This window comes from Virgisporangium ochraceum (genome assembly GCF_016863655.1).
GTDB lineage: Bacteria > Actinomycetota > Actinomycetes > Mycobacteriales > Micromonosporaceae > Virgisporangium > Virgisporangium ochraceum.
Genome location: NZ_BOPH01000072.1, coordinates 1 through 115,343, shown reverse-complemented (window position 1 = coordinate 115,343; position 115,343 = coordinate 1). Strand labels below are relative to the sequence as shown.

101 protein-coding genes, 3 tRNA genes and 2 pseudogenes (1 of these 106 running past the window's edge) are annotated in these 115,343 nt (G+C 70.4%); 41 read left to right on the top strand and 65 right to left on the bottom strand.

The features are described from left to right. The 4 genes from Voc01_RS24930 to Voc01_RS24915 all read right to left on the bottom strand — a co-directional run. Nucleotides 1-624 carry the 5' portion of a hypothetical protein gene (locus tag Voc01_RS24930; RefSeq protein WP_203929952.1) on the bottom strand. It extends 192 nt beyond the left edge of the window, so the window shows 624 of its 816 coding nt (coding positions 1-624); it begins with the start codon at nt 622-624; its stop codon lies off the left edge, out of view. A gap of 426 nt (nt 625-1,050) precedes the next feature. After that, on the bottom strand, nt 1,051-1,263 hold the full coding sequence (locus tag Voc01_RS24925) for a hypothetical protein (protein WP_203929951.1): 213 nt from the start codon (nt 1,261-1,263) through the stop codon (nt 1,051-1,053). A 447-nt stretch (nt 1,264-1,710) separates the two neighbouring features. Continuing rightward, nucleotides 1,711-2,523, bottom strand: coding sequence for a phosphotransferase (locus Voc01_RS24920; protein ID WP_203929950.1), 813 nt, complete (start codon nt 2,521-2,523; stop codon nt 1,711-1,713). A gap of 79 nt (nt 2,524-2,602) precedes the next feature. Further along, nucleotides 2,603-2,678 (bottom strand) — tRNA-Arg (locus Voc01_RS24915). A 151-nt stretch (nt 2,679-2,829) separates the two neighbouring features. On the opposite strand from Voc01_RS24915, the gene Voc01_RS24910 reads away from it, so the two are divergent. Beyond that, complete coding sequence (locus tag Voc01_RS24910) at nt 2,830-3,453, top strand: DUF1444 domain-containing protein (RefSeq protein WP_203929949.1); 624 nt, start codon at nt 2,830-2,832, stop codon at nt 3,451-3,453. Between the two features lie 223 nt (nt 3,454-3,676). On the opposite strand, the gene Voc01_RS24905 is transcribed toward Voc01_RS24910, so the two are convergent. Further along, nucleotides 3,677-4,699: an alpha/beta hydrolase gene (locus Voc01_RS24905; RefSeq protein ID WP_445009829.1), complete on the bottom strand. Its 1,023-nt coding sequence runs from the start codon at nt 4,697-4,699 to the stop codon at nt 3,677-3,679. Nucleotides 4,700-4,951: 252 nt separating this feature from the next. On the opposite strand from Voc01_RS24905, the gene Voc01_RS24900 reads away from it, so the two are divergent. The 5 genes from Voc01_RS24900 to Voc01_RS24880 all read left to right on the top strand — a co-directional run bounded on the left by Voc01_RS24900 (nt 4,952) and on the right by Voc01_RS24880 (nt 10,781). Then, nucleotides 4,952-5,833: a single-stranded DNA-binding protein gene (locus Voc01_RS24900; protein WP_203929948.1), complete on the top strand. Its 882-nt coding sequence runs from the start codon at nt 4,952-4,954 to the stop codon at nt 5,831-5,833. A gap of 142 nt (nt 5,834-5,975) precedes the next feature. Beyond that, nucleotides 5,976-7,478 carry a cobyric acid synthase gene (locus tag Voc01_RS24895; RefSeq protein ID WP_239160467.1) on the top strand — a complete coding sequence of 501 codons (1,503 nt, stop codon included), beginning with the start codon at nt 5,976-5,978 and terminating at the stop codon, nt 7,476-7,478. A gap of 46 nt (nt 7,479-7,524) precedes the next feature. Continuing rightward, on the top strand, nt 7,525-8,151 hold the full coding sequence (locus Voc01_RS24890) for a uridine kinase family protein (protein WP_203929946.1): 627 nt from the start codon (nt 7,525-7,527) through the stop codon (nt 8,149-8,151). Nucleotides 8,152-8,201: 50 nt separating this feature from the next. Continuing rightward, nucleotides 8,202-9,347 carry a M48 family metallopeptidase gene (locus Voc01_RS24885; RefSeq protein ID WP_203929945.1) on the top strand — a complete coding sequence of 382 codons (1,146 nt, stop codon included), beginning with the start codon at nt 8,202-8,204 and terminating at the stop codon, nt 9,345-9,347. An 81-nt stretch (nt 9,348-9,428) separates the two neighbouring features. Next, nucleotides 9,429-10,781, top strand: a complete 1,353-nt coding sequence (locus Voc01_RS24880) for a dipeptidase (protein WP_203929944.1) — start codon at nt 9,429-9,431, stop codon at nt 10,779-10,781. A 3-nt stretch (nt 10,782-10,784) separates the two neighbouring features. Here Voc01_RS24880 and Voc01_RS24875 read toward each other — a convergent pair whose 3' ends face one another. From Voc01_RS24875 to Voc01_RS24855, 5 genes are all read right to left on the bottom strand, one after another. Then, entirely contained in the window at nt 10,785-11,252 is a 468-nt protein-coding gene (locus Voc01_RS24875) for a response regulator (RefSeq protein ID WP_239160466.1), read from the bottom strand. Further along, on the bottom strand, nt 11,249-12,829 hold the full coding sequence (locus Voc01_RS24870; protein WP_203929943.1) for a sensor histidine kinase: 1,581 nt from the start codon (nt 12,827-12,829) through the stop codon (nt 11,249-11,251). Before Voc01_RS24870 ends, Voc01_RS24875 begins: the two co-directional genes overlap by 4 nt. After that, complete coding sequence (locus Voc01_RS24865; protein WP_203930020.1) at nt 12,826-14,031, bottom strand: PP2C family protein-serine/threonine phosphatase; 1,206 nt, start codon at nt 14,029-14,031, stop codon at nt 12,826-12,828. Before Voc01_RS24865 ends, Voc01_RS24870 begins: the two co-directional genes overlap by 4 nt. A gap of 123 nt (nt 14,032-14,154) precedes the next feature. Then, on the bottom strand, nt 14,155-15,129 hold the full coding sequence (locus Voc01_RS24860) for a coiled-coil domain-containing protein (protein WP_203929942.1): 975 nt from the start codon (nt 15,127-15,129) through the stop codon (nt 14,155-14,157). A gap of 167 nt (nt 15,130-15,296) precedes the next feature. Beyond that, nucleotides 15,297-16,640: a DUF2252 domain-containing protein gene (locus tag Voc01_RS24855; protein WP_239160465.1), complete on the bottom strand. Its 1,344-nt coding sequence runs from the start codon at nt 16,638-16,640 to the stop codon at nt 15,297-15,299. Between the two features lie 115 nt (nt 16,641-16,755). Here Voc01_RS24855 and Voc01_RS24850 point away from each other — a divergent pair, with 115 nt between their 5' ends. After that, on the top strand, nt 16,756-16,956 hold the full coding sequence (locus tag Voc01_RS24850; protein ID WP_203929941.1) for a hypothetical protein: 201 nt from the start codon (nt 16,756-16,758) through the stop codon (nt 16,954-16,956). 1 nt (nt 16,957) lies between these two features. Here the strand turns inward: Voc01_RS24850 and Voc01_RS24845 are convergent, their stop codons facing one another. Then, nucleotides 16,958-18,040, bottom strand: coding sequence for a carboxylate-amine ligase (locus Voc01_RS24845; RefSeq protein WP_203929940.1), 1,083 nt, complete (start codon nt 18,038-18,040; stop codon nt 16,958-16,960). Nucleotides 18,041-18,536: 496 nt separating this feature from the next. Between Voc01_RS24845 and Voc01_RS24840 the strand changes: the two genes are divergently transcribed. Continuing rightward, entirely contained in the window at nt 18,537-19,406 is an 870-nt protein-coding gene (locus tag Voc01_RS24840) for an MBL fold metallo-hydrolase (RefSeq protein WP_203929939.1), read from the top strand. Here Voc01_RS24840 and Voc01_RS24835 read toward each other — a convergent pair. The 6 genes from Voc01_RS24835 to Voc01_RS24810 form a co-directional block, all read right to left on the bottom strand. After that, nucleotides 19,324-19,782, bottom strand: coding sequence for a hypothetical protein (locus Voc01_RS24835; RefSeq protein WP_203929938.1), 459 nt, complete (start codon nt 19,780-19,782; stop codon nt 19,324-19,326). The genes Voc01_RS24840 and Voc01_RS24835 overlap by 83 nt on opposite strands. A 219-nt stretch (nt 19,783-20,001) precedes the next feature. Then, the gene (locus Voc01_RS24830; RefSeq protein WP_203929937.1) at nt 20,002-21,450 is read right to left on the bottom strand and encodes a S10 family peptidase; all 1,449 of its coding nucleotides are present in this window, start codon (nt 21,448-21,450) and stop codon (nt 20,002-20,004) included. Between the two features lie 11 nt (nt 21,451-21,461). Beyond that, complete coding sequence (locus Voc01_RS24825; RefSeq protein ID WP_203929936.1) at nt 21,462-22,187, bottom strand: ricin-type beta-trefoil lectin domain protein; 726 nt, start codon at nt 22,185-22,187, stop codon at nt 21,462-21,464. Nucleotides 22,188-22,297: 110 nt separating this feature from the next. Next, entirely contained in the window at nt 22,298-23,320 is a 1,023-nt protein-coding gene (locus Voc01_RS24820) for a LacI family DNA-binding transcriptional regulator (RefSeq protein ID WP_203929935.1), read from the bottom strand. A 121-nt stretch (nt 23,321-23,441) separates the two neighbouring features. Continuing rightward, nucleotides 23,442-23,729, bottom strand: coding sequence for a YiaA/YiaB family inner membrane protein (locus Voc01_RS24815; protein WP_203929934.1), 288 nt, complete (start codon nt 23,727-23,729; stop codon nt 23,442-23,444). 47 nt (nt 23,730-23,776) lie between these two features. Next, nucleotides 23,777-24,163 (bottom strand): ATP-binding protein, encoded by a 387-nt coding sequence (locus Voc01_RS24810; RefSeq protein WP_239160464.1) that lies wholly within the window; start codon nt 24,161-24,163, stop codon nt 23,777-23,779. A gap of 174 nt (nt 24,164-24,337) precedes the next feature. Here Voc01_RS24810 and Voc01_RS24805 point away from each other — a divergent pair, with 174 nt between their 5' ends. After that, complete coding sequence (locus Voc01_RS24805; RefSeq protein WP_203929932.1) at nt 24,338-26,737, top strand: ATP-binding SpoIIE family protein phosphatase; 2,400 nt, start codon at nt 24,338-24,340, stop codon at nt 26,735-26,737. Between the two features lie 175 nt (nt 26,738-26,912). Beyond that, entirely contained in the window at nt 26,913-27,953 is a 1,041-nt protein-coding gene (locus Voc01_RS24800) for a hypothetical protein (protein ID WP_203929931.1), read from the top strand. A gap of 404 nt (nt 27,954-28,357) precedes the next feature. Here Voc01_RS24800 and Voc01_RS24795 read toward each other — a convergent pair whose 3' ends face one another. After that, nucleotides 28,358-29,161: an LppU/SCO3897 family protein gene (locus Voc01_RS24795; protein ID WP_203929930.1), complete on the bottom strand. Its 804-nt coding sequence runs from the start codon at nt 29,159-29,161 to the stop codon at nt 28,358-28,360. Between the two features lie 177 nt (nt 29,162-29,338). Here Voc01_RS24795 and Voc01_RS24790 point away from each other — a divergent pair, with 177 nt between their 5' ends. Next, nucleotides 29,339-30,052, top strand: coding sequence for a neutral zinc metallopeptidase (locus tag Voc01_RS24790; RefSeq protein ID WP_239160463.1), 714 nt, complete (start codon nt 29,339-29,341; stop codon nt 30,050-30,052). Here the strand turns inward: Voc01_RS24790 and Voc01_RS24785 are convergent. The 4 genes and pseudogenes from Voc01_RS24785 to Voc01_RS24770 all read right to left on the bottom strand — a co-directional run. Then, nucleotides 30,049-31,179 (bottom strand): annotated as a pseudogene (locus Voc01_RS24785) (bifunctional glycosyltransferase family 2/GtrA family protein); the annotation flags it as partial. The gene Voc01_RS24790 and the pseudogene Voc01_RS24785 overlap by 4 nt on opposite strands. Next, on the bottom strand, nt 31,176-33,266 hold the full coding sequence (locus Voc01_RS24780; RefSeq protein WP_203929929.1) for a glycosyltransferase family 39 protein: 2,091 nt from the start codon (nt 33,264-33,266) through the stop codon (nt 31,176-31,178). The gene Voc01_RS24780 and the pseudogene Voc01_RS24785, both read right to left, overlap by 4 nt. Then, nucleotides 33,263-34,723 (bottom strand): sensor histidine kinase, encoded by a 1,461-nt coding sequence (locus Voc01_RS24775; protein WP_373873867.1) that lies wholly within the window; start codon nt 34,721-34,723, stop codon nt 33,263-33,265. The genes Voc01_RS24780 and Voc01_RS24775 overlap by 4 nt, the downstream gene beginning before the upstream one ends. A 31-nt stretch (nt 34,724-34,754) precedes the next feature. Then, a complete protein-coding gene (locus Voc01_RS24770) occupies nt 34,755-35,480 on the bottom strand; it encodes a response regulator transcription factor (RefSeq protein ID WP_275423753.1) in 726 nt (241 codons plus the stop codon). Between the two features lie 231 nt (nt 35,481-35,711). On the opposite strand from Voc01_RS24770, the gene Voc01_RS24765 reads away from it, so the two are divergent. Beyond that, the gene (locus tag Voc01_RS24765) at nt 35,712-38,717 is read left to right on the top strand and encodes a S8 family peptidase (RefSeq protein WP_203929927.1); all 3,006 of its coding nucleotides are present in this window, start codon (nt 35,712-35,714) and stop codon (nt 38,715-38,717) included. A gap of 72 nt (nt 38,718-38,789) precedes the next feature. Continuing rightward, on the top strand, nt 38,790-39,254 hold the full coding sequence (locus Voc01_RS24760; protein WP_203929926.1) for a hypothetical protein: 465 nt from the start codon (nt 38,790-38,792) through the stop codon (nt 39,252-39,254). A 99-nt stretch (nt 39,255-39,353) separates the two neighbouring features. Here the strand turns inward: Voc01_RS24760 and Voc01_RS24755 are convergent, their stop codons facing one another. From Voc01_RS24755 to Voc01_RS24735, 5 genes are read right to left on the bottom strand one after another with little or no spacing between them, the layout of a single operon-like run. After that, entirely contained in the window at nt 39,354-40,370 is a 1,017-nt protein-coding gene (locus Voc01_RS24755) for a hypothetical protein (RefSeq protein ID WP_203929925.1), read from the bottom strand. Further along, the gene (locus Voc01_RS24750; RefSeq protein WP_203929924.1) at nt 40,367-40,837 is read right to left on the bottom strand and encodes a SigE family RNA polymerase sigma factor; all 471 of its coding nucleotides are present in this window, start codon (nt 40,835-40,837) and stop codon (nt 40,367-40,369) included. Before Voc01_RS24750 ends, Voc01_RS24755 begins: the two co-directional genes overlap by 4 nt. 52 nt (nt 40,838-40,889) lie before the next feature. Further along, on the bottom strand, nt 40,890-41,723 hold the full coding sequence (locus tag Voc01_RS24745) for a phosphoribosylaminoimidazolesuccinocarboxamide synthase (RefSeq protein ID WP_203929923.1): 834 nt from the start codon (nt 41,721-41,723) through the stop codon (nt 40,890-40,892). Nucleotides 41,724-41,736: 13 nt separating this feature from the next. Beyond that, on the bottom strand, nt 41,737-42,096 hold the full coding sequence (locus Voc01_RS24740; RefSeq protein ID WP_203929922.1) for a VOC family protein: 360 nt from the start codon (nt 42,094-42,096) through the stop codon (nt 41,737-41,739). Between the two features lie 25 nt (nt 42,097-42,121). Continuing rightward, complete coding sequence (locus Voc01_RS24735) at nt 42,122-42,931, bottom strand: helix-turn-helix domain-containing protein (RefSeq protein ID WP_203929921.1); 810 nt, start codon at nt 42,929-42,931, stop codon at nt 42,122-42,124. A gap of 75 nt (nt 42,932-43,006) precedes the next feature. Here Voc01_RS24735 and Voc01_RS24730 point away from each other — a divergent pair, with 75 nt between their 5' ends. Together Voc01_RS24730 and Voc01_RS24725 are read left to right on the top strand one after the other, a co-directional pair. Then, entirely contained in the window at nt 43,007-44,650 is a 1,644-nt protein-coding gene (locus tag Voc01_RS24730) for a sodium:solute symporter family protein (protein WP_203929920.1), read from the top strand. Between the two features lie 12 nt (nt 44,651-44,662). After that, a complete protein-coding gene (locus Voc01_RS24725; RefSeq protein WP_203929919.1) occupies nt 44,663-44,947 on the top strand; it encodes a hypothetical protein in 285 nt (94 codons plus the stop codon). Here Voc01_RS24725 and Voc01_RS24720 read toward each other — a convergent pair. Both Voc01_RS24720 and Voc01_RS24715 read right to left on the bottom strand, forming a co-directional pair. Further along, nucleotides 44,832-47,015: an MMPL family transporter gene (locus Voc01_RS24720; RefSeq protein ID WP_203929918.1), complete on the bottom strand. Its 2,184-nt coding sequence runs from the start codon at nt 47,013-47,015 to the stop codon at nt 44,832-44,834. The genes Voc01_RS24725 and Voc01_RS24720 overlap by 116 nt on opposite strands. A gap of 64 nt (nt 47,016-47,079) precedes the next feature. Beyond that, a complete protein-coding gene (locus tag Voc01_RS24715) occupies nt 47,080-50,346 on the bottom strand; it encodes an ATP-binding protein (RefSeq protein WP_203929917.1) in 3,267 nt (1,088 codons plus the stop codon). Between the two features lie 108 nt (nt 50,347-50,454). Here Voc01_RS24715 and Voc01_RS24710 point away from each other — a divergent pair, with 108 nt between their 5' ends. Then, entirely contained in the window at nt 50,455-51,108 is a 654-nt protein-coding gene (locus tag Voc01_RS24710; RefSeq protein ID WP_203929916.1) for a hemerythrin domain-containing protein, read from the top strand. A 126-nt stretch (nt 51,109-51,234) separates the two neighbouring features. Here the strand turns inward: Voc01_RS24710 and Voc01_RS24705 are convergent, their stop codons facing one another. From Voc01_RS24705 to Voc01_RS24695, 3 genes are all read right to left on the bottom strand, one after another. Then, nucleotides 51,235-52,728, bottom strand: a complete 1,494-nt coding sequence (locus Voc01_RS24705) for an outer membrane protein assembly factor BamB family protein (RefSeq protein ID WP_203929915.1) — start codon at nt 52,726-52,728, stop codon at nt 51,235-51,237. 72 nt (nt 52,729-52,800) lie between these two features. After that, the gene (locus Voc01_RS24700) at nt 52,801-53,181 is read right to left on the bottom strand and encodes a tetratricopeptide repeat protein (protein ID WP_203929914.1); all 381 of its coding nucleotides are present in this window, start codon (nt 53,179-53,181) and stop codon (nt 52,801-52,803) included. A gap of 229 nt (nt 53,182-53,410) precedes the next feature. Beyond that, nucleotides 53,411-54,262 (bottom strand): lytic polysaccharide monooxygenase auxiliary activity family 9 protein, encoded by an 852-nt coding sequence (locus Voc01_RS24695; RefSeq protein ID WP_203929913.1) that lies wholly within the window; start codon nt 54,260-54,262, stop codon nt 53,411-53,413. A gap of 56 nt (nt 54,263-54,318) precedes the next feature. On the opposite strand from Voc01_RS24695, the gene paaI reads away from it, so the two are divergent. Beyond that, nucleotides 54,319-54,717 (top strand): hydroxyphenylacetyl-CoA thioesterase PaaI, encoded by a 399-nt coding sequence (paaI, locus tag Voc01_RS24690; RefSeq protein ID WP_203930016.1) that lies wholly within the window; start codon nt 54,319-54,321, stop codon nt 54,715-54,717. On the opposite strand, the gene paaK is transcribed toward paaI, so the two are convergent. Beyond that, entirely contained in the window at nt 54,686-55,999 is a 1,314-nt protein-coding gene (gene paaK / locus Voc01_RS24685) for a phenylacetate--CoA ligase PaaK (protein WP_203929912.1), read from the bottom strand. The two genes, paaI and paaK, sit on opposite strands and share 32 nt — an antisense overlap. 161 nt (nt 56,000-56,160) lie before the next feature. On the opposite strand from paaK, the gene Voc01_RS24680 reads away from it, so the two are divergent. Next, a complete protein-coding gene (locus Voc01_RS24680; protein ID WP_239160462.1) occupies nt 56,161-57,651 on the top strand; it encodes a M1 family metallopeptidase in 1,491 nt (496 codons plus the stop codon). A 6-nt stretch (nt 57,652-57,657) separates the two neighbouring features. Here Voc01_RS24680 and Voc01_RS24675 read toward each other — a convergent pair whose 3' ends face one another. The 3 genes from Voc01_RS24675 to Voc01_RS24665 are packed head-to-tail and all read right to left on the bottom strand — an operon-like array spanning nt 57,658 to nt 61,968. After that, nucleotides 57,658-59,775 (bottom strand): alpha-galactosidase, encoded by a 2,118-nt coding sequence (locus Voc01_RS24675; RefSeq protein WP_203929910.1) that lies wholly within the window; start codon nt 59,773-59,775, stop codon nt 57,658-57,660. Between the two features lie 11 nt (nt 59,776-59,786). Beyond that, nucleotides 59,787-61,451, bottom strand: a complete 1,665-nt coding sequence (locus tag Voc01_RS24670) for an alpha-glucosidase (RefSeq protein WP_203929909.1) — start codon at nt 61,449-61,451, stop codon at nt 59,787-59,789. Between the two features lie 10 nt (nt 61,452-61,461). After that, on the bottom strand, nt 61,462-61,968 hold the full coding sequence (locus Voc01_RS24665) for a hypothetical protein (RefSeq protein ID WP_203929908.1): 507 nt from the start codon (nt 61,966-61,968) through the stop codon (nt 61,462-61,464). 43 nt (nt 61,969-62,011) lie between these two features. On the opposite strand from Voc01_RS24665, the gene Voc01_RS24660 reads away from it, so the two are divergent. Further along, nucleotides 62,012-62,815: an endonuclease/exonuclease/phosphatase family protein gene (locus tag Voc01_RS24660; protein WP_203929907.1), complete on the top strand. Its 804-nt coding sequence runs from the start codon at nt 62,012-62,014 to the stop codon at nt 62,813-62,815. Here Voc01_RS24660 and Voc01_RS24655 read toward each other — a convergent pair. Both Voc01_RS24655 and Voc01_RS24650 read right to left on the bottom strand, forming a co-directional pair. Further along, entirely contained in the window at nt 62,805-63,149 is a 345-nt protein-coding gene (locus Voc01_RS24655) for an STAS domain-containing protein (protein WP_203929906.1), read from the bottom strand. The two genes, Voc01_RS24660 and Voc01_RS24655, sit on opposite strands and share 11 nt — an antisense overlap. A gap of 260 nt (nt 63,150-63,409) precedes the next feature. Further along, a complete protein-coding gene (locus Voc01_RS24650) occupies nt 63,410-64,891 on the bottom strand; it encodes a hypothetical protein (RefSeq protein ID WP_203929905.1) in 1,482 nt (493 codons plus the stop codon). Between the two features lie 149 nt (nt 64,892-65,040). On the opposite strand from Voc01_RS24650, the gene Voc01_RS24645 reads away from it, so the two are divergent. After that, nucleotides 65,041-66,207: an NAD(P)/FAD-dependent oxidoreductase gene (locus Voc01_RS24645; RefSeq protein ID WP_239160461.1), complete on the top strand. Its 1,167-nt coding sequence runs from the start codon at nt 65,041-65,043 to the stop codon at nt 66,205-66,207. Here the strand turns inward: Voc01_RS24645 and Voc01_RS24640 are convergent, their stop codons facing one another. Together Voc01_RS24640 and Voc01_RS24635 are read right to left on the bottom strand one after the other, a co-directional pair. After that, nucleotides 66,208-67,269, bottom strand: coding sequence for a hypothetical protein (locus tag Voc01_RS24640; RefSeq protein ID WP_203929904.1), 1,062 nt, complete (start codon nt 67,267-67,269; stop codon nt 66,208-66,210). A 51-nt stretch (nt 67,270-67,320) separates the two neighbouring features. Then, entirely contained in the window at nt 67,321-67,701 is a 381-nt protein-coding gene (locus tag Voc01_RS24635) for a YccF domain-containing protein (RefSeq protein WP_203929903.1), read from the bottom strand. Nucleotides 67,702-67,955: 254 nt separating this feature from the next. Here Voc01_RS24635 and Voc01_RS24630 point away from each other — a divergent pair, with 254 nt between their 5' ends. From Voc01_RS24630 to fxsT, 3 genes are read left to right on the top strand one after another with little or no spacing between them, the layout of a single operon-like run. Further along, nucleotides 67,956-70,043, top strand: coding sequence for a VMAP-C domain-containing protein (locus tag Voc01_RS24630; RefSeq protein ID WP_275423751.1), 2,088 nt, complete (start codon nt 67,956-67,958; stop codon nt 70,041-70,043). Beyond that, nucleotides 70,040-71,041, top strand: a complete 1,002-nt coding sequence (locus Voc01_RS24625) for an AAA family ATPase (RefSeq protein WP_203929901.1) — start codon at nt 70,040-70,042, stop codon at nt 71,039-71,041. The genes Voc01_RS24630 and Voc01_RS24625 overlap by 4 nt, the downstream gene beginning before the upstream one ends. A gap of 21 nt (nt 71,042-71,062) precedes the next feature. Beyond that, on the top strand, nt 71,063-75,271 hold the full coding sequence (fxsT, locus tag Voc01_RS24620) for an FxSxx-COOH system tetratricopeptide repeat protein (RefSeq protein WP_203929900.1): 4,209 nt from the start codon (nt 71,063-71,065) through the stop codon (nt 75,269-75,271). 3 nt (nt 75,272-75,274) lie between these two features. On the opposite strand, the gene Voc01_RS24615 is transcribed toward fxsT, so the two are convergent. From Voc01_RS24615 to Voc01_RS24600, 4 genes are all read right to left on the bottom strand, one after another. Continuing rightward, nucleotides 75,275-76,807 carry an HEXXH motif domain-containing protein gene (locus Voc01_RS24615; protein WP_239160459.1) on the bottom strand — a complete coding sequence of 511 codons (1,533 nt, stop codon included), beginning with the start codon at nt 76,805-76,807 and terminating at the stop codon, nt 75,275-75,277. A 338-nt stretch (nt 76,808-77,145) separates the two neighbouring features. Beyond that, the gene (locus Voc01_RS24610; RefSeq protein ID WP_203929898.1) at nt 77,146-77,316 is read right to left on the bottom strand and encodes a hypothetical protein; all 171 of its coding nucleotides are present in this window, start codon (nt 77,314-77,316) and stop codon (nt 77,146-77,148) included. 244 nt (nt 77,317-77,560) lie between these two features. Then, nucleotides 77,561-78,739, bottom strand: a complete 1,179-nt coding sequence (locus Voc01_RS24605; RefSeq protein ID WP_203929897.1) for a right-handed parallel beta-helix repeat-containing protein — start codon at nt 78,737-78,739, stop codon at nt 77,561-77,563. A gap of 63 nt (nt 78,740-78,802) precedes the next feature. Next, a complete protein-coding gene (locus Voc01_RS24600; RefSeq protein WP_373873866.1) occupies nt 78,803-80,062 on the bottom strand; it encodes a pectate lyase in 1,260 nt (419 codons plus the stop codon). A gap of 225 nt (nt 80,063-80,287) precedes the next feature. Between Voc01_RS24600 and Voc01_RS53265 the strand changes: the two genes are divergently transcribed. Both Voc01_RS53265 and Voc01_RS53260 read left to right on the top strand, forming a co-directional pair. Then, on the top strand, nt 80,288-81,391 hold the full coding sequence (locus Voc01_RS53265) for an RNA polymerase sigma factor (RefSeq protein WP_239160458.1): 1,104 nt from the start codon (nt 80,288-80,290) through the stop codon (nt 81,389-81,391). 12 nt (nt 81,392-81,403) lie between these two features. Next, nucleotides 81,404-82,321, top strand: a pseudogene (locus Voc01_RS53260) (right-handed parallel beta-helix repeat-containing protein); the annotation flags it as partial. Here the strand turns inward: Voc01_RS53260 and Voc01_RS24590 are convergent. From Voc01_RS24590 to Voc01_RS24565, 6 genes are all read right to left on the bottom strand, one after another. Next, on the bottom strand, nt 82,322-82,834 hold the full coding sequence (locus tag Voc01_RS24590; protein ID WP_239160456.1) for a DUF2199 domain-containing protein: 513 nt from the start codon (nt 82,832-82,834) through the stop codon (nt 82,322-82,324). A 375-nt stretch (nt 82,835-83,209) separates the two neighbouring features. After that, nucleotides 83,210-83,719, bottom strand: coding sequence for a hypothetical protein (locus tag Voc01_RS24585; protein WP_203929896.1), 510 nt, complete (start codon nt 83,717-83,719; stop codon nt 83,210-83,212). Between the two features lie 317 nt (nt 83,720-84,036). Continuing rightward, on the bottom strand, nt 84,037-84,984 hold the full coding sequence (locus Voc01_RS24580; RefSeq protein WP_203929895.1) for an SWIM zinc finger family protein: 948 nt from the start codon (nt 84,982-84,984) through the stop codon (nt 84,037-84,039). Continuing rightward, nucleotides 84,984-87,119, bottom strand: a complete 2,136-nt coding sequence (locus Voc01_RS24575) for a DEAD/DEAH box helicase (protein ID WP_203929894.1) — start codon at nt 87,117-87,119, stop codon at nt 84,984-84,986. Before Voc01_RS24575 ends, Voc01_RS24580 begins: the two co-directional genes overlap by 1 nt. After that, on the bottom strand, nt 87,104-87,619 hold the full coding sequence (locus Voc01_RS24570; RefSeq protein WP_203929893.1) for a hypothetical protein: 516 nt from the start codon (nt 87,617-87,619) through the stop codon (nt 87,104-87,106). The genes Voc01_RS24575 and Voc01_RS24570 overlap by 16 nt, the downstream gene beginning before the upstream one ends. Before the next feature lie 1,096 nt (nt 87,620-88,715). Then, a tRNA-Arg gene (locus Voc01_RS24565) sits at nt 88,716-88,782 on the bottom strand. Between the two features lie 458 nt (nt 88,783-89,240). Between Voc01_RS24565 and Voc01_RS24560 the strand changes: the two genes are divergently transcribed. Then, a complete protein-coding gene (locus tag Voc01_RS24560; protein WP_203929892.1) occupies nt 89,241-90,635 on the top strand; it encodes an RNA/DNA-binding domain-containing protein in 1,395 nt (464 codons plus the stop codon). A gap of 103 nt (nt 90,636-90,738) precedes the next feature. On the opposite strand, the gene Voc01_RS24555 is transcribed toward Voc01_RS24560, so the two are convergent. The 4 genes from Voc01_RS24555 to Voc01_RS24540 are packed head-to-tail and all read right to left on the bottom strand — an operon-like array spanning nt 90,739 to nt 93,353. After that, nucleotides 90,739-91,848 carry a hypothetical protein gene (locus tag Voc01_RS24555; protein ID WP_203929891.1) on the bottom strand — a complete coding sequence of 370 codons (1,110 nt, stop codon included), beginning with the start codon at nt 91,846-91,848 and terminating at the stop codon, nt 90,739-90,741. Nucleotides 91,849-91,889: 41 nt separating this feature from the next. Continuing rightward, entirely contained in the window at nt 91,890-92,297 is a 408-nt protein-coding gene (locus Voc01_RS24550; protein WP_203929890.1) for an NUDIX hydrolase, read from the bottom strand. Next, entirely contained in the window at nt 92,294-92,971 is a 678-nt protein-coding gene (locus Voc01_RS24545) for an NUDIX hydrolase (RefSeq protein ID WP_203929889.1), read from the bottom strand. The genes Voc01_RS24550 and Voc01_RS24545 overlap by 4 nt, the downstream gene beginning before the upstream one ends. 28 nt (nt 92,972-92,999) lie before the next feature. Further along, nucleotides 93,000-93,353, bottom strand: coding sequence for a GntR family transcriptional regulator (locus tag Voc01_RS24540; protein ID WP_203929888.1), 354 nt, complete (start codon nt 93,351-93,353; stop codon nt 93,000-93,002). A 177-nt stretch (nt 93,354-93,530) separates the two neighbouring features. On the opposite strand from Voc01_RS24540, the gene Voc01_RS24535 reads away from it, so the two are divergent. After that, the gene (locus Voc01_RS24535; protein WP_203929887.1) at nt 93,531-93,800 is read left to right on the top strand and encodes a hypothetical protein; all 270 of its coding nucleotides are present in this window, start codon (nt 93,531-93,533) and stop codon (nt 93,798-93,800) included. Nucleotides 93,801-93,986: 186 nt separating this feature from the next. On the opposite strand, the gene Voc01_RS24530 is transcribed toward Voc01_RS24535, so the two are convergent. Then, nucleotides 93,987-94,223 carry a helix-turn-helix transcriptional regulator gene (locus Voc01_RS24530; protein WP_203929886.1) on the bottom strand — a complete coding sequence of 79 codons (237 nt, stop codon included), beginning with the start codon at nt 94,221-94,223 and terminating at the stop codon, nt 93,987-93,989. A 33-nt stretch (nt 94,224-94,256) separates the two neighbouring features. Between Voc01_RS24530 and Voc01_RS53255 the strand changes: the two genes are divergently transcribed. From Voc01_RS53255 to Voc01_RS24505, 5 genes are all read left to right on the top strand, one after another. After that, a complete protein-coding gene (locus tag Voc01_RS53255; protein WP_203930026.1) occupies nt 94,257-94,673 on the top strand; it encodes a DUF6284 family protein in 417 nt (138 codons plus the stop codon). Nucleotides 94,674-94,685: 12 nt separating this feature from the next. Next, nucleotides 94,686-94,910, top strand: coding sequence for a hypothetical protein (locus Voc01_RS24520; RefSeq protein ID WP_203929885.1), 225 nt, complete (start codon nt 94,686-94,688; stop codon nt 94,908-94,910). Then, entirely contained in the window at nt 94,907-95,521 is a 615-nt protein-coding gene (locus tag Voc01_RS24515) for a DUF2637 domain-containing protein (protein ID WP_203929884.1), read from the top strand. The genes Voc01_RS24520 and Voc01_RS24515 overlap by 4 nt, the downstream gene beginning before the upstream one ends. A 31-nt stretch (nt 95,522-95,552) precedes the next feature. Then, a complete protein-coding gene (locus Voc01_RS24510; protein WP_203929883.1) occupies nt 95,553-95,846 on the top strand; it encodes a hypothetical protein in 294 nt (97 codons plus the stop codon). 92 nt (nt 95,847-95,938) lie between these two features. After that, on the top strand, nt 95,939-98,092 hold the full coding sequence (locus Voc01_RS24505) for a cell division protein FtsK (protein ID WP_203929882.1): 2,154 nt from the start codon (nt 95,939-95,941) through the stop codon (nt 98,090-98,092). 366 nt (nt 98,093-98,458) lie between these two features. Here Voc01_RS24505 and Voc01_RS24500 read toward each other — a convergent pair whose 3' ends face one another. Beyond that, on the bottom strand, nt 98,459-98,746 hold the full coding sequence (locus Voc01_RS24500; RefSeq protein WP_203929881.1) for a hypothetical protein: 288 nt from the start codon (nt 98,744-98,746) through the stop codon (nt 98,459-98,461). Between Voc01_RS24500 and Voc01_RS24495 the strand changes: the two genes are divergently transcribed. Continuing rightward, a complete protein-coding gene (locus Voc01_RS24495) occupies nt 98,745-98,954 on the top strand; it encodes a helix-turn-helix transcriptional regulator (RefSeq protein WP_203929880.1) in 210 nt (69 codons plus the stop codon). The genes Voc01_RS24500 and Voc01_RS24495 overlap by 2 nt on opposite strands. Beyond that, entirely contained in the window at nt 98,954-100,318 is a 1,365-nt protein-coding gene (locus Voc01_RS24490) for a tyrosine-type recombinase/integrase (RefSeq protein ID WP_203929879.1), read from the top strand. Before Voc01_RS24495 ends, Voc01_RS24490 begins: the two co-directional genes overlap by 1 nt. Nucleotides 100,319-100,354: 36 nt before the next feature. On the opposite strand, the gene Voc01_RS24485 is transcribed toward Voc01_RS24490, so the two are convergent. The 8 genes from Voc01_RS24485 to Voc01_RS24450 all read right to left on the bottom strand — a co-directional run bounded on the left by Voc01_RS24485 (nt 100,355) and on the right by Voc01_RS24450 (nt 105,939). Continuing rightward, nucleotides 100,355-101,206 carry a helix-turn-helix domain-containing protein gene (locus tag Voc01_RS24485; RefSeq protein ID WP_275423750.1) on the bottom strand — a complete coding sequence of 284 codons (852 nt, stop codon included), beginning with the start codon at nt 101,204-101,206 and terminating at the stop codon, nt 100,355-100,357. A 100-nt stretch (nt 101,207-101,306) separates the two neighbouring features. Beyond that, complete coding sequence (locus tag Voc01_RS24480; protein ID WP_203929877.1) at nt 101,307-101,498, bottom strand: hypothetical protein; 192 nt, start codon at nt 101,496-101,498, stop codon at nt 101,307-101,309. A 199-nt stretch (nt 101,499-101,697) separates the two neighbouring features. Continuing rightward, entirely contained in the window at nt 101,698-101,934 is a 237-nt protein-coding gene (locus Voc01_RS24475; RefSeq protein WP_373873865.1) for a DUF397 domain-containing protein, read from the bottom strand. Continuing rightward, entirely contained in the window at nt 101,921-102,781 is an 861-nt protein-coding gene (locus Voc01_RS24470; protein ID WP_203929875.1) for a helix-turn-helix domain-containing protein, read from the bottom strand. The genes Voc01_RS24475 and Voc01_RS24470 overlap by 14 nt, the downstream gene beginning before the upstream one ends. A gap of 563 nt (nt 102,782-103,344) precedes the next feature. Then, complete coding sequence (locus Voc01_RS24465; protein WP_203929874.1) at nt 103,345-104,109, bottom strand: GntR family transcriptional regulator; 765 nt, start codon at nt 104,107-104,109, stop codon at nt 103,345-103,347. 34 nt (nt 104,110-104,143) lie between these two features. Beyond that, nucleotides 104,144-104,215, bottom strand: a tRNA-Arg gene (locus Voc01_RS24460). A gap of 135 nt (nt 104,216-104,350) precedes the next feature. Beyond that, a complete protein-coding gene (locus Voc01_RS24455; protein ID WP_203929873.1) occupies nt 104,351-105,016 on the bottom strand; it encodes a DUF305 domain-containing protein in 666 nt (221 codons plus the stop codon). Continuing rightward, nucleotides 105,016-105,939, bottom strand: a complete 924-nt coding sequence (locus Voc01_RS24450; RefSeq protein ID WP_203929872.1) for a thioredoxin-like domain-containing protein — start codon at nt 105,937-105,939, stop codon at nt 105,016-105,018. The genes Voc01_RS24455 and Voc01_RS24450 overlap by 1 nt, the downstream gene beginning before the upstream one ends. 105 nt (nt 105,940-106,044) lie before the next feature. Between Voc01_RS24450 and argS the strand changes: the two genes are divergently transcribed. From argS to Voc01_RS24425, 5 genes are read left to right on the top strand one after another with little or no spacing between them, the layout of a single operon-like run. Beyond that, nucleotides 106,045-107,667: an arginine--tRNA ligase gene (gene argS / locus Voc01_RS24445; protein ID WP_203929871.1), complete on the top strand. Its 1,623-nt coding sequence runs from the start codon at nt 106,045-106,047 to the stop codon at nt 107,665-107,667. Between the two features lie 6 nt (nt 107,668-107,673). Further along, nucleotides 107,674-109,059 (top strand): diaminopimelate decarboxylase, encoded by a 1,386-nt coding sequence (gene lysA, locus Voc01_RS24440; protein WP_203929870.1) that lies wholly within the window; start codon nt 107,674-107,676, stop codon nt 109,057-109,059. A gap of 8 nt (nt 109,060-109,067) precedes the next feature. After that, nucleotides 109,068-110,354, top strand: coding sequence for a homoserine dehydrogenase (locus tag Voc01_RS24435; protein ID WP_203929869.1), 1,287 nt, complete (start codon nt 109,068-109,070; stop codon nt 110,352-110,354). Further along, complete coding sequence (gene thrC, locus Voc01_RS24430; RefSeq protein ID WP_203929868.1) at nt 110,355-111,386, top strand: threonine synthase; 1,032 nt, start codon at nt 110,355-110,357, stop codon at nt 111,384-111,386. A 10-nt stretch (nt 111,387-111,396) separates the two neighbouring features. Further along, nucleotides 111,397-112,770: an MFS transporter gene (locus tag Voc01_RS24425; RefSeq protein ID WP_203929867.1), complete on the top strand. Its 1,374-nt coding sequence runs from the start codon at nt 111,397-111,399 to the stop codon at nt 112,768-112,770. Nucleotides 112,771-112,776: 6 nt separating this feature from the next. Here the strand turns inward: Voc01_RS24425 and Voc01_RS24420 are convergent, their stop codons facing one another. Continuing rightward, nucleotides 112,777-113,364: a hypothetical protein gene (locus Voc01_RS24420; RefSeq protein ID WP_203929866.1), complete on the bottom strand. Its 588-nt coding sequence runs from the start codon at nt 113,362-113,364 to the stop codon at nt 112,777-112,779. Between the two features lie 98 nt (nt 113,365-113,462). Here Voc01_RS24420 and thrB point away from each other — a divergent pair, with 98 nt between their 5' ends. Continuing rightward, entirely contained in the window at nt 113,463-114,416 is a 954-nt protein-coding gene (gene thrB, locus Voc01_RS24415; protein WP_203929865.1) for a homoserine kinase, read from the top strand. Between the two features lie 274 nt (nt 114,417-114,690). Further along, on the top strand, nt 114,691-115,343 hold a 653-nt coding region (locus Voc01_RS24410), incomplete at its 3' end, for a Rho termination factor N-terminal domain-containing protein (RefSeq protein WP_203929864.1).

The window sequence follows — 115,343 nt, the reverse complement described above, 5'->3', positions numbered from 1 at the left end:
GGGGGGTCCGGCCGGGGGTGTGGTCAGGTCCAGGGCGTGCACATCGTGGCCGGGCACATACAGCCACGCCTCGTCGCGATACTCCTTCACCTCCACCTGGATGCGGCGGAAGAGCTTGGGCCCGAGCCTGGTGTGGCGTTGTGCGACGAGGTTCTGGAAGATGCTGTTCGACAGGACGACCACGAGGCTCGCCTCCGGCGCCGCGGCCTGCGCCGCGCGAGCCGCGGCACATCCGACGAGCCGGCTCACCACGACGACGCCGGCGCCCGAGTATCCGTTGGCGGCCGGCGCGGCGACTCCCATGTGAACGGCCATCCGTAGGCGCAGCCGGGCATTCTCGATACGATCGTCGTTGTATTCCTGCAGCCGGTCGGCCAGTACCCGCACGTAGGCGTCGAGTACCGTCACCATCCCCTCGTCGGCCGGAAGAATCGCGAGTTCCCCGTCGCCGCCCGGCTGGCACACCCATTCGTCGCGGCGAAGGCCGACCTCGGCGGCGCTGGCCCGCAGCATGTCGGCGAGTCCCCGCTGCATGGCGGCCTGCCGCCGGTCATCGGCCGCACCGTACCCCTTGGCATCCACTGAGATCAGTGGCCGCCAGATCCCGCCATTGCTACGCGTCATGATCTCTCCCAGCGGTACTGCATGAGGGTTGTGCGTAAGCCAACTACACGTCCGGGCGCCAGATCACCACAAAGATCGGAATCTCGGCCCGGATCGGAAAAGTGACTGAACAGTGATCAACGCCGCGGAAGATGGCCAGGCTCCGCCGATAGCGGCAAATGATCGCGCCGAGCGTTGCTTTCTGCGAATGTAGCCATTGATGGTGACGCCCAACAATGGACCATTTGGCGGCCGGCACCGTCGTATATCGGAGGGTCGTACGCCACCCGTCGTTGGCTTACGGCAGCCGTTCGGAGTACATCGCAGGAGGATGATTCGAGGGGTCCGCTGGCGATCGGCCCCCCGGGTCCGTACACCTCGGTGACGGCGGAAGCCACTCATCCAGGTTTGGCCGGCCATGACCGACGGGGATCCGGGGCCAGCTTCCTAGCTCGGGGTTCTGAACTCGGCGAACCGGGCGGTCAGGTCGTCGACCCAGTGCGCCGGCGTGCGCCTGTCAGGCAGCGCGACGCCTGCCTCGGCCCGCCACAGCGCGTCGCCGAGGACGGTGCGCAGGTGCCAGGCCATGATCCGGTCGACGTCCACTGTCGTGCCGGTCAGCTGTTCGTGGTGCGTCACCGTCGTGGTGAACAGTTCCATGCCGCAGTCTGCCGGCAGGCAGCGCAGGTCGAACTCGGGTTCGCCGATGCCGACCGTCTCCAGGTCGAGGATCAGGCGCAGCCGCAGGGTCCGCGGGTTCCAGAGATGTTGTCACCGTGAAAGTCGCCGTGCACCAGTACGGCCCGGCGTCGCGAGGGCCCGGTCGGCCCACTCACACCAGGACAGCACCCGGTGTCGCTTAGCGGGTCTGACCAGCGGCCCGAATCGGGCGCGCAGCGTGTGTGTCGTTGTCCGCGTCATCGGCTCGGGCAGTGGGCCGACCGTCCCGGACACCGTTCGCAGCACCTCGGGACAGCGCCACCACCTCGGGCAGCGGCAGCCGGGGTGGCCGTCCGCGCAGCGCGTCGACGGTCGGCTCGTCCAGCCAGGTCGGTCCCCGAGGGTCAGGATGACCGGTCCGGCCCGGCCGCCCGCCGCTGTCGTCTGTCACGACGCGAGTTCGCTGTCGAAGAGCGGGACCATCGAGTGCAGCCAGCGCAACTCCTGTGCGCGGAACTCGAGGTTCTCCGCTGCCTCCGCGGGCGTCAGCGGTGCGTACTTGATGCGGTCGGCGGTGAGTAGCCGGCTGCGTTGGAGTGCGGGCACCACGGTGCGTCGATCGTCGATGCCGTAGGCGTCGGTGAACAGTCGTAGACGGACGGCGATGTCGGGCACAGGGTCGAAGCCCGATTCCCCCAGCACCTCGGGCGGTGCGAGCGGAACGAACTCCCATGCCGCCGCGGCGAGGTCCACCACGGGCTCGACGGGGCCGGCGCAGTCCCAGTCGATGAAAGCCACGGGAACGCCGTCCCGATAGACGGTGTTCCACGGGCCGAGGTCGCCGTGCGAGACGATCTCGCCCGCGCGAGGCGGATGGGGATGGAAGCGGTACCCGGTGTCGACAGGCTGGAACCCACGAGCCGCCTCGTGCAGGCGTCGCAGCAGTCGGGCCGCCCCGACCAGGCTGGCGTCCGACCGGGCGTAGGACGGAAGTCGGTTGCCCCGTCCCGGCGTCCACTGCGGGTCGACGGGCACGTCGCCTTCGATGAAGGTAAGGACTTCGCGTGGGCCCTCGGTGCCGAGGAGCCGGGGCGCTCCGTCGAAGCCCACAGACTCCAGGTGCCCCAGGTACTCGTGCACGCCGCCAGACCACGAGCCCATCGGGCGCAGCACCTGCCCGCCCCGGCGGACGACGCCCGGCGTCATCCTCCCCGCGGGAAGCGGAACATCAGCCGCGTGTCCGGGCTGTTCACCTTCCACCCGGTCACCTTCCACCCGGCCGGTACGGGTCGACACCCCAGCGGACACAGCGGCCGCATGTGCCGCTGACTCATGAGGATGGTGCGCCCGGCAGGATTCGAACCTGCGACCTACCGGTTAGAAGCCGGTGGCTCTATCCGCTGAGCTACGGGCGCGCTGCGCACTACAGCGCCGATAGAGGTTACCTCCCCTCGGCCCGGAACGCCTCGCCATAACCCCTCGGCGCTCGCGCCGTGCCGACGGGCCTGGGCCATCCGCCAATCGGACGATGTTTACATGGGTCGATAGGCCATTACCGTGTGGTACGTGCAGGTGACGACAGATCACATCGTTCCCGTCCTCGCCCACCATTGCGGGCGCCGCACGAGCACCGTCGTCCATGCCTTCGTACCCGGCGTGGGCATCACCTACGCACCGGTGGACTCGCCCGACACGCCACTCGGCTGGGCCGATCTGCACCGGCACGGCCTCGACGAGCGCACCCTGCACCGTCTCGCGTTCGGCAACCTCCACGCGATGATCGACACGGCCAGCCTGCACGGCAGCCCGCCGGCGCTCATGGCCTCGTTCCACGGCATCGAGTCGAGCCTGCTGCTGGCCGACGTGTTCTGGGCCGAACTGGTGCCCGAGCTGCCGGGGACGCCCGTGGTGGCGGTACCGGCGCGCGACGTCCTCGTGATCACCGGATCGGACTCGCCGGCCGGGCTCGACAAGGCGCACCGCTGCGTCGAGCGGGTCATGTTCGCGAACCCGCACCACTCGCTGGTCCCCGACCTCCTGGAGCGGCGCGGCGACCGCTGGCACGTGTTCGACGACGTGCCCGCGGCGGTGGAGGAGCCGGTCGGCACCTGGGACGACGGGTACGGCGAGGCGTACGAGCGCTGGTCGACGCCGGAGGACCGCACGATCGTCCCCCGTCAGCAGCGCTAGTAGTGCTTTGTCGGGTTCCCGGATGCTGTGTGGCGCAACGCATTGAACGACCCACATCGGCGCCGTCCCCGGGCGCCCTCTGCGCCGATCTTGCAGTTATGGCCTCCCTCCAAACACGACATTTCCGCAAATAGGGGCGGCCACGGATGCAAGATCGGCGCACGCTTCGACAAGGGCGCGAGCGCGAGCGGTGCGGCCGGTCAACAGACCTGACGAAGCACTACTAGTCGCCGCCGGCTTCGGCGGCGACCGCGGCGACGGCCTCGGCCCCGACGGCGCTGACCGTCTTCCGTACCGGATCGACCGGGAAGTAGGCCGACATCCACTGCAGCACCGACGCGAAGAGCCTGTCGCGCACCGGTTCCGGCGACAGCGTCAGGTCGTGCATGCCACCTTCGAGGCGGACCAGCGTGGTGTTGCGGCCCAGGGCCGGGGTCCAGCGGGCGATCTGGTCGACGTCGAGTACCGAGTCGGCTGCGCGCGCCGCGTCACTCCAACGGGCCCGCTTGTACGACGCCATCGAGCACGCGACCAGCACGGGTACCTGGATGTCGAGTCCATTGTGGACGCGCGCGTGCCCCTGCCGGATGGCGCGCGCCCACCCGGCCCGTACCGGGAACGGCTGCAGAGGCTTCCAGCCGAGGTCGTACTCCCACTCGCCGTCGTAGTCGCGGTGGAGCGAGCGTCCGTACACCTCGGGTAGGGCCAGCCGCAGCGCGGCGTGCGGTCGGGAGCGCCCCAGCCGCGCCACGGCCGGCGCGATGACCTTGCGCACCATGGCGGAGCCGTTGACGTCGAGGTACGGGCTGTTGAGGAACAGCGCGTCGACCTTGCCCCGGCCGCGGCGGTCGTGTGCCCACAGGGAACTGACGAGCCCGCCGGTCGAGTGGCCGTTGACGAGTAGCCGGTCGTGCCCGTCCTCGTCCCGGATGATCCTGACCGCCTCGTCGAGCTCCTCGTAGTACTCGGCCAGGTCGGTGCAGAAGTTCGGCGTCTGGTGCGGCTGCATGCTGCGGCCGTACTTGCGCAGGTCGAGCGCGTAGAAGTCGAGGCCCGCGCCGAGGAAGAAGTCGGCGAGGTGCGTCTGGAAGAAGTAGTCGACGAAGCCGTGCACGTACAGCACGGCGGCGTTCGTGGGCCGTTCGGACCGGCAGGCGACGAGTGTGGCGGTGACCGCTCCCTCGTCGTCGTCGCGCAGCGGGATGGTGCGGCACGTGTAGGGCTCGCCGAGGACGTCGGTGACCACATCGACACTCACGTCGCGACGGTACGTCACGGTACCGCCGTGGTCCATAGGTGGGGGACCTGCGGCGCCGTCGTGGTCCATAGCAGGGGACCGGCGTGAGCGCGACCCCGTCCACAAGCGCCCTCGCCGTCCACAGATCGCCGTTCACCGCCGCGCCTGTGGCCGGCGCGGCGGCCAGGGTGGAGTGCGGGTCGACTCCCCGACCGGCCGCGGCAACCGGGCCGCGGCCAGGAGAGTAGAGAAGAGTGATTCATGTACGACACGACGAACATCACCGTCGTCGGCAACGCGCTCAACACCCCGGAGTGGCGGCGGTTCGAGCGCACCAACGCACTCGTCGCGAACTTCAAGATCGCGTCGACGTCACGCCGCTTCGACAAGCAGAACAACCGCTGGATCGACGGCGACAACCTGCGGGTGCGGGTCAACTGCTGGCGGCGGCTGGCCGAGGGCGTGGTGGCCTCGGTGAAGGTCGGTGACCCGGTGGTGGTCACCGGCCGGCTGTTCACCCGCGACTGGACCACGGAGGACGGTCAGCGCCGCAGCACCTACGAGCTCGAGGCGGTGGCGGTCGGGCACGACCTGTCGCGCGGGGTCGCCGCGTTCAGGCGCGGGCGGATCAACGTCAACACCACCGTGGTGGAGGACGCCGAGACCGACAAGCACGTGAAGGGCGAGCCGACCGAGGTCGCGTCCGAGGAGAACGCCCGCTCGGAGGCGGTCGCCGCCAGCCTCGGCGAGGAACTGCGGGCCACGAACGGCTCCGAGTTCCCGCAGACCGGCGTCGACGCGCCGGTGAACTCCGGCCCGGTGACGCTCGACAACCTGAAGGAAACGGTCGCCGACGAGATGGGCCCCGACCTCGCCCAGCTGATCGCCACCGCCCAGCAGAAGCTCGGCACCACCACGCTCGACCCGGAACAGGGCGACGGCGACGACGAGGGCGCCGACCGCGGCCCGGGTCGCGACGCCGACGACGGTGCCGACGACCGGCCGGCGGTCCTGACCGCGTCGGTGGGCCGCATCGAGTCGGTGGGCATGTCGGAGCCGCCGGACCGGGAGGAGCGGGCGTCCGGAGCGGCCGAGCCGGTGCGGACCCGCCGGGGCCGTTCACGCGTCGGCGCGAACGCCTGACAGGGCACCCAGGGTGGGCGGGGGTCCCAGGCCCACCCTGGGCTCGGCCGTCGGGTGGCTCGGGCGGTTCGGCTTCGGGAGGCTCGGTCGTCGGACGGGTCGGGCGCTGGGCCAGGATGGTGGTGTGGGAGGAGGGGGTGGTTTGCTCGTCGCGGGGACCACGTCCGACGCGGGGAAGAGCGTGCTCACCACCGGGATCTGCCGGTGGTTGTGGCGCAACGGCGTGCGGGTGGCGCCGTTCAAGGCGCAGAACATGTCGAACAACTCGGCGGTGGCGGTCGACGGGGGCACGGGCGGGGAGATCGGGCGGGCGCAGGCCCTGCAGGCGGCGGCCTGCGGCTTGGCGCCGAGCGTGCGGTTCAACCCGGTGCTGCTGAAGCCGGGCTCCGACCTGTCGAGTCAGGTGGTGCTGCTCGGGGAGGTGGTCGGTTCGGTCGACGCGGGCAACTTCCGGATGGTGCGTGACACGTTGCGCGCCACGGCGCTCGACACGCTCACCGGGCTGCGACGGGACTTCGACGCGGTGATCTGTGAGGGTGCGGGCAGCCCCACGGAGATCAACCTGCGTGACGGTGACTTCGTGAACATGGGGCTGGCGCGGGCGGCGAACCTGCCCGTGACGGTGGTCGGCGACATCGACCGGGGCGGGCTGTTCGCCGCGTTGTACGGCACGCTCGCCCTGCTGGAGCCCGCGGACCAGGCGTTGGTGGCGGGGTTCGTGGTCAACAAGTTCCGGGGTGACGCGGGTCTGCTGCGTCCGGGTCTCGACCGGCTCACGGAGCTCACCGGGCGGCCGTTCCACGGTGTGCTGCCGTGGCACGTCGACGTGTGGCTCGACGCCGAGGACGCCTTGGCGTACGGGCGGGTGCTCGGACGTCCGGGGCCGGCGCTGGGTACGCAGTGGCTCCGGGTGGCGGTGGTGCGGCTGCCGCGCATCTCCAACGCCACCGACGCGGAGGCGTTGGCGGCGGAGCCGGGGGTGCGGGTGCGCTTGACCGTCGAGCCCGGCGAGCTCGCCGACGCCGACCTGGTCGTGCTGCCGGGTACGAAGTCCACTGTGGACGATCTGGAGTGGTTGCGGGCCACCGGGTTGGCCGACGCGGTGCTCGCGCACGCCGCGGCGGGACGGCCGCTCGTGGGCATCTGCGGCGGGTTCCAGATGCTCGCGGAGGAGCTCACCGACCACGTGGAGAGCCGGCGGGGAACGGTGGCGGGCCTGGGTCTGCTGCCGGTGCGGGTCACGTTCGACGCGGCGAAGACCGTGGCGCCGGCGGAGGGGACGGCGTTCGGGCAGCCGGTCGCCGGGTACGAGATCCACCACGGACGGGCCACCGACGCGGCCGACCCGTTCATCCGGCGGCCCGACGGCACCGGCGAGGGCGCACGCACCGGTGCCGTGTTCGGTACGCACTGGCACGGTGCGTTCGAGTCCGACGGGTTCCGGCGGGCGTTCCTCGCGGAGGCGGCCCGGTTGGCCGGACGCACCGGGTTCGTGGTCGCGGCCGACACGCGGTACGGGGCGGTGCGGGAACGGATGATCGACCTGCTGGGGGACCTGGTCGAGGAGCACCTCGACACGGTGGCGCTGCGGCGGCTGATCGAGGAGGGCGCGCCGGCCGGCCTGCCCGTGGTCGGAGCATGGTGAGGCGTGGCGTGGCGGGGCCGGCCGTGGCGATGGAAGGCGGGGTGGGGTGAGGTACGCGGAGGTCGCGGCCGAGGTGCTGGGGCGGCCGGCGCGGTTGGGGCCGGTGCGGTTGGTGGCGGTCGACGGGCCGTCGGGTGGGGGCAAGACCACGTTCGGCGCGCGGCTCGCCGCGGCGGTGCGGGCGGCGGGGGCGTCCGTGACGGTGGTGAACACCGACGACCTGCTCGACGGGTGGAACGACATGCTCACGTTCTGGCCCCGGCTGGAGGAGTGGGTGCTCGGCCCTCTACGGGCCGGCCGGCCCGGGGCGTACCGCCGCTACGACTGGTACGCGGAGGACTTCTCGAGTGGCTGGCAGGCTGTGCCCGTCACCGATGTTCTTGTGCTCGAAGGGGTGACGTCCGGGCGGCGGGCGATCCGCGCGGACCTCACTCTTCTCGTCTGGGTGACCGCGCCGCGTGACCTGCGGATGGCGCGGAGCGTCGCGCGCGACGGGGAGCACACGCGGGACGCATGGCTACAGTGGACGCACGGCGAGGCCGCGCACTTCGCTGATGATGCAACTGAAGCGGCGGCCGAGATCGTTGTACAAGGTGCGCCCGGCGATCAGGATTTCGACCCTGAGACCGAGTTCCTCGGGGACATCTCAGGGTCGACTGACTTGACACGTTAGGGGAGTATCCGAAGGGACAACCCGCCCGGGGGGAAGGGAAGGCTTTTGCCATGACCGATGAACAGCCGGCATCCCAACCGGCTTCACAGCCGGCATCGCCGCCGGTGCGGCGTCCGGTGGTGCTCACCGGGATCAGCTCCCGCGCCTGGGAGCACCCGGCCGACCGGGGGGCCCTCACCGCGCTGCGCGAACTGCGCGGGTTCGACGACGTCCTGAAGGCGCTGAACGGCCTGTGGAACGAGCGGGCCTGGCGCCTGGAGTTCCTCGGCGGCGCGATCAAGGTGTCCGAGCGGCAGTACCCGACGCTGTACCGCGCGTTCGCGTCGGCGGCGGCCACGCTCGACATCAGCGAGCTGCCCGAGCTGTACGTGTCGCCCGACCGGTCGCTGAACGGCATGTGCATCGGCATGTCGAAGCCGTTCATCGTGGTGAACCGCGGTGCCATCGAGCTGCTCGACGAAGAGGAGCTCAAGGTTCTGCTGGGCCACGAGCTCGGCCACATGGTCAGCGGACACGCCGTCTACCGCACGATGATCATCATCCTCACGGGGTGGATCACGTCGCTGGCGTGGCTGCCGATCGGGTCGATGGTGCTGCGGGCGATCGTCGCCGCGCTGCGGGAGTGGTGGCGCAAGGCGGAGCTGTCGGCCGACCGGGCCGGCCTGCTCGCCACGCAGGACCCGAACGCCTCGCTGCGGCTGCTCATGAAGCTGGCCGGCGGCGGTGACCTGTCCGAGATCGACACCACGGCGTTCCTGGAGCAGGCCTCCGAGTACGACCGGGCCGGCGACCTGCGCGACAGCCTCATCAAGCTCCGCATGATCATGGGCCGCAGCCACCCGCTGCCGGTCGCGCGCGCCGCACAGCTGCGCCGCTGGATCGACTCGGGCGAGTACGGCCGCATCGTCGGTGGCGAGTACCCGCGCCGCGACGACGATCGCAACGCCAAGGTCACCGACGACGTGAAGGCCGCGGCGCAGTCGTACCGCGAGTCGTTCAACGAGTCGCAGGACCCGCTGGTCAACCTGCTGAAGCGGGTCGGCGACAACACGTCCGACGTCGGCGAGTGGGTCGGCGCCGGTGCCGGGCGCGTCCGTGACTGGATGCGCGGCGGCGGCCGTGGGGGCGGCGGCGGAGAGTCCGGCGGCACCGGTGGTACCACCAACGGCAGTCCGCCACCGAACGGCTCCAACTAGCCACGTGAGAAAACCAGCCACGTGAGAAACGGCGCTTCCGCAGACGAGCGGAGGCGCCGTTTCCGTGCATAGCATCGGCGCATGAGTGCTGATCTGCGTGCCGCCGTCGAGCGGGAAATGCCCGGGGTCCGAGCCGACCTGGAACGACTGGTCCGGATACCCGGAATCGCGTTCGCCGGGTACGACTTCAGCCACGTCGAACGGTCCGCCGAGGCGGTCGCCGACCTGCTGCGGGGCGCCGGGCTGCCCGACGTGCGCGTGGTGCGGGCCGGCAACGGCCAGCCCGCCGTCATCGGACGCCGGCCCGCGCCACCCGGCGCACCCACCGTCCTCCTGTACGCCCACCACGACGTGCAGCCGCCCGGCGACCTCGGCCAGTGGCTCAGCGAGCCGTTCGAACCCGTCGAGCGCAACGGGCGCCTCTACGGCCGCGGCACCGCCGACGACAAGGCCGGCGTGATGGCACACGTCGCCGCGCTCCGGGCGTTCGGCGACGACCTGCCGGTCGGCGTCGTCGTGTTCGTCGAGGGCGAGGAGGAGTTCGGGTCCGAGTCGCTGGGCGAACTGCTGGAGACGTACCGTGACGACCTCGCGTCCGACGTCATCGTGATCGCCGACTCCGGCAACTGGGACGTCGGGCAGCCGGCGCTGACCGTCGGCCTGCGCGGCATGGTGAACGTGTTCGTCGACGTGAAGGTGCTCGACCACGCCGTGCACAGCGGCATGTTCGGCGGGCCCGTGCCCGACGCGCTCACCGTGCTCAGCCGGCTCGTCGCCACCCTGCACGACGACAGCGGCGACGTCGCCGTCGCCGGGCTCCACAAGGGTGAGGGCGCCGCCCTCGACTACCCGGCCGACCGGTTCCGGCACGAGGCCGGCATGCTCGACGGCGTCGAGACCATCGGCACCGGCGGGCTCGCCGAAATGGCGTGGACCCGTCCGGCCATCTCCGTGCTCGGCATCGACGCCCCGCCGACCGCGGGCGCGCCGAACGCCCTGGTACCGGCGGCCCGGGCCAAGATCAGCCTGCGGATCGCACCGGGTGACACCGCCGAGAGCGCCCATCAGGCGCTGCGCACCCACCTCGAGACCCACGCGCCGTGGGGCGCGCGGGTCACCGTGACGCTGGAGGCCAGCGGCGACCCGTTCCGCATCGACGCCACCGGACCGGCCTACGACGCGGCCCGCGCCGCGTTCGCCGAGGCCTGGGACGGCACCGCACCCGTCGACATCGGCGTGGGCGGTTCGATCCCGTTCATCGCGACGTTCCAGGAGATGTTCCCGAAGGCGTCGGTGCTGGTGACCGGCGTGGAGGACCCGGACGCGCGGGCACACGGCCCCAACGAGAGCCTGCACCTCGGCGAGTTCGCCAAGGTCTGCCTCGCGGAGGCGCTGCTGCTGCGGAACGTCGCGAAGCAGGTACAGGCGGGCTGACCCTCAGGCGCGGGGCGGCAGCTTGACGACCGACACGAAGAACTCGTCGATCTGCCGCACCACCGCGATGAACCGGTCGAAGTCGACCGGCTTTGTGACGTAGGCGTTGGCGTGCAGGTTGTAGCTGCGCACGATATCCTCGTCGGCCTGCGACGTCGTGAGCACCACCACCGGGATGCGCCGCAGCTCCTCGTCGCCCTTGATCTCCTGGAGGACCTCCCGGCCGTCGCGACGGGGGAGGTTCAGGTCGAGCAGGATCAGGTCGGGCCGCACCGCGTCGGGGTAGACCGAGGGGTCGCGCCGCAGGTAGGCGAGCGCGTCGACACCGTCGCTGACCACCGTGAGCCGGTTGCGGACCTTGTGCTCCTCGAAGGCCTCCTTCGTGAGCTGGACGTCGCCCGGGTCGTCCTCCACCAGCAGCACCTCGATGGGCTGGGTTTCGACCTCGGGGTACGCGGCGTCGTCGATCACAGTGCGGGCTCCTCGACTCGGGACGGGGCGGGCTCCGCGAGGGCCTGCTGCCGAGCGGGGAGCGTGAACCGGATCAGGGTACCGTCCTCGTAGGACGTGTCGACCCAGATGCGACCGCCGTGGTACTCGACGATCTTCTTGCAGATCGCCAACCCGATGCCGGTGCCCGGGTACGCCTCCTTGCTGTGCAGGCGCTGGAAGATCACGAATACCTTGTCGACGAACTCGGCGCCGATGCCGATGCCGTTGTCGCGCACCGACAGCTCCCACTCGTCGCCCTCGCGGACGGCCTCGACGTGCACCTTGATCGGGGTGTCGGGCTTCTTGAACTTCACCGAGTTGCCGATGAGGTTGGTCAGGAGCGCGGTGAGCAGCGGCTCCTCGCCCTGTACCACCGGCAGGTCGGCGCGGGTGATCTTTCCGCTGGTCGGCTCGCGCTGTCCGATGATGTCGTCGACCACGCGGTTCAGGTCGACGTCGACGAAACCGGTGGTCATCCGGCCGATGCGCGAGAACGCCAGCAGGTCGTTGATCAGCCGCTGCATGCGCTGCGCGCCGTCGACGGCGAAGTAGATGTACTGGTCGGCCCGCTCGTCGAGCTGGCCGGCGTAGCGGCGCTGCAGCAGCTGGCAGAAGCTCGCCACCTTGCGCAGCGGCTCCTGCAGGTCGTGCGAGGCCACGTACGCGAACTGCTCCAGGTCGCGGTTGGACCGGGTGAGCTCCTCGGTCTGCTGCTCCAGCCGCTGGTTCGCCTCCTCGACCTTGCTCCGGGCGGCGCGGACCTCGGTGAGGTCGGCGGCGATCTGCTGCCGCATCGCGTTCACGTCGCGTGCCAGCCGGGCCAGTTCGGGGGGACCGCCACCGCTGATCTCGTGGTCGTAGTCGCCCTTGGCGACCTGGCGCACCTCCGTCGCCAGCGCCACCACCGGTTTCGTGACCAGTCGGGTCAGCAGCAGTCCCAGCAGCGCGCCCGTGACCACCACGACGATCGCGGCGGAGAACAGCAGCCAGACCAGCAGGCTGCTCTGGTCCTGCACCTTGTCGCGCAGCGCGTCGCGGAGCTTCGTGACGTTGGTCTTGAACCGGCTGATCGCCTGGAGGATCGCCGTGAACCGGGTCTGCGCCGCCGCCGACACCGCGCCGCGGGCCGGATCGGGACCGCTGACGGCCACCGCCGCGATGAGCGGCTCGGCCACGTCGGCCCGCCACGAGTCGAGCTCGCGCCGGATGGCCTGGAACTCGCCCAGCAGCGCCGGCTCGTCCCTGAGGAGCTTCTCCACGTCGTTGGCCAGGATCTTCTCCTGATCCAGCGCGCGCGGGTAGAGCGTCTTGTAGTAGTCCAGGCCGCTGGCCGTGTACTGGGTGGCGCCGGTCTGCTGCGCCAGCGCCAGCGCCAGCAACCGGTCGGACGCCGCGAACGCGGGGCTGATCCGTTCGGTGAGGTGCACCGTGTCGGAGCGTGTGCTGGTCGCGGTGAGGGCGGCGGTCACCGCGATGAGGCTCAACAGGACGGCCGCGCCGGCGGTGAGCGCCGTGATGCGTGACCCGAGCGACAGCCGCTGCAGCTTCGCCTTCATCGGACCGTTCCCGCGTGAGGTGAGATCAGGACCACCGCGACATCATCGGCCAGCGCGCCGCCGTTGCGCTCCTCGACCTCGCTCACCAGCCACGCCGGCAGCTCGGCGCTCTGGGCCCACGGCTGGCTCTGGTTCGACAGGATCTGGCACACGCCGTCGACACCGAGCCGGTCGCCACCGTCGGGGGTGGCCCAGCCCTCGATCAGGCCGTCGGTGTACATGAGCAGCGCCCACTCCTCGTCGAGCTGTACCTGGGTGGCGGGCCGGTCGATGCCGGGGATGACGCCGAGCACGAGGCCCGGGTTGACGTCGCACTGGCGCACCGTCGAACCGGTGAACATGAGCGGCGGGGGATGCCCGGCCAGCCGCAGGCTCGCGGTGCGTGCGGCCAGGTCGATGGTGACGGTCGCGACCGTCGCGAACAGCTCGTCGGACCGGCGCTCGCTGACGAGCACCTCCTCCAGCGACGGAAGCACCGCGGGCTCGGGCACGCCGGCGAGCACCAGCGCCCGCCAGGCGACCCGCAGCGCCACCCCGAGCGGCGCCTCGTCGACGCCGTGTCCGCACACGTCGCCGATGAGCACCTGAACGGTGTCGGGCGAGGTCTGCACCACGTCGTAGAAGTCGCCGCCGAGCAGGGCCCGGTGCCGGCCTGGCCGGTACAGCGGACGCACCGACGGGCCGCCGTCGTGCAGCAGGGCCTTGGGCAGGAGGCCGCGCTCCAGCCGGGCCGACTCGGCCTGCCGGAGTTCGACCTCCCGCAGCCGGCGGGCGTTCTCGTCGGCGCGCTTGCGTTCGACCGCGTACCGCAGCGCCCGGCTCAGCAGGACGCCGTCGACCTGGCCCTTGACCAGGTAGTCCTGTGCGCCCTGGGCAACCGCCTCCATACCGAGGTGCTCGTCGTGGAGACCGGTGAGGACGCACACCGCCACGTGCTGGTTGACCTGGAGCACCTGCTGCAGCCCGCCGAGGCCGGTGGTGTCGGGCAGGCCGAGGTCGAGCAGGACACAGTGCACCGAGTCGACCCGGGTGCGCGCCGACGCCATGTCGGTGGCCACCTCGAGGTCGACCGGCGCGCCGGCCTCGGTGAGCAGTTCCTGTACGAGGAACGCGTCGCCGGGGTCGTCTTCGACCAGCAGTACCCGCAGCCGCTCGTTCGGCCCCGGAGGCGCCGGCCGGCGCAGTTCGCCGGTGGTCGTCACCTCGAGGCGGGTGGCCACCCGTTCGCCGTTCACCGCTGTGCGGCGACCCGGTTCACATCCACCACGACCCCTCCTCGTCTATGTCGCACAGCGAGGATAGCGGGGAACCGGAAGGACGCAGTGTCAGAGGACCGAGAGGTGAACGTGGTTCGTATGGTCTGACGACGGGTCACCGCCGGCGCCGCTGTACCGGTGCCACTTGGCCGCCGGGGTCCAGATGACCCGGTACCAGATGACGTACAGCACACCGAGCCGGTCGGAGTTGCCGACGAAGTACCCGGCGAGCCGGTCTCCGTAGTTGCGGTCGTCACCGGACGCGTCGCCGCCGAACCCCTTCGTCTGTGCGGAGAAGTCGCAGGCCCGGCCCTTCGGGTGCTCGAAGCGGTCACCTGGCCGGAAGCAGCCGACGAACCGGTTGAACCCGGCCTTCTGGGCCTGCTGCAGCGCGTGCATGGTGCGCGGGGTGATGCGCCCGGCCGTGGTGGGGTCCTCGACCGTCGCGCTCTCGCTGGGCCAACTGCCGTTGGACGCGCGTGGCGCCGGGTCCGCCGTCGGGCTCGGCACGGGCACGCCGTTGACCACGCCGCCGTTGCCGGCGTACTCCAGTGCCCGCTTCGCCTCGGAGGCCTTCTTCTCCATGGCCCGGGTCTGCTCCTCCTGGAGCCGCACCTCGGCTTCCATGGCCTTGAGCTGCTCCTCGTACGCCTTGCGGGCGGCGGTGTACTCGCGGAGCTGTTTGTCGTCGCGGTACGCGAGGTAGTTGACGGTGGTCACACCTTCGAGCAGGTCGTCTGCCGTGCGGTCGGTGCCGATCAGCGCCGCCGTCAGGTTGATCTTGCTGCCGCGGTAGGCCGCGTTGGCGGTGACGCCGACCTCGCCGGCCAGCTCGTCCAGGCGCTTTTTGGCCTTGTCGAGGTCGGCCTGGATCTGGGCCTGGCGCGCCTTCGAGGCGTCGGAGATGGCCTTGGCTTCGAGGTACGCCCGGGACGTGTTCTCCACCTGCTCGAGGAGCGTTGGTGCGACGGCGGAGTCTTCGTTCGGTTCGGCGTACGCCGGCGTGCCCGCCAGCAACGTCACGACCGCCGCCAGGAGTGCCACGACCGGGAGTGCCGCAACCGGAAGGGAGCGTCGGCGACCGAATGCTGAACTCATGCGTGCGGGGGAACCTTTCACGAACTCGGTACGGGCGCTGGCGTCGGCCACGCACAGCAACCCTCATGACGGCCGCCGGACACTTTACCCGAGCGTGACCGGATCGCCAGTCGTCACTGTCCGTCGATACCCTGCGTCACTACCCTGAACGCTGCGTGATCGGCCTCGGTCTGATCGGCATAGGCGACCGCGAATGCCTCGAAGGCGCTGTCGAACGCGGCTCCATCGGCGTCGCAGTAGCCGTGGAGCAGGCGGGGGTCGATCGACTGGGCGTGCGCCCTGGCCAGCACCACGCCGACCAGCCGGGCGTAGTCGTCGAGCTGCTTCGCCTTGAGGAGGCTCGGGTCGATGCTGCCCTTCATGTCGCGGAACTGGCGCACCAGGTAGGGGCGGCCGTCGACGGTGGCCCAGCCGAGCAGCGGGTCGCTGACCGTCTGCATCCAGCGCTGGCCCTCGATGACCCGCTGGCCCTCGTGCCGGTCTCCGAAGCCGTCGAGGAACGGCCGCAGCGCCGACGGTCGGGCCTGCTTCACCTGCAGGATCAGCGCCTCGTCGCCGTTGCCCTTCAGGAGGACCACGTACGAGCGCAGCCCCACGCTGCCCAGCCCGACGATGCGGTGGGCAACGTCACTCACCGCGTACCGGGAGAGCAGCAGGCGCAGTTCGCCGTCGATGGTGTCGCCGTAGCCGTCGAGGCCGTCGAGGACGTGGGCGCGCTCCTCGTCTGACACGTGGGTGAGGATGGGCGGCTCGGCCACGAAGTGCCAGCAGTCGACCTCGGGCCGGGCGGTGAACCGCTCCGCCACGCGCCGGCTGGTGTTCCTGCGGGCCTTCTTGCAGACCCGCTCGAACATGTCGGCGATGTCGGTCATGTCGATGTGCTCGAGCGTCTTGTGCGACGTGGTCATGTGGTGGCCCTCGAACAGCGACATCGTCGCCAGTTCGGCGAGCGCCGCCCGGTAGCCGGTGGCGCAGTCACGGGCGGCCCGCCGGCCGGCGTCGTCGGGCAGGTGGCTCGACCGGGCGGCCACCATGACGCTGGCGACCAGCCGCTTCAGGTCCCATTCCCAGGGGCCGACGATGGTCTCGTCGAAGTCGTTGACGTCGATGATGAGCCGGCGTTCCGGTGAGGCGTAGAAGCCGAAGTTCGACGCGTGCGCGTCGCCGCAGATGTGCCCGACCATGCCGGTGCCCGGGCCGCGGGCGATGTCGTGCGCCATCACCGTGGCCGCTCCGCGCAGAAACGTGAACGGGCTCTCGGCCATCCGCTGGTAGCGCAGCGGGATGAGGTCCGGCACGCGGTCGTCGTTGGTCGCCTCGATCAGTTTCACCGGGTCGGGCCGGTCGCTGGCGGGTTCGTACCGCGTCAGGTCCTCGACCGGGACCTCCGACCGCCGCGCCGCGCCTTCCGCCATGACCTCGGCGGCGTCGCGCCAGGAACTGAACAGCCTGCTCATGGTCCACACGGTAGCGCCAGGCGGGTAGCGCTCCCGCTGTGTAGCCGAAAGCCATTTCGGGTATTGCGGTAGCAGGAAGCCACATAGGTGACCCCGCATCCCCCCGGAGGACATAATGCTCGCGATCGTCGCTGCTGCCGTTCTCGGCCTCGCGCTGATCCTCGATCTGGCGAACGTCGGGCTCGGCAGCACCATCGACCTGGTGACGTTCATCATCGTGGCGCTGCTGCTCATGGCGCTGCACCTCGGCGGCGTCGGCTCGCACCTGAGCGGCCGCACCGGCGGTTGGCGTACGCGCCGCCGCTCGCGCGTCTGAGTCAGGCGTTCGTCTCCGCCACCACGGCGGCCACGACTCCCGTGAGATCTCGGCCCGCCTCCAGCGCCGTGCGCTGGCGGCGGGCCGACGTGCCCCGGGCGAGCAGCGCCGTGGTCAGGCTCCGTACCTCGTCCCACTCCCCGCGGTCTTCAAGATCCGATCGGACGTGCGTGAGCAGCGCCTCGACGGCCTCTTCCGCGGGGACGGCGAGCCAGGTGAGCGGGTGGACCAGCCCGTCGTCGAGCCCCGAGCGGGCCGCCCGCCAGGTGGCGGCCCGGTGCAACGGGTAGGCGGGCACCTCTTCCGACTCCTGGCTGGCCGCCGTCCTCACGAGGGCGCGGGCCAGCGCCGCGATCAGCACCACGTCGTCGAGCAGCGGGCACGCGTCGGCCACGCGGATCTCCAACGTGGGGTACCGGGCCGACGGGCGCACGTCGAAGTAGATCATCCCGGGGTCGCAGATCACCCCGGAGTCGACGAGCGCGGTGACCGCCTCGTCGTACTCCTTGGCCGAGTCGACCAGCGGCGGTGGGCCGGTGGTCGGCCAGCGCGAGATGGCGACCGTCCGGTACGAGGCGTAGCCGGTGTCGGTGTGCTGGAACAGCGGCGAGCTGCCGCTCATGGCCAGCAGCACCGGAAGCCAGGGGCGCAGGTGCGCCATCAGCCGCACCGCGAGGTCCCGGTCGGGGACGCCGACCTGTACCTGCGTGGCGCACACCTGGTGCTCGTCGACCAGTCGGCGGTACTGGTCGGCCATCCATTCGTACCGCGGGTGCGGGAAGACCGCCCCGCGCCCGGTGCCCGAGTCGGGCACGGTGCCGCATCCGGCGATCGCCAGTCCCGCCCGGCCGGCGGCGGCCGAGAGCTTCGCCCGCGCGGCGGCGAGGTCGGTGCGCAGCTCGTCGAGGCTGTGGCAGACGGCGGACGCCGTCTCGATCATCGACAGCCGCAGCTCGGCCTCGGCACCCTCGGCCGCTTCGGGATCGGCCGCGAGCAGGCGGCGCGCCCCCGACGTCAGCTCCCCGGTATCCGGGTCGACCAGATGAAACTCCTCTTCGACCCCGACGGTCGCCCCAACTGACACGGCGGCAGCCTAACCGCCCCACGCCGATTCCGCCGATCTTGTCCCACCCCGCTCGCGCCGCCCGCCCCGTCCGCGCCTACGCGCCGCCCGCCCCGCCCCGTCCGCCCGCCCGCCCCGTCCGCGCCCACCGTCCGCGCCCCTGGGTCCCGCGCCGCCCGCCACCGCCGTCCGCACCGCCCGCCCACCGCCCGCGCGCCGCCCGGGCGCCGTCCCCGCCCTCCATGCCCGTCGATCTTGCACTTGTGGCCCCTGACAAAGCTGGACATAGCATGAAATACAGGCGGCCACGACTGCAAGATCGACGGGCCAGGAGGGCGGGGAGGGCGCGGGGAGCAGGGGCGGCAGAGGTCGGAGCGACGGCGGAGGGGAGGGCGGGCGGTGGGCGGATGGGGCGCCGGGCGGGCGGGGAGGGGGCGGGCGAGAGGGGCGGCAGAGGGGGCGAGAGGGAAGGCGCAGGGGAGGGCGTGGATCGGGGGAGGCGGGGAAGGAGGCGGGGATGGACACTGAACACGCCGGTGCGCGGCTCACGTTCGTGGGTAATGCGACAACGGTCTTGCGGGTGGGTCGGTTCACGCTGCTGACCGATCCCAACTTCCTGCACAAGGGGCAACGGGCGTACCTCGGGTACGGGCTGTGGTCGAAGCGGCGCACGGATCCGGCGTTCGGCATCGGTGACCTGCCTCCGCTCGACGCCGTCGTGTTGTCGCATCTCCACGGCGACCACTGGGACCGGGAGGCGCAGCGCGGACTGCCGAAGACGCTGCCGATCGTCACCACGCCGCAGGCTTCGCGGAAGCTGCGCCGGCGGGGGTTCCGCGCCGCAGAGGGGTTGGGGACGTGGGAGAGCGCCGACCGGGTGAGCGGCGACCAGCGGCTGCGGGTCACTGCGGTGCCGGCCCGGCACGGGCCCCGGGGTGTGCACAGGCTCTTGCCCAGCACCATGGGCAGCATCGTCGACCTCGAGGAGGACGGGCGGAACCGGCTGCGGCTGTACATCACGGGCGACACGCTGTACCGGCCGATGCTCGCCGAGATCGGGGAGCGGTACCCGGACATCGACGCGATGCTGATCCACCTCGGCGGAACGAAGGTCGCGGGCGTGCTGCTCACCATGGACGGGCGGCACGGTGCCCGGCTCGCCGAACTGATCCGGCCCGCCCGCACGATACCGATCCACTACGACGACTACACCGTGTTCAGGTCGCCGCTGTCGGACTTCGAACGCGAGCTGGCCGACCGGGGCGTCGCCACCCGGATGACGTCGTGGGCCCGGGGCGACAGCCTCACCGTCCCCTACCGGACCGACCGTGCTGCGAACCCCGGTACACCGGGTCGCGTAGGCGGTGGATCCAGCTCGCCGGCGTGAGACCGGGCAGGGCGTGACGCACCGGGTTGAACGCCAACCTGCGGTCGACCCGCCGGCTCAGCCGCCGGCCGAAGAGCACCCGCGCCACCGGAACCCACCGTCCGAAGCGCGAAGCCACCGCCAGCGTGGCCGACCGGGCACCCGGGTCGACGCGCGCGCCCAGGTACACCCGCCGGTCGCGCCGGTCGCGGTAGGCGGCCAGCGACGAGTAGAAGGTCGCCGGACCGCGGGCGGGCAGGAACAGGTGCCGGAGCAGCGGCCGCGGGCTCGACGACGTGACCAGCAGGTCGAACCGGTCACCCAGGCGGATGGCCAGCCCGAAGACGTCGGGCCAGCCGCGCGGGGTGGGGGTCGCCTTGGACAGCCGTACGGTCACCCCACGCCGGCCTGTGCCGGCTGGCAGCCGCTCGCTCACCCCACGCCGGCTTGTGCCGGCTGGCAGCCGCTCGGCCACCCCGTGCCCGGAACGCGTGGTCGCTCGGGGGAGCATCACGAGCGTCCCCTTGAAGGAGCGACCGCGCGGATGCATGACGCGCGCCCCGCGCAGCCTGGCCACGACGGACGCCGCGTGAAACAGAATCTCCACCGCGCCGATCTACCCCGGCGGCGGCTGGACGAACTCCCGGAGGTGCGCCGACTGCGCGAGGCGGCTCGGTTCGTGGACGTACATCATGTGACCGGCTTCGAAGTACTCGACGCGGACGTTGGCACGCAGCTCCGCCGGAACGGCCAGGTTCGCGAGCGTGTGCTCGGTGGCGAAGTAGGGCGTCGCGCCGTCGTGGTAGCCGCTCGCCACGTAGACCCGCAGGTGCGGGTTCGACCGCATCGCCGCGGCCAGCCGGTCGGCGACCGTGACGTGCTGGCCCTCGAACTCCTTGAACGACCAGGGATGCACCTTGTTCGTGAGGATGTTGTACGGCAGGTCGTTGCGGTAGGTGAGCTCGGCGCGGACGTAGTGGTTGAAGGCCGACGTGTACGGGCCGATGATCGCGTCCATGGAGGGGTCGTCGCCGTAGCGCTCGTAGCCGTAGTCGGCGTCCCAGCCGAGGAAGCGGCCGTCGAGGCGGCCGACCGTGCGCCGGCGCGACCGCAGCAGCTCGGTGAAGAACCGCAGGTGCTCGATGCGCAGGTCGACCCGGTCGATGTAGTCGGCGGACAGCCCGGTCAGGCGCGCCAACGTGGAGACCGCGTCGGAGCGCTCCTCCGCGGTCATGCGGGCGCCCTTGGTCAGCGCCCACAGGTACTCGCGCTCGGCGAACGCCTCCGCCTCCGCGAGCACCTCGGCCAGCGGACGGTCGCCGTGCAGGCCGTGGTAGTGCGCGATCGCCGCATAGGTGGGCAGGTACAGCGGGTACGGGTTGTCGTTGAGCCCGTCGAAGATCAGCGTGCCGAGGTCGAGGACGCTGGAGATCAGCATCAGGCCGTTGAGTGCCATGCCGTAGCGCTGCTGCAGGTGCCGGGCCAGCGCGGCCGCGCGCAGGGTGCCGTAGGACTCGCCGCACAGGTACTTCGGCGACAACCACCGGCCGTTGCGTGACGTCCACAGCCGGATCACCTCGCCGACCGACTCCAGGTCGCCGGTGAACCCGTGGAACTCCTTCGCCTTGCCACCCTTCACCGGCCGCGAGTAGCCGGTGGTGATCGGGTCGATGAACACCAGATCGGACTCGGCGAGCAGCGTCTCGTGGTTGTCGGTGAGGCCGTACGGCGGCGGCTTGAGGGAACCGGCGTCGCCCATGTCGACGCGGCGCGGGCCGAGGAGCCCGAGATGCAACCAGACACTCGACGAGCCGGGGCCGCCGTTGAACGCGAACGTCACCGGACGCGTGAGCGGATCCACGCCCTCCTTGACGTACGCGGTGACGAACACCTCGGCGGTCGGCTCGTGACCGTCGAACGCGTCGTCCGTCGTCTTCTCCTCGCGGAGGACGATGCGGCCGGTCGTGACGACGTAGTTCAGATCCCCTAGCACATGTGCCGTGGTGATCACATCGTCGATCGGGGGCTCGGGCTTGCCTTTGTCGTCCGTCTTCTCCTCGGCCATGAGGACCGACCCTACGTCAACGACCAGCGCTGGTGTGCTCCGCTGCCACAGTCGAAGACGGCCAACCGGGTACCCGGTTCGGACCGGCCACCGACGGTGCCGAGGCACTTGTTCGACTGCGGGTTGCGCCAGGTGCCGTCGCCGCGCCGCTGCCACTGCTGCGCGTCACTGCGGTTGCAGGGATAGAGGATCACCGGGGTGCCGTTCGCCTCGCCGCTGGACTGGACGTCGAGGCACCACCGGTCGAGCAACCGCACCGTGCCGTCGCCGGGCGCCGCCCAGCGTTGGCTGCTGCGGTCGGCGCAGACGGCGAGCTGGACCCCGCCGCGGTCGACGGCCAGGCACCGGCCGCCGATCCCGACGATGGCGCCTTTGTGCGCCCGCGGCGGGGTGCTCCTTTTCGGCGGGGACGACGTGGGTCGCTTCGAGGGCGGCGCGCTCGTACTCGAACTCGTGCTCGGCGGCGGGCTCGGTGATGCGCTGGGCGTCACCGAAGGCACCGGCGACGGAGTGTACCCGGGCACCGCGACGGCCCGGACCGGACGCTCGTCGGACCCGAACTGGAGCACCACCGCGACCATCAGCACGGCGATGGCGACCGGAACGGCCAGGAACCACCACCGTCCGCGCCGCCGCTCGGTGCGCTCGGGCAGCAGCGGACCGATCTCCCGCGGCTTGAGGAAGTCGGGTACCTCGATCTCCGGGGTCGCCGTGGGGTCGTTGTCGTTGCTGGTCACCGTCGATCACCGCGCGCGAGCACCGGAGCACGCTATCCCAACGGCATTGCGGGCGCTACAGCTAGCGCCCGGCGCTCTGCGCGGGCCCGCGCAGAGCGGGCCCGCGTGCGTCAGCGGTCGGGGCGGGGTGGGGCGGTGCTGCCGCGCGGAACCAGCCGCGGTGTCTCGTCCTGGAAGTCGTCGGTGGGAACACCCTCGATGAGGGCCAGCAGAAGGCGCGCGGCGTGGGCACCGTAGGCGGCGATGTCGCGGTTGAGGGCGGTCAGAGGCGGGTGGACCAGTTGGCAGAGCGGCGAGTCGTCCCACGCGACGATCGACACGTCGCCGGGCACCGCACGGCCCATCTCCTGCGCGACGGCGAGGCCCGCCACCGCCATCACGTCGTTGTCGTAGAGGACCGCGGTCGGCGGGGTGCGTGAGCTGAGCAGCCGGCGTGTGATGCGGGCGGCCGTGGCACCGGTGTAGTCGGCCTGCACCATCTGTTGCTCGCCGATGCCGGCCCGGGTGCACGCCGCGATGAACGCCTCGTCGCGGATGCGGGTGTGCAGCAGCTCGGGCAGGCCGGTGACCCGGGCGATCTGGCGGTGGCCGAGCGCCACCAGGTACTCGACCACGTCGGTGAGCGCACCCGCGTCGTCGGCCCAGATGCCGGACAGGTTGCCGGCTCCACGCGGGTCACCGATCGCGACCGCGGGCAGGCCGAGCTTCTCGAGCTCGGGCACCCGCGGGTCTTCGTGCCGCAGGTCGACGATGACGACACCGTCGACCCGGCGCTCGGCCCACCAGCGGCGGTACACCTCGACCTCGGAGACGGGGTCGGCCACCACCTGCAGGGTGAGCGCGTACGACCGGGCCGACAGCTCAGATTCCAGGCCGCTGATGAGCTCCATGAAGAACGGTTCGATGCCGAGCACCCGGGCCGGCCGGCACAACGCCAGCCCGACCGCGTAGGCGGCGGCACCGGACAGTGCCCGGGCGGCCGTGTTGGGGCTCCACCCGAGCTCCTCCGCGATGCCCCGGATGCGGGCGCGGGTGGCTTCCGACACCCCGGCCTGACCGTTCAGCGCGTACGACACGGCGCCCTTGGACACGCCGGCTCGCCGGGCGATGTCGGCGATCGTCGGCCGTTTCACGCGCACTCCAGGACAAGGATGCAATCAACCGGTTCACCTTACCGTTCAGTTCGCATGGTAGGCGATGGGGTTCTTTCCCCCGAGCGTCGTCCTTATCCGGTTAAGTTGCCTCCGGCAACGTTCAGCCGACGGCCCGGTACGGATCGTGCTCGGCGAGCATCTTCTCCAACCGGGCCTGGTCGATTCGACTCAGGGCGGTCGATGCCTCCTGCTGGTCGCGGATGACCTTGGCCAGCGTGAACGTGGACGTCACCAGGTACAGCACCCCGACGGACAGGAAGCCGCGGACCCAGATGTCCACCTGGAGACTGATGACACCGATGATCAGCGCGGTGAGTGCGACGACGAACGAGATGACCGACTGGATGTAGAAGGCTGCGCTCGGCTTGCTCTGCGACGTGACAGTCATTCCATGAGACTGGGCCCGCCGCCGCCGCGAAGCCTGAGTACCGGAACCTAAATCGTCATCGTCAGCTCTACCCGGGTGCCGTCGAGGCCGGTCTCGACGTCGAAGGAGTCGCACAGGTGGCGGGCCAGCCACAGGCCGCGCCCGCCGGTGGCCTCGGTGGGCGGCAGCGAGTGGCCGTTGAACCGCGCCGGCTCGCCCGCGCCGTCGTCGCGGATCACGCAGCGCAGCCCGGTGGCGGTGCGGGAGAGGCGGATCCGGCCGGAGCCGCCGCCGTGCCGCACCGCGTTGGTCATGATCTCGTTGACCGCCAGCACGAACCCTTCGAGCCGCAGCCCTTCCAGTCCCTGCGTCGAGGCGCAGGTCGCGACGGTGTGACGGGCGCCCGTGACGGCGTCCCGGTCGAAGTCGAACTGCAGCAGGACCGCCTCATCCACCCGGGGCACCGTGCTTCCGGACGCAGTTCACTCCCACAGGTTGCTCGCACCTGCTCAGGAGGTCTGCCGCCGGCATTCTCCGAGCGTACGCGCCGCACCCCGGACCCTGCCGCACGCAGTAGTCTCATCGGGAGTCTCATCGGGACGGCGACAGGATGAAGGGGCAGTTCTCAGGTGACGGTCGATGGCACCAGCACGCTGCCGGTGGCCGACGTGCTCGCGGTTCTCGACGGGGAGAGCCAAGGCTGGGCGATCGCGCAGGCGGTGCGGGTCGGCGGCGAGATCGTCGACTTCCGGCTCGTCTACCTGAACGAGGCCGGCGCCGCGATCCTGGGGCGCCCACGGGAGGACCTGGTCGGGCGGCGGTACCGGGAACTGTGGCCGGAGACCGTGCACGACGGCACACTGCCGCTCTACGTCGACGTCGTCCGCACCCGGCAGCCGGCCGTGCGCGACGTGTACTACGAGCGCTCCACGGTCGCCGGACACTTCGAGATCCGCGTGGCGCCGTGGGGCGACGGGTTCGCCGCGCGGTTCGTCGACCTCACCAAGCTGACGGTCCGGCCCGGCTCCGACGCGGGCGCCCGGCTCTTCGACGTCCTCGACGTCGCCTTCGACGGGTTCATGCTGCTCAGGGCCGTCGACGAGCCGGTCACCGACTTCGTCTGCGAGTTCGTGAACCAGACCGGGGCCAAGCTCAGCGGCGGCACCCAGGAGGACCTGATCGGCCGGCGGGTGCGCGACTTCGCGTCGGCCGGGGTCGAGGTCGGCCTGCTCGACAAGGCCGTCGACGTGCTGCGCACCGGTGAGACCTGGCACGAGGAGCTGACCAGCGCCGACCTCATGCGGGTCTGGGACATCAAGATCTCCCGGGCCGACCCGGTCCGCATCGCGGTGTCGTACCGCGACGTCACCGAGCGGGTGCACCAGCAGCAGCGGGTCTCGCTCGGCGAGGCGCAGGCCCTCTACGCCGCCGAGCGCATGGCCGCGCTCCAGGCGCTCACCGCCGCGCTCGCGGCCGCGACGACGCCCGCCGAGGTCTATGCCGTCATCGGGTCGCTGGTGCGGCCGTCGGCGGGCGGTGCCGGTCTCGTCGTTCTTTTCCGGGACCAGGAGCGCCTGATCGTCCACCACGACACCGGCTACGAGGGGTTCGTGGTCGAGCGGCTCGACGGGCTGCCCCTGTCGCACAGCTACCCGGCCGCCGAGGTGGTGCGCACCGGGCGGCCGCGGTACCTGTCGTCGCTGGCCGAGTTCACCGAGGCGCAGGCCGCCGAACAGACACCGGTGCCGGCGGGCGACCGGCAGGCCTGGGCCTTCCTGCCGCTGGTCACCGCCGGCCAGGTGCTCGGCGCGCTGGTCATCGGGTACCGCGACCCGCGGGAGTTCGACGAGGCCGAACGCGACACGCTGATGGCGTTCAGCGGGTTGAGCGCGCAGGCGCTGCAGCGGGCGCTGCTGTTCGAGGCGCAACGCTCGATCGCGGCCGACCTGCAGCGGGCGCTGCTCCCGGCCGGGCTGCCCGACCTGCGCGGCGCCCGGCACGCCGTCCGCTACCTGCCGTGGACCCACGGCGCCGACGTCGGCGGCGACTGGTACGACGTGATCCCGCTCGGCCCCGACGCGATGGCCGTGGTGATCGGCGACGTCGCCGGTCACAGCCCCACGGCCGCGGCCAGCATGGGCCAGATCCGCAACGCGTTGCGGGCGTACGCGGTCGAGGGGCACTCGCCGACCGGGGTGATGGACCGGGTCAACCGCCTGCTGCAGCGGGTGGAGCCCGACACCGTGGCGTCGTGCTGCTACCTGGAGGTGCACCTGGCCGAGGGGACGGCCACCGCGGTCATCGCCGGTCACCCGCTGCCGGTGCTGTCGGCCGGCGGGGTCACCCGTCCGCTGTCCCTGCGGTGCGGCCCGCCGCTCGGGGTGGAGACCGAGGCCGGCTACGTCGACACGAGTTTCCTGCTCCCCGGCAGCAGTTCCCTGGTCCTGTACACCGACGGTCTGGTGGAGGACAGGCGCTACGACATCGACCGCGGCGTGGCCGACCTGTGCACCGCGGTGGGCGCCGCGGCGACGCTGGACCCCGAGGTGCTGCTCGACCACATCCTCGCCGCCGACGTGGGTCCGATTCCGCGCAGCGACGACGTGGCGATCCTCGCCCTGACCCTCGACGAGGACATCCCGGCCGGCGGCGCGCAGCACGCCCAGCGCCGCTTCGGTGGCGATGCCGCGTCGGCGCCGGCGGCCCGCCGCTTCGCGGCCGACATCCTCACCGCGTGGGGCGAGACGGGTCTCATCGACAACGCCCGGCTCCTGCTCGGCGAGGTCATCACGAACGCGGTCCAGCACACGGTCGGCGACGTGGAGGTCCGGTTGGTGCTCGGCGCGAGCCGCCTGCGGGTCGAGGTGCGCGACCGCAGCGACCGCCAGCCCGACCGGCGGTCCGTCAGTGACGAGAGCGAGAGCGGACGCGGGCTGCACATCGTCGAGGTCCTGGCCAGTGGCTGGGGGTATGAACCGATCCCGGCCGGAGGCAAGGTGGTGTGGTTCGAGTTGGACCGGACGACGTGAGCGAGCGTCAGCGAGTGAACCATCAACTCAGTGCCCGCGAGCGCATCGCGGAGCGTAGCGGAGCGATCGCGTGAGCGTTTGGTTCTGTACCGCGTGCGGGACACCGAGTGGGTCGCTGGCCGACCGGTGTCTGCACTGCGGCGCCCCACGGCCGGGCGGCGAAGCGGGTCCGCCGATGGCCGGCCCACCGGGCTTTCCCGCACCGGTGACCGGCCCGCCCATGGCCGGCCCGCCCATGGCCGGCCCGCCGGTGGGCCGGCCGCCGGGCTTTGGTGAGCCGGCGCCGGTCGCGCAGTACGAGGTCGTGCCGCCGCCCGTGCAGCCGGGGTTCGACGCGCCCCCGCCCGTGCAGCCGGGGTTCGATGGGCCGCCGCCCGTGCAGCCCGGGCCGCCCGCGCAGCCGGGGTTCGACGGGCCGCCGCCGGGGTTCGATGGGCCGCCGCCCGCGCAGCCGGACCTCCAGTCCGGGCCGCCGGCCGGCTACGAATCGGCGTACGTGGGGTACCAGCAGCCGGCTTACGACCCGAACCATCCGTCGTACCAGCCGGCACCGGCGTTCGTGCCGGCCGAGGCGTACGGACCGTCGCCGGCTCCGCCGCCGGGCGACCGGCGCCGCTGGTGGGCCCCGGTGCTGCTGGTCGTGGTGCTGCTGCTCGCGGGTGGCGCGATCGCCACGGTCCTGCTCGTCGACGGCAACGGGGACCGTGAGAACACCGCCAACCCGCAGCCGACGCCCACGGGGGTCTCCTCGCCCACCCGCACCCCGCCGAGCCCGACGGCGAGCGCGTCGCCCTCGGCGCCGCCCCGGCTGGTGACCACCGACCCGTCCGTGTCCGACAGCCGGGCAGCCGCCGTGGCCGACATGTTCGAGGACTACTTCACCGCGATCAACAACCGCGACTACGACGCGGCCCTGGCCGCCTACGACCCGGCCGGCGTGATCAACCCGGGCGACGCCCGCCAGGTTGCCGACTTCAAGCAGGCCATCTCCACCACCACCGACAGCCAGATCGTGCTGCGCTCGGTAGGCCCCCCGGCGAGCGGCCGCGGCGTACTCGACGCCCGGGTGACGTTCCGCAGCAACCAGCAGCCCGGCTACGGGCCGAGAGAGCGCCCGACGGAGACCTGCACCGCCTGGGACGTCACGTACGCCCTGAGCCAGCCGGCCGGCGAATACAAGATCGTGATCGGCAAGGCCACCCACGCGCCCTGCTGACCCGCAGCCGCGACCGGGCACAGAGGAACATCATCAAGCAAGAATGATGTTCCTCCGTGCCCGGTGACGCGGCCCGGTGACGCGGCCCGGTGACGCGGCCCGGTGACGCGGCCCGGTGACGCGGCCCGGTGACGCGGCCCGCCGGTGCGGCCCGGTGACGCGGCCCGCCGGTGCGGCCCGCCGGTGCGGCCCGGTGACGTGGCCCGACCCAGCACCCGGCCCGCGTTCCGCGCAGGACGGGCCACCCCCGAAGTTCCGGCCCGGCGGCGGGCACCACGCGCGGCGTCCCGGATCCTCATCCCGGGAGGGCAGAGGTCGCCAACAGAAGAACGGCTCCGGCAGGGGCGCGGAGCGCCGGAGCCGGAGCCGTTCGGGCCCGAAGGGCCAGTGCTTGCTGGTGAGGGTCAGCGCTTCTTGAGGCAGAGGACGTAGTCGCCGGAGGTGCCGGGGGACTTGTCCATCACGTAGCTGGCGTTCCACTTGCCGGAGCCGGCTGCCGTGTCGCAGCGCTTCTCGTCGGTGCTGAAGGGGACCTTTGCCACGACCTCGTACGAGTTTGCCGTGGTGCAGGCGACCTTGCGGACCTCCGGGTCGTTCTCGGTGCCCTCGTTGACGAAGCAGTCGCCCTTCACGAAGGTGTCGGGGTTGCTGCCCCCGCCGCTGCCCGTGGTCGGGCTCGCGGTACGGGTGCTCGTCGGCGTCGACGTGGGGCGGCCGGTGGAGCTGGCGCTACCCGACGGGCCGGCCGAGGTGGCCGTGGTCGGGTTGGCCGAGGGCTCCTCGTCGTCGCTCGTGAGGGTGTAGGCGGTGAAGATGCCACCACCACACAGAGCGAGCAGCACGATACCGGCGATGATCAGGACGATCTTGGTGCTACCGCCACCACGGGCCGGGGGCGGCGGCTGGTAGCCGCCACCGAAGCCACCAGCAGGCTGCTGGCCGTAGCCGGGCTGCTGCTGCGCGTACGGGTCCTGGAAGCCGCCGCCGCCGTAGGGGTCGGCCGGCGGCGGGTAGCCACCACCGGGGGGCGGAGGGAAGCCGCCGGCGCCCGAGGTCGGCGGCGGGAAGCCGCCACCACCGGGAGGGAAAGCTGAGGTCGGCGGCGGATAGCCACCGGGGTTCTGGGGTGGCGGATACTGCGGAGCACCGCCGTACGGATCCTGGGGAGGCCCACCCCACGGCTGCTGGGGGGGATCGTAGTTGGACATCAAACTCCTCGGGGTGCCTACCGTGCGCGCCAGTGGACTCACGGCACCCGTTGCACGGTAGCGCCTGCCGTCCAGTCGTGCCGGCCCGCCGTGACCGGCGTCATAGCCTATGACATAAGTACACGCACCGCGTCGTCCGCGGGTTCACCCTGCGCCGTCCGCGGGTATTGCCGGAGTGTGAAACGCCACCTCGTGGCTCTGGCCGCAGTCATATTGGCGACGGGCGCCTGCTTCATCGATACCGGTTCGGACGATTCCGGTCAACCCGCGCCGGCGTCACCCGGTCCGACCGGCTCCGGAAACCGAGCCGAACAGCCCAGCGCGGACGAATTCAACCAGGACATCCGCGACGCCACCCGCAGCGCCGAGGACTACTGGCGCGCCGTGTTCGAGCGGTCACGGATCAGGTTCTCGCCGGTCCGCGACATCTTCCCGTACGAGGAGGAGGGCGAGGCCGACTGCGGGGGCGAGCCGATCCCGAAGAACAACGCCGTGTACTGCCCGGCGGGCGACTTCATCGCGTACGACGTCAACTTCGCGGTGACCGCGTTCGCCCGGGTCGGCGACGCCTTCCTCTACTACCTGCTCGGCCACGAGTACGCCCACGGCATCCAGGTGCGCCTGGGCATCCAGTACTCGTACACGATCCAGCAGGAGCTCCAGGCCGACTGCATGGCCGGCGCCTACATCGGCGACTCGGTGAAGTCGGGCGCGCTCACCATCGAGGAGGGCGACATCGAGGAGTTCCGCGAGGGGCTGCTCGCCGTCGGCGACGATCCGAACGTCCCGTGGTTCGCGCCGGGCGCCCACGGCACCGCCGAGCAGCGCGAGGAGTCGTTCTTCGCCGGGTACGAGCGGTCCCTCGACGCCTGCGAACTGCCCGGCGGGTGAAACACGAGCCGTAGCAGGACGAAGCGCATGAGCGTCGCCATGAGGTTCGCGGCGGTCAGTACCACCACCTCCACGGGCAGCGGGCGTCCGGCGGCGAGCACCAGCGACCCGCTCGTCAGGAGCAGACCGAGACCGAAGATCACCAACCCCTGCAGGTGGTGCCGGCCGAGCCCGGCCGACCCGCGCACCCCGAACGTGAGCCGGCGGTTCGCCGCGGTGTTCGCCACGGCCGTGACCAGCAGCGCCAGCAGGTTGGCGACCTGCGGACCCACGCCGGGCCGGAACAGCGCGTACAGCACCAGGTACGCCAGGGTGCTGGCGACCCCGATCGCGGCGAACCGCACCACCTGCCCGGTCAGCCCGGAGGAGTTGCCCCGGCCGAGTTCCCGCCGCAGCGCCTGCAGCGGCAGCGCGCCGGTCGCCAGTCCCCGGCCGAGCCGTGCGATGCCGCGCAGGTCGGCCAGCGCGGTGGCGACGATGTCGACGCGGCTGTCGGGGTCGTCGACCCAGTCGACCGGCACCTCGTGGATGCGCAGCCCGGCGCGCTGGGCCAGCACGAGCAGTTCGGTGTCGAAGAACCAGCCGGTGTCCTGCACCAGCGGCAGCAGCCGGCCGGCGACGTCGGCGCGGATGGCCTTGAACCCGCACTGCGCGTCGGAGAACGACGCGGCGAGCGTGCGCCGCAGGAGCAGGTTGTAGCCGCGGGAGATGAGCTCGCGCTTCGGCCCGCGCACCACCCGCGAGCCGCGGGCCAGCCGGGTGCCGATCGCCAGGTCGGAGTGCCCGGAGATCAGCGGCGCCACGAGCGGCAGCACCGCGGCGAGGTCGGTCGAGAGGTCCACGTCCATGTAGGCGAGCACGGGGGCGTCCGAACCGGTCCAGGCCGCGCGCAACGCACGGCCGCGTCCCTTGGCCTCCAGGCGCAGGTGGACCACGTGAGCGAACTCTTCCGCGAGCCGCCGCGCGACGACGGGGGTGTCGTCGACGCTGGCGTTGTCGGCGATGGTGATCCGGAACGGGTACGGCAGGTGCGCTTCGAGGTAGGCGTGCAGCCGCCGCACGCACGGGTCGAGGTCGCGCTCCTCGTTGTAGACCGGGATCACCACGTCGAGCACGGGCCGCCTCACCGCGTACCGGCCAGGTCGTACACCGTGACGTCGCCGACCGTCCGCGCCTCGAAGGTCGCCGCCACCCAGGAGGCGATCTCCGCCGCCGCGTCGCTGCCGCCGTTGGCGCGCATCCCGCCGCCGCCGATGAAGTAGTGGATCCGGCCGGCGGAGACGTACTCCTGGAACTGCTCCAGCGTCGGCGCCGGGTCGCTGCCGTTGAACCCGCCGATCGCCATCACCGGGAGGCCGGTGGCAAGCTGCACGCCGGCCGCGTTGTTGGCTCCGACGGCGGCCGCCACCCAGGTGTAGGAGCCGGCGTCGGCCTCCAGCAGGGCCACGAGGTCGGCCGAGGGGATTCCGGCGTCGAGCAGGCCACCGAGCCCACCGGCACCCCGGCCACCCATACCGCCACCCGGCCGAACCCCGCCCGCGGTGCCCGTGCCGCCGGTTCCGCCGGTGCTGCCGGTAGCGCCCGTGCCATCGGTCGCGCCGGTGCCATCGGTACCTGCGCCCGGCCCACCGCGTCCGTCGAAGGCCTGCCCACCCGGGCCGCCGAAGCCCGGCTGCCCGCCACCCGGCCCGCCACCGTCGCCGGGGCCACCGCCCGGCCGGCCACCGCCGCCCGGGCCGCCGCCAGCCACGGCCGGGCCCGCGGTCGGGATCGAGCCCGTATGAGCCGACGCCGCCGTCTGCACCGAGTACGCCAGCGGGCCCGCCAGGGCCACCGCCACAGCCAGAACGGCCACCGCCCGCCCCGCCCGCGGAACGATCGACCGTAGCCGGGCACCATCACGTGCGTAACCCCTCAGCACGTGGACACCGACGAGCGCGACCGCCGCGACCGCGCCGACCACGACGACCGCCGTCCGCAGCCACGGCTGGAACGAGGCGCTGCGCCCGAGCAGCACCGACGCCCACACCACGGTGACCGCCAGCGCACCCGCGAGCGCGAGGTTCGACCACCGTCCGAACGCGAGCACCGCGCCGACGCCGACCAGCGCGCCGACCGCGGGGGCGAGCGCCACCGTGTAGTACGCGTGGAAGATGCCCTGCATCTGGCTGAACACGACGCCGGTGACCAGGAGCCAGCCGCCCCACAGGAGCAGCGACGCCCGGGTGAGGTCGGTCCGTGGGGCCCGTGCGGTGACGACGAGGCCGGCGACGAGCAGGATCAGCGCCGCCGGGAGCAGCCAGGCGATCTGCCCGCCGATCTCGGAGTCGAACAGGCGTCCCCAGCCGGTCTCGCCCCAGCCGTTGCCGCCGCCGACGCTGCCGGTCTGCTCGCCGGTGATGCGGCCGAGGCCGTTGTAGCCGAGGGTCAGTTCCAGCACCGAGTTGTTCTGCGACCCGCCGATGTACGGGCGGCTCGCCGCCGGCCACAGTTCGACGATCGCCACCCACCAGCCGGCGGCCGCGACGAGGGCCGCGCCGGCGGACAGAAGGTGCAGGACGCGTCGACCGAACCCCGTGGGCGCCGCCACGAGATACACCACCGCCAGCGCCGGCACCACGAGGAACGCCTGCAGCATCTTCGTGAGGAAGCCGAACCCGACCAGCGCGCCGGCGAACATCAGCCAGCGCACCGACGCCCGCTCCACCGCCCGCACCGTCGCGTACGCCGCGCCCACCAGCAGAAGAACCAGCAGCGCGTCGGGGTTGTTGAAGCGGAACATGAGCGTCGCCACCGGGGTCACGGCCAGCACCGCGCCCGCGATGAGCCCGGCCGTCGGCCCCGACCAGCGCTTGACCGTCGCGTACAGCAGGGCCACGGTCGCCACACCCATGAGGGCCTCGGGCACCAGGATGCTCCACGGGTTCAGCCCGAAGATCCGCACCGACAGGCCCATGATCCACAGGGAGGCGGGCGTCTTGTCGACGGTGATCGCGTTCGACGCGTCGAACGAGCCGAAGAACCACGCCTTCCAGCTCTCCGAACCGGCCTGTGCGGCCGCCGCGTAGTAGGCGTTCGCCCACCCGCTCGCGCCCAGGCCCCACAGGTACAGCGCCGCGGTCGCCACGAGAAGGGCGAAGAGCTTTATGTGACGGCGTAGGGCCGAGCCCGTTGTCACCGCGGTTCCGGGTACAGAGTGGATCAACGTGGTCATGCGTCCACGTTGGTTGTCCCCGCTATCCCGATCGTGTGCCCGTCCTGTGCCGCCGCTGTGAAGCTGTCCGTGTACCGGGGGAGGGTCACCGTGAACGCGGTGCGGCCGGGCACGCTGTCGACCCGCACGTCACCGCCGTGCGCCCGCACCACGGCGTCGACGATCGACAGGCCGAGGCCGGTGCTGCTGCCGCCCGCGGCCCGCGCCCGCGAACTGTCGCCGCGGGTGAACCGCTGGAACAGGTTCGGCTGCAGTTCCGCGGGGATGCCCGGTCCGTTGTCGGTGACCGACAGCTCGCCCGCCGGGGTGATCCGCACCGTCACCTCGGTGCCCGGTGGGGTGTGCGTGCGCGCGTTGGCCAGCAGGTTCGCCAGCACCTGGTGCAGGCGGGCGGCGTCGCCGGCCACCACCACGGGCTCGTCGGGCAGGTCGAGCCGCCACCGGTGCTCCGGACCGGCGACGTGCGCGTCGCCGACGCTCTCCACCACCAGCGCCGTCAGGTCGACCGGCCCGCGCTCCAGCGGCCGGCCGGCGTCGAGCCGCGCGAGGAGCAGCAGGTCCTCGACCAGGGCGGTCATCCGCTTCGCCTGGGTCTCCACCTTGATCAGCACGGGTTCGGCGTCGACGCCCTCGCGCCGGCCCAGCTCGGCGTAGCCGCGGATCGCGGCCAGCGGCGTCCGCAGCTCGTGGCTGGCGTCGGCGATGAACTTGCGCAGCCGCGTCTCGCTGGCCTGCCGCGCGGCGAACGCGCCCGCCACGTGCCCGAGCATGCGGTTGAGCGCGGCGCCGACCTGGCCGACCTCGGTGCGCGGGTCGGTGTAGATCTCGGGGACCCGCTCGGCCAGCGCCACGTCGCCCTCGTGCAGCGGCAGCTCGGCGACCCGGCCGGCGGTGGCGGCCACCCGGTTCAGCGGCTTGAGCGTCACCCGGATCAGCGCGCTGCCGCCGAGCCCCGCCGCGAGGAGGGCCAGCAGCGACACCCCGATCTCCACGTACGCGAGCCGTTCGAGGGTGTCGTAGACGTCGTCGATCGGCAGCCCGGTGATGATCACCCGGCCGTCGGACAGCTCGGTGGCGAGCAGCCGGTACCGCCCGAGGCCGGGCACCTCCCGGTTGTGCGGTTCGCCGTCGGCGGGCAGCGCTTCGAGCACGGGGTAGGTGTCGGGCCCGAGCTGGTCGGGCGGGCCGGGGCGGGAGGAGAAGAAGGCGCCGTACTCGACCGCACCGTCGACCAGGGTCGCCGCGAGCGTGCCGGAGCCCAGGCCCTGTGCGCCGATGGGGTCGGGCCGGCCGTTGCGTGGCATCCGCCCGCCGTACGGGGACCTGGCCTCGGCACCCGTGCGGGCGCTCGCCTCCTCCAGCTGCTTGTCGGTCTTGCCGATGAGGTACGCGTGCAGCGCCACCTCCGTGGCCACGCCGATCGTGATGCACAGCGCCGCCACCACGAGCAGCAGCATCACCAGAAGCCGTGCTCGCAGAGACCACGCTCTATGTGGCCGGTTTGAGGACATACCCCGCTCCGCGCATCGTATGGATCATGGGCTCGCGGCCCGCGTCGATCTTCTTGCGCAGGTAGGAGATGTACAGCTCGACCACGTTGGCCTGGCCGCCGAAGTCGTAGTTCCACACGCGATCGAGGATCTGCGCCTTGCTCAGCACCCGCTTCGGGTTGCGCATCAGGTACCGCAGCAGTTCGAACTCGGTGGCCGTCAACGTGATCGGCTCGCCGGCGCGGCGCACCTCGCGGCTGTCCTCGTCCATGGTGAGGTCGCCGACCACGAGCTGCGCCTCGCTGTGCGCGGTGGCGAGTCCGGCCCGGCGTAGCAGGCCGCGCAGCCGGGCCACCACCTCCTCCAGGCTGAACGGCTTGGTGACGTAGTCGTCGCCGCCGGCGGTGAGCCCGGCGATGCGGTCCTCGACGGCGTCGCGGGCGGTGAGGAACAGCACCGGCACGTCGGACCGCTCGGCCCGCATCCGGCGCATGACCTCCAGCCCGTCGAAGTCGGGCAGCATGACGTCGAGCACCACGGCGTCGGGGCGGAAGTCGCGCGCGGTGCGCACGGCGCTCGACCCGTCGCCGGCGGCGCGTACCTCCCACCCCTCCAGGCGCAGCGCCATCGACAGCAGTTCGGCGAGTGGCGCCTCGTCGTCGACAACGAGCACGCGCAGCGGGCTGCCGTCGGCCCGGCGCAGCTGCTGGCTTTCCGTCTTCATGCTGGTCACGACCCGATCCTGGGCTCTCGCGCTGTGTGCCAACCCTACGGAACCTGTGTACCGCCTGTGTGTGACCGCCGCAGCTTGATCGACGACGGTGCCCACCCCTACGCCCTGCCCTACGAGTGTGTCCAGCCGCTCCCAGCCAGTGACACATCGAAATAGGCTGCTGATCCTGGCCGCCGCTGACAGCCCGCGGCGGGTCCCCGCAGGCACGGAGGTTCCACACCGGTGTCATTCTCCCGACGGGCCGGCTTCCGCCCGGCTGCGCTCGCGATCGCCACCGCGGCGGTCACCGTCATAGCCCTCTCACCCCCAGGCCCGGTGGCCGCGGCTCCGGCCGCGGCCACCGCGGGCACGTACCTGATCCAGTTCGAAGGCGCGCCCCTGACCGCATACACCGGCGGGGTCAGCGGCATCGCCGCCACCAGGGCCGCCACCGGCGCGAAGATCGACCGGAAGTCCTGGAACTACCAGGCCTACCGCCAGTACCTCAAGGGCAAGCGCGCCGAGGTCCTGAACCGGGCCAAGATCGCCAAGAGCAGGCAGGTGGCCGAGTACGACACCGTCATCAACGGTGTCGCCGCCACCCTCACGGCCGACGAGGTCGCCAAGCTCAACCGCACGCCCGGCGTCGTCAAGCTCTGGAAGAACGAGATCTTCAAGCTGACGACCGTGAGCACCCCGAGGTTCCTCGGGCTGGAGGGCTCCGGCGGGGTGTGGAACGAGCAGTTCGGCGACCCGTCGAAGGCCGGCCTCGGCACGATCATCGGCGTCGTCGACTCCGGCATCTGGCCGGAGAACCCGAGCTTCGCCGCGCTGCCGGAGCCGCGTCCCGACGCCGACACCATCGCGGCGAAGTGGAGCGGCGAGTGCCAGCCGGGCACCGACAACCGCGAGTACCCCGACGTCACGTGCAACAACAAGCTGATCGGCGCCCGGTACTACGACTTCGGCGCCCCGAAGTACGGCCCCGACGACTTCAGGTCCCCGCGTGACTCCGACGGGCACGGCAGCCACACCGCGAGCACCGCGGCCGGCAACTACGGCGTCCCGGCGACGATCAACGACATCGCGGTCGGCAACGTCAGCGGCATGGCGCCGGCGGCCCGCATCGCCGCGTACAAGGTCTGCTACAGCAACGGCTGCGGCGGCCTCGAGATCGCGGCCGCGATCGACGACGCGGTCGCCGACGGCGTCGATGTGATCAACTTCTCGATCTCGGGCTCGGCCAGCTCGCTGACCGACCTCATCGAGTCGGCGTTCTTCCAGGCCGCCGCCGCGGGCGTGTTCGTGTCGGCCTCGGCCGGCAACAACGGCCCCGGGCCGTCGACGGTCGCGCACAACGGTCCGTGGAACATGACCGTGGCCGCGAGCACCCACGACCGGTTCTCGGCCAAGTCGGTGACGCTCGGAAACGGCGCCACCTACAGCGGCGCCGGCAACGGTGGCGCGTTCGGACCGGCTCCGCTCGTCGACGCGGTGAACGCCGGCCTGCCCGGCGCCGACCCGGTGAAGCTGGCCCAGTGCTGGCCGGCCAACGAGAACGGCGGCGTGGCGGTGCTCGACCCGGCGAAGGTCACCGGGAAGATCGTGCTGTGCGCGCGCGGTGGCTCCTCGCGCGTCGGCAAGAGCCTGGCCGTCAAGGAGGCCGGCGGCGTCGGCATGATCCACCACAACACCGACGACAGCCAGTCGATCAACGCCGACTACCACTTCGTGCCGACGGTGCACATCAACGCCACGGCCGGCCTGGCCGTGAAGGCGTACATCGCCTCGACGGCGGCCCCGGCGGCGTCGTTCAGCGCGGCGGTGCCGCAGACGGTGCGCGCGCCGCAGATGGCGTCGTTCTCTTCGCGCGGCCCGTCGTTCGCCGGCAACGGTGATCTGTTGAAGCCCGACGTCACCGCGCCGGGTGTCGACATCATCGCGGCGGTCTCGCCGGTCGGCCACAGCGGCAACCTGCACGACTCGCTGCAGGGCACGTCGATGTCCGGCCCGCACGTGGCCGGTATCGCGCTGCTGCTGCGGTCGAAGCACCCGACCTGGTCGCCGATGGCGGTCAAGTCGGCGATCATGACGAGCGCCACCACGCGTGACAACACCAACCAGCAGATCCCGGCCACGCCGCTCGACTACGGCAACGGCCACGTGCACCCGGCGGGCGCGTTCGACCCGGGCCTCGTGTACGAGTCGGGTCCGCTGGACTGGCTGCAGTACACGTGCGGTGCCGGTCAGCACCAGTCCCTCGGCGACGGCTCCGACGTCTGCGACGTCGTCGGCCAGATCGACCCGAGCGACTTCAACAACGCGTCGATCGCGATCGGCGACCTCGCCGGCAGGCAGACCGTGACCCGCACGGTCTCCAACACCACCAACCAGGCCAGCGTGTACGTGCCGAGGGTGGAGGCGCCGGCCGGGTTCACGGTGAAGGTCACGCCGTCCGTCCTCACGGTTCTGCCGCGGCGGTCGGCGACCTACACGGTCGAGATCACCCGCACCACGGCGGCGCTGAACACCTGGGCGTTCGGCTCGCTCACCCTGGCCGACCTGCGCGGGCACAGCGTGCGCAGCGCGATCGCGGTGCAGCCGACGCAGATCTCCGCCGTCGCCGAGGTCACCGAATCCGGCGCGTCCGGGTCCGTCGTGGTCCCGGTCCGCGCGAACTACAACGGGACGCTCGGCGCCCGGCCGGCCGGCATGATCCCGTCGACGGTGACCTCGAAGCACGTCGAGGGCACCGACTCCGGGTTCAGCCCGACCCAGCCGAGCGAGATTCCTGGCGTCGCCAAGTTCAGCGTGACCGTGCCGGCCGGTGTGACCGCCCGGTTCGCCACGTTCGACTCGGACTACCAGCGGGGCACCGACCTGGACATGTTCGTCTACAAGGAGGGTGCGCCGCCGAACCAGGTTCCGTTCCGGACGAGCACCGGCGGTTCCGCCGAGGAGGCGGTGACCATCTCCGAGCCGGGCAACTACACCATCTACCTGTCGGTGTTCGCCCTGCCGGAGGGCGTCGACGAGGTGGACGTGAAGTTCCACTCGTGGCTGCTGGGCTCGGCCCCGGCCGGCAACCTGACCGTGTCGCCGGCCAGCCAGCCGGTGACCGTGGGTGGCGCCGCGCAGGCGACGGCCACCTGGTCCGGTCTCACCCCGGGTGTGAAGTACCTGGGTGCCATCGACTGGGTCAACGGCAGCGCGGTGCTGGACCGCACGGTGATCCAGGTCCAGGCGTAGACGACCTGACAGTGAGCTGCCCCCGGCCGACCGGCCGGGGGCAGCTCGTTTCACCCGGTACGCTCTGGCGTCGTGGCCCAGTCCGAACAGCGTCCGATCGCCCTGTTCTTCTACCTGTCGTGCGCCTTCGGCTTCGCCGGTGCGCTGATGCTGATCCTCACGCCGCTGCTGCCGCTGGCGTACATCGACCTGCTGGGCGAGTCGATCGAAACCGACCTGGGTGGCAGCGGCTGGGGCGTAGCCCTCCTCGGTCTGGTGGCGGGCGCCTGCCCGGCGATGGCGATCGTCCAACGCAACCCCGTGTGGGCCACCGGGATGCTGTTGCCGGCGATCGTGGCGATCGGCTGGTCGGGCTGGTACACGTTCAGCCGCATCCCCGAGCTGGCGCGCCTGGCCGACTCCGCGTCCCTGGGCTGGGGCGGCGTGCTGTTCGTGTTCTCGGGCCCGGTCCTGATGATCGGCGGAATGGGCGCCCTGATCGCCACCTACGGCCGCCTGAGGGAGCAGGCCGAAGCCGCCGAACGCGACCTCGCCTGAGGGCCGCCGCAGCCCGGCGGCGTTCCGATGCGCCCGCTGCCGGGTCCCGTCGATCGCCCACCAGGTCTGTGCCGGTCGCCTTGATCGTCGTTCGAGGCACTAGCCGGTCCAGCGCACGCCCTCCGCCACCGCGCGGAAGACCGCCAGGTTCAGCGCCGGATGCGCGTCCCAGGTGGCCGGCATGACCGTGAGTACACCGTGGTCCCACGCGACCGTGACGCCGCGGTCCGGCCCGAGGGACCAGGCCGGCCGGCCCTGAATGTCGTCGATGGGGGTGTCGACGTCCGTACTACTCACGTCGCCGGACATCACCGACACCCGCAGGGTCCTCGACCCGTCGACCACGAGCCGGTCGTCGACGATGGCCTCCTCGCCGGTCGAGGTCTCGAACCGGGGTGCCGCCCGCGACTCCGGCGCCACGTCGATCACGCCGCCCCGGTCGGGATACGTCCGGACGCCCACGATGCGCATCCCGCGCGGCACGTGGGTCAGCGCGAACGCCACGCGGACCGGCTCCGGATCGCCCTCGGTGATCCCGCCCGCGATCCGCTCGGCCGAGGCCTGCAGGGCCGGCTGCACCTCGGCCTCGTTCGGTTGCCCGTGCCCGTACTCGAGATCGGCCCACCGGCCCGACGGCAGCTGCCACTTGATCAACGTCCGGGCGGTGCGGGACACCACGCGGCCCGGCAGGCCGCCGACCGTGATCCGCTGCCAGCCCGGCTGGTCGAGCCGTGGCTGCAGGCCGGGGCTGTACAGGGTCACCCGCAGGTAGCGGGCGTCGTCGCGGACGACGCTGGCGACCTCGCCGGTGGTCGACACCTCCCAGAGGTTCGGGGTCATGCCCTCGGGGAGCCAGCCGAACCGGAGGGTGCGGTTCCAGTCCCCGGTCGGGACCACCGTGCGACCGGCGGGCGCGTCGTCGGCGCGGCCACCGACCCACGGCGACCGGACCACCGCGACGCCGGCGAGCAGCACGACCGCGAGCACCGCGACGGTCCGGCCGGCCCACCGCCGCCGGCGCCGGCGCCGGATCCCGCCCGCCACCCCGGCCAGCACGTCGGCCGGGTCGGGTGCGAGCCGCTCCTCGGCCCGCAGGGCCTCCACCAACTCGTTCATCGGATCGTCTCCAGGTCGGCCTGCCGCAGGGCCGACATCGCCCGGGAGTGGAAGGTCCGCACCGCCCCTTCGGAGCAGCCGAGCAGTGCGGCGATCTCCGCCGTCGGGAGTCCCTCGTAGTAGCGCAGCACCACCACGGCCCGCTGCCGCGCCGGCAGGGCGGCCAGCCGGCGTAGCAGGTCGGCCCGCTCGACCGACGAGTCGGCGTGGTCCGCGACGACGCCCGCGGCCGGCAGCCGCGATCCGAGCACACGCCGCCGCAGCAAGCGCCGCCGCCAGGACAGGTACTCGCGCACGATCACCCGGCGGACGAACGCCTCCGGCTCCTCGATGCGGGCCCACCGGGAGTGTGCCCGCACGAGCGCCTCCTGCACGACGTCCTGCGCCAGGTCGCGATCACCGACGAGCACCGCCGCGTACCGCACGAGCGCCGCGAGCCGCGCGCCCACGAACTCCTCGAACGTCATGAAGCCTCCCAGTGTCACGAGGAAGACGTCACGAACGCCCGGAAACGCATCGTCAGAACGGAAGACCGGTGAGTCTTTCGTAGGCCTCGACGTAGCGGGCGCGGGTCGCCGACACCACGTATCCCGGCACCTCCGGCCCCGGCGGCTGCTTGTTCCAGCCGGTGCCCACCGCCCAGTCGCGGACCATCTGCTTGTCGAACGGGTGCTGCGGACGGCCGGGTTCCCAGTGGTCGGCCGGCCAGAAGCGGGACGAGTCCGGAGTCAGTACCTCGTCGGCGAGCGTGAGCGTGCCGTCGCGGGAGAAGCCGAACTCCAGTTTGGTGTCGGCGATGATGATCCCGCGGTCGCGGGCGATGTCCGAGCCGCGCTCGTAGATGGCCAGCGTCAGGTCGCGGAGCCGTGCGGCCACGTCGGCGCCGACCTGGTCGACGACCTGCTCGTACGTGAGCGCCTCGTCATGTTCTCCGATGGGCGCCTTCGTGGTCGGCGTGAAGATCGGCGTCGGCAGGCGCGAGCCCTCGACCAGGCCGGGCGGCAGGGCGATGCCGCACACCGAGCCGGACCGGTCGTACTCGGCGCGGGCCGACCCGCTGAGGTAGCCGCGGGCCACGCACTCCACCGGCACCATCGACAGCGACCGGCACCGCACCGCCCGGCCGGCCCACTCCGGCGGGTCGGACACCTCGCCGATGATGTGGTTCGGCACCAGGTCCTCGAGCTGGTCGAACCACCAGAGGGACAGCCGGGTGAGCACCCGGCCCTTGTCGGGCACCGGGGTGGGCAGGACCACGTCGTACACCGAGACCCGGTCGGAGGCGACCAGGATCAGGTCGTCTCCGTCCCGGTAGACGTCGCGGACCTTGCCCGAGTGAACCAGCGTCGGCATGACGCCTATCCAATCAGGGCCGCATCAGCATCCACTGGATGCCCCACGGGTCGCGGAGGCGCCCGCCCCGCCCGTACTCGTGGTCGTCGATCGGGTAGATCACCGTCGCGCCGCCGGCCTCCATCGCGGCGGCCACCCCGTCGGGGTCGGCGACCTCGAGCGCCATGATCACGGAGACGGGCTCGTCGCCGTCCCCCTGATCCTTGACCCCGATGACGCCGGCACTGCCGAACGACACCTCGGCGTGAACGACCTTGCCCGAATTGTCCGTAAAAACCTCGCCGACTCCGGCGCCGAACGCCTTCTCGTAGAACGCCATCGCGGCCCGGGCGTCCGACACCACCAGCCGCGGGTACATGCGTGTCACAGTCATGCCCCGAGCATGACCGGGGAAGAAGCTAAGGGATTGTAGAAACCGGCACGTGGTTCGGCTCCGCCGGCGACCGCGGCCGGTACGCGCCCGGCGTCGTCGCCGCGAACGACCGGAAGTCGTGGATCAGGTGCGCCTGGTCGTGGAACCCGTGCTCCGCCGCGAGCCGCGCCCAGTCGGGGTCCGCGGAGGACGCCGCCGCCCGCACCACGCGCTGGAACCGCCGCACCCGCGCGAACCGCTTCGGCGTCAGCCCGATGTGCTCGGCGAACTCGCGGCCGAGGCGGCGCGGCGTCCACCCGAGGCGATCGGCCGCCGCGGCCACGCTCGCGCCGTGGTGAAGGTCCGCGGCGGCGGTCACCACCGCGTTGTCGGGTTCGAGGGGACGGCGCGCGCGCCGCCTCAGGGCGACCTCGGCCTCGGTCAGCGCTGCCTCGGAACCCGCGGCTGACAACAGCCGCTCCCGGAGCAGAGCTCCGGCTCCCCGGCCCCACAGGTCGTCGAGGTCGACCAGGCTGCCCCGCAGGTCGGCGGCGTCGGCGGGCAGGAACGGGTACGAACCGCCCACCCGGAACGCGACCCACAGGATCCGCCGCTGGTCGGCCGGGTCGATCAGCACCGGCCCGTCGTACGGCCCCTGCACGGCGGTGCCGCCGGTGACCGTGGGTGGACCACCGTCGAGCGGGTAGGTGCTCAACGAGTCGCGGTCGAGGTTCACCAGCAGCTGCACGGTGCCCGACGGCAGCCCCAGCTCCAGGCCGACGCCCGCCGTGAACTCGCCGTAGCCCATCGACGCGACGAACGGCGCCAGCGCCGGTGACGGTCGGTGAGTCCACATGGGTCGAGATTAATCCCGGCTACCCGCGGGTAGCACATCGACCAACACCCGTCGATCCCTCTCGGGAGGCTTGGCGTGGACGGTCTCCGCCTGGACCTGAACCTCGTCGACTACCTGCTGCTCGCGTTGTACTTCGCGACGGTGCTCGGAGTCGGCTTCGCCGCCCGCCGCTCGATCCGCACGAGCGTCGACTTCTTCCTCTCCGGCCGCTCGTTACCTGCGTGGGTCACCGGCCTGGCGTTCGTGTCGGCGAACCTCGGTGCCCTGGAGATCATCGGCATGGCCGCCAACGGCGCCCAGTACGGCCTGATGACCACCCACTACTACTGGATCGGCGCCGTACCGGCGATGGTGTTCCTCGGCATCGTGATGATGCCGTTCTACTACGGGTCGCGGGTGCGCAGCGTCCCCGAGTACCTGCGGCTGCGGTTCAACCGGCCCACCCACCTGCTGAACGCCGTGACGTTCGCGGTGGCGCAGATGCTCATCGCCGGCGTGAACCTGTACGCGCTCGCGATCGTGATGCGCGCGCTGCTCGGCTGGCCCCTGTGGACGTCGATCGTGCTCGGCGCGGCGATCGTGCTGGTGTACATCACGATCGGCGGCCTGACGTCGGCCATCTACAACGAGGTGCTGCAGTTCTTCGTGATCCTGGCCGGCCTCATCCCGATCGTGGTGATCGGCCTCGTGAAGGTCGGCGGCATCGAGGGCCTGTGGGACAAGGTGCGCGACACCCCGCTCGGCGCCGCCGGTCTCGACACGTGGAGCCACACCGGCGGATCCGACAACCCGTTGGGCGCCAACTGGTTCGGCATCGTGTTCGGGCTCGGCTTCGTGCTCTCGTTCGGGTACTGGACCACGAACTTCGCCGAGGTGCAGCGGGCCCTGTCGGCGAAGAACATGAGCGCCGCCCGGCGCACGCCCATCATCGCCGCGTTCCCGAAGCTGTTCATCCCGATCGTCACGGTGATCCCCGGTCTCGTGGCCCTGGTGACCATCGAGGGCCTCGGCGCCGAGGACGGCGACCTGCAGTACAACAACGCGATCCCGCTGCTGATGCGCGACCTGCTGCCCAACGGCGTGCTCGGCGTCGCGGTCACCGGCCTGATCGCGAGCTTCATGGCCGGCATGGCCGCCAACGTGTCGGGCTTCAACACCGTCTTCACCTACGACATCTGGCAGACGTACGTGAAACGCGACCGCGACGACGACTACTACGTACGGATCGGGCGGATCGCGACGATCGGCGGCGTGGTCGTCGGCATCGGCACCGCGTTCATCGCGGCCGGGTTCAGCAACATCATGAACTACATCCAGGCGCTGTTCTCGGTGTTCAACGCGCCGCTGTTCGCGACGTTCATCATCGGTATGTTCTGGCGCCGGATGACCGCCGTCGCCGGCTTCTGGTCGCTGCTGGCCGGCACCGTCGTGGCGCTCGGCACCTACCTCCTCTACCTGGCCGGCCTGCTGCCGTTCGACTCCGACCTGGAGGAGAGCTTCTGGGGCGCGGGTCTGGCGTTCGTCACGGTGGCGATCGTCGCGGCGGTCCTCACCCCGGCTACGCAGCCGAAGCCGGCCGAGGAGCTACGGGGGCTGGTCTACGGCACCGCCGACCTCGGCGAGCTCGACCCGGAGGACCGGGTGTGGTACCGGTCGCCGGTGCTGCTCGGCTCGATCGCCGTGTTCCTGTCCATCGTCTTCTACATCCCGTTCTTCTAAGGAGTTCACGCCATGGCCGAGACTCCCCTCCCGGACGAGGCCGAGCGGCGGTCGGCCGCCGCCCGGCTGTTCGACGTGCGCCGCGTCATCGGCGGCCTCTTCGTCGTCTACGGGGTGATCGTCACGCTGATCGGGCTGTTCGACTCCGAGGCCGACCTGGAGAAGGCGCAGGGCGTGCGGATCAACCTCTGGACGGGACTGGGGATGCTTCTCCTCGGTGCCCTGTTCCTGCTGTGGCAGTGGTGGCGGCCGGCGCAGGTGCCGACTCCTCCTGCGGAGAGTGACTCTCCACGGTGACCTGAGGCAGGATCCGGTCGAGCCACCGCGGGATCCACCAGTTCCACCGGCCCAGCAGCGTCATCGTGGCCGGCACCAGGAACAGCCGCACGAGCGTCGCGTCGATGAGCACCGCGACCGCCATGCCCGTGCCCACCATCTTCACGGTGACGTCCGGGTCGAGCGCGAACCCGATGAACACCGCGACCATGATGGCCGCCGCGCTCGTGATGACGCGGCCGGTGGCGGCGAGCCCGCGCACCACGCTGCCGTGCGCGTCGCCGGTGGCGAGCCAGAACTCGCGCACCCGCGACAGCAGGAACACCTCGTAGTCCATCGACAGGCCGAACAGCACCGCGAACATCAGAATCGGCACCCAGCTCGACACCGGTACCGCGTGCGGCAGCCCGAGCCACTCCGCGCCCCAGCCCCACTGGAACACCGCGGTGATCACGCCGTACGCGGCCGCGACCGACAGCAGGTTCATCGCCGCCGCCTTGAGCGCCACCACCGGCGCCCGGAACAGCACGGTCAGCAGCAGCAGCGACATCGCCACCACGAACACCACCACGACCCACAGCCGGTCGGCGAGCCGGTCGACGATGTCGGCGAACACCGCCACCAGGCCGGTGGTCCGCGCGTCCGCCGGGAGCACGTCGGCGCGCAGGCGGTCGAGCAGGTCGGTGGTCCGCTCGTCCTGCGGGCCGGTGGTCGGCTCGATGAAGATCACCGCGGCGTCGTTGGCCGCGTTGGTCATCGGCGGGGTCACCGCCGCGACGCCGGGCTCGGCCCGCACCGTCTCCACGAGCGCCGGCAACGTGTCCGGCGACACGCGACGCAGGTCGATCGCCACCACCAGCGGGCCGTTGGCACCGGCACCGTACTCGGCGGCGATGAGGTCGTAGGCCTGCCTGGTGGTGTTCGAGGTGGGCTGGCTGCCCGCGTCCTGCGGCCAGGTGCGCATCCCGAGCACCGGCGCGGCCAGCACCAGCAGCACGAGCAGGCCCACGACCGCCACCGGCCACGGCTTCGCCGCCACCGCACGGGCGAACCGCTCGGTGAGGCTCTGCTTCACCTCGACGGTCGCCACCCCCTTGCGGACCTTGCGCGGCAGCATCCGCCGACCCGCGAGCCCGCAGAGCGCCGGAACGAGCGTGATCGCGCTGAACATCACGAAGCCGACGGTCGCGAACGTCGCGTACCCGAACGACGTGTAGACGGCGAGGCCCGCGAACGCCAGCCCGAACAGCGAGACCAGCACCGTGGAGCCGGCCACGAGCACCGAGGAGCCGGCGGTCGCGGTCGCCTCGGCGGCGGCGTCCACAGTGGACAGGCCGCGCCGCAGCGCCTCGGTGAAGCGGCTCACCAGCAGCAGCGCGTAGTCGATGCCCACGCCCAGGCCGACCATCGTCGCCACGGTCGGTGCGGTCACGCTGATGTCGGTCACCGTGGCCATGAGATAGATGACCGACATGCCGGCGCCGAGCCCGAACAGCGCGACCACGAGCGGCAGCCCCGCGGCGACCACCGAACCCAGCGCGAGCACCATGATGATCAACGCGGCCACGATGCCGATCGCCTCGGCGGTGCCGCTCGGCGCCTGGATGTTCTCGGCGACCTGGCCGCCCAGTTCCACCTGCAGACCGCGGTCCGACGCCGGTCCGGCGGCGGTCCACAGCGCGTCGACGGCCTCGGTGCCCGTGAAGTCGGTGACCGGCACCAGGTAGCGCACGGTGATCAGCGCGGTGTCACCGTCGGCCGACGGGCGCGGCTCGCTCACGTTGCCGACCTCGGGCAGGTTCCCGATCCGGCTGCGTACCTCGGCGAGCACACCCGGGTCGAGGCGGTTGCCGGAGCGGTCGTGCACCACCACCCTGGCGTCGGCGCCGCTCAGCTCGGGGAACCGGTCGGCGAGGAGGTTCGTGCCGTCCTGCGAGGGCGTACCGGAGACGTTGTAGTCGTCGTGCGGCTCGCCGCCCACCGTCGCGGCCAGCCCGACGGTGACGACGAGGATCAGCAGCCACCCGGCGAGGGTGCGCCAGGGGTGGGTCGCGGCGGCGGCACCGAGCCGGGCCAGTCTGGTGTTCACGGCAGTCCTCCAAGGTTCCTGTCACAGCAGCATCCGCCGCGACGCTTGCCCGCTACTTGGAGTGCTACTTGGAGCGGGCTTGGAGGCGTGCCAGTGCTGCCCGGGCCGGTGCGACCCAGTGCTCGGACGAGCACCGCCGCGCCACCGTGACCGCTTCCGCGAAATAGTCGGCTGCGTCACGTTCCCGGCCCAGCAGCAGGGACAGGTCGCCGAGCGAGTGCGCCACCGGACGCATCGCCACGGAGCAGGTCGCCACCGCGGCCAGTTGCCCCCGCACCGGCTCCAGGAACTCGATCAGCTCCTCGGCCTCGTCGGGAAGCTCCAGCGCCGTGACGACCATCGCGCGGATCGTGGCCCACAGCGCGCCGAAGTAGTCGTGCCGCAGCGGCGGCGGGGTGCCGCGCAGCCGCCGGGCGTCGTCGAGCCGGCCGGCGGCGACGAGCGTGGCCGCGTGCGCGTCGGCGGCCAGGTCGCCGCGGCCGCCGCGGACGGACCCGACCAGCGGCTCGAGCTCGGCCAGCCGGCCCTGGCTGGTCCGCAGCGTGAACAGGGCCAGCACCAGGTAGTCGGCGTGCAGGCTGCCGCGGCGGCGCATGTGCTCGCCGACCTCGAGGTAGAGCCGCTCGGCGGTGGCGAAGTCACCGGTGACGTGGGCGTAGGTCGCCAGGCCGATCGTGCCCACGTCCTGCGGATCGCTGAGCTGGTGGACGCGGGCCAGGTCGAGGCCCTCGGTCAGGTGCCGGCGCATCGCCGGCAGGTCGCAGCGGGCGGCCGCCACCTGCGCCGAGGCGTGCTCGGCGTACCACCGGTAGGCGGCCATCTCCGGTGCCTGCGCGAGCTCGGCCAGCTCACCGGCCAGGACGGCGCGCCGGTCGGCGTCGCGGTCGTACAGCCGCTCCTGCAGGACGGTCACCATCGCCAGCGCCGTCAGCTCGGGGTCGCCCGACGCCCGCGCCAGCGCGAGGGCCTCCGACGCGGCCCGGATCGCCCGCGGGTCGCTCTCGCCGGTGAGCTCGGCGCCGAACGCGCAGAGGAGCCGGCAGCGGGTCACCGGGTCGGCGGTGCGCTCGATCAGCCGCTCCAGCCGGTCGACGATGGGCCGGTCGACCTCGCCGTAGCGGTGGATCTCCCACGGGCTCGGCGCGGTCCACGCCGTGAACGCCGCCAGCACGAGGTCCTCCCGCCCGGCGTCCTCCGCGACCGCGACCGCGCGCTCGCGCACCCGCCGCGCCGCTCCGATCTCACCGGTGCGGATCCGCGCCCGCAGCAGCCTGCCCAGCAGGTCGACGGCGCGTTCCTCGGTGGCGGGCAGCTTCCCGAGACAGGTCAGCGCCTGCTCGTACAGCTCGGCGGCGGCGTCGTACGCGTACCGCCGCTCCGCCAGCTCCGCGGCACCGAGGTTCGCCGCGACCGCGCGCTCGGCCGTGTCGGCGGTGAGCCCGCGGGTGTGGTGGTGGGCCAGGGCCGGCAGGTCGTGCGGCCGGATGCGGTCGAGGGCGGCGGCGAGCCGGGCGTGCACGCGGGCCCGGCGCAGGTGCGACAGGTCGGCGTACAGGGTGTCGCGCACCAGCGCGTGGACGAAGCGCACCCGGCCCGGCCCCGGCTCGGTGAGCAGCCCGGCGATGAGGCCGGCCTCGAGCGCGTCGAGCACCCCGTCCTCGTCGGTGTCGGCGGCGTCGACGAGCAGGTCGACGTCGGCCTCGCGGCCGACCGCGGCGGCCAGCCGCAGCACCGCCACCGCCGGCGGGGGCAGCCGTCCCAGGCGGCGGCGCAGCACGTCGCGCACGCCCTCCGGCACCTCCGAGACCGCCACCAGCGCGCCCTCGCTGGCCAGCAGCCGGGCGCTCTCGCGCAGGTAGAACGGGTTGCCGCCGGTGCGTTCGGCGAGCGAGCGCACGGTGTCGCCGTCGACCGGCCCGCCGGCGACCGCCGCGACGAGCGTCGCCGCGTCGTCGGTTCCCAGCCCGGCGAGGCTCACCCGGTGCGGCGAGTGCCGGGCCAGCGTCGCGAGCGCGTCGTCGAACGGGGGACCGCCATCGAGCGGCCGGTACGCGGCCACCAGCAGCACCTTCACCCGCTCGGCGGCCACGCTGGTCACGAGCGCGAGCGTCTCGGCGTCGCCGCGGTGCAGGTCGTCGAGCACCACCGCGAGCGGCCGGTCGCCGGCGGCGGCGCCCAGCCACGCCGCGACCGCCCGGTGCAGCCGGAACCGGCCGTCGGTCCGGTCGCCGGCGTCGTCGGTGAGCAGCGGTTCCAGGGCCGCGGCGAGCTCCTCGGGCGGCGGCACCGACGCGCGCAGGTCACGCAGCGCCTCCACCCACGCCCACGCCGGTGGCGCGCCGTCGGCCTCCGGGCAGCGCCCCTTGACCACCCGCCAGCCGGTGCCGGTGAGGTGCCGTTCCAGCCGGCGCAGAAGCGCCGACTTGCCCGACCCCGCCTCCCCGGCCACCAGCGCGACGGCGCCGGCGCCAGCCGCCGCGGTCGCCGCGCTGGCGAGCCCGGCCAGCTCTGCGGCCCGTCCCACAAAAAGCTCTTCGGAGACGGCCGTGAGCGGCGCCGGATGCGCGCGCGGGACGGCCGGGTCCACCCGGGGCAGCGGGATGCGTTGGCCGAGGATCGCCGCCTCGGTGTCCTGGAGCGCCGCGCCCGGGTCGAGCCCGAGTTCGTCGGCGAGGATGCGGCGGGCCTCGCGGAGGCTGGCGAGCGCGTCGGCCTGGCGACCGGCGGCGTAGAGCGCGAGGGCGAGCAGCCGCCACGCCTCCTCGCGCAGCGGGTGCTCGCGGGTGAGCACCTGCGCGGCGGGCACCGCCTCGGCCGCGGCGCCCGCCCGGATCGTCGCCTCGACCAGCCGCTCCCGGGCGACGACGCGCAGCTCGGCCAGGCGTGCCGCCTCGGCACCGGCCCACGGCTCGTCGGCGAACTCGGCGAACGCCGGTCCGCGCCACAGTCTCAGGGCTTTCGCGAGGCTCTCCCGCGGGTCGTCCTCCTTGACGGCGTCGGTGAGGGCCCGTTCGAACTCCCAGGCGTCGACCCGCTCCAGCTTCAACGCGTACCCGGGCGGGGCGCTGACCAGCACCGACGCCGGGGTGCGCGGTTCGCGGTGCGGTTCGAGCAGGCGGCGCAGGTTCGACACGTACGCCTGCAGCGAGGCGCTCGCCTTCCGCGGCGGCTCGCCCCGCCACAGGTCCTCGATGAGCCGGTCGACCGGCACCACGTCGCCGCGGGCCGTGACGAGCAGCGCCAGCACGGCCCGCTGACGCGGCCCACCCAGGTCGACGGCGTGGCCGTCGACCTCGGCCGTCAGCGGTCCCAACACGCGCACCCGGATCATGACGCCGCCATCGTAGGGCGGAGGTGCGGCGCCAAGCGCCGTCCAAGTGGTCGGCAAGTGGACCGGGTCATCCTCGTCACGTTCCCCCGCTGAGCGAAAGGACCCGATATGACCACCACCGCCCCGATCGACACGAGCGAGATGCTGACCGTCCACCGCGTGTTCCGGCGCGAGTTCCCGATGGCCGCCCGGCTCATCCGGGCGGTACGCCCGGGCGACGTGGCCCGGGCCAGGTTCGTGGCCGGTCACCTGAAGGACATGCGCCTGGGCCTGCACCACCACCACACGGCGGAGGACGAGCTGCTGTGGCCGCTGCTCCTGGCGAGGGTCGACCTCGACGCCGACAAGGTCCTGCTGATGGAGGCCCAGCACCACCGGGTCGACGAGCTGCTGTCGCGGTCGGCCGACCTGCTGCCCCGGTGGGAGACCACGGCGTCCCCGGAGGTGGGCGAGGAGCTGGCGGCACTGTACGACCAGCTGTGGCCGGTGCTGCTGGAGCACCTGGTGGCGGAGGAGACCGAGGTCCTGCCCCTGGTGTCCGAGCACATCTCCCAGGCCGAGTGGAACCGCCTCGGCGAACGCTTCGAGGGCGAAACCCCGAAGGACAAGCTCCTCCTGTTCCTGGGCGCGCTCCTGGAGGAGGCCACCCCGGCGGAGACGGCGGTGATGCTGGGGAAGCTCCCGTTACCGGCGAGGCTGCTCTGGTACGCGGTCGGCCGCCGCGCCTACGCCCGCCGAGTCCGCCGCCTCCGGACCCCCTGACCCGTACGCCCCTCTCCTTCGCGCGCGCCGATCTTGCACTCGTGGCCCCCGATAAAGGCGGCAAATCCCGACATAGGGGCGGCCACGACTGCAAGATCGGCGGCGTGAGCTGGCGGCCCGCCGGACTCAGGCGGCGATCGCGTGGAAGGCGCCGGCCCTGGTGCCCACGTACATCCGGCCCTTCCAGACCGCCGGGGTCGACTCGATGCAGCCGCCCACCTTCAGGGTCCACAGCGGACCCGGCGGCTTCGCGGTGTCGGAGACGTCGTACGCGCGCAGGTCGCCGAGGCAGTCGCCGATGACGAGGACGCCGTCGATCACTACGGGTGACTGCCACACCTGGCCGCTGGGCAGGCGGAGGGTCCAGCGGACGGTGCCGGTGGCCCGGTCGATCCCGTGCACGTCGCCGCCGGTGGTGTCGAAGATGACCAGGTCCTTGTAGAGCGCCGGCGTTCCCCAGATCCCGGCGGGAACGCGAGGACGGTCGTCGAGCTTCCAGACCAGCGGGTTGTCGGGCTTCGACGGGTCGAGCTTCATCATCTGCCCGACCTCCTTGGACCGGGCGCTCTGCTTCTCGTACTCGGAGCCGACGTACAGCATGCCCTGCTCGTCGGCGACGATCGTGGCGTCGGTGTCGTCGCCGGTCCAGAACCGGAAGACGCGCGTGGGCGCGCGGCCCTGCTTGAGCCCGCTCAGATCCCAGCCCTGTACGAGGCCGCCGCTGTTGGCGAAGTAGACCACGTCGCGAACGATCGCCACGGAGTTCTCGATGGACACGTTGCCGTGGCCGATGTCCTTCAACAACTGGTCGTCCCAGCCGGGCGTGTTGAACACGAGCCGCGGCGCGAGCGTCACCTTGCCGTTGGCGTCGTAGCCGCGGTTGAGCTTCACGATGTGGAACTGGCTGTTCTCGCCGCCCTCGAAGAGGTAGTCGTCGATGACCAGACCGGAGCCGTCCCAGTCGTTGTTCCACTTGGTGGGCTTGACCGCGTCGGCGGACAGCTTCCACAGCTCCACCGGCGGGTTCCGGTCGATCGCGATCGCCCGGTAGTAGTTGTCGCGCGAGCCGGTGTAGACGATCGGGTAGCCGTCGGGGTCGACGGTCACCGAGCCCTTGATGATGTCGCCGGTGGGGAAGTCGGGGAGGATCTGCTCGCCGGTCCCGGCGTCGAGGAAGTGGACCTTGCGGTCGTAGGCGCCGAACACCACCCAGGTGCGCCCCTCGCGCTCGAACACCGCCGGCTGACCGGTCCACCCCGACCCGCACCACTGGCTCGGACCCTTCTCGTCGACCGAGGTCGAGCACATCGAGCCGGTGCGCGGGAACTTCCACTTCTCGGAAGGCTGCGAACGCGGAAGGGGCCCCGTGCCGTAGTAGGTGCGCGTCGGGTTGCCCCGGAACGTGAGCAGCCCGGGCACCTTCTCGCCGTACGGCTTGCCGACCTTCGCCGGGTCACTCCAGCCGGTGAACGACGGCGGCGCCGAGGACGCCGCGACCGGAGCCTCGCTCGCGGTCTGGAACTGGGGCGGCGTCCCTTCGTGGCTACGGCGCCACAGGACCACCGAGGCGGTTCCGGCGACGACGATGGCCAGGGCGCCGGAGAGCGCGAGGCGGTTCACGGGCACATTATGTCGACAGCGCGCTACTCCGGGTAGTAACGCAAGGTCACATAGCTCCGTGGCGGCCCAAGGTCACCCGTTCGGTTCCCGCGGGCCGCCGTCGCGGGCGGCCTCCACGCGCCGCAGCGCCGCGGTGTAGTCGTCGATCGGACGCATGACAGCGGCCAGCCGCAGGTGCGCCAGCGCCTGGTCGGGACGCCCCTGGCGCTCCAACGTGCGACCCAGCACGAACTGGGCGTAGTGGTCGCTCGGGTCGTGCTCGATGAGCCAGCGCAACTGCTGCTCGGCCCGGCCCAGCTGGGCGGAGTGGAAGTAGGCCCGCGCCAGCAGCTGACGCACCGAGGCGTTCTCGGGCTCGGCGGCGATCACCGGCACCAGGGCGTCGGCGGCCTCGATCGGCTGGCCGGCGTCGAGAAGGCGCTCGGCCCGTTCGTACTCGGCGTGAAGATCCACGGTCCTTCTTAACCCCCTGATGTTTCGTTGTGTTCCCGCCAGCGTGACGTACCGTGCCCGCTCTGATCACTCCTACCACCACGGTTCACACTTCGTTCGTCGCGGCCATGGGGGAGTTCGGCCAATGGGCGAGTTCGGCCACCGGGGGAGTTCGGCCAGTGGGGGAGTTCGGCGCCGACCGGTCCCACCCGCGACGACGAACGCCACGGCAGGACGCGGTTGCGGGTTCCTACACGCGCCGGCGCCTGAGCACGAACAGCAGCGCGGCGGCGGCGAACGCGAGCGCGGCGGCCGCCGAGAAGACCAGCGGCAGCGGCACGTGCTTGGAGTTGCTGACCCGCTCGACCCGCGGCAGGTCGGCCACCGCCGGTTCGGAGGCGCTCGGCTCGGTGACCGGCGCGGCGGCCGCGGTCGCGGTCGCGGTGGGTGACGCCTTCGCCGACGCGCTGGTGCTGGCCGGGGCCGGTGCTCCGCCGGTGAGCACCACGTCGGCGCAGGAGTAGTAGGTGTCCGGCGTGCTCGAGTTCTGCCACACCGTGTACATGAGGTGCCGCCCGGTGCGGCCGGCCGGCAGCCGGCCGGTCATCGTGTAGTTGCCGCCCTTGAGCGCCGGGTCCTTCGCGGTCAGGAAGGGCGCGTCGTCGAGGTCGGCCCAGCGCAGCGGCTTCGTGGGGTCGTAGCCGTTCTTCGTCAGGTACCAGCGGAACGTGCCCTGGTGCGGGATCGTGCCCTTGTACGTGAACGTCACCTGGCTGCCGCTCGCGAACGACGTGGTCGGCCAGTCGGCGCGCGGCAGGTCGAGGCCGCGGAAACCGCTGAGGCCGGCGCTGCACAGCTTGCCGTCGGGCACCTTCTGCCGGTCCCTGCCGTTGACGTTGGCCAGGCGCAGGTTGTCCCAGTCGACCTTGCCGCTGGTCTCGACCACGGCCTTGCAGGCGGCGGTCTTCGCCCACTTGCCGTCGGGCTGGCAGCCGGCCGACCGGCTGAGCGGCGTGGTCGGTGCGCCGTGCGCCAGCGCCGGGGCGCCGGTGAGGACGGCGACCAGGACGGGCGCGGCGAGCGCGGCACACAGGCGAGCCATCACCGGGGTGGTACGCAACCATCGGCCGGCGGGTTCCTTACAGTGCGCTTGTGCGCATGTTCGACGAAGACGAGGCGTCCAGGCGGCTCGGCATGGAGCTGCTGTCGGTGGGTGACGGCCGGGCGGTGGTCCGGATGCCGGTGACCGCGAGCATGGTGAACGGGCACGCGATCGCCCACGGCGGGTTCGTGTTCCTGCTGGCCGATACGGCGTTCGCCTGCGCCTGCAACAGCCACGGGCCTGCCGTCGCCTCTCTCGGCGACAAGACAGCAATAGTCGTGGCCGCCGGCGCGGACATCACGTTCGTGCGGCCGGCACACGAGGGCGACGTGCTCACCGCGTACGCGCAGGAGCGCACGCGGTTCGGCCGCAGCGGCATCTACGACGTCACCGTGAAGCGCGGCGACGAGGTCGTGGCCGAGTTCAGGGGGCGGTCCCGCGTCGTTGGTCGATGATCCGGCGCATCTTGCCCATCGAGCGCTCCACCTGCTCGGGCTCGATCACGTCGACGGCGATCGTGACCCCGATCGTGTTCTTCACCCGCTGGGCGAGCCTGTCTCCGGCCTCCCGGGCGGCTTCCGGGGAGGCGTCGGGGCGGCGCTCCACCTTCACGGTCAGGTCGTCGAGGCGGCCCTCGCGGGTCAGCACGCACTGGAAGTGCGGTGACAACTCGGGCGTGCGCAGGATCAGCTCCTCGATCTGGGTGGGGAACAGGTTCACACCGCGCACGATGAGCATGTCGTCGGCGCGTCCCGTGATCTTCTCCATGCGCCGCATCGGCCGCGCGGTGCCGGGCAGCAGCCGGGTGAGGTCGCGGGTGCGGTAGCGGACGACGGGCATGGCCTGCTTGGTCAGCGACGTGAACACCAGTTCGCCCAGCTCACCGTCGGGCACGGGGTCGCCGGTGACCGGGTCGATGACCTCCGGGTAGAAGTGGTCCTCCCAGATGTGCAGGCCGTCCTTGGTCTCCACGCATTCGTTCGCGACGCCGGGTCCCATCACCTCCGACAGGCCGTAGATGTCGATCGCGTGCATGTCGAGGCGCTGTTCGAGCTCGCGCCGCATGTCCTCGGTCCACGGTTCGGCGCCGAAGATGCCGACCTTGAGCGAGGACGCCCGCGGGTCGACGCCCTGGCGCTCCATCTCGTCGACGATCGCGAGCATGTAGCTGGGGGTCACCATGATCACGTCGGGCCGGAAGTCGTTGATCAGCAGGACCTGCCGCTCGGTCATGCCGCCCGACACGGGCACCACCGTGCAGCCCAGCTCCTCGGCGCCGTAGTGGGCGCCGAGCCCGCCGGTGAACAGGCCGTACCCGTAGGCGACGTGCACCACGTCACCCGGCTTTCCGCCCGACGCGCGGATCGAGCGCGCCATCAACCGCGACCACGTGCGGAGGTCGTCGCGGGTGTAGCCGACGACGGTCGGCCGGCCGGTGGTGCCCGACGACGCGTGCACCCGGGCGATCTGCTCCCGGGGGACGGCGAACATGCCGAACGGGTAGTTCCGGCGCAGGTCGTCCTTGCCGGTGAACGGGAAGTTCCTCAGGTCGTCGAGGCTTTCAAGATCTTCGGGACGCACGTGAGCGGCATCGAACGCCCGGCGGTAATGGGGCACGTTGTCGTAGGCGTGCCGCAGTGACCGGCGCAGCCGCTCCAGCTGCAGCTCGCGGAGCTGGTCGACGGGCGCGCGTTCGATCGGCTCCAGGGTCTCCGGGCGGGGAGCGAGATCCTCCATGGAGCCATCATTCACCCTTCCCCGAAATCCCACCCTCGATCCGACCCGCGCCCCCTCGGTTCCGGCGTGCCCTGTTCCTGCCCGGTCGATACCGTTACGCCGTTATCGATAGTGCGCCATACGTCGATGGAGGGGTTTCTTTGCGACGTGCATTTCTGGCGGTGACCGTGGCCCTGGCGGTGGCACTCACGGGTGCGCCGGCACAGGCGGCCGCGGCTCCGGGGGCGCCGGGCATCGGCGACCCGTACTTCCCGGACTACGGCAACGGCGGGTACGACGTCTCGCACTACGACATCCGGGTCCGCTACCACCCGGGCGCCGACGTGCTCACCGGCACGACGACGATCCTGGCCCGAGCGTCTCAGGACCTGTCGTCGTTCAACCTCGACTTCGCGCTCAACGTGACGTCGATCAAGGTCAACGGCTGGACCGCCACGTACGCGCGGCAGGGTGACCACGAGGTGGTCGTCACCGCGCCGCGGCCGATCTCGCGCAACCAGTTCCTGACGATCGTCGTGCAGTACGAGGGCGTGCCGAGCGAGGTCGTGGCCGCCGGCTACACGGCGTGGACCAAGACGTCCGACGGCGCGCTCGCCATCGGTCAGCCCGAGATCGCCTGGTGGTGGTACCCGAGCAACGACCACCCGCGCGACAAGGCCACCCACGACATCTCCGTGCTCGTCCCCGACGGCGTCGAGGTGCTGAGCAACGGCGTCATGCCGCGTGCGCCGCGCGCCGAGATCCCCGGCTGGACCCGGTGGAGCTGGCGCTCGACCCGGCCGATGGCCTCCTATCTGGCGTTCATGGCGATCGGCCAGTACGAGATCGTCACGGACACCGCGCCCAACGGGCTGCCGGTGATCAACGCCTACTCGGAGAACCTGGCCGAGTACGCCACCTCGGCGCGGGCGAGCATCGAGCGCACCTCCGAGGTGGTCGAGTGGGCCGAGGGCATCTTCGGGCCGTACCCGTTCGAGGCCATGGGCGGCGTCGCGGTGGCGCCGTCGACGATCGGGTTCGCGCTGGAGAACCAGACCCGGTCGACGTACGCGGCCGAGTTCTTCCGCCGCGGGTCCGACCCGTACGTGGTGGTGCACGAGAACGCCCACCAGTGGTTCGGTGACTCGGTGGCCGTCGACACCTGGCAGGACATCTGGTTGAACGAGGGCTTCGCCAGCTACGCCGAGTGGCTGTGGTCGGAGTACACCGGCGAGGGCACGGCCGACGAGCTGTTCGAGTTCTACTACAACCTCTACCCGGTCACGTCCTCGTTCTGGACGGTCAAGCCCGGCGACCCCGGTCCGCCGAACATCTTCCACCCGGCCGTCTACGACCGCGGTGCGATGGCGGTGCACCAGATCCGCCTGGCGATGGGCGACAACGCGTTCTTCGCGCTGCTGAAGGCGTGGACGTCGGCCCGCAAGGACGGCAACGGCAACATCGCGCAGCTGCAGGCCCTGGCCGAGGCGATCTCGGGCCGGGACCTGGACGCGGTGTTCACCACGTGGCTGTACACGCCGACCAAGCCGGCCCTGGGCCTGGCAGGCGCGGCGGCGGCCCGGTCGGCCGGCCCCACGGCCACCAGGACCGAGCCGAAGTCGTTCCAGAAGATCAACGCGGTGCACCAGGAGCTTGCCAACAAGAACTGGTGAGCTGAGTTACGTGCGGCGGGCCTCCAGGAGGACCAGCGTCTCAGGGTTGAGCGTCGGTGCCTGGAGGCCCACCGCCGCCAGGACCCGGCCGGGCAGGGTGGTGCCCGTCCGCCACCACGGCGGGCCGGGGTTGCGGCGGCCGAGGACGTCGCCCGGTGGCAGCGGCTTCACCTCGTACGTGGCGTCCGGGTCGAGGCCGGGAAGGTGTACCAGGCCGCTCGACGCGTGCACGCTGGTCGCCAGCTGGACCACCGCGTACACCGCGTGGCCGCGGTCCTCTGCCACCACGCCGTGGACCCACACCGCCGGGTCCGGATGGTCGCCGCGCACCACGGAACCGGAGTGCAGCAACGGCCGCAGCCGCTTGTAGAGGGCGACCCACCCGGCCAGCCGGGTGCGCTGCTCCGGGGAGGTGGTCGCCACGTCCCACTCGATGCCGAAGTGACCGAACAGCGCGGTACCGGCCTGGAAGTCGAGTGAGTGGGAGCGGCCGGTCGAGTGGGACACCGGGCTGCCGACGTGGGCGCCCAGCAGCTCCGGTGGCAGCAGCTGCCCGGTCCAGCGCTGGATCTGCTGCCGTTCCAGGGCGTCGATGCAGTCGCTGGTCCACACGCGGTCGGTGTGTTCGAGCACGGCGAGGTCGATCCGGGCGCCGCCGGACGAGCACGACTCGATCTCCAGCCCGGGGTGGCGCTCCTTCAACGTGGCGAACATCCGGTAGACGGCGAGCGTCTGCTCGTGCACGCCGGCCGCACCGTGGACGCCGCCGGCGTCGATGAGGTCGCGGTTGTGGTCCCACTTGATGTAGCCGATGTCGTAGTCGTTCAGGATGCTGTCGATCCGCTCCAGCACGTGGTCGAACGCGGGCGGGTGGCCGAGGTTCAGCACCTGCTGCGAGCGCTTGACCGGCGGCATCCGCCCGTCGACGGCGAGGATCCAGTCGGGGTGGGCGCGGGCCAGGTCGGAGTCCGGATTGATCATCTCGGGCTCGAACCACAGCCCGAACTGCATGCCGAGGCCGCGCACGTGGTCGACGAGCGGGCCCAGCCCGTCGGGCCACACGGTCGCGTCGACGTGCCAGTCGCCGAGGCTCGACGTGTCGTCGCGGCGGCCGTGGAACCAGCCGTCGTCGAGCACGAACCGCTCCACGCCCACCTCGGCGGCCACGTCGGCGAGCCCGGTCAGCGTCGCGAGGTCGTGGTCGAAGTAGACAGCCTCCCACGTGTTCAGCGTCACCGGCCGCGGCGACCGCGGGTGCTGCGGCCGGCCGCGCAGGTAACGGTGGAACCGCGCGGCGAGCGCGTCGAGCCCGGTGCCGTAGGCCCCGTACACCCACGGCGATCCGTAGGACTCCCCGGGCGCCAGCCGTACCTCGCCCGGCAGCAGCAGCTCGCCACCGCCCACAATGGACTGTCCGGTCGTGTGGCGCTCGGCGAGCGTGCGGTGGTTGCCGCTCCACGCCACGTGGACGCCCCACACCTCGCCGGCGCCGAACGAGAAGCCCGGCGTGCCGGCGACGAGCACGGTGGCGGCGTCGAAACCCGTTCTGCCGCGCCGGTTCTCACGCAGGTGCGTGCCGAACGTCAGCTGCGACCGCTGCGGGCTGCGCTCGCGCAGGTGCCGGCCGGTGAAGTCGAGCAGCTCGGTCGCCCGCGAGGGCACGGGCAGGGCCAGGAGCAGACCGTCGAGGGTCCACACGCCGTCACCCCGGTTGACGACGGACGCCCGGTGCCGGACCAGGCCCGCGCCCGTCAGCTCGACCCGGTACGTGACGTCGAGGCCGGCGGCCGCGTCGCGGGCCTCGACCACGACGGCGCCGCCGCTGACGTCCACAGTGGACACCTCGAACCTGGTCGAGAAGTGCCGGCCGTCGCGGTGCCCGGTGAGGCCGGGCGTGCCGAGCCAGCCACCGGACTGCTCCGGCAGCACGCTGAGCACCACCGGCGCGTCGAGCGCGGCGTGCACGATGTCGGGCGTCGACGCCACGGAGATCGCGTCGAGCGCGGCCGTCGGGAGCTCGCCGAGGTCGGCACCCCAGTGGAGGACGCGCGGCAGAGCCGGGCCCGAGCAGTCCAGCAGGAGGCTGCACACTCCGGGAGTGCGCAGGTGTACGACCTCGGTCATGCTCTGCCTCTCTATTTGGGCGAACGGTAGACGCGCGCCTCCCAGGGGCGCAACACGATCGGGTCGACGTCGTCGGCCGGGTAGTTGGCGAGAACGAGGTCGCCGCCCTCGAGGCCGGTCGGTACGGTGTCGCCGGAGAAGTTGCCCAGCACGAGCAGTTCCACGTCGCCGAGGCGGCGGGTGAACGCGTACACCTTCTCGTCGTCGGGCAGCAGCATCGTGAAGTCGCCGTGCGCCACCACGGGTTCGGTGTGCCGCAGCGCGATCAGCCGCTTGTAGTAGTCGAAGACCGGGTTTCCCGGCGCTGCGTTGACCTCCCGGTAGTTGGGGTTCACCGCCAGCCACGGCGTTCCCGTGGTGAAACCGGCGTTCGGCGAATCGTCCCACTGCATCGGCGTACGCGCGTTGTCCCGGCCCATCTTCCGCAACGAGACCAGCACAGCGGCCGGATCCTCGCCGGCGGCCGTCGCCTCGGCGTAGTAGTTGAGCGACTCGATGTCCCTGAAGTCCTCGATGCCGTCGAACGGCACGTTGGTCATGCCGAGCTCCTCGCCCTGGTACACGTAGGGCGTTCCGCGGTGCAGGTGCAGCACGGTGCCGAGCATCGTGGCCGCGTGCACCCGGTGCTCGGGGGAGTCGTCGCCGAACCGCGACACCACGCGCGGCTGGTCGTGGTTGTTCCAGTAGAGGCTGTTCCAGCCCACGTCGGCGAGGCCGGCCTGCCAGCGTCCGAACGACGCCTTGAGGTCACGCAGCCGGAACGGCCGGATGTCCCACTTGCTGGCGCCCTGGTCGAGGCCGACGTGCTCGAACTGGAACACCATGTCGACCTCGCGCCGGTCGGGCGCGGTGAACTCGACGGCCTGCTCGAGCGTCACACCGGGCATCTCGCCGACCGTCAACAGTGGACTGTCAAACACGACCCTGTTCATCTCGTTGAGGAACTCGTGGATGCGCGGGCCGTTGATGAAGTACGGGAAGCCGTCGCCGAGGGCCTGGCCGGCGAGCGTGATGCCGTCGGGCAGCGACGTGTCCTTCGAGATCATGTTGATGACGTCCATGCGGAAGCCGTCGACGCCGCGGTCGACCCACCACCGCATCATCGCGTACACCGCCTGCCGCACCTCGGGGTTCTCCCAGTTGAGGTCGGGCTGCCTGCGGGAGAACAGGTGCAGGTAGTACTCGTCGGTCTTCCCGTCGTACTCCCACGTGGAACCGGAGAAGAACGACCGCCAGTTGGTCGGCTCCGCGCCGGGGTCGCCGCCCTTCATGCCGTCGCGCGGCGGGCGCCACCAGTACCAGTCCCGCTTCGGGTTGTCCTTTCCGCTGCGCGACTCGACGAACCACGGGTGCTCGTCGGACGTGTGGTTGACCACGAGGTCCATGACGATCTTGAGTCCGCGCCGGTGGGCCTCCGCGACCAGCCGGTCGAAGTCGTCGAGGGTGCCGAACACCGGGTCGATGTTCTGGTAGTCGCTGATGTCGTAGCCGTTGTCGTCCTGCGGCGAGGGGTAGACCGGCGACAGCCACAGCACGTCGACGCCGAGGTCGGCCAGGTAGTCGAGCCGGCCGATGATGCCGGGGAGGTCGCCGATGCCGTCGCCGTTGGAGTCGGCGAAGCTGCGCGGGTAGATCTGGTAGACGACGGCGGACTTCCACCACGGCTCGGCTGTCATCGGCCTCACGTTACCGGGCGGTGCGGTCGTACCTCACGATGTTGCAGCTGTCGGGGTCGCCCTCGCCGAACACGTACAGCCACGGCTCTTCGCGGGTGCCGCTCACCATGAACGTGGCCTGAACGGCCCCGGTGAGGGTCAGGTCGGCGCGGTCGTTCACGATCTCGAGGGTCCACCGGGCGGTGACCGTCGCGGGGGACGGGCTCGCCTGCGTCCGGCCAGGAGTCGGGCTCGCCTGCGTCCGGCCGGGCCGGGTGGACGCGGACGGCGACTGCGACGTCGGCAGGAACTCCTCGATTCCGGTCGCCACCCCGCCGGCCGCCAACGTGAACGTGGCCCACCGGCCTTCCCACGTACCGGTGAGGTCGTCGGCGACCAGCCCGTCGGGCGCGAACCCGCACCCGCCGTCGCCCGGGTTGGCGCCGAAGATGTTGCCACCCACGCAGCCGACGCCGGTCAACGCCGCACCCACCGCCGCGGCGATGACCACGGCGCGTCGTAAGGCCCCCACTCGCACGGGGTGATGGTGCCATCCGCCGGCAAGCGGGTAGGAGGGTTCTATGCGGGTCATGACCTGGAACATCTGGTGGCGCTTCGGCGACCGGTGGCGGGAGCGGTACGACGCCGTCCTGGCGACGATCGCCGCGGCCGGACCCGACGTCGTCGGACTCCAGGAGGTCTGGGGTACGGGGCCGGACGCCAACGACGCCCGGAGGCTCGCCGACGCGCTCGGGATGCACGCCGTGTTCGCCGCTCCGTCGCTGCCGGCCCCGCCCGACGGCGCCGACGGCGAGGTCGGGGTCGGGCTGCTGAGCCGGTGGCCGGTCGCCGCGGTCGACCTGCACCGGATGCCTTCCGGGCACCGGGCCGAGGAGATCGTGACGATCGCCGCGGTCGTCGAGCACCCGGCCGGCCCGCTGCCGGTGCTGGTGTCGTGCCTGGACTGGGAGCCCGGTTCGGACGGACCCCGGAGGGCGCAGCTCCGGGAGCTGGGCCGTCTGCTGCACGACCCGTCCCGCGACGGGGATCTGCCGGTGCTGCTGCTCGGCGACTTCAACGTCGGGCCCGACCGGCCCGAGCTGGTCGAGCTGACCCGCACCGCCGTCGACGCGTGGGCCGCGGCCGGCACCGGCGACGGCCGGACGATGAGCACCACGAACCCGTTCGCGTCGGCCGGACCGTGGCAGTTCGACCAGCGCATCGACTACGTGATCGCCCGACCGGGCCGCCCGGACGCACCGCTGCGGGTCGAGCGGGCGGAGCTGGCCGGCGCACCCGTCGACGGCGTGTACCCGTCCGACCACTACGCGGTGGTCGCCGATCTCGCGTTCGAGCGGGGCGAGCCCGCGTCGTCTACCGGGTGACGGCCGCGACGGCCTCGTCGACCGTCGGGTGGACGCCGAGGACGTCGTGCAGGGCGGTGATGCGCAGCACCTTCAGCACCGCCTCGTGGTCGGCGGCCAGCGCGAACCGGCCGCCGTTGTTGCGCAGCGTGGTGAAGGCGCCGACGAGCACGCCGAGCGCGGTGGAGTCGACGAACGACACCTCGCTCAGGTCGACCACGACGGCGGCGGCGCCGCTTCCGGTGGCGTCGGCCAGCGCGGAGCGCAGCTCGGGCGACGTGCTGATGTCGACGTCTCCGGTGACAGCCACCACCGTGGAGCCGTCGACCGATCGGGTCGAAACACTCAGAGTCACGGACATATCCTCCCCCGGCGACCGCCCTCACGCCATATTTGCCGCGCGGCAAACGTTGTTACGAGTGCGCATCGATTCGGGGCCGGTCACGCGCAGCCGCAGGTGGACCTCGGCCAGGGGACCGGGCGGTCGTCGGACATGAACACGCCCCACTCCTCGTACCGGTCGGACCAGGTTCCACCCAGGCGGACCCGCCGCCCGGCGCGCGCCTCGTGGCCGACACCGGGCACAACCTGGTGCTGGCCGCGTGGAAGTGAGGCTCAGCCCACGCAGTGTCCACTGTGGACGACGTGCCGGGGGTCGGGCGGTTCGTCGCCCTTCACCAGCAACGTGCCGAGCATGTCGACGGCCGCCCGCAGCTCCGCGGTGAGCTCGCCCAGGGCGGCCGCGGCACCGCCGCGCACGATCGCGTCGAGCCGCACGCCGGGCAGGTCGGCGTAGTCGCGTTCGGAGACAGCGCGGTGCAGGGCGTCGACGGCGCCGCCGAGGGCGACCTGCTCCACCAGCCGGTAGTCGACCAGCCGCAGCCGCCACCGGGTGGCGAGGTCGTCCATGCGCAGCTGGTGGAGCAGGTCGGCGGTGACGTCGATGCGCTGGCGCTGCGGAGCGAAGCGGTGCAACGCGTCCTGCGCGCGGGTGCCCAGCTCCCGCAGGTACGGCAGCCGCCTGGCCGGGTCGTCGATCGGCTGCGGCTGCCACGTCATGAGCGCGTCGACGTGGTTGGCGGCCAGCAGCAGGCCGAGCCGGCGCACGCGGTCGTGTGAACCGGCGCGGCCGAGCCAGATGGCGACGTTCTGGAAGTAGTCCTTGATCTGCCGCCAGTGGTCGGCCAGCGAGACCTGCTCGACGCTCGGCGTGCCGTTGGCCGAGATGACGGCCCGCACGGCGTCGTGCGGGCCCGCCAACTGCTCGACGGTCGCGGCGAACACGTGGTGGCCGGTGGCGTCGACGACGATGCGGCCGACGCCGGCGCGGTGCCCGTCATAGGCGCTGACCAGGTTGAATTCGTCGTCGTCGTCGGCACCGGCGCCCACCGCGATGACGGTCGGTGCGGTGTCGTCGGGGAACTCCTCGACCACCGTGCCCTCGACGTCGACACCGGCGGTGAGGTCGATCGCGGCGGCGGGCTCGACCCGGCCGCGCGTCGACGGCTGCGGCAGCACCGTGATGGGACCGTCGCGGCCGCACATCACCGGGTGCGGCGCCGAGTCCGGCCGGCCCAGCGTGGGCCACCCGACCGGCTGGTGCACCGGCTTGACGACCACCGGGCTGTTCGGCACCGCGCCCGCGCCGCTGGACCGCGACCAGTTCCGCATGCCGCGTACCCGCGGGATCCGGCGGTACAGGCCTGCGCCGTCGCCGGTGGCGAACACCCCTCCGCCGCCCTGCATGAACGCCCATAGCGCGGTGAGCTCACCGGGCGCGAGGTCGGGTGCGCCGCCCGTGGTCACCAGCCAGACCTGGTCGTAGTCGACCAGATCCGGTGTGGTGAAACGGAACCCGGTCAGGTCGGTGCCGGCCGGGCCCCGCGACGACGCGTGCCGGGCGGTCGTGATGTCGATCGAGATGTGGTACGGAAGCTCCGTGGTGACGGCTTCGAGCACCCGGCCGAGTTCGGGCCGGCCGTGCGCCACGATCAGCAGCCGCACCGTGTGGTACAGCCGTGCCGGCCACCGGAACTCGTACCGGTAGAACTCGTGCCGTTGTGGGTCGAATCGTGAGATCACCGAGTAGTAGTCCATGTGCGCCTCCGCCAATGTGTCCTACCGCCCAGTTCGGAGCCGCGTCGCGGGGCGCAGATACCCGTCTGTGATTTAGGCCGGGATGTGTATCAGAACGGCCTCGCCGTGGATCCGTCCTGGTGGCCCGCGGTGTGCGTACCGTGGTGATCGTGAGTGGTGTTCTGCCGGAGCGGGCCGGCGTCGTGGTCATCGGTGGCGGTGTCGTCGGCGCGAGCGTCGCGTTTCATCTCGCCGAGGCGGGGGTGCCCGACGTGCTGCTGCTCGAACGCGACGCGCTCGCGTCCGGGTCCACCAGCAAGGCGGCGGGCGGGGTGCGGGCGCAGTTCTCCGACGAGGTGAACATCGGCCTCGGCGCGCGCAGCCTGGAAGCGTTCGCCGTGTTCGGCACGCGTCCCGGCCAGGAGATCGACCTGCGCCGCGTCGGCTATCTCTTCCTGCTCTCGCGGGAGGACGAGGTGGCGGCGTTCGAGCGGAGCGTCGCGGTGCAGAACGCGCTCGGCGTCCCGAGCCGGATGATCAGCGTCGCGGAGGCGCGCCGGCTGTCACCGCTCATCGTGCCCGACGGGCTGCTCGCCGCCGTCTACTCGCCCGACGACGGGCACTGCACGCCGGAGTCGGTCGTGCTGGGCTACGCGGCCGGTGCGCGCCGGCACGGCGCCCGGGTGGTCACCGGGTGCGAGGTCGTCGGGGTCGAGGTCGTCGGTGGCGAGATCCGGTCGGTGGTCACGAATCTGGGACCGGTGTCAGCGCCGACGGTCGTGTGTGCGGCCGGTGCGTGGTCGGCCGCGGTGGGCGCGATGGTGGGTGTCGACCTGCCCGTGGTGCCGTACCGGCGGCAGATCCTGGTGACCGACCGCGCGCCGGGCGTGCCCGACGACCACGAGATCCCGATGACGATCGACTTCACCACGACGTTCTACTTCCACCGCGAGGGCCGCGGGCTGCTGCTCGGAATGTCCGATCCCGACGAGGAGCCGGGGTTCCGGCTCGACCGGTCCGACGCCTGGCTGCCGCGGCTCACCGAGGCGATCGCGGCGCGCGCGCCGGCCGTGCTCGACGCCGGCGTCACCGGCGGCTGGGCCGGACTGTACGAGGTGACGCCCGACCACAACGCGCTGATCGGCGAGGCCGCCGGGCCGGGCCGGTTCCTGTACGCCACCGGCTTCTCCGGTCACGGCTTCCTCCAGGGGCCGGCGGTGGGCGAGGTGATCCGCGACCTCTACCTCGGCCGCGAGCCGGTGGTCGACGTGACACCGCTGTCGGCCGACCGGTTCGGCGGGTCCACCCGGCCCCGGCTGGAGATCCACCACGTGTAGTCAGAGGTCGTAGGGGACCGTGACCTCGTCGACGTGGACCTCGGCGGCCGGTGCCCACGCCTCGTAGAGGCCGCGCTCGACGCAGTGCGCACCGGCCGTGCTCACCTGGACGGCGTCGGGGCGGCACAGGCGCAGCCGTAGCCAGTTCGGCTCGGCGCGTACCACCGTCCACCGTGACCCGCGCCACGTCGCGTACGACAGGTGGCGGGCCAGCGTGTCGAGCGGGAAGCGGGCGGCGGGGAACTTCGCCGCCACCCGGAAGTCGGTTGGCGGGTCGACGATCGCCTCGAACGTGCGGCCCTGATGCGTGCCGACGTACGCGGTGGAGCCGGCCGGTACCGGGAAGTACTCCTGGTACACCGGAACCGGTCCGCCGCCACCGGGGAAGTGGAGGTTGCCGGTCAGGAACCTCCACTGTGGACCGTGCATCCGCACCCACGAGCGCTGCTCGGGCAGGTAGCGGTAGAGCACCACCTCGGTGCCGTCGGGTGTGAAGGCGACGAGCGACGCGCCGGCCGGCACCGGCAGGTCGGCCAGGTCGGCGGTGACGAACTCGGGGATGATGTGGCGCTCCGCGGGCGCGAACCCGGAGCCGATCACCGGCGGGCCCACCCGGTCGTGCGACGGCATCGACACCAGCCCGCCGTAGGTGGTGGTCAGCGGCACCTCGTAGTCCGACGCGTCGACGGCCCGCCACCGCACCGCGTAGGTGACGTCGGCGTCGTGCTGGCCGGTCAGCACCGCGAGGTCGGCCGGGGTGCGCAGGTGCGCGACGTCGCGCACGCGGTAGCAGAAGCCGCCGATCAGCCAGCCGTGCAGCAGCCCGGCCAGCTGGTCGGCGGTGAGGAACTTGATGAGCCGTGTGCCGCGCCGGACCGTCGCGCTGCGGCGGATCACGGCGATGGGACCCCGCTGCTCGGCGGCCTGGCTCAGCCGGTGCACGGCGTCCCAGTCGATGGTGCGGCTGACCGGCATCATCAACGGGTCGTCGTAGTCGTCGTCGGGCCCGCTACGCGTGCTGTCCCCGGGCCCGCCACGGGTCCTGGCGGTGGCCTGCGTCATGGGCCGACGCTAAGGCCCGCGGATGAACGACACGTGAATGGCGGTGGCCCGTCAGGGCTGGTCGACGACTTCCCGCCCGAGAGGCCAGAAAGCGGCCGGAACCAGTTTGAAGTTGGCGATTCCGAACGGGATGCCGATGATGCTCAGGCACAGCCCGACGCCCGCGATGATGTGCCCGAGCGCCAGCCACCAGCCCGCGACGACGACCCAGATGATGTTCGCCGCACCCGACGCGACGCCGGCCGACGGCTTGGTGACGAGCGTGCGCCCGAACGGCCACAACGAGTAGACGGCGAGTCGCAGCGACGCGACGCCGAACGGGATCGTGACCACGAGGACGAAACAGATGAGGGCGGCGATGCCGTACCCGATCGCGAGCACGAGTCCGCCGCCGAAGATGAGCCACAGCACGTTCAGAACCAGCCGGATCATACTGTCGATGGTGCCCGATCGGGGCAATAGGGGCGATCCCGTACGGGTCGGCCCCGGGGCATTCGCGATGACGTCTGCGCCATTTGCGGCACCGGACATTTGAATCCGCTGATCGGCGAAATTCAGTGCCATGCGTCAATGTGGCCCGTTTGGACGGCCCTGTACGGAGGCGGTGTCATTTGCCATACTGTCATTTCCGTGTGGGGGAATACTTCAATGGGTTCTGTTGGGGGAATGGCGACTTGGCGCCCGGCATGACGACGCCTTTTCCGAATGATTTTCGTGACGACGTGACCATTGGAATTGTCGCTGCCCTGCCGGTGGAAAGCGCCGCAATGGCGAATCTGATCGCCGATACCGCGGAGATTAGCTACGACGGGGATCCCAACGACTACCGCGTCGGCAGGCTCGACAGCGCCGTTCCGGGCCGCCCGCACCGCGTGGTTCTCACGGTGATGCCGAACGACAACACCCGCAACGCGGCCACGGTGTGCACCGACATGCTGCGCACGTTCCCGCGCATCCGGTGCGTGGCACTGACCGGGGTCGCCGGCGGCGTGCCGGCGCCCGACCGGCCGTCCCGGCACGTGCGGCTGGGTGACGTCGTGGTCGCGGTCGACGGCATCGTCGACTACGGGCACGTGCGGCAGGTGCCGGGGACGCCCGAGCCGCGGCGGCCGGCCGCCGAGCCGTCGGCCGACCTGGTGCGGGCCGTGCGGCGCATCCAGGAGAAGGCGTTCCGGGCGCCGCTGGAGTGGCAGCGGCTGCTGACCGCGGCACACGACCAGCCGATGGCGGTGTTCGCCCGGCCGCCCGCGTCGGCCGACCGCCTGCTGCGCGGTGGCGTGCCGGTGGACCACCCGCCGGCCGACGAGTCGGGTCACGTCGCCGGCGTTCCCCGGGTGCACTACGGCCGGATCGGTACCGGCGACGCGCTGCTGCTCGACGAGCACCGGCGCGACGAGCTCGCCGAGCGGCACCGGGTGCTGGCCTTCGAGATGGAGGCGGCCGGCGTGATCGCCAGCGCCGCGAGCCGGGGCATCGGCTGGTTCATGGTGCGGGGCATCGTCGACTACTGCGCCGAGCCCCGCGACGAGCGCTGGTACCCGTACTCGTCGCTGGCCGCGGCCGGGTTCCTGCGCGCCGTGCTGGCCGAGTGCCGGCCGTTCCCGGTGCTGCGCAGCGGTGGCACCGGGGTGCTCGCGCTGCTGCCCGAGCCGGAGCTCGACGTGCTGCGGACGCTGCTCGCCGACGTCGGTGACCTCGACCTCACGGCGGTCTGGCGGGCCGCGATCGGCCGGCTCACGCCGGTCCCGGACCGGCCGCCCACGACGGCGCTGGAGCTCTTCACCCATCTCGCCGGCGTCAACGCCGGCGCCGACCGGGTGCCGCCCGCGCTGGCGCTGGCCGAGGAGATCGCCGAACGGGTCGGACCCCGTGCCGGGGCGAAGCTGCGGGAGTGGGTCGACGGCGTCGCCGAGCGGCACCACCTCACCGAGGTGATGGCCGGGCACCGGGTCGCCGTGCGGCAGCGTCGCGAGCGGGGCGACGGTCCGGCGGTGCAGCCGTGCGTGGTGATCCAGGTCGAGCGCGACGGCATCGACCCGGAGCGCTGCGAGGTGCGGTACTGGATCCAGCGGGCCGCCACCAGCTGGCAGCCGGAGCCCGGTGAACCGCGGGAGACCCCGTTCCGGCGGGTCGAACAGGCGCTGCAGGCGGCGATCCGGCACGCGGAGACGGCGTGGCGGCACAGCAGCGAACCGGTGCTCGTGGAGATGCTGCTGCCGACTGATCTGATCGACGAGGCGGTCGAGTGGTGGCACACCGAGCTGGAGGAGCCGGCGCCGACACCGTTGTGTGTGGACTACCCGGTGGTGGTCCGCAGCCTCGACCGGATGCGCGCGGGCTACCGGCACCGGGTGTGGGCGAACCGGTGGAAGGCGCTGTGGCGCCATCCGCCCCGGCACCGCCCGTACTGGGGACGCGTCGCCGGCGACCACGACCTGCACGACTGGAACACGCGCCTGCGTGACGACCCCGAGCTGACCACGGTGGTGCTCAGCGGGTCCCCGCGCGACGACGCCGGCCGGGCCGAGCTGCGGGCCGCGCTGAACGCCGGCATCCCGGTGATCCTGTGGGACCGCCGGGCACCGGCCGAGCCCGTGCCGGCCGACGTGATCGCCGGCCTGCTGCAGGGCGACCCGGCCGACCTGCCGAACCGGGTGCGGGCGCTGCGCAGGGAGGCTGCGGTCGCGTCGGAGGCCGCCCACACCGGGCGTCATCTCGCACTGCTGTGGGACGACCCGACCAGAACCGTCCACGATGGAGGGCCGCGCGCGTGACGATTCCCTCATGGTGGCTCTACAAGGGAGACGGCGTACCGACCGATCCGGTCGACCTGCCGCCATCGCCGCCGTGGCGCGACTTCGACGGTGGTCCGGTGCAACCGGCGCCACCCGACGACGTCGGCGAGGTGGGCCGGAAGCTGGGCCGGGTCGACGCGCGGGTCCGGCGCCGGGCCGACGTCCGCGAGTGCGACCTCGTCAACGCCTCGATCCTGTTGCGGCGGCCGCTGCTCGTCACCGGGAACCCGGGTGTGGGCAAGTCGGCCATCGCCTACCGGGTGGCCCGGGAGCTTCGCCTCGGCCGGGTGCTGCAGTGGCCGGTCACCAGCCGCACGACGCTGCGGTCGGGTCTGTACGAGTACGACGCGGTCGGCCGGGCGCAGTACGCGATCGGGCGCGGCGCCGGCGATGCCGAACCCAGCGTCGGTGACTTCATCCGGCTGGGCCCGCTGGGAACGGCGCTGCTGAGCTACGAGCGGCCGCGCGTCCTCCTGGTCGACGAGCTCGACAAGAGCGACGTCGACCTGCCCAACGACCTGTTGCACATCTTCGAGAACGGCGAGTTCACGGTTCCGGAGCTGGTGCGGATCCGGCGGTTCGAGCCGCGGGTGTCGGTGTTCACCGACGATCCCGACCGCCAGGCCGAGATCCGCGACGGCCGCGTCCTCTGCCGCGCGTTCCCGATCGTGGTGATCACCAGCAACGGCGAGCGCGAGTTCCCGCCGGCGTTCCTGCGCCGGTGCCTGCGACTCGAGCTGGCCCCGCCGACCGCCGACGACCTCGCCGCGATGATCCACGCTCAGCTGCCGATGCTGGCCGACGCCCAGCGCGAGCTCATCGGCGACTTCCTGAACCGGCCGGCCGGCGACTCGCTGGCCCGCGACCAGCTGCTCAACGCGACGTTCCTCACCGCGTCGGGTGCGTACGCGGAGGACCGGCAGGCGTGGCAGAACCTTGTCACCGCCATCTGGCACTCGCTGTCGCTGGAGCGGTGAGCGGTGGCGTCGGGTCCCGGGATGCCGCACTGGCGGGAGGTGGCCGACGCGCTGTGGCTGGCCGCGGTTACGCGGTCTCCGGTGGACGATCCATCCACTGTGGACGTTGCGGCGGACCCGGCGCCGGCGGTCGACGCCCGCCCTCCGGCCGCCACCCCCTCGTCGGCCGCAGGCGCGGCCCGGCCCCCTCCACCGGTGGAGTGGCGGGAGACCGCCGAGCGCATCGAGGCGCTGGTCGACCTCGACCCGGTGTCGGGTCCGGTCGCCGCCCTGCCCGGAACGTACCGGCTGGGCCAGGCGCTGCGCCCGTTCAAGCGCCGGGTCGTCTCGGTCACCGAGACCGAGCCCGACGAGGAACGCACCGCCGAGTACGCCGCCGACACGGGTCGATGGTTGCCGCAGTACCGGTTCGTGGAGGCGCGCTGGCTCTCACTCGTGCTCGTGGTCGACGGCAGCCCGTCGATGGCCGTCTGGCGGCCGACGGTCGCCGCGCTGCGGTCACAGCTGGAACGGCACGGCTCGTTCCGCGGCGTGCGCACGTTCGTCCTGACGCCCGGCCTCCGGCCGCACGGACCCGGCGGCTCGTCCGCGCGCAGCCCGGCCGAACCCCTGGACTCCACGGGCCGGCAGGTGTTCCTCGTGCTGACCGACGGTCTCAATCCACTGTGGAGGGATGAGCGGACGCAGGCGATGCTGCGGCTGTGGGGTCGCAGCGGTCCGCTCGCGTTCGTCAACCCGTTCCCGCAGAAGCACTGGCACCGCACGGCCCTGGCGCCGCGGCGGGCCAGGCTGCGCCCGCCGCGCGCGGTCGCGCCGACCAGCGCTCTCGAGGTCCAGTTGGCGAGCTCGACCCTCGACGAGCCGCTGCGGTCCGACGGCCTGGCGGTGCCGGTGCTCGAACTGAACCCGCGTTGGATCTCGTGGTGGGCCCGCCTGGTGACCGAGCCGACCGGATGGGTCGACGGGCTGGTCCACGTGGTCGGCTCCGGCGCCGCGACGCCCGACGACCCACCCACCGACGCGACCGAGCTGGTGCTGCGCTTCCGTTCCAGCGCCTCGTCGACGGCGTTCCGGCTGGCCACCTACCTGGCCGCGGCGCCGCTGGACCTGCCGTTGCTGCGCCGGATCCAGCGGTCGCTGCTGCCCGAGTCGGCGCCGCTGCACCTGGCCGAGGTGGTCACCAGCGACCTGGTGGTACGGGTCGACGGCGCCCTCGACTTCGCCGCCGGCGTGCGCGAGGCCCTCCTCGCCGGGAGCACCCGCCACGACTCTGCACGCGTGCTGCGGGCCGTCGCCGCCCACCATAACCTCCGCCGCCCCGCGACGCTGGCACTGACCACAGCGGTCGAGGTACCAGACAGCGACCCGCTGGTGACCCGCGAGACCTTACCGCTGGCCCGCATCGAACTGGCGGTCCTGAACGCCTTGAGCGGGCCGTACGCCCGCCGCGCCCACCGCCTGGGCGAAGCGATAGCCGCCCTCGAACGCGACGAGCCAGGCGCCCCTTCCCGACCCGTCGGCACCGCCACAAGCGGGCCGACCGACGAACCTGAATCCGGCGTACCCCCCGCCGACGCGACCGAGAGTGGTGAGGTCATGCCCGACCGACCGAATGACGATGCCTATGCCGTTGGCGAACCGTTGTTCCCGGTCGGCGCCGGCGGTCCGACCGAGCCGCTGTTGGGGGGAGACGACCCGATCCTGTCCGTCCAGGCTCTCCTCGACGGTCAGAGCGACGAGACCGGTCCGGCCGTATGGGGCAGCATTCCGACCCGCAACCCGGTGTTCACGGGTCGACGGGAACTGCTCGAACAGCTGGAGCGCCGGCTGCAGACCGAGAGTGTGGCCGCGGTTCTGCCACAGGCGCTCCACGGCGAGGGCGGGGTGGGGAAGTCGCAGATCGCCATCGAGTACGCCTACCGGCATCGTGCCGACTACGAGGTGATCTGGTGGATCCCGTCCGAACGCCCGGCGCAGATCCTCGCGTCGATCATCGAACTGGGCAACCGACTCGGGCTGGACGTCGGAAACGAGGTGATCACCGCGGTTCCCCGGGTGCGGGCGGCACTGCGGGCCGGCACACCCTACTCGAACTGGCTGCTGGTGTTCGACAACGCGGAGACCCTTGACACCGTGCGGGAGTACCTTCCGGAGGCGGGCACCGGTCGGGTGTTGGTGACCTCACGGAATCAGGAGTGGAGCCGGATCGCGGAGACGCTGGAGGTCGACGTGTTCAGCCGGCCCGAGAGCGTCCGGCTTCTCCAGCGTCGTAACCCAGGGTTGGACGACGAGGACGCCGATCAGCTCGCGTCCGAGCTGGAGGACCTTCCGCTGGCCATCGAGCACGCCTCGGCATGGCTGGCGACGACGGGCATGTCGGCCCGGGAGTATCTCGCGCTCCTCGAACAGAAGCAGGTTGAACTCGCCCACATGCACCCGGCTCCACGGTACGAAATGCCGGTAGCGGCGGCGGCACACGTGGCGCTGGATCGGCTGGCGGTCGAGAATCCCGCCGCGTTGCAGTTGCTGCAGGTCTGCTCGTTCTTCGCACCGGAACCGATCAGCCGGGAGCTCTTCGCCGGGCCGCGGTCCACCCCCATCGCACCGGAACTCGACCGGGCGCTGCAGAGCTCGAGCCAGCTCGCGCAGGCGATCCGCGACATCCAGAAGTACGTGCTTGCCCGGATCGACCACCGGACCAACTCCCTGCAACTGCACCGGTTGGTGCAGGCGGAGCTCAAGGCCCGGATGCCGGAGAGCCAACGCACCGGGATGGAGCATGGCGCGCATGTGTTGCTCGCGAGCGGTGGAAAGCCCGGCGAACCCAGCGATCCGACGCACTGGCTGCGTTACCAGGCGTTGGCGTCCCACCTGACGGCGTCGAATGCTTACACGTGCGAGGACGACTGGGCCCGGGAGCTCGTACTCAACCTCGTCGCGTTCTACTTCTCCTGGGGCGACTACGCCAGCGGCCGCGACCTCGCGCAACTGGTGGTCGACGACTGGCGGGAACGGCTCACCGCCGACCATCCGCAGACGCTCCGGGCGGCGAAGTGGCTGGGCTATTTCTGGTTCCTCGAGGGCGACAACGATGCCGCGTCCGCGATCCACCGCGACACACTCGACCGCTACCGGCGCGCGGTGGGCCCCGACGACGGGGAGACCATCGACGCCATGGGCATGGTCGCCTCGACGCTGCGGGTGGCCGGACGTTTCAACGACGCTCGCGATCTCGACCTGGAGACCTTCGAGCGGTCCCGTCGGCTCTACGGTCAGGACGACCCCGACACGCTCAGAGCCGCTCACCTCCTGGGGGTGAGCCTCCGGTTGACCGGTGAGTTCCGCACCGCGCGGCAGTTGGACGGGGACACCTACCGACGGCGGGTTCCGGTACTCGGCGACGACCATCCCGAGACCCTCCGTACCCTCAACGGATTGACGATCGACGAACGTGAGTGCGGCGAGTACCTCAAGTCGCACCGGTTGGCGGAGCGGAGCTACACGCAGCACGTGACCCTGTTCGGCGTGGCCCACCCCGACACGGTGCGGGTGGCGCGCAACCTTGCGGTGGCCCGGCGCCGCGCCGGAGACCATGAAGGCGCGTACAAGCTGGCGGAGGACACCATGAACCGGCTTCAGGACCGGTTCGGGGCCGACCATCCGGACACGATCGCCGCACAACTCGACTTCGCGGTGGACGTCCGCGAAAGCGACGACCTGCCTAGGGCGCGGACACTCGCGATGCAGACCGCGGAGCGCTACCGGATGCGCCTCGGGCCCGACCACCCCTACACCTGGTACGCGCGAACCAATCTCAGCATCGTTCTCCGTCTGCTCGGCAACCCGGAGGACGCGTATCTGCACAACATAGAAGCCCTAACCGGGCTTGAGCGGACACTGGGCCGGAACCATGTCATGACGTTGACGTGCGAGATCAACCTCGGCAGTGATCTGGCGGCCCTCGGTGAACACAGTCGAGCGTACGAGCTCGACGTGAACACGGTGCGCCGGTGGCGTCAGGTCACCGGTCCCGACCATCCGTCCACCCTCGCGTGCGCGATCAACGTCGCCTTCGACCTCATGGCTCTCGGCCGGGGCGAGGAGGGCGAGCGCCTGTTCGACGAGGCGGTGGCCGGATACGTCCGTGTGCTCGGTTCTGGCCATCCGGCGATCGTTGCCGCCAACGCTCGGGTCCGGGCCAACTGTGATGTCGACCCGATGCCCTTCTGACCGTCAGTCGTCCTTGATGACCTGCGCCAGCCAGGCAGCCACCTCGACGGGGTCGGCCGACTTCCCCGACGCGGCATGGACGGCGCGGACGAGATCGGGTCGGGACGTCAGTGCCTTCGCCGCCTCGCCGCCGCCGCTCTCGGACAGCGCGAGCGCGAGACCCACCCAGGCCTGGATCTCCTCGTCCGAGCCGTGTTGCGAACGGGCCAGCCGGTTCAGGTAGATGCTCAGCGCGGTATCGACATCGCCGTGCACGAGGGCGAGGTCGGCGGTCGCGAGCGGTTCCGGGGATGCGGGCGTGCCGACGCCGAGGATGCGTCGGCGGGCCAGATCGGGTATGCGTTGTGGCCACCGCTGCGTCGGGTGGGGCCCGACCGCCGGTAGCGGCGGGAACCCGGGCAACCGACGTTCGGAAAAGGCCTCCGCCAACGCGGTGGCGTCGACGGCCGGCACCTGCCGGTGCCGTAGCCGCCAGGCCGTGCGGTGACAGCCGGCCGTCAGCCGGGCCAGCCGTTCGACTTCCGGTTCGACCCGATCCGACCGCCAAGTCTCGACGACCGAGGCGAGCCGGACCACGAGCTCGCGGCCCTCGTCGGTGAGCGCCAGTGCGTCTCTGACGGACCGCAGCGCCTCGATCGTCTGACCTCGCGCGTACAGGTACTCGTAGCTCGCCAGGACGGCGTCGGAGCCGTGGACGACCAGTCGGTGCCGGCGCCAGAACTCCGCGATTCCGAAGAACGCGTAGATGCCCTGGAGGAAACCGCCCAGGGGACGCGGGTCGTCGCGCCACGGCGCGTAGTAGTAGCACCCGTCGTCCTCCGCCAGTGGCACCAGATGCATCAACGCGCCCAGCTTGATGTGCTGGAACTCGTGTACCAACGCGACCGCGAGCGTGACCGCATCCGGCGGTTGCGACACCATCACGCTGCCGAACGCTTCTCCGTTGGACGCGCTACGAGTCTCTTGACCGGGCCGGCCGGGCAGGGGCACCAGAGAGATGACACCCTCGGCCAGAGCGGCGGCGGACTCGGCGTGATGCGTACACAGCAGCGTCCAGGCGTCGTCGAGCAGATCCTGCCAACGCTCGACGGAGCGGTCGTCCAGCCGCGACGGCGGCACCGGGTCGGCCAGGTCGCGGAACGGGTCCAGGTCGTCGAGCCAGACGGTCAACGGCAACTTCGAACCGGCGACGATGTGCCGCAGATGCCACCAGTGGTCGGTGTCGTCGTCGGGATCGGGGCCAACCACCACCTGCGTGTCGTCGGCGGACAAATAGATGGAGCCGGCGTCGGTACGGGCGTTCACGGTGGATGCCGCGACAGCGGGGGAGAACTTGGCCAGCCCGAGCGTCGGCAGCATGACGGTGCCGTAGCGCGTGGGCAGGTTGGTCGACCAGTTCAGCCCGACCCGCGCCGCCGCGATCAGGGCGAGGACATGGATCAGGCCGAGGTCGGTCCAGATCGGGAAGTCACTGTCGACGCCGCCGCGTTGCCGGCGAAGGGCGTACGCAGCCGCGTTGCCGACCTGTGGGTGCATCAGGAGATCGTCGACCGCCGCTTGGTCGGTCTCCCTGGCTCGGCTGAAGACCGACCAGGCGGTGCGGGCGGAAGGCAGGGGGCCGAGCGCGCCGGGCGCCTCACAGTGTTTGAACAGAGTGACGATCAGGAGCAGCCGGCGGCTGCGTTCCGTCTCAGAGAAGAGAAATCGGGTGATCTCCGGCGAACCCGACCCGCACGCGAGCGTTTCCAGGAACGCGACAGGCAGCTGATGGTGGGTGAGTTCCCCTGGGCGGGCAGAATCCACGCCTGAGGGTAGCGGACCTGCGTGGGCATGACGATCGGCGGCACGCCGCTGGTTTCACCCGGTCGGGGGGCTCAGTCGGCACGGCCGGGAGGGCCGGTGTTTCCGATGTTGTAGCGCGGACGTTCGATCTGGCTGAGAAGCAGGTCGACCGCTCCCTGCAGAGAGGCGAAGTCGCGGTGTACCTCGTCCAGGGAGGCGCTGCTCAGGTCAACCAGGGTCGTCTCGACCTCGGGGCCGTCCATGCGTGGCTCACGCTCCCTCTGCACGTGAATGCGCCGCGTGTGGATTCACGTGCACGCGGCACAATATTCCATCATCCTGCCTCCTGCGTGAGGTGTCCCGCCCCGTTTCGCGAATCTTGAAGCGCCGTAGGCTGCGAAGATTCGGCCGCTGGCGGCGCGGAGCCGGAACATAACGATTCCGCTAAGCCGGTTGATTCACCCGCTAGAGATCGAGAGCCCGCCGGTGCGCCTCCCGGTACGGCCTTCAGATTCGCGCGCCAAGGTTCGGATAGCTGTTGGGACGCAGGAAGCTGGACGACCGGATACTCCCGTCCGGGTTCCGGGCCCCCGTCAACGCCGAAGGATCCGTACTCGCCACATCCGAAGCCGTCCACGACGACTTGATGTTCCACGAGTTCCCACTCGCGGAGACCCCACTACCGAGGGACACCCCGGCGCCGTTGGTCAGGGCAAGGTTCCCCGTAAGCCGCGACGTCGAGCTCCCGAACTTGTACCCGCTGTCCCCGTTGCGCCAGGCCGAGCACCTGTCGACCGTGATCGTCCCCGGGTTGCCGTTGTCGATGATCCCGCCCACCGCGTTCTGGAACGAGAAGCTGTTCCGGATCGTGTGGTTGGCCGGCGGGTCCGGGTCCCCTCCGCCCATCTTGAACCCGTTGCCGTCGCCCACATAGGACGGCAGGTTCCACCGGTTCACCCCGTTGCCCCAGGCCGCGGAGTTCTCGATCAGGATCGGCGACGTGAACAGCCACGCGTCGAAGCCGTCGTCGGAGTTGTTCCACAGGCGGGCGCCGCGTACCACGTTCCCGGATCCCGAGCCCTCCTTGATGGCCAGGCCGTCGGCGCTCTCGCCGTTCTTGCGGGGGTCGCGGTTGCCGTAGCTGTCCAGGTTGATCACCTGGTTGTTCGACGAGGCGCTCTGGATCTGCGGGCCGGACTCGTAGTTGTCGCGGGTGATCAGCCGTTCGAAGATGTTGTTGTTGCAGTCGCGGCAGAAGATCGCGTAGGGACCGTTGGCGATCTCGACGTCGCGCACCCGCCAGTAGTCGGCCTCGATGTGCAGGACGCCGCGCTCCAGGTTGGGGATGCTGCCGCCGACCGGGGCCGGGGTGTGCGGCAGGTTCTCCCCGTCCAGCACGACCTTCTCGCCGTTGTAGTTGGTGATCGTGTACGGCGACGACGACGTGCCGTCCTTCATGATCCGCACGTTGGTGGTGAAGGGGTACGTGCCGCCGCGCAGGGCGATCGTGGTGCCCGGGGTGGCCAGCTCGACGGCGCGGGCCAGGCTGGCCAGCGGCGAGGCGACGGTTCCTGCGTTCGCGTCGTTGCCGTTGGTCGCCACGACCAGCGTCGTCGTGGCGCTGGCGGGTGACGCCACGGCGAGCGAGCCGCCGACCAGCGCGGCCACCAGCAGTACTCGGTACATGACAGTGCTCCTCGATAGCGGACCGGCGGCCGTCGTGTGCCCACCACGACGGCCGCCGGCGTCTCAGCGGTAGGTCAGGTCGGACGCGGAGTAGAAACAGTTGGTGCCGTCGGCTCCGGTGCCGACCTGGGTCGGTTCGTTGCCGCTGCTGTTGCCGGTGTACTTGCGGCAGATCACCATCGCCCGGCTGGAGTCGTTGACGATCGTGACCCCGGTGAAGCGGGCCGTGTCGCCGTAGTTGGTGTTGATGCCGGCGACGGTGTTGCCCGGTCGGGTCAGCGTCACGTTGCGGATCACCACGTTGCGGCGGTACTGGGTGGAGCAGTTCCCGCACGAGCGGTAGAAGGTGCCGAAGTTGCTCGCCTGGAAGTTCTGGATGGTCAGCGTCCCAGCGCCGTTGTGCTGGAACACCTTGTCGCTGGCGCTGCGGGCCCCGCCGCCGTCGACCAGGAAGGTCGGCGAGCCGCTGCCGCGGAAGGTGGCGGCGTCCTCGCCCACGTCCTCCCACCAGACGTTCCGCAACGTGCACGAGCCTTCGCAGTGCACGCCGTCGCCGGCGGGGGCGCCGATGATGACGTTCTGCAGCGTCGCGCCGTTGACGAGCCGGAACATCGGGTCCTGGTCCTCCTCCTGGCCGCCGTCGCCGATGCAGCAGAAGCGGCGCATGCCGCCGTCGTAGGTGCCGGAGACGGCGACGGTGCCGTTCACCGCGGTCTGTCCGGTCGGGGTCGGCCAGGCGCCGGTGGGCGGCGGCGTGGTGCCGCCGACGGTGGCGAGCTGCCACTGCTGGTTCCAGCCGTCGAGGTCGTCGTACTGGGCGATGCGGCCGCCGTCGGCGGTCGACCACTCCCACACGTCCAGTGCCTTGTTGGAGTGGCGGTTGATGAAGCGGACGTAGCCGCTGTCGGAGTCCGCGAGGCGGAAGTGCTGGCGGGTGTTCGAGCTCGACGACGTGGCCTGGACCAGGAAGCTCCCGTTGTTGGCGTCGGGAACCTGAAGGACCTTTCCACTGTGGACGGAGCGGACCTGGTAGTAGCCGCTGCCGACCGACACGAACCGCCACTGCTGCACGGCGAGGTCGTTACGGGCGAACTGGTTCACGGGTGCGTTGTCGGCGGTCGACCACTCCCACAGGTCCATCGCCTTTCCGCTGTGGCGGTTGACGAACACGTACGTGGCGTTGGTGTCGGGGGTCGCGGCCGACGCGGCGGGTGCGTCGGCCACCGCCAGGGCGGTCGTCGCGACGAGGGCCGCGCCCGCGAGCGCGGTCACCCTCCGGCGGCGGCCGCCCCGCCCGGCGGGGTGGATGGTGCTGACGGTCACGGTGGGTACCTCTCGGAAGAAGGACGGTGATTGCGGCTAAAGTAGTGACGCCCATAAATGAATGTCAAGCGCTTCGATTTGTTTCCATGAAACGATTCACAGGAATTGCAAACCGCTTTTGAGCAGCACGAACCCGCCGATTCTCCGCTCCACCCGAATCGACGCCGCGCACCCGGTAGACCCCGCACCCCGTCCCCGCATAACACAAACCCGGAAAGATCTTTTGTGACCCGCGGCCAGACCGACACCGCCACCCTCGTGCGGGCCGCCCAGGCCGGCGACCGGGGCGCGCTCGACGATCTCCTCGGCGGCCATCTGCCCCTGCTCTACGACGTCGTCGGCCGCGCGTTGGGCGGCCACGCCGACGTCGACGACCTGGTGCAGGAGACGATGGTCCGGATCGTGCGCGGCCTGCCCGCCCTCCGCGACCCGACCCGGTTCCGCTCGTGGGCGGTCGCGATCGCGTACCGCCAGATCCAGCGCTACGCACGGCATCGCACGACGACGCGGCTGCGCGTCCAACAGACGCCGGTCGATCCCCCCGACCCCGGCGCCGACTTCTCCGAACGCACCGTCACCGAGCTCGTCCTCACCGGACAGCGCCGCGAACTGGCCGAAGCGGCGCGCTGGCTCGACGACGCCGACCGCCACCTGCTCGCCCTGTGGTGGCAGGAGGCGGCCGGCGAGCTCACGCGGTCCGAACTCGCCGCCGCCCTCGGTCTCACCGCGCCGCACGCCGCCGTGCGCATCCAGCGGATGCGCACGCGGCTGGAGGCGGCGCGCGTCGTCGTGCGCGCGCTCCGTGCGCAACCGCGATGTGACGCGCTGAGCGTCGGTTGGACCGGGACGGTGGACCCGTTGTGGCGCAAGCGGTTCATCCGCCACACGCGTAGCTGTCCGGACTGTGGGCGGTTGGGCCGCGGTCTCGTGTCGCCGGAGAAACTGCTACCGGGCCTGGGTTCCATGCCGGTGCCGGACTCGCTGGCCAACCTCGACCCGGGCATCGTCGTCACGACGCCGGTCTCTGCGCTGAACTTCAAGGCGGCCGTCCTGGCGACGGCTGTTCTCGTCGCCGCCGGAGGCGGGTTCACGTACGCGGTCCACGTCACGCCGTGGACGGCCGACGCGGCTCCACCGGCGGGGGCATGGGCGTCCTCGGCGGCGCTGCCCCTACCGGGTTCGCCCGTGCCCGGCGGGGCGACCGCCGCCGACCTGTACGTTGCCCCGGACGGCTCCGACGACAACGAAGGCACCCTCGACCGTCCATTCGCGACACTGGGGAAGGCGGCTTCGGTGGTGCGTGCGGGCCAGACCATCGCGATGCGCTGAGGCGTCTACCGCCCGACGAGGGCGGTGGTCATCACCGTCAGCGGCGAACCCGGAAGCCGCATCACGCTCACCAATTACCGCGACGAACGCCCGGTCATCGACGCGGCCGGCATCCCGGCCGACAAGTGGGCGGTGACCCATCGGGGCAGCTACTGGACCGTGCGGGGCCTGGAGGTGATGAACTCGAAGAGCCACGCCTACGTGTGCATATCCTGCCGCGGCAACGTGTTCCAACGCCTGTCCATGCACGGCAACGACCGCTCCGGCCTGACTTTGCGCGACCCCGGCACGACCGACAACCAGGTCCTCGACTCCGACTTCTACGACAACTACGACCCCGACGAGCCGGGAACGGCCGGCATAGGCCTGGGTATCAAGTTCGGAGACGGCACGGGAAACGTGATCCGAGGCTGTCGCGCGTTCCACAACGCCGACTCAGGCTTCGATGTGGGCCACTTCGCCGACGCGGTCACCCTCGAACACAACTGGTCCTACGGCAACGGCGCCAACCGCTGGAACGCGAGGGAATGGCGCCCCAACGCCGACGGCTTCCTCCTGGGCGGCGGCGATCCGGCTCCGGCGGCCGCGCACGTCCTGCGGAACAACGCCGCGTGGGACAACGCCGGCAACGGCTTCGACGCGTTCGACGGCTCCGCCGACGGCACGAACCGCGGAGCGCTGGTGCTCCGCAACAACACGTCGTTCCGCAACGGCGGCACGGGCTTCGCTGTTCCGGCGGGCCCGGCCCTCCTGGAGGCGAACGCCTCCGCGGAAGACAGCTCGCTGACGGCGGCCCCTGGCGTGGCGCCGTCGACGTTCCGTTCCACCGACCCCACGACGGCGGTGGGCCCCCGCCAACCGGACGGCCGCCTCCCGGTCACCGAGTTCCTGTCGCCTGGAAACGGACCGGGAGCATCGATGGTGCCGTGACTACCGCTGGACGTGCAGCAACCGCTCGGCGATCTCCTGCACCCGAGCCACCGTGATGCCGTTCCGCTGCTCCACCGCGAGCGGATGCCCGGTAGGTTCAAGCTCGACGAGCGGCCGCTGCCCGACCGGCTGCGTATGCACGTGGGTCTTGAGGTTCACCGTGGAAGGCTCGTACACCGGAAGGGCGGTCGAGAGCCATCCGAAGTACGGAGGCTCGCTCTCGCGCCCGGGCGTCATCCAGACCTCGTTCATCCTCTTGATGGTGGGCCGGCTCACCGAAACCCATACACCCCAGTCGAACTCCCGATCCGAGTCCACCACCGGAATGACAATGCGCCCACGGACGAAGAAGTGCTGCCGCTTGACCACGCACTGTTCGTCGGTGAGCTGGCTGGTCGGGTCGGAGGCGAGGTCAGGGCTCCAGTGGACGGGAGCGTCACTGCCGTAGGAGTAGGGCAGACCGGGGTGGCGCTGTCCACAGTGCCCACAGAGGAAACCAGGTTCGTCCGCCACGGGTGCGAGACTACAACGATCTTCGTCCCAGCCCGCGGGGCGACTGTCGGCGGGCGGTACAGCCGTCATTGCGGAACGCACGAGCAGGGGCCGCGGAGAATCTCCCGAGTTGCTGCCGCCCTCCGCTTCTACGCCTGATCTGGTGGCCGGCACGCGATTGTTCATTTTTGGAGCGGGCGATCTCGCTGTGCTCCAGCCAGAGAGCCATGATCGGTGTGCACATCTGCAGCCGATCACGGGGCACCTGATCCTGCATGGACTGCTGCAGTTGACGCGCCTGGCACGGGGGATCCGGTCGGTATCTTTTCAAAAATGCGCGTTCCGCTCGGATCTGACACGCGCACGTAGACCTGGGTCTATCGGATTACGCCTGTCTCATGCTGCGCTGCTCGGCGGTTCCATCAGCCGGCGCTCCTTCTGCCCGTTTGTGCAGCAGGATTGATCGCATCGAAAACGTTCTGCGTGTTCGACCAGGTATTGAAGATTTGGCCGGCCGCCCAGGATGTAGGGACGGGTCGGATCCGCTGCCACTCCGAAGCCATGCTTGAGCAGCTGGAGGCGGGCATGCCAGAAGAGGAGCACCCACCTCAGTGGCACGATCCATCGGCGGGAAAGCATTCCAAGTTGGTCGAAGACCGCAAGAGACCTCACCATCAGGTACTCTTCATCGGAGTCAGGCAGCGGCGCTTCACCAGTCGCGATCGCTTTGTATACCAGGAGCCTTCCGCGCTGCATTTCATTGCTGAGCATCACGTTCTGAATCGCGATAAAACTGTTTGTTCGCAGATTCAGCAGGCCGATCAGGACGGTTGAGAACGATATTACAATCGCAAGCATGGCGATCAAGAGGCTGAGGAAATCTTTGTTTGCTCCGACCCACGTCATGGCGAATCCTTCCGCACAGGAACCGAGAGTCCTGCAGCGTATCGCTCCAGGTCAATATGGACCGGTCCTGAAAAATGCGTCGCAATCGACGTGGCACTCGAGTTGTGCCCCGCTCACATGAACCGGACACGTGACGACGACCTCCATGCAGAGAATGTGCTCGGCGTCGATCAGGTCGGTGGTATCGGCGATCTCCGGGCTGTGCCTGATCACCCGGTCTGACAGGCGGATCGGGCGGACCAGCCCCTGCCGCGTGCATTCTGACGGCCTCGGCCGGTAGGCCGTCCTCGACTCTTCGGGCTCAGGGCTTCAACCGATCAGGCGTGGTACTTCGTGGTTCTGGCATGGCCGGTTCGCGACACCAGACCGGCGGCGCCAAGAGTGCGCAACGCCGTCCGGACATCATCGGCCGGCTGACCGAGGGCCGCGGCGAGCTCGGCCGTCGTTGCGGGGCCGAGGTGACGCAACGCGTTGAGGACCGGGTCGTCGGCATCGTCGTGCATCAGCGCCCGGGCGCGGTGGGCGGCAGTCTCGACCGCTTCAGCGAGCAGATCGGGTGAGTCGAACCCCGGTGGTGGTCCGAGCCGGCGAAGTGTGGTCTGCGGGTCGGTGGTGTCGTCCGGTCGCAGGCTGATCGCGGTCAGGTCACCGGCGGCGTTGAACAGCGCGGCCGCTGACAGCGCCGAAATCGGAACACCGTGGTCGTTGTCGTTGGGCTCGCCGGACGTGGTGGTGCCGGTCCGTGCGGCGCGTAACGCGGCGAGCAACGCGGTGCGGTCGCGTCCACGCAGGGCCGGGAGCAGGAACGGGTCGGCGTCGAAAGTGTGGGCGAGCGTGTAATGCACGGCGGCGACGTGTTTGCATGGGTTCGCCTCGTCGGGACACGAGCAGGTGGTGATCAGTTCCCTCGCGGCGGGGAACAGCGACAGTCCCACGGCGTCAAGGGTCTCGTCGATGTCTTCGGGCATGCGGCCGTCGAGCAGCGCGGCCGCGTGCCGTAGTTGGCGGGCGAGAGCGTGGGTGGCGGCGGTCCACTGCGGATCGGTGAAGACCGGGATACGCAGGCTGACCCGATAGGGCGTGCGTCTGCTGCCGTGCACCCGTGCGGTCACGACGCCGGGCGCCACGGTCAGGTCCGTGACCGACCCGTTGCGGGCGTACGTGCGTCCGCGCGGAAGCCGGTTGGCGTAGGCGCGGCCGAGGGTCTCCAGGGCCGCGATCCACCGCTGCCCCCACCAGGTCAGCCCGAACCGCGTGGTTGCCATCAGTCGTCCACGTTGTCGGTCGAGAGGGTGACGAGTGCCCGCAGGTCGGCGTCGTCGAGGTTGGCGAGCCACGTCTCACCGGCACCGACGACGGCGTCGGCGAGTGAGCGTTTCTGTTCCAGCAGAGCGGAGATGCGTTCTTCGAGGGTGCCGGCGGTGACGAGTTTGTGGACGTTGACGGTGCGGGTCTGCCCGATCCGGTGGGCCCGGTCGGTCGCTTGGTCCTCGACGGCGGGATTCCACCAGCGGTCGTAGTGCAGAACGTGCGTGGCGCGGGTCAGGTTGAGCCCGGTTCCGCCGGCCTTCAGGCTGATCAGGAGCAGCGGCGGTGCGGTGTCGTCGGTCTGGAACGCCGCGACCATCGCGTCGCGGGCGGCGCGGGTGACGCCGCCGTGCAGGAACGGGACCTTCGGCAGCCGCAGCGTCGTGCTCAGGTGTTTGGCCAGCAGGTCGCCCATCTCGCGGTACTGGGTGAACACGACCGCCCGGTCACCTGAGTCGACGATCTCGGCCAGCATCTCGGTGGCCCGGGCCAGCTTGCCCGAGCGGCCGGGTACCGGTCCGGTCTGGCCGAGGTACTGGGCGGGGTGGTTGCAGATCTGCTTGAGCGCGGTGAGCAGCTTGAGGACCCGTCCCTGCCGGGTGATGCCCTGGCCGAGGTTCTGCTCGTCGAGCAGCGCCGTGACGGCGGCCTGGTACAGCGTCGCCTGCTCCTTGGTCAGGCTGCAGGCCACGACAGACTCGATCTTCGGCGGCAGGTCGGCCGCGACGGCCGGGTCGCTCTTGATGCGTCGCAGCATGAACGGCGCCACCGTGCGACGCAGCCGGGCGGTGGCATCGGGGTCGCGCCACCGCTCGACGGGGACGGCGTACCGCTCGCGGAAGCGGGCGAACGGTCCGAGCAGGCCGGAGTTGGCGAAGTCCATGATGGACCAGAGTTCGGAGAGCCTGTTCTCCACCGGTGTACCGGTCAACGCGACCCGGGCGCGGGCCGGGAGTTGCCGGGCGACCCGGGCCGCCTGGGCGGCCTGGTTCTTGATCTGTTGCGCCTCGTCGAGCGCGACGACGTCCCAGTCGACCGTGGTGAGCAGCGCGGCGTCACGTCGGAGCAACCCATAGCTGGTGACCGTGACAGCGCCGGGCTTGAACTCCTCGACGGTCGTCGGCCGGTCCGGGCCATGGTGACGGATGACCGGCAGGTACGGCGCGAACCGGGCCAGCTCGCGTTCCCAGTTGCCGACGACCGAGGTCGGACACACGACCAGGTGCGGCCGATCGCCGTCGCGGCCAGCCAACAGCGCGATGGTCTGCAGGGTCTTGCCCAGTCCCATGTCGTCGGCGAGGACAGACCCGAATCCGAGCGCGGCCATCGACTGCAACCAGGCCACGCCGCGGTGCTGGTAATCGCGCAGGGTAGCGTCGATGTCCTTCAGATAGGGCTCGGTGACCTGACCCGCACCGCGCAGCCGGTCGACGAGATCCCGCAACGGCCCGTCGGCCACCACGTCGACAGACCCGATATCCGCGGTGTCGTACCGGCCGGCGAGGGCGACCGACAGGGCCTCGACGCCGGTGAACTCGCCCGACCGGCCGACCAGGTCGACCAGCTTCGGCAGATCTTCGGCGTCGAGCCGGATCCACTGCCCTTTCCACAGCACCAACGGCTGCTTCACAGCGACGATCTCGGCGAACTCCTCGGCCGACAGCGCGTCGTCACCGATCGCCGCCTCCCACCGGAACTGCCGCAGCCCATCACCCGACAGGCCACCCTCGACGATCCCGCTACCCGGATCGGAGATCGGCTGTCCCACCCTCAGCCGGGCCCGCAGTCGCCGCGCTCCGGCCGCGGTCAGTTCGGCCGGCAGCACCACGCCCAGACCGGCAGCGCTGAGTGCGGACGCGCCGTGCGTGAGGAACTCGGCGGCCTGTTCAGAAGTCAGCTCCAAGCCGACGGGCTGCCGCTCCGACAAGCTCGCATCCAGGGGAGGGAACAGTCGCGCGGCCTCGGCGAGCCCGCGGACCAGGGCCTCCTGTGGATCCTCCGAGGAGCGCCGGAGCACGGTCTGGCCGTCCCACACCTGCTGGGCCGGCACCATGAGGCTGGGATCGTCGGCGGCCGTCAGGTGGTATTCCATCGGCCACATGGGCTGCACGTCGTTTGTGGTAGCGGGACCGCCAGCCGCACGCACAGCCGCGCCTCGCCCCCACCACCGGCATCGACGAGCGGCGCCGCCCACCGCCCGAGTTCGTCGATGCGTGCGTCGGCCGGGGCGCTGACGACCGGATCGGCGCCGGTCAACGCGGCCACCCACTCCTGCCGCCAGTCGGAGCGGCGGGGCTTCGCGCTGCCCCGTCCGGATGTTGGATTCCGGGCGCAGGTGTCGGCGACCGCGTCGAAGAAGGCCACCATCAGATCGTGGGCGGACCAGACGGTCGAGTCGTCTTCGTCCCGGCGGAGAGCGTGGGCGGCAGGCGGAAGAGCCGCTGTAAGCGCGGTGAACCGACTGTCTTCGAGACTGGCGATCCGCCATTGAGCGATGGCGCTGCCTGGACCGCCGGGGCGCAGCGTCGGTACGAGACGCCCGCCCGCCACGAACTCCAATGCCAGCTTGGCCGCTACGCTCCAGGCCAGCACCGAGTCACCTGGTCGTAGCCACGCTGGCCAGTCCAGCGGAAGCGCCGCGAGTGCGCGCACCGCCGTACCCATCGGCACGACCCGCGCGGGTACATCGGCCGGTACGACCTTGCGCCTGGCCCGCATGCTGGCAGGGAGAACGGTCGGCAACTGCGCGGGCTCGCCAGCCGGGAGCATCACCGTCGCTGCTGCCTCGGCCACGTCGTCGACACCCCACAGTGCCAAATGCCCGTCAGACGGAACCCGTCCGCCGGGCCAGAAGGTCGCCTGAAGGACGCCCGGTTGAGACCCCAACGCGCGTCTCCCTCCGCTGGCGATATCGGGGCACCCTAAACCGCGCCGGAACGCCCTCGGCGGTCGCCATACCGTTCACCCACAAGGTGGCCGTCGGATCAAGGGGCGGAAGTCTGATCAATACGGACCATGTTGATGCCGGGGCGGACTCTCGCGACAGCGTCGAAGTCGGCCTTGACATGGGCGAGCGTCATCCCGTGGGCCTCGGCGGCTAAGCGATGATGAGATCCATCGGTGACGGCCCGCGACGTTGGCCGATCTTGAGCACGTCCCGCGCCGTCGACCGCGGCCACGTGGCGCTACGGGTCGTCCAGCGCCGGTAACAAGCGAACGTTCGGCGCAGCACCGCCGTGAACTCGATTTAGCGGGCCGCCCGGACCCCGATCATGAGTTCGGCCGCGACTGGTGGACAGAGGGCGACGGCACCCTGGGAGACCAGTCGCGGCCGTGGTCGGCCGATCTGTCCCCCGGAGGAGCCGCCAGACGGCGAAGGTATCGACCAGGTACCGGGGTCACCGGCCGGAGCGCTTGTACTCTTCGAGTACCTCAAAACCAGGTAGTCGGCGGCGTTGTCCAGGGCGTCACCGATCGATCCGGTCGAGCCGGTGATATCGGCCTCGCGGAGTGCGTCGGTGAAGGCCAGCGAGACGGACTGACTGCTCGCGGCTTGCCGGACCTCTCGTCTATCGCGGGCGACGCCTCGCGGCGTCATCATGCGATTGCAGCAACCATGTGCCACCAAATCGTAAGCTGAGGTGGCGCTTGCAGAGCCGTCGCTGGACGGGTGAGATGTTCTGTGTGCCCCCGGCAGGATTCGAACCTGCGCTCCCGCCTCCGGAGAGCGCGGCTCATGTCGAGACCAGCAAGCCGATGACCCGGTTGAATGCTCGTGTGGCTTGATCGTTCCCACCGAGTTTGGCAAGGGTTTGGCACGCAAGATGGAACGGTTAATCAGTGAAACCGAGCGCCCGGACACAAAACGAGCGATCGCGGGTGTCAAATCGATCTCCCAGGGCGGTATGAAATCGCTGAGCAAGTTCACACCGAGAGGTTGCGGCGCGCAGACGTAACAGCCCGACACACTTCTTATAGCAACGTATGGTATATGCAATTTCTAGCAATTTGTCGTAATTGGAGGAGGGGCTTGCTTCTTGAGCGTCGGACAGTTCGTTGACATCTGGACGGGCGGCGCAACCTCAGCAGCTCGGCTCGGTGGGAAGCCCGTCGACCGGAGGCAGGTGCGGTCGTGACCGCTCCACTACACTGAGCTAGACACAAGGGGTCTGTCGCGGACGCACTGTCGTGCTGTTACTGCTTGGAGTATGGAGTGTTCGAGATCGTCCAGATAACGGCCGAGCAAGCCGCCAAATTGACTTCACGGCAAGAGAGCTTCTTCCTGGATTACAAAGACAAGCGTATCGACCCGTCGAAGCTGTCTCGTGCGTTGGCAGCCTTTTGTAATTCCGATGGTGGTGATCTATACGTTGGAATTTCGCAGTCGTCTGCTGGAGGTCAGGCGGTCTGGAGCGGATTCAATGATCCGGAAGAAGCAAACAGTCATATTCAATCCTTCGAGCAGGTTTCTCCATTTGGCGAAGACCTCGATGTCGAGTTTCTTGAATGTCAGACAGAGTCCGGCTTAGTGCTTCACATTAACGCCAGAAAATCTCGATACGTTCGTAAGGCGACGGATGGAAAGGTCTACAAGCGTCTCAATGCGTCCAATCAGCGCGTCGACAGCGAAGCGGCACTTCTGGCCTTACGCCGGCAGAAGGGCTTGGAATCGTTCGAGTCGGAAACCCTGTCGGTTGACGAGATTCTGGTAACGAACTCCGAAGCCATTATCGGTTACCTCCTTGAAGTGGTTCCAACGGCCGAACCCGAAGTCTATTTGCGGAAACAGCAGCTTCTAATCGGCGGCCGTCCCACGGTAGCATCGGCCCTCCTCTTTGCTGATGAACCACAGGCGGTGCTTCCTAAGAGATGTGGGATTAAGATATACCGCTACGGCAGTGAGGAGCAGTCACGCGACCGATTGGTCGGGTTGCCCATCACCATTGAAGGCAACCTGTATTCACAAATCTTCGAAGCTGTTGCTAGGACTGTCGAAATCATTGCTGACGCAGCCTTCCTAGATGCGGAGGGGTTGCGACGAGTTGAGTATCCTGGCGAAACATTGCACGAGATTATCACGAACGCTGTGCTGCATCGCGATTACAGTGTGACGGACGACGTTCACGTGCGGATCTTTGAAAATCGTGTTGAAGTTGAAAGCCCTGGACGACTCCCCGGTCATATCACTCCGAACAACATTCTAGATGAGCGACTTAGCAGGAATCCGTTTGTTGTTCGCCACCTAAATCGATTTCCCAATCCGCCAAATCGAGATGTAGGTGAAGGGCTTAACACCGCATTCGAGTTCATGCGGAAACTGAATCTTCGTGAGCCGATCATCCAAGAGCGCGAAAACTCCGTGTTGGTCACAATTCGTCATGAGAGTTTGGCTTCGCCAGCGCAGCAAGTCGTGGAATTCTTAAAAAGTAATGAATCGATTCGTAATGAGCTAGCGCGTAAGCTTACAGGCGTAAACAGCGAGAGCAAGATGCAGAAGATCTTTGAGCGACTCGGCAGGGCTGGGGAAATCGAGCACATCCCTGGGACGGCAGGCAGGGGGTATGCATATAGGTTGGGGCCAAAGCATCGGCGGACAGGCTCTGACTAGCGGTATTCACCGATCTGAGATGGACCTCCGACACGCTTCGATCGCGAGCGCACCGCCCAGCGTCCTGCGGCGAGGGAACGGAATCCGCTTGCTTTGGTGTCTCCTAATCCCACTCGGACGGCGCGAACATAATTTGGGCAGAGGTGACGCTACGGAACAGTCTCGGACCACTTCCCTGTCGACCGGGCGGCAGCTTGGCGTCCCGTGGGATTGGCTCGAATAATTCAAAGGTCTGGTCTCCGGCGCTTACGCATCGTCCGTCTATGATTACGTTACGCATAGTTTCGGCGCGACGAGAGATGGTGGACGCAGCGGCGAGCAGCTTTTCTAAGTATTCGGGTAGGAACGATTCGTGCACGACATCAAAGAATCTAATTGTGGCGTTGGATGCCACGTGACCGCTTCCAGCCTTGCCTGGTTCCAATCGGTACGCTCGCACCCAAGGAAGCTGGCCGATCGTTTCTTCGCCGTTCTCGTTATGGACACCGATCATCGGGGCGCGGATTACTGCTAGGCTAACAATCATTCCGAACCGCACCGCGGGAGAATCTTCCGAGTATGCGCATGCCGTGTGAAGATAGTCCGCGGCCTTCAGGAGCGGGAGAGTAATCGATTTATACGCCTCCTCGCCTGTCAGTTCTAACTTGCTGCCTCTGCGGGCAGTCTTGGAAATCGATACCGCATAAGGGGCGGGTAGATCGAAGAAGTCCTCTGACCACACGCGTAGTGCGTCCTGGACACTTATGGTAAACGGTCCAATGACCGATTTCCTATCGGATCCGATTCTATACAGATCGATATCGTTTGATTCCGGCCCGACTATTTCGGGAAATGTGCCGGACAATCCGGGTGCTCGCCCCCGAAGGAAGAAGACGAACGGCAAGTAGCTTTGCTTGCATTCAACGAGCAAATTGAGGCACGGGAAGAGTGGTCGCTCACCGTCGGGAATGGAGGGCCGACTGGAAAAAGGAACTTCGGCGAAGATATCGATTGCTCGGATTTGGCCAGACTCGCGATCTAGATATGCCCATTCTTCCTGAATTACAGGCGCCGCATCTGGTTCGCTGACCGCCTTAATGGCGGATTCAATGACGTCGGCAACGGCCGCTTGAAGCGGGAATCCGGACTGTGTGATTGCGGTTCGTAGGTCTTCCTCAGTTACACCGGCCTCAAGCGTCGCCCATGGCGGTTTCTCAACCTGATCTTTCGCCACTGCTTCCTCGCGGTCTTGATCGTTTGTCTACGCTGGCTGGGTCATTTCACGAAGTTGTCCACGTGTGCCTGAACTGGATCAAAGAGAGGGTATGGCACATGTTCGGCGAGCTTCGCGCGGTCGCACCATTCAACTGCATCGAGTTCCTCCGGGTCTGCGACATGTGCGTCGCCTGAGATCGCCTCACAGGCAACGTAAATCATGTCGCGTCCGGTCGACGGGTGGATGCGTGCACCGATCTTGCCGATTGCACGTACCCTAACGCCGGTCTCTTCGGCGGTTTCGCGGACTGCTGCGTCGTATTCGCTTTCGCCCGGTTCAATCTCGCCTGCCGGAAACTGCCATGAAAGTTCGCCTTCGCGGATGCTCCGCCGAACCATGAGAATACGACCATCCTTAACCACGATGGCGGCGGCAATCGCAGGGCGTTTTTGGGCAGAGTCGGTCATATCGGCTCCTCAATGGCGCGAAGGACGGGTTCGTAGATCCGCTGAGTCGGGATGAAGCGGCCGATGTCCTGGCGGGGAGCCCAGAGCGCGTCGACGTTCTCGACGGTGTCGCGGTTCTCGACCGTGCCGGCGACGTAGTCGCAGCGGAAGTAGTGGCAGTTGACCCGCGTGATCGGGTGGATGCGGGCGCCCAGCGGTGAGCGGACGGCGCAGTGAATGCCAGTCTCTGCAAGGGTTTCGCGTACCGCGACGGTGCTCGCGGTCGCGGCGGGCTTGACGATGCCTGCGGGGAACTGCCAGTCGAGGCCCCGCTCTGGCTCGCGGCGGCACACCACAAGGACGTCGGCCTGGTGCAGGACGACGGCGATGGCGACGGTCAGCGTGATGGTGGGGATGCCGCTCGCGGCGATCTCGGCCTCGTCGTCGACCTTGAGTTGCCGGGCGAAGCGAAGCTTGGCGTCCTCCGGCGCTCGCTGGTACTCCGTGTCGAGGGCGCGTTGCAGCTCCGGCCGGATAACGACCGTCGGCTTGCTTGCCCAGCTCGCGATCGTCCGCTTCGCGATGCCGAGCTTCCCTGCCATCTCGTCCTGCGAGTAGCGGAGTGCTGCTTGGAGCGCTATCGCGTGTCGGCCGGTCCAGCGGTCGACGAGGGCAGGTGCGTCCGGCTGGCTCACGGGGTTCCGCTCCGGCCGGCGCTGCGCATTACTTGCCTCGCACCGTCAGCGTGGTTCCGGTGGGGTAGGTCTCGACGTCGCCGGTGGCTCGGGTGACGGTGATGGCCGCGCTTGAGGTGACCTGATCGCCAGGGCGTAGCTCGACTGTTGGTGGAGCGTCGACGACGAAGGTTCCGTGGCCCTGGCGGACCTCGATCAGGCCCTCTTGTCGGAGGACGGCGAGTGCGCGGCGGATCGTCTCGCGGGCAAGGCCGAACTCGTCGTGTAGATCTTTCTCAGAAGGCATCCGACGTCCCGGTGGTAGCTCTCCGTTACGGATGCGATCGCGAAGAACACTGGCGAGCTGCCGATAAGCAGCACCTTCGCGATCCGGGACGATCATGGACTTACTGTACGTATATGCGTCCGGATGCTTGGTGGTGTATTCGTCTAGACGTCTGTACCTTGAGAGTCGGGGTGCGGCGGGAGGTGCCGCGATGCCAGCCCGCCGTGCCCTGTCCAGTCATCCGGCCGGCGATCGGGCCATCGGTCACGTCGGCCGTCATCACAAGGGAGTGCGATGACCGATCGGAAAGGTGTCGACTGTTCGCCGTGGTGCCACGTCAACCACGAGCGGGGGAGTGCGGTCGACATGACGTGCAGCGGGGAAGTGTTGTGGCACAACGACAGTGCGGCCGTCGAGATCGCGCGGTACGGCGAAGATGACTTCGTCGTCCTGTCCGCATTCAGCGACAATGCGGAGCCTGTAGGTGCCAATCTGACTCTCGATGAGGCTCAAGATCTTCGCGACGCGCTCGACTCGGCCCTCGCAAGCAAGCGAGCCGCGTAGCCGTTCAACGCCACGAACCCCGGGCCACTGTCGCGGCCCGGGGTTCGCCGTCTCAAAGATGATCGGTGCACCGGTTCTGCATCGCTGATGCATCGGCGATCGTCGCTTGGTTCATCGGCCGTGCGGCCGTTTCCCGGTTGACTTGGTCTCACCGAAAGCGAGACGAGTCAACGACGGGAGGTGAATTCAGGTGTCAGCTTCGACAGAGCCGCGCCGGGGGCGGCTCGCCTGCCAGTCGCGGACGGCGGCGGGTTTCCAGGCAGGGGAGCGGCCGAACATCCGGTCCGGCGCCGGGGCCTGGCCGCGGGACACGTAGGCCGCCCACGTTGCGCGACTGATCGGCGCTCCCGCCGACTTCAGGAACGCCAACACATCCTCGGTCGTCCACCAGTCGGTTGGTAGATCGCCGGTCTGCTCGGACATCACCGGGGAGCGTACCCGCACTCAGGTACCAGAGTGCTCAAGGCATCCATCTTGCTCGAATACAACGTCACGCTGTACGTTGCCGATGAAGTCAATACAACTTCACGTTGTAGTGATCGCATCCAGAGAGGACCGAACACCGTGATTCCCGTTCCCTCACACGGCAAAGACCGCTTCGACCCCTACGAGGAACCGACCGCCGAGGCACTCGCCGCGATCGAGCGCGAGTGGTCGCTGATCCAGGCCGAGATCGAGCTGATCGACGCCGAGATCCGGCTCCTTACCGCCACCGGCGGGCCGTCCGAAGCGGACTGGCGCCGCCTCCGCCGCGCCATCCGCCGCGTCCTCCGCGAAGCCGCCGCACTGGCGACCCGCGAAGCCGGCAACGCCGAGCCGCCGACCGGCGAGCCGGCAACACCCGAAGCCATCGACCACCGCGACGCGGCCTGAAAGGAGACGACCGTGAGCCTCGGAATCTTCTCGCTGATCCTGCTCACCCTGCTGACCATGCTCGCCATCGACCGGAAGACCAGGGGCCGCGTCGTCCTCACCGCCGTCTGCGGCCTCATGCTCGGCCTGGTCGTCGCCGGCTCGGACGGCATGCTCGCCACGCCCTCCCGCGCCCTCGTCGACGGTGTCCGCGCCGGCCTGACCGTCATCGGCGAGCAGCTCGGCGGCGGCCAATGACGGCCGAGCAGCTCCGCCGCGTCCGGTGGGGTGTCCGCGCGGCGCTCGTTCTCGGCGTCGCCACGTCGGTAGCCGCCAACGTCCTGCACGCCAACCCGAACCCGATCAGTCAGGCGATCGCGGCGTGGCCGCCGCTGGCGCTGCTGCTGACCGTCGAGCTGATCTCACGGGTACCGGTCCACCAGCGGACGCTCGCCGTGGTGCGGTTCGCCGCAACCGCGTCGATCGCGGCGATCGCCGCCTACGTGAGCTACGTGCACATGGTGGGCGTTGCCGCCCGGTACGGCGAGCAGGGCGCGGCTCCCTACCTCATCCCACTGTCGGTGGACGGTCTCGTCATCGTCGCGTCCGTCTGCCTCGTCGAGCTCGCCGGCCGGCTTCGCGCCGTCGAGCAACCGGACACCGCAGCGGACATCGCGCCGGACAGCGTCGCTCCGTCCCTCCCGGACATCGAGCGGACGCCGCGCCGCAAGACCCGACCGACCACGGCGGCGGCCGTCGCGAAGCTTCGCGCCCGCCACCCGGACATGCCGACGACGGACATCGCGCGCCGCCTCGGCGTGACCGACCGCACCGTCCGTCGCCACCTCAACCGACCCGCAACCGTCTGAGAGGACACCAATGTTCAGCCGACACCTACGCATGATCATTGCCCTGCACGCGCTCGGCCCGACCGCCGAGGACGTCGCCGAGACCCTCGACAACGGCGGGTGGCGTGGTATTCCCGGCGACGCCGGTGCGTGCCCGATCGCCAACTACCTCACCGAAGCCGTGCCGGACACGAGGGGCGCCGCCGTCAGCGCCAGCGGCGCCACGGTGTTCCACCACGACGGCCGCGCCACCGAGACCGTGATGCCGATCGGCCCGGCCGCGTTCATCACCCGCTTCGACGACGGAGAGTTCCCGTACCTCGTCGACCACTCCGAACCCGAGTAGCTACGCCCGGGGCGCGGCCATCCGGCCTCGCAAACCTCCGGCCGCGCCCCGGCCCTCCCGATCAGCCATCAGACCTCTCGGAGGACTCCATCATGGCAAGCCCCGAACCCGACGGCATCGACTGGGCGGCCCTCGAAGCCGACCTCGCCGGTGCCGATGTGGTCGACCTCGGCAAGGCGCGGGCGCAACGCCGTCCCGCGGAAGCATTCGACATCGACGACGAGCGCGACGAGATCGGCGACGAGCCGATCCCGGTCGATCCGCCGGTCGCGGCCCGCAGGACCGAGCGGCGGCCGATCGTCCCGGCGTGGCTGCGGTCGCGCGCCGAGGCCGCCGCGGTGGCGCGGTGGGTGGTCGGCCATTACAGCCACGTCATCGCGTACCACTTGACCCGCATCCCGCTCTACGTCGGGCGGCTATTCGTCCGCTCACCGCGCGGCCTCGTCCGGTCGGTCGCGGCTACCTCGCGATGGGCCAGCGACGCCGAAGGGCTCCCGGTGCGCCTCGCCGCCGTCCGGCGGGAGGACGCCGAGGACTACCTGAAGCTCTCCCGCCAACGCGATGCCCGCGTGCGGCTCCGCACGCTCGTCCTGATCGCCGCATCGACCGCTGTGTCGGTCACCGTGATCGCACTGCTGATCGCCGACTCACGGTCGGCTTGCTGGGTCGCGACCGCCGTCGTGGTCGGGCTACTCGGTTGGATCGGCTCCACGCCCGACAAGCCCCTGTTGGACGTGGCTGCGGTGAAGCCGCGCGTGCGACGGCTGACGGCCGACGTGGTCGTGCGCGCATTCCTCGCATGTGGACTGTGCAAAGTGGACGATCCCATCACGTTCCCCGCGCCCATCGTGCGCGACGGTCCGGGGTGGCGGGCCGTCATCGACCTGCCGTTCGGCATCACCGCGGATAGGGCCATCAAGAAGCGCACCGACCTCGCCGCCGGGCTCGACCTCGACGAGGTACAGGTGTGGCCGTCACGGGTGCGGGGGACTGCCGGATCGGCGCGGCGGCTCGCGCTTTGGGTCGCCGACGAGGACCCGTACGCCAAGCCGTCCGGCCCGTGGCCGCTCATCGCCCGTGGTGAGGTCGACATCTTCGCGCCGTTCCCGTTCGGCGAGGATCAGCGCGGCGGACCGGTGCCGCTGCTGCTCATGTTCACGTCGCTGCTCGTCGGCGCGATTCCGCGCATGGGCAAGACGTTCGCCGGCCGGCTGCCGGTGCTCGCCTGCGCGCTCGACCCGATCGTCGAGCTGCACGTCTACAACGGCAAGGGTCCGGTCGACTGGCTGCCGTTCGAGCGGATCGCGCACCGGATCGGCTTCGGCGTCAGGGACGACGTCGTGCAGTCTCTTGTGGACGATCTGCGCACCCTCGTCGCCGACATGAACCGCCGGTACGACACGATCGGCGCGTTGCCGGCGGACTTCTGCCCAGAGGGCAAGGTGACCCGCGCCATCGCCACGAAGCGCGCGCTGCGACTGTGGCCGGTGCTCATCGCCATCGACGAGTTCCAGCGCTACAGCGGCCACCCAGCGCACGGCGACGAGATCGTGTCGCTGCTGACCGAGCTGTGCAAGGTCGGTCCGGCCGTCGGCATCATGGTCGTGCTGCTCACCCAGAAGCCCGACGGCAAGGCCGTCCCCACGGACCTGCGCGACAACATCGGGACGCGGTTCGCCCTCAAGACGATGACGTGGCAGTCCTCCGAGGCCGTGCTGGGCGCCGGATCGTACGGAGCCGGCCACGACTCCTCGCGCTTCCAGCGGGCGCACAAGGGAGTCGGCATCCTGTTGGGCGCTGACGACTCCGGAGCCGTCGACGAGGCCGTGACCGTACGGACCTACCTCGCCGCCGCTGCCGACGTCGAAGCCGTGGTGACGCGCGCCCGAGCGCTCCGCGAGGCTGCCGGAACGTTGAGCGGCCACGCGGCCGGCGAACTTCACGCCCTGGCCGTCGCTGCCCGGGACACGTTGCTCGACGACATCCTCGCCGTCGTCCCGGTCGCCGAGGCCAAGGTCTGGTCGGAGACCGTTGTGGCGCGCCTTATCGAGCTACGCCCGGATGTCTACGACGGTTGGGAGCCGGCCCAACTCGCCGCCGTGCTCAAGCCGTACGGCGTCACGGTCGGCCGGCAGGTCTGGGCAACCGACCCCGCCACCGGCAAGGGCGCCAACCGCAAGGGCATCCATCGCGCCGACGTCGCTGCGGCCGTCGCCGACCGTGACCACCGAGGCAAGGCCGCATAGCCGCGCGAGCCGCTAGGTCTATCGGCCCGACCCGCTAGACCTAGCGGCCCCGCTAGCGGCCGAGACCGCCTCTCACCTGCGCACTAGCGCTCTATCGCCGGTGCGCCCTTCGACCTCGAACCTCGCTGAGGAGCACTCCGTGGACTCCCTGTCCTTGATCGCTAGCCTGCTCTGCCCGACCTTCGTTCTCTTCACCCTCTGCTACGCCGCGCTCTGCGCCGCCTCACCGTTCGGCCCGTGCCGTCGCTGCAACGGCCTCGGCCGTGTCCGGCCCGGCACCCCACGCGGCCGGCTCTGCCGACACTGCAACGCGACCGGCATCCGCATCCGGCTCGGCCGCCACCTCTGGAACCAAGCGGCTCGCATTCACCGGGACGGCACCCGATGAGCCGCCACCCCGAGTGGTGCGCCCTGGGCGCCGGATGCGCCCTCGGCGAGCACCGAGCCGCGCCGGTCGCCGTGATGGCTCTTGGTTCGGCCGGCGTACCAATCGCCACCGGCGAACTGACCCGGGTCGCCGACCCCGCTGGCCGCGAGCTGGCCGAGATCCGGCTCCGCGTCGCGCTCCCGCCCGGCGACGAGGCCGCCCTGGTCCACCTGACGGCCGCGCTCGCCGAGCTGCGGGCCGTCGTCGATCGTCTGGGAGGTCGACATGAAGCGAGATGACGCGAAGCGCAAGCGTGACCGGTACCACCTGACGATCGCCGAGGTCTGCGACGACCTCGAAATCGCCCGATCCACCTTCTACGACTGGCGCGCCAAGCGCCGCGCACCCCGCTGCATCAAGCTGCCGAACGGTGGCCTCCGCATCCGCCGCGACGACTACGAGTCGTGGCTTGAGGGCTTGGAGGACGCGGCCTAGTGGAGACGACTTTCGACGTCCGGATCTGGAAGACCGAGGTCTACCAGGGCACGCGAAGCACCAGCTACTACGTCCGATGGGTAGTCGCAGGGAAGCAGTGGCGGGAAGCCTTCAAGCAGTCGGCTCTTGCGGAGAGCTTCCGGTCCGAGCTGGTGTCGGCCGCGAGGAAGGGCGAGGCGTTCGACATCGCGTCGGGGCTGCCCGTCTCGAAGCGGCGCACTACCAGGGACGTTCCCTGGTACACGTTCGCGTGCGAGTTCGTGGACATGAAGTGGCCCGACGTGGCCGCCACGACCAGGCGCACGCACGCCGAGGCTCTGATGACGGTCACCACCGCCATGTTCTCCAACGTCCGAGGCAAGCCCGACGACAAGCTGATCCGCTCGGCACTGTGTCGGTGGGGCTTCAACACCAACCGTCGCAACGACCCGAACATGCCTGACGACGTCGCCGCCGCGCTGCGGTGGGTGGAGAAGCACACCAGGCCCGTCTCGGCCTTGAGCAAGCCGGACATCCTGCGAGCCGTTCTCGCTGGCCTCACCCGCCGGCTCGACGGCGCTCAGGCCGCGCCGAGCGTGCTCAGCCGCAAGCGGAAGATCTTCAACACGGCAATCGAGTACGCGGTAGAACGCGAGCTGCTGTCGAAGAATCCGGTACCAGCGCTGAAGTGGAAGCCGCCCAAGCCGGTGCTGGCCGTCGACCGCCGGTCGGTGGCGAATCCGCTACAGGTCCGTTCGGTGCTCAATGCCGTCCGGGATCAGCAACGGAGCGGACCGCGGTTGGTGGCGTTCTTCGGCTGCCTCTACTTCGCCGCGCTGCGTCCGGAAGAGGCAGTGGCGCTGAAGAAGCACAACCTCTCGTTACCTGAACGTGGATGGGGCGAGCTGCACTTGGAGACCGCCGAGCCGCATGCGGGCAAGGAGTGGACGGACAGCGGCGAGAACCGCGACCGGCGTCAACTCAAGCAGCGCGAGCGGGGCGAGAGCCGGACCGTGCCGTGCCCACCGGAGTTGACGGCCCTCTTGCATGCCCACATCGCGGAGTTCGGCACCGCCCCGGACGGTCGGATCTTCGTGGGCGAGCGCAACGACTCGGAGCTTCCGAAGCTTACGATCACCCGAGCGTGGAAGCGCGCACGGGCCGACACGTTCATCGATCGGGTGGCTGCATCGCCTCTGGCCCGTACGCCGTACGACCTCCGGCATGCTGCTGTCTCCACCTGGCTGAACGGCGGCATTCCCTCAGCCGACGTCGCGGAGTGGGCCGGTCACTCCGTCGAGATCCTTCACAAGATCTACGCCAAGTGCCTCGACGGGAGCGGCGAGGCGCTACGACAGCGGATCGACCGAGCCCTCGGCCACTGAGCCGACCACCGTACGGGCCTGGCTGACGCGAGTCGTTCAGCCAGGCCCGTCGGTGTGCCTGCCTCGGAACTCGTTGATGGAGACCGCTTGCGCGTAGATGTGAGTGAAGACGCGGCGGTACTCGGTGACCTCGGCCAGCCGTTCGAGGTAGCGAGCCCCGGTTTGGGCTTCGATATGAACCACCGCAGGATCCTCCGCCGCCGGAAACCCGAGGATGCCAAACGCCCCTCCGTGGATGGCCGGGTGAGCACCGGCTTGCAAGGGCAAGATTCGGATGTCGACGAGCGGGAGTTCCAGGGCAAGGTCCTGAAGGTGGGCGATCTGTTCGTCCATGACGTCGGCTCCGCCGACCGAGCGCGCCAGAGCGGCCTCTCCGAGTACCACCGTCAGCCGTGGTGGCGGAGTTCGGGTCAGCAGCGCCCGCTGACGTTCCCGTTCGAGGTGGACGTACTCCCGCACCGCCATCTGATCGGCCTCAGGACGGGACACCAGGTACAGAGCCCGCATGTAGTCAGGAGTCTGAAGAAGCGGGTGCACCCGTTCCGGCTCGTAGGCGTCGATGCTGTCCGCTATGGGCTCCAACCCAGAGCGCAAAGCGTAGCGGGGTGGCGTGGACCGGAAGTCTTCCCACCATCCGTGACCCCTGGTCGCCTGGGCGAGGTTGGCGAGAGCGTCTGTCGTCAGGCTGTCGGCACCGTAAAGCCAGCACAGCGCCCGAACGTCGGCGAACTTGACTTCACCCTTGCCGGTTTCGATCCGCCACAGCTTCACGCGAGACGCGAGGTTCGCCGCCTCGACGTCGGCCTCGGTCTTGCCGACCGTGGTGCGCAACTGCCGTAGCCACCGTCCAAGCTGCCGCCGTGCAACCGTCGTCCCTCTAACTGACATCGACTCTCCCCAGGCATGTTCATGATGCAAGCTGCATCACTCGCAATGCATAGTCGTCTAGACGTGTAGTCGGCGCAAGGGGTTGACGCGCCGCCCACGATTACGGCTGTTCGACGAAGGTGGCAGCCGCGAACAGCAACGTCAGTGCGCCGGCGAAGGTGGCGCCGCCGGCGACAGCGGCCGATTGCAGATCCTTGTTCTTGGCCCAAGCCAAGACGCCGCACACGATGGCGAGCACGAGGCTCGCAAGGGCGAAAATGGTCAACCACAGCATGCGGATCGACGCGTTCAACGAGGGTCCCTTCCTGACCTACACCTCTCCATTTGAGAGAGATGGATCAGGTGACTCCGCCCTGCTCCGCAGGATCCGCGGATCGGACAAGAGTGTCAAGACCTTCGAAGTGCAATAGGCCCGGGTAGGCGTGGCCGGTACCGTATTGATAACGATTGGTCCAGCCTATTGCGGATGATCACGGTGGTATCGCTCGGTATCAGCGCCCGGTGGGCGGTAATTGTTCGTGGCAGACCGCAGTGATGAAAGCCTGCCACTGCGCCGGGGTGAACGCCAGAACTGGTCCGCTCGGCTGCTTTGAGTCCCGGACCATGACTGAATCCGAACCGATGGCGACCTCCACGCAATCGCCGTTGCCGCCTCCGCTGCTCCGGCTGCTCTTGCGCCACGTGGCATCGCTCAGGTTCACCGTGGACCGTCCTCTACTCGCATTCATCCCGGGCGCGGGCGATGATGTCGCGCGACGCCTGTACCCCCACCGCTTCCGCGCGAAGGTAGTCGAACGCAAGCGTAAAGCGCGCCACGTCGTCCTCGCCCTCGACGTCGAGGTCACCCGTCAACGTCTCCACGAACACCACGCTGGGATGGCCGGGAAAATCCATGACCGTGAACGCGCCATTGAGCCCGGCGTGCCAGATCGTCTGCTGTTCGAGAACCTGGATTGTCACGTTCGCCGGTGGTGCGAGCAGGTAGTCGAGCTGATCCCTGAGAACGGCGTGGCCGCCGATGGGTCGGCGCAGTAGGGACTCGTCCAACACCGCCCAGAGCTTCAAGGCTCCGTCCGCGAGCCGCTGTTGCCGCGACAGCCGGGCTTCCACAAGCTTGGAGACCTCGTTGCTGGTGCGGTTGCGGCCGGCCGGCTCACCCGTGAAGGTCGCCCGCGCGTACGCCTCGGTCTGCAAGAGGCCGTTTATCGTTCCCCACGACCACGTATGCAGCTCGGATGCCTCGGCTTCGAACGCGATGTAGGTGCTGAGGCTGCTCGCAATGATGTCGCGGTAGTCCTCCCACCATCCTCGGCCACGGGCCTCCCGCGCGAGCCGCCAGAACTGGTCTTGTTGTTCCTGCTTCGTGACGCCATACAGCGCCAGCATCAGGAACAGATCGCCTTTGCTGACGCCGGTCTGCGCCAGTTCGATCCGGGAGACCTTGCCCTGCGAGCAACCAATCTCGTCGGCGACCTGATCGGCCGTCATCCCCGCCGCGACGCGAAGCCGCTTCAACTCGATCCCGAGTTGACGCCCACGGACGGTGGGCGTTCGGCGTTGCGGCTTGGGCGGCACGCGACGCAGTTTCCGTGACGCGTCTGCCGAGTTCAAGTCGCTCACCTCACTTGCGCTGTCTGGACGTCTAGACGAGTATGCATCGTGAATGATGCACATAGTGATCAAGGGAGTGCGAAGTGATCTACGTAGTGGTGGCCGTGGTCGGATTCCTCGTCGGTCTGTTCGCCTTCAAAGTGAAGTCGCGATGGTGTCCGGAATGCGGCGGCTGGACCTGCGATCGCCGTCCGTCATGAGCCAACACCGCGTTCAACGTCCCGAGTGGACATGCCGGATCGATGGCGAGAACTGGCCGTGCCCGCCAGCCCGACGGCAACTACGGGATATTCACAAGGAAGACCCGGACGTGCTCTCCAGACTGCTCGCCACCCTGTCGATGGTGGCCGCCGTCGACCTCGGAACGCCGAGCCCTGCACTTCTGTACCGCCGCTTTGTGGCCTGGACCCTCGGCTCGGCCACGAGGTGCCGCGTCTGCCAACGGCGCGGCCACGATGTGCTTCCGGGCCTGCCGCCACGCGTCTTCCCGTGCCCCAAGTTGGCCGAGTGCGACGCTCAAGGCCAAGTCACCACCGGTACTTGAGCTTCCATAGGTGGCTCGGCATCACCTGGACGCGCACCTCGACCGGCACGTCCTCGGCCGCGTAGGCGACGCCCCAGATCTCGACCACGGTCTGAAACGCTTCCAGCTCCAACGTTCGCTGCTCGGCCTCGTCGGGCACGCGGACCGTCACGTCTTCGGCGAAGCGCACTGGTGCCAGCCGCGAGCGCGGGTCGACGTCTTCCCGCAAGAGCGCCTCGTCGGTCGACCACCGGTAGTACGAATCCGAGATCTGTACCGGCTCGCCGCCGGCGAGCATGAGCATCCGTCGCACCAGCACCGGCGAACCCTCGCCGAGCCGCAACGTCGAAGCTACAGCCGGGGGAGCGGACACCTGGCCGATCTCGCGATACCTCGATTCGAGACCGTCGGGTTGCCCGGCCTCCCGCGTGATCCGAGGCAGGCTCCGAACCCGCGTGTCGGCGCCACGTCGCACCTTCACATCGCCGGACGTCCGCAACAGGGTCAGTGCCTTGTTGATCGTGACCCGGGTGACCCCGAACTCCTCAGCCAGCCGGGTCTCGCTCGGCAGCGACGAACCCGGCGGGTACCTGCCGTCGTCGATGCGCGCCCGCAGTTCGGAAGCGATCTGCGCGTACTGCGACCTCGGCGTCTCGACCATGGTCGCCAAGGCTAGCCGCGCCAAAACTTGCGCGCGTATTTGGCGTGGACACCCGTAAACAGCCAGATCTGGGCGAGCACAGCCGGACATACGAAGAAGGCCCACCACAGAGTTTCCCCTGGTAGTGGGCCTTTCGCTTGGGTGCCCCCGGCAGGATTCGAACCTGCGCTCCCGCCTCCGGAGGGCGGTGCTCTATCCCCTGAGCTACGGGGGCCAAATCGCCAGATCCAGTCCGTGCGACCACAGAACCATAGCAGAGCCCCAACAGCACCCGCCTCCGGGTTACCCACCGCGCTCCGCGCGGGGAAGGCCGCGCAAGGGGAGGCCGCGCGGGGAAGGCCGCGCGGACCTACAGCGGCTCAGCCCCAAGAACCTTCAACAGCTCCCGCAGCGCCTCGATCTCCCCCTGCTGCGCCTGCCGCATCTGTTCGGCCAGCGGCCGTACCCGGTCATCGTCCGAGGCGTCGAGGACGGCGTCGATCATGTGGATGCCGCCCAGGTGGTGGCGCAGCATCAGCTGGCAGAACAGGATGTCGGCGTCCTTGCCGGAAGCGGCCTCGAGCCGCGCCAGGTCGTCTCGGCTGGCCAGACCGGGCATGCGGCCGTCGGGCTGGAGCATCTGCCTGCCGCCGGGGACCCAGGCCATCGGCGCGCGGTCGGTGGTCGACGGGAGGCGCCAGTCTTCGAGCCAGCCCTCCATCACGCCCACCTGGTACTGCTGGGTGGTGGCGATGTCGTACCCGATCCGGCGCACCGTGGAGTCCTGGCCACGGTCGTACTCGACCATCCCCATGTGGACGGCCTGGCGGTGATGGGTCGACATGTCCCGCGCGAAGCCGGCCTCGGCGGAGTCGTCGCCCGGAGCGGTCAGGATCGGCGCCCACTGGCCGGCGAGGAAGCCCGCCGCGAGCAGGGCCACCGCGCCGAGTACGCCAAACGCGACGAGCGCGCGACGCGACCAACCCAACGGCCGCGTCACACGCTCGTCGACGTCGAGGTCGTCGTCGACGACCATCAGCCGCCCGTCTGCTGCTGGAGGTCGCGCGGGGTGGTGCCGGTCTCGGTGATGCCACCGGAGCACTGCGCCTGCTCGACACCCGCGTTCTTGCGCGTGGCCTTGATGAACTCGTCGATGCGCTTGTCGGACGGGTTGTCGGTCTTCAACTGGAAGCCCCACGCCTGCACCGACACGGTGGTGTCGAGGTTCTCCATCGGGCTCATCAGCGCGTACTCCTTGCCGCGGACCTTGCCGGCAAGGGCTTCCTTCTGCGCGGCGTCGACCTTGGCCGGGTTGTAGACCAGCCAGACGGCACCGTGCTCCATGCTGTGCACGGCGTGCTCGCTCGCGATCGGCGCGTCGTAGACCTCGCCCATGCAGTTCTGCCAGTCGGCGTTGTGCTTGCCGGCGACGGGCGGGTTCTGCTCGTACTTGATCGGCCCGGACTGGTGCTGAGCGGCCTTCACCAGGTCGGGCTGCGACTTGCGGAAGTTCACCGCGCCGTCGATCGCGCCCACCCGGTCGGACACCGTGAGCGCGCTCTCGTACACGCGCCACCCGGCGTAGCCGATGATGCCGACGGCGACGAGGATCACCGCGGCGAACATGGCGATCGGACCCCAGTTGCGACCCTGGCTCACCTTGACCGGCGCGAGCGGCCGACGGCCGCCACCCTTGGCGGCGGGACGGGCACCGGCGCCGGCCTTGGCGGCGGGACGGGAAGAGGCGGCCTTGGCCCCGGCCTTCGTGGCACTCGCCGTCCGTCCGGCGGCCTTTGAAGCTGCCTTGGAGGCCGACTTCGAAGCGGCCTTCGAAGCGGCCTTCGACGGGGTAGAGCCGGCCGACTCTTCCTTCTTCTCCAGGTTCGGCTTGCCGCCAGCGGTGGCTTTGGTGGCCGAAGGCCGGCGCGATCCGCCGCTCTGCGGTGTACTGATGCTCATGGGCCTCGTCCGTGGTGGGGGTCCGGTCAATCGGTCTCAGGAGGCGGCGGGCCACCCGAAGGGGCGCCGCCAAGTATGGGAGTCTACCCCCGATAGCATTGGTCAGTGACTCCCGCTGAACTGGCTGCTCTGGTACGGGCGGCAGCGAGCACCGTGCTGGCTGCTCGCGGGCTCGACCTGGCAGTTCTGCCAGCTTCAACGAGCGTTGAGCGTCCGCGCAACCCCGAGCACGGCGACTATGCGTCCAATCTGGCCCTCCAGCTGGCAAAACCGACAAAAACCCCGCCCCGGGAGCTGGCAAAAGACATAGCCGAGGCGCTGCAGACGCACCAAGAGATCAAGAGCGTGGAGATAGCCGGCCCGGGCTTCCTCAACATCCGCCTCAGCGCGGGCGCCGCCGGAGAGCTCGCGCGCGTCGTGGTCACGCAGGGCAGAGACTACGGACGCGGTGACGCGCTCAGCGGCCAGAACATCAACCTCGAGTTCGTGAGCGCGAACCCGACCGGGCCCGTGCACCTGGGCCACACCCGGTGGGCCGCGGTCGGCGACTCGCTCGGCCGCATCTTCGAGGCCGCCGGCGCGCGGGTCACCCGCGAGCACTACACCAACGACGCCGGCGCCCAGCTCGAGCGCTTCGGCCGCTCCCTCTACGCGGCGGCGCACAACCAGCCCACGCCGGAGGACGGCTACGGCGGCGATTACATCAAGGAAATCGCGCAACAGATAGAAGCAGAATCCGAAGAGGACTTCCGCGAGCAGGGCTACCGGCTGATGCTGGCCGAGATGAAGCGGAGCCTGGAGCGGTTCAACGTCCACTTCGACGTCTGGTTCTCGGAAAGATCGCTGCACGAAGGCGGTGCCGTGGAGCACGCCATCGACGTGCTCCGCAAGAACGGGCACATCTTCGAGAAGGACGGCGCCACCTGGCTGCGCACCACCGACTTCACCGACGACAAGGACCGGGTGATCGTCCGCGGCAACGGCGAGAAGACCTACTTCGCCGCCGACTGCGCGTACTACATCAACAAGCGTGAGCGCGGCTTCGACCGCTGTCTCTACCTGCTCGGCGCCGACCACCACGGGTACATCGGCCGGCTCAAGGCGATCGCGGCCTGCGCCGGTGACGACCCCGAGAAGAACATCCAGATCCTCATCGGCCAGCTGGTGAACCTGATGCGCGGCGGCGAGCCGGTGCGGCTCAGCAAGCGCGCCGGCACGATCATCACGCTCGACGAGCTGGTCGACGCGGTCGGCGTCGACGCCGCCCGGTACTCGCTGGCCCGGTCGAGCACCGACTCGCCGCTGACCCTCGACATCGACGAGATCACCCGGAACGCACCGGAGAACCCGGTCTTCTACGTGCAGTACGCCCACGCCCGGATCTGCAGCCTCCTCAAGAAGGCGGCCGATCTCGACATCGACAAGGGCGAGCTGAAGCCGGCGGAGCTTCAGCACGAGAAGGAGCTCGACCTCCTCAAGGCCCTCGGCGAATTTCCCCGGGTGGTCGCCACCGCGGCCGAACTGTGTGAACCGCACCGCGTCGCGCGGTACCTCGAGGAACTGGCCACCACGTACCACCGGTTCTATGACAACTGCCTCGTGGTGCCCCGTGGCGACGACCCGGTCACCGACGTCAACCGCGCCCGGCTCTGGCTGGTCGAGGCGGCCAAGATCGTGCTTGCCAACGGCCTCGCCCTGCTCGGCGTCTCAGCACCCGAACGGATGTAACACACAATGCGCGCACATGAAGCGGGCGCCCTCCACGGCGACCTCGGCTCCCGGGGGCCGGCGTGGCTGCGCACCCCCCACGACGTCAACGCCCTGACGGCCGAGCTGTGGCCGGCCACCGTCACGCGGTCCCCTGACGGCAGCCTGACCGTCGGCGGCCTGGACGTGCGCGACCTCGCGCGCGAGCACGGAACGCCGGCATACGTCCTCGACGAGGCCGACGTGCGCGAGCGGTGCCGCCGCTTCCGGGCCGGCTTCGAGGGCGCCGACGTGTACTACGCCGGCAAGGCGTTCCTCTGCAAGGCGATGGTGCGCATCGTCGCCGAGGAGGGCCTCAGCCTCGACGTGTGCACCGGCGGCGAGCTGGCCGTGGCGCTGGCGGCCGGCATGCCGCCGGAGCGGATCGGCCTGCACGGCAACAACAAGTCGCCACGCGAGCTCGAAAGAGCCGTCGAGGCCGGCGTGGGGAGGATCGTCGTCGACTCGTTCGACGAGATCGACAGGCTCAGCGAAATCGCGCGGCAAAAGGGTGCAAGGCCGAAGGTCATGGTCCGCGTCACCGTGGGCGTCGAGGCGCACACCCACGAGTACATCGCCACCGCCCACGAAGACCAGAAGTTCGGCTTCTCCCTGTTCGGAGGCGCCGCGAAACGGGCCGTGGCGAAGATCATCGAGGAGGACACCCTCGAACTCGTCGGCCTCCACTCCCACATCGGCTCGCAGATCTTCGACACGTCCGGCTTCGAGCTCAGCGCCCGCCGGCTGCTCCAGCTGCACAAACAAATAAAAGATCAACACAACGTCGAGCTCCCCGAAATGGACCTCGGCGGCGGCTTCGGCATCGCCTACACCACCCAGGACGACCCGGCCGACCCCGCCGACCTCGGCGCCCAGATGTTCGGCCTGGTCAAGCGGGAATGCGACGCCCTCGGAATCCAGTCACCGCGGTTGAGCGTCGAGCCGGGACGGGCGATCGTCGGCCCGTCGGTGTTCACGCTGTACGAGATCGGCACGGTCAAGGACGTCGACGGCATCCGCACCTACGTGAGCGTCGACGGCGGCATGAGCGACAACATCCGCACCGCGCTGTACGACTCGTCGTACAGCGCCACCATCGCGAACCGCGCCAGCGACAGCGGGCCCGTGCTCGCCCGCGTCGTGGGAAAACATTGCGAGGCCGGCGACATCGTCGTGAAGGATGAGTTCCTGCCGGCCGACGTGCGGCCCGGAGATCTTCTCGCCGTGCCCGGCACCGGTGCCTACTGCCGCAGCATGGCGAGCAACTACAACCACGTGCCCCGTCCGCCGGTGATCGCCGTCGCGAACGGGGAGGCCAGGGTCATCGTGCGCCGGGAAACAGAAGACGACATCCTGGCGCTCGACGTCGGATAAGGGGAACCATGTCCACACCCGTGAAGATCGCGCTGCTCGGTTGCGGCACGGTGGGCTCCGAGGTGGTGCGGCTGCTCCACGAGCAGGCCACCGACCTCACCGCCCGCGTCGGTGCTCCGCTGGAGCTGGTCGGCGTCGCCGTCCGGCGTCCCGGCCGAACGCGTGACACGGGGATCGACCCGGGCCTGTTCACCTCCGACGCGATGGGTCTCGTGCAGCGCGACGACGTCGACGTGGTGATCGAGGTCGTCGGCGGCATCGAGCCGGCCCGCACCTGGCTGCTCGAGGCGCTCAAGCGCGGCAAGAGCGTCGTCACCGCGAACAAGGCGCTGCTGGCAGAGGACGGCGCCGTGCTGCACGACGCCGCTGCCGAGGCGGGCGCCGACCTGTTCTACGAGGCCAGCGTCGCGGGCGCGATCCCGCTGCTGCGCCCGCTGCGCGAGAGCCTGCACGGAGACAGGGTCACCCGCATCACCGGCATCGTGAACGGCACCACGAACTTCATCCTCAGCGCGATGGACGCCACCGGCGCCAGCTTCACCGAGGCGCTCGAGGAGGCCACCGCCCTGGGCTACGCCGAGGCCGACCCGACCGCCGACGTCGAGGGCTTCGACGCCGCGGCCAAGGCCGCGATCCTCGCGAGCCTCGGGTTCCACAGCAGGGTCACCGCCGCCGACGTCTACCGCGAGGGCATCACCGAGGTCACCGCCACCGACGTCGCCAGCGCGAAGGCGATGGGCTGCACGATCAAGCTCCTGTGCATCGCGGAACGGAACCACGACGCCGTCACCGTCCGCGTGCACCCGGCCATGATCCCGCGGACGCACCCGCTGGCCAGCGTCGGCGACGCGTTCAACGCGGTGTTCGTCGAGGCCGAGGCCGCCGGTCAGCTGATGTTCTACGGCCGCGGCGCCGGCGGCGCGCCGACGGCGAGCGCGGTGCTCGGCGACCTGGTCGCGGTGGCCCGCAACCGGCGCACCGGTGCCCGCGCCCCCAGCGAGAGCGCCTACGCGCAGCTGGCGGCCCGCCCGATCGGCGAGGTCGTCACCCGCTACCACGTCTGCCTCGACGTGTCCGACCGGGCCGGTGTGCTGGCCACGGTCGCCGGGGTCTTCGCCCGGCACGGCGTCAGCATCGCCACGGTCAACCAGGCCGGGCGCGGCCACGACGCCGTCCTCGTGATCGTCACCCACCGGGCGCCCGACGCGGCGCTCGCGGCGACGGTCGCCGAACTGCGCACCATCGACGCGGTGAAGGCCGTGGCGAGCGTTCTCCGGGTGGAGGGGGACCTGTAAATGTGGAAAGGCCTTATCGAAGCGTTCCGTGACCGGCTGCCGGTCACGGACGCCACGCCTGTCATCACGCTGCACGAGGGCAACACGCCGCTCGTGCCGGCACCCGAGCTGAGCTCACGCACCGGCTGCGACGTGTACCTGAAGGTCGAGGGCGCCAATCCGACCGGCTCGTTCAAGGACCGCGGCATGACGCTCGCGGTGTCCAAGGCCGTCGAGGCCGGGCACAAGGCGATCATCTGCGCGTCCACCGGCAACACGTCGGCGTCGGCGGCGGCGTACGCGGCGCGCGCCGGCATCACGTGCGCCGTGCTCGTGCCCACCGGCAAGATCGCGCTGGGCAAGCTGTCGCAGGCGCTGGTGCACGGCGCGAAGCTGCTCCAGGTGGCGGGCAACTTCGACGACTGCCTCGCGCTCGCGTCCAAACTGGCTCTCGACTACCCGGTGGCGCTGGTGAACTCGGTGAACGAGTTCCGGCTGCACGGCCAGAAGACCGCCGCCTTCGAGATCATCGACGCGCTCGGCGGCGCGCCCGACATCCACTGCCTGCCGGTCGGAAACGCCGGCAACATCACCGCGTACTGGATGGGCTACCAGGAGGCCGGCACGAGCCCGCGCATGTTCGGCTTCCAGGCCTCCGGCGCCGCGCCGATCGTCAATGGCACGGTGGTGCCCGAGCCGTCGACGATCGCCACCGCGATCCGCATCGGCAACCCGGCGTCCTGGACCCGCGCCGAAGACGCCCGCGACCAGTCCGGCGGCCTCATCCGCGCCGTCACCGACCGCGAGATCCTCGCCGCCTACCGGCTGCTCGCCCGCTCGGTGGGCGTGTTCGTCGAACTGGGCAGCGCGGCGAGCGTGGCCGGCCTGCTGCAGACGGCGGCCGCTGGCGACCTCCCCGCCGGCTCGACGGTCGTCTGCACGGTCACCGGCCACGGCCTGAAGGATCCCGAGTGGGCGATCGCCACCGCCCCCTCGCCGGTCACGATCCAGGCGGAGGCCCTGGCAGCGGCGAAGGCGCTCGACCTCGCGTAGCGTGCGGGGGGTGCCCCCGGTCCTTACCGTCCTGATCCGGAACCGCGACTTCCGCCTGCTGTTCTTCTCCGAACTGGTCCTCTTCGGCGGCGACTGGTTCGTCATGATCCCGCTCCTCACGCTGCTGCCGGAGCTCACCGGCAGCGGCCTGTGGGGCGGCCTGGTGCTGACCGCCGACATGGCACTGCTCGCGCTGCTGCTGCCGTACACCGGCACGGTCGCCGACCGCGTCGACCGCCGCCGGGTCATGGTCACGGCGAACCTCGTGGGCATCATCGCGGTCGCCGCGCTGCTGCTGGTCCGCTCGGCCGGCACGGCCTGGGTCGCGGTCGTCGCCGTGGGCTCGTTCGCGATCGCGAAGGCGTTCTACTCGCCGGCGGCGTCGGCCGCGCTCCCCAACACCGTGCCGCCCGAGGACCTCGCCACCGCGAACGCGCTCGCCGGGTCCGCGTGGGGCACGATGCTCGTCGTCGGCGCGTCGCTGGGCGGCGTGGTCTCGGCGGTGGTCGGGCCGTACTGGTGCTTCGCCGTCACCGTGCTCTGCCTGCTGGCCTCGGCCTTCGCCGTGTGGCGGGTCCGCCGTCCGCTCCAGGCCGTCGTCCCGATGAGTGGAGACGGCGTGAGCGGCACCGAGCCGCACGACGTCCTCGACACCCCGCCGCATCCCAGCGGCGTCGCGACGCCTGACGGCGCCGCGTCCGGCGGCACCGTGCCACACAGCGCCGCGTCCGGCGGCACCGTGCCACACAGCGCCGCGTCCGGCGTACGCACCGCACCGGCGCCGCACGCGTGGGACGCCCTTGTCGAGGCGACCCGGTACATCCGCCGCAGTCCGCGGGTCGCGGCCCTGGTCACCGTGAAGAGCGCGGTGGGCCTGGGCAACGGCGTCCTCGTGGCTTTCCCGCTGCTCGCCAGCGTCGTCTTCCGGATCGGCGAGCTCGGCACCGGTCTCCTGTTCGCCGCCCGCGGCGCGGGCGCGCTGATCGGCCCGCTGCTGTTCCGCTGGGTGCTCAAGCGCCGCGAGCTGCTGCTGCCGGCGCTGGCGGTGTCGATGTCGCTGTACGGCCTGGCCTATCTGGCGGTGGCCGTGACGCCGTGGTTCTGGCTGGCCCTGATCCTCGTGACGGTGGCCCACCTGGCGGGCGGCGGCAACTGGGTCATGTCGAACTTCGCCCTGCAGGAGGAGGTCCCCGACGCGCTGCGCGGCCGGGTGTTCGCCACCGACATGATGATCGCGACCCTGGCCATCGCGGCGAGCCAGCTCGTCGCTGGGGTGTTCGTCGACCACGTCTCGCCCCGCGTGGTGGTCGCGGTGTGCGCGCTCACGACCGTCGGCTACGCCCTGGTGTGGCGCCTTCTGACCCTCCGGGTCATGCGAGGCTGACGCCCGTCAGCGGTGGTTCTGCTGGTCCGGGGGCGGACCGTCGAACGTGCCGTGGGGGATCGACCAGACGCCGGAGTGGATGTTCCAGTTCGGCTGGGCCTGCTGGGGTGGCGTCCAGCCCTGCGTGGGCTGCGCCGCCGGTGCGGGCGTCGCGCCCGCCGGTCCGGGTGCCGGCGCTGGCGGCGGCACCGTGAAGCCGCCCGGTGCGCCCGGCGCCGCCGGCATGGGCCCCGGCCCACCGGCGGGACCGGCGACCCGCCCGTCGATCAGGTCGGCACCGGCCGACCGCCCGACGTTCGTGGACGCGAACAGCAACCCGATCGAGACGACGATCAGTAGCCAGCCGATGAACGACACCGCGAAGTGGGCGCCGGTGACACCGGAGTAGCCGTCGGAGTCGAGGATGCCCGGGAAGATGGCGAGCCACCAGACCATGTCGAGGATCGCGGAGAGCACCAGGAGCGCGCAGGCCGTGCCGGCCAGCCCCACGGCGAGGCCACCGACCCGCCGCGCCCGCACCAGGGTGAGGATCCCGCCGCCGAGGGCAACGATGATCAGCACGATGTCGCTGAGGACAAGGCCCAGGTTTCCCATCATCGCCACCTAGCGTCGATCTGTAGCCGATCCATGACCGTGCTCATTTCGGCCGGCCCACCGTATCCCGTCCCGGCACCCGAATAACATGCCCGTTCATGGCGCTCATCTCCACGCCGGTCGTGGTTCGCACTCCGGCAACCAGCGCGAACCTCGGCCCCGGGTTCGACTCCTTCGGGCTGGCGCTCGCGCGTTACGACCTCGTCGAGGCGCGGATCGCCGCGTCCGGCGTGGTGGTGGAGGTGGCCGGCGAGGGTTTCGGCGAGCTGCCCGGCGACGGGTCGCACCTGGTCGCCCGCGCGATGGCGGCGGCGTTCGAGCGGCTCGGCGAGCGTCCGGCGGGCGTGCTGGTGCGGTGTCGCAACGACATTCCGCAGGCGCGCGGGCTCGGTTCGTCGTCGGCGGCGATCGTCGGGGGCATTCTGGCGGCGCGCGCGCTCACCGTCGAGGGCGAGCGGCGATTGGACGACGCGCAGGTGCTGGCCCTGGCGACCGAACTCGAAGGGCACCCCGACAACGTGGCGCCCTGCCTGCTGGGCGGGTTCACCATCGCGTACATGGACGGCGGGGTCGGCCGGGCCGTGCGGCTCACGCCGTCGCCGGAGGTCGTGCCGGTGGTGTACGTGCCGGCCGAGCGGGGGCTCACGGCGCACGCGCGGGCCGCGTTGCCGCGTGACGTGCCCCACGCCGACGCGGCGTTCAACGCCGGTCGGGCGGCGCTACTTGTCCATGCTCTGACAGTCGATCCCGATTTGTTACTTTCCGCGACTGAAGATCGTCTGCACCAGCCATATCGGGCCGCCGAAATGCGACAGTCCGCCGATCTGGTCGCTGACCTGCGGTCGGCCGGGGTGCCGGCGGTGGTCAGCGGTGCCGGTCCGACGGTGCTGGCCCTGCTGCGTACGGGCGATTCGGGCGCGGAGGCGGCGCCCGACGCGGGGCCGGCGTGGCGCACGTGGCGGCTGCGTGTCGATGTGACGGGTGCGTCGACTGCGCAGGGTACTATTGGACACGCCGAGCGGGACCCTGTTGCCGCAGGTCGAGAGAGTTGATTACGCTCTAGACCGCAGCATCCGCTACGCGCGGCGATCGCGAGCGGGGCGGCGTACCCCGAATCCTCTGGCACCCCCAGCTGCGCCGGCCGCCTTACCCGCAATCTCCACGCAACTCGTTGGCGCAGAGCGGGGTTCGGTTTTCCGGTTGGAGGCAACCGGGCCGGCCGTTCGCTGCAACAAACCCTGCCGCGCCGAGGGCTCGGCAGGTTCCGAGGCCGCCCGGCCATTCAGAGATTCCGGGCAGCCCCGGCCTTACGAGGGAAGGAATCCATTGAGCGAGACCACCGAGGTCACGGCCGACGTGACCAGCGGCGGCGCCACCGCCGAGGCGGCGGTCGCCGAGCGGGCAGGCACCACGCGCCGGCGGCGCGCCGGTGGCGGGCTGGCGTCGATGCTGCTGCCCGAGCTGCAGAGCCTGGCCGCTTCGCTCGGCATCTCCGGTACGGCCCGCATGCGCAAGGGCGAGCTCGTCACCGCCATCCAGGAGCGCCAGGCCGCTACGGCCGCCCGCAGCGAGGTTGCCGCGGCGCCCCGTACCGAGTCGCCAAAGGACGAGCGCCCGAAGGTGGCCGCCGAGCCGCTGCCCATCGCCGTCGAGTCGGCGTCGCAGCCGGTGGCGCAGGCCGCGTCCGCCGCCGCCCCGGCCACCGGCGCTGCCACCGCCGACCAGCCGTCCGAGGGCCGCACCCGCCGTGCCAGCCGGCCGGCCGGGCCGCCCGAGCCGCGTCCGTCGTCCGACGTGCGCGCCGCCCAGCAGGGCGAGCCGGCCGCGGAGGAGCGCTCACGCGAGCGGTCCGACCGTCAGAACCGCGACGACCGTGCCCAGAACGAGCGGGGCCAGAGCGAGCGCGGCGACCGCCGCGACCGTAACGACCGCGACGGCCAGCGCGGCGACCGCGACAACCAGCGCGGCGAGCGCGGCGA

Coding starts and splice junctions, on each gene's coding strand:
- Voc01_RS24925 (WP_203929951.1), bottom strand. CDS start 1,263: ATGGAACTGTTCACCACGACGGTGACGCACCACGAACAGCTGACCGGC.
- Voc01_RS24900 (WP_203929948.1), top strand. CDS start 4,952: ATGTACGACACGACGAACATCACCGTCGTCGGCAACGCGCTCAACACC.
- Voc01_RS24885 (WP_203929945.1), top strand. CDS start 8,202: ATGACCGATGAACAGCCGGCATCCCAACCGGCTTCACAGCCGGCATCG.
- Voc01_RS24880 (WP_203929944.1), top strand. CDS start 9,429: ATGAGTGCTGATCTGCGTGCCGCCGTCGAGCGGGAAATGCCCGGGGTC.
- Voc01_RS24870 (WP_203929943.1), bottom strand. CDS start 12,829: ATGAAGGCGAAGCTGCAGCGGCTGTCGCTCGGGTCACGCATCACGGCG.
- Voc01_RS24855 (WP_239160465.1), bottom strand. CDS start 16,640: ATGAGCAGGCTGTTCAGTTCCTGGCGCGACGCCGCCGAGGTCATGGCG.
- Voc01_RS24850 (WP_203929941.1), top strand. CDS start 16,756: ATGCTCGCGATCGTCGCTGCTGCCGTTCTCGGCCTCGCGCTGATCCTC.
- Voc01_RS24840 (WP_203929939.1), top strand. CDS start 18,537: ATGGACACTGAACACGCCGGTGCGCGGCTCACGTTCGTGGGTAATGCG.
- Voc01_RS24830 (WP_203929937.1), bottom strand. CDS start 21,450: ATGGCCGAGGAGAAGACGGACGACAAAGGCAAGCCCGAGCCCCCGATC.
- Voc01_RS24815 (WP_203929934.1), bottom strand. CDS start 23,729: ATGACTGTCACGTCGCAGAGCAAGCCGAGCGCAGCCTTCTACATCCAG.
- Voc01_RS24800 (WP_203929931.1), top strand. CDS start 26,913: ATGGCCGGCCCACCGGGCTTTCCCGCACCGGTGACCGGCCCGCCCATG.
- Voc01_RS24795 (WP_203929930.1), bottom strand. CDS start 29,161: ATGTCCAACTACGATCCCCCCCAGCAGCCGTGGGGTGGGCCTCCCCAG.
- Voc01_RS24780 (WP_203929929.1), bottom strand. CDS start 33,266: ATGACCACGTTGATCCACTCTGTACCCGGAACCGCGGTGACAACGGGC.
- Voc01_RS24775 (WP_373873867.1), bottom strand. CDS start 34,723: ATGCTGCTGCTCGTGGTGGCGGCGCTGTGCATCACGATCGGCGTGGCC.
- Voc01_RS24770 (WP_275423753.1), bottom strand. CDS start 35,480: ATGAAGACGGAAAGCCAGCAGCTGCGCCGGGCCGACGGCAGCCCGCTG.
- Voc01_RS24755 (WP_203929925.1), bottom strand. CDS start 40,370: ATGAACGAGTTGGTGGAGGCCCTGCGGGCCGAGGAGCGGCTCGCACCC.
- Voc01_RS24750 (WP_203929924.1), bottom strand. CDS start 40,837: ATGACGTTCGAGGAGTTCGTGGGCGCGCGGCTCGCGGCGCTCGTGCGG.
- Voc01_RS24745 (WP_203929923.1), bottom strand. CDS start 41,723: ATGCCGACGCTGGTTCACTCGGGCAAGGTCCGCGACGTCTACCGGGAC.
- Voc01_RS24740 (WP_203929922.1), bottom strand. CDS start 42,096: ATGACTGTGACACGCATGTACCCGCGGCTGGTGGTGTCGGACGCCCGG.
- Voc01_RS24735 (WP_203929921.1), bottom strand. CDS start 42,931: ATGTGGACTCACCGACCGTCACCGGCGCTGGCGCCGTTCGTCGCGTCG.
- Voc01_RS24725 (WP_203929919.1), top strand. CDS start 44,663: ATGGCCGAGACTCCCCTCCCGGACGAGGCCGAGCGGCGGTCGGCCGCC.
- Voc01_RS24715 (WP_203929917.1), bottom strand. CDS start 50,346: ATGATCCGGGTGCGCGTGTTGGGACCGCTGACGGCCGAGGTCGACGGC.
- Voc01_RS24710 (WP_203929916.1), top strand. CDS start 50,455: ATGACCACCACCGCCCCGATCGACACGAGCGAGATGCTGACCGTCCAC.
- Voc01_RS24695 (WP_203929913.1), bottom strand. CDS start 54,262: ATGGCTCGCCTGTGTGCCGCGCTCGCCGCGCCCGTCCTGGTCGCCGTC.
- paaI (WP_203930016.1), top strand. CDS start 54,319: ATGTTCGACGAAGACGAGGCGTCCAGGCGGCTCGGCATGGAGCTGCTG.
- paaK (WP_203929912.1), bottom strand. CDS start 55,999: ATGGAGGATCTCGCTCCCCGCCCGGAGACCCTGGAGCCGATCGAACGC.
- Voc01_RS24675 (WP_203929910.1), bottom strand. CDS start 59,775: ATGACCGAGGTCGTACACCTGCGCACTCCCGGAGTGTGCAGCCTCCTG.
- Voc01_RS24670 (WP_203929909.1), bottom strand. CDS start 61,451: ATGACAGCCGAGCCGTGGTGGAAGTCCGCCGTCGTCTACCAGATCTAC.
- Voc01_RS24660 (WP_203929907.1), top strand. CDS start 62,012: ATGCGGGTCATGACCTGGAACATCTGGTGGCGCTTCGGCGACCGGTGG.
- Voc01_RS24650 (WP_203929905.1), bottom strand. CDS start 64,891: ATGGACTACTACTCGGTGATCTCACGATTCGACCCACAACGGCACGAG.
- Voc01_RS24640 (WP_203929904.1), bottom strand. CDS start 67,269: ATGACGCAGGCCACCGCCAGGACCCGTGGCGGGCCCGGGGACAGCACG.
- Voc01_RS24635 (WP_203929903.1), bottom strand. CDS start 67,701: ATGATCCGGCTGGTTCTGAACGTGCTGTGGCTCATCTTCGGCGGCGGA.
- Voc01_RS24630 (WP_275423751.1), top strand. CDS start 67,956: ATGACGACGCCTTTTCCGAATGATTTTCGTGACGACGTGACCATTGGA.
- fxsT (WP_203929900.1), top strand. CDS start 71,063: ATGCCGCACTGGCGGGAGGTGGCCGACGCGCTGTGGCTGGCCGCGGTT.
- Voc01_RS24615 (WP_239160459.1), bottom strand. CDS start 76,807: ATGCACCCACAGGTCGGCAACGCGGCTGCGTACGCCCTTCGCCGGCAA.
- Voc01_RS24610 (WP_203929898.1), bottom strand. CDS start 77,316: ATGGACGGCCCCGAGGTCGAGACGACCCTGGTTGACCTGAGCAGCGCC.
- Voc01_RS24605 (WP_203929897.1), bottom strand. CDS start 78,739: ATGTACCGAGTACTGCTGGTGGCCGCGCTGGTCGGCGGCTCGCTCGCC.
- Voc01_RS24585 (WP_203929896.1), bottom strand. CDS start 83,719: ATGACGTGGGTCGGAGCAAACAAAGATTTCCTCAGCCTCTTGATCGCC.
- Voc01_RS24580 (WP_203929895.1), bottom strand. CDS start 84,984: ATGGCAACCACGCGGTTCGGGCTGACCTGGTGGGGGCAGCGGTGGATC.
- Voc01_RS24575 (WP_203929894.1), bottom strand. CDS start 87,119: ATGGAATACCACCTGACGGCCGCCGACGATCCCAGCCTCATGGTGCCG.
- Voc01_RS24550 (WP_203929890.1), bottom strand. CDS start 92,297: ATGACCGACTCTGCCCAAAAACGCCCTGCGATTGCCGCCGCCATCGTG.
- Voc01_RS24540 (WP_203929888.1), bottom strand. CDS start 93,353: ATGATCGTCCCGGATCGCGAAGGTGCTGCTTATCGGCAGCTCGCCAGT.
- Voc01_RS24535 (WP_203929887.1), top strand. CDS start 93,531: ATGACCGATCGGAAAGGTGTCGACTGTTCGCCGTGGTGCCACGTCAAC.
- Voc01_RS24530 (WP_203929886.1), bottom strand. CDS start 94,223: ATGTCCGAGCAGACCGGCGATCTACCAACCGACTGGTGGACGACCGAG.
- Voc01_RS24515 (WP_203929884.1), top strand. CDS start 94,907: ATGACGGCCGAGCAGCTCCGCCGCGTCCGGTGGGGTGTCCGCGCGGCG.
- Voc01_RS24510 (WP_203929883.1), top strand. CDS start 95,553: ATGATCATTGCCCTGCACGCGCTCGGCCCGACCGCCGAGGACGTCGCC.
- Voc01_RS24505 (WP_203929882.1), top strand. CDS start 95,939: ATGGCAAGCCCCGAACCCGACGGCATCGACTGGGCGGCCCTCGAAGCC.
- Voc01_RS24495 (WP_203929880.1), top strand. CDS start 98,745: ATGAAGCGAGATGACGCGAAGCGCAAGCGTGACCGGTACCACCTGACG.
- Voc01_RS24500 (WP_203929881.1), bottom strand. CDS start 98,746: ATGTCGACCTCCCAGACGATCGACGACGGCCCGCAGCTCGGCGAGCGC.
- Voc01_RS24485 (WP_275423750.1), bottom strand. CDS start 101,206: ATGTCAGTTAGAGGGACGACGGTTGCACGGCGGCAGCTTGGACGGTGG.
- Voc01_RS24475 (WP_373873865.1), bottom strand. CDS start 101,934: ATGAATGCGAGTAGAGGACGGTCCACGGTGAACCTGAGCGATGCCACG.
- Voc01_RS24455 (WP_203929873.1), bottom strand. CDS start 105,016: ATGGTCGTCGACGACGACCTCGACGTCGACGAGCGTGTGACGCGGCCG.
- Voc01_RS24450 (WP_203929872.1), bottom strand. CDS start 105,939: ATGAGCATCAGTACACCGCAGAGCGGCGGATCGCGCCGGCCTTCGGCC.
- lysA (WP_203929870.1), top strand. CDS start 107,674: ATGCGCGCACATGAAGCGGGCGCCCTCCACGGCGACCTCGGCTCCCGG.
- Voc01_RS24435 (WP_203929869.1), top strand. CDS start 109,068: ATGTCCACACCCGTGAAGATCGCGCTGCTCGGTTGCGGCACGGTGGGC.
- thrC (WP_203929868.1), top strand. CDS start 110,355: ATGTGGAAAGGCCTTATCGAAGCGTTCCGTGACCGGCTGCCGGTCACG.
- Voc01_RS24420 (WP_203929866.1), bottom strand. CDS start 113,364: ATGGGAAACCTGGGCCTTGTCCTCAGCGACATCGTGCTGATCATCGTT.
- thrB (WP_203929865.1), top strand. CDS start 113,463: ATGGCGCTCATCTCCACGCCGGTCGTGGTTCGCACTCCGGCAACCAGC.